82 protein-coding genes, 1 rRNA gene and 1 riboswitch are annotated in these 84,379 nt (G+C 70.3%); of the genes, 48 read left to right on the forward strand and 35 right to left on the reverse strand.

Going from position 1 to position 84,379, the window contains the following annotated elements:
• The 11 genes from rrf to ACFU8W_RS37965 all read left to right on the forward strand — a co-directional run.
• Window positions 1-81 (forward strand): 5S ribosomal RNA (gene rrf / locus ACFU8W_RS37915); the annotation flags it as partial.
• A 142-nt stretch (window positions 82-223) separates the two neighbouring features.
• Window positions 224-832, forward strand: coding sequence for a CDP-alcohol phosphatidyltransferase family protein (locus ACFU8W_RS37920; protein WP_266988138.1), 609 nt, complete (start codon window positions 224-226; stop codon window positions 830-832).
• Window positions 833-946: 114 nt separating this feature from the next.
• Window positions 947-3,442, forward strand: coding sequence for a mannose-1-phosphate guanyltransferase (locus tag ACFU8W_RS37925; protein WP_345511871.1), 2,496 nt, complete (start codon window positions 947-949; stop codon window positions 3,440-3,442).
• Window positions 3,443-3,540: 98 nt separating this feature from the next.
• Window positions 3,541-4,461 (forward strand): DUF881 domain-containing protein, encoded by a 921-nt coding sequence (locus ACFU8W_RS37930; RefSeq protein WP_384047591.1) that lies wholly within the window; start codon window positions 3,541-3,543, stop codon window positions 4,459-4,461.
• Window positions 4,458-4,790, forward strand: a complete 333-nt coding sequence (locus ACFU8W_RS37935; protein ID WP_023543062.1) for a small basic family protein — start codon at window positions 4,458-4,460, stop codon at window positions 4,788-4,790. Before ACFU8W_RS37930 ends, ACFU8W_RS37935 begins: the two co-directional genes overlap by 4 nt.
• Before the next feature lie 5 nt (window positions 4,791-4,795).
• Window positions 4,796-5,584, forward strand: coding sequence for a DUF881 domain-containing protein (locus ACFU8W_RS37940; protein ID WP_384047594.1), 789 nt, complete (start codon window positions 4,796-4,798; stop codon window positions 5,582-5,584).
• 190 nt (window positions 5,585-5,774) lie between these two features.
• Window positions 5,775-6,548 (forward strand): FHA domain-containing protein, encoded by a 774-nt coding sequence (locus tag ACFU8W_RS37945; protein ID WP_384047597.1) that lies wholly within the window; start codon window positions 5,775-5,777, stop codon window positions 6,546-6,548.
• Window positions 6,549-6,565: 17 nt separating this feature from the next.
• Window positions 6,566-7,309, forward strand: coding sequence for a MerR family transcriptional regulator (locus tag ACFU8W_RS37950; RefSeq protein ID WP_384047600.1), 744 nt, complete (start codon window positions 6,566-6,568; stop codon window positions 7,307-7,309).
• 54 nt (window positions 7,310-7,363) lie between these two features.
• Window positions 7,364-7,837, forward strand: a complete 474-nt coding sequence (locus ACFU8W_RS37955; protein WP_037690563.1) for a bifunctional nuclease family protein — start codon at window positions 7,364-7,366, stop codon at window positions 7,835-7,837.
• A gap of 168 nt (window positions 7,838-8,005) precedes the next feature.
• Window positions 8,006-8,623: a MerR family transcriptional regulator gene (locus ACFU8W_RS37960; RefSeq protein WP_384047603.1), complete on the forward strand. Its 618-nt coding sequence runs from the start codon at window positions 8,006-8,008 to the stop codon at window positions 8,621-8,623.
• A gap of 45 nt (window positions 8,624-8,668) precedes the next feature.
• Complete coding sequence (locus ACFU8W_RS37965) at window positions 8,669-10,123, forward strand: DNA polymerase IV (protein ID WP_384047606.1); 1,455 nt, start codon at window positions 8,669-8,671, stop codon at window positions 10,121-10,123.
• Here the strand turns inward: ACFU8W_RS37965 and ACFU8W_RS37970 are convergent.
• Complete coding sequence (locus tag ACFU8W_RS37970) at window positions 10,048-10,428, reverse strand: PRC-barrel domain-containing protein (RefSeq protein WP_266988158.1); 381 nt, start codon at window positions 10,426-10,428, stop codon at window positions 10,048-10,050. The two genes, ACFU8W_RS37965 and ACFU8W_RS37970, sit on opposite strands and share 76 nt — an antisense overlap.
• A gap of 101 nt (window positions 10,429-10,529) precedes the next feature.
• Window positions 10,530-10,627, forward strand: a riboswitch (glycine riboswitch).
• 194 nt (window positions 10,628-10,821) lie between these two features.
• On the opposite strand from ACFU8W_RS37970, the gene gcvP reads away from it, so the two are divergent.
• On the forward strand, window positions 10,822-13,707 hold the full coding sequence (gene gcvP / locus ACFU8W_RS37975) for an aminomethyl-transferring glycine dehydrogenase (RefSeq protein ID WP_384047610.1): 2,886 nt from the start codon (window positions 10,822-10,824) through the stop codon (window positions 13,705-13,707).
• A gap of 87 nt (window positions 13,708-13,794) precedes the next feature.
• On the opposite strand, the gene ACFU8W_RS37980 is transcribed toward gcvP, so the two are convergent.
• Both ACFU8W_RS37980 and ACFU8W_RS37985 read right to left on the reverse strand, forming a co-directional pair.
• Window positions 13,795-14,001 (reverse strand): DUF5999 family protein, encoded by a 207-nt coding sequence (locus ACFU8W_RS37980; RefSeq protein WP_323135913.1) that lies wholly within the window; start codon window positions 13,999-14,001, stop codon window positions 13,795-13,797.
• 340 nt (window positions 14,002-14,341) lie between these two features.
• Entirely contained in the window at window positions 14,342-14,935 is a 594-nt protein-coding gene (locus ACFU8W_RS37985) for a hypothetical protein (RefSeq protein WP_384047613.1), read from the reverse strand.
• Window positions 14,936-15,418: 483 nt separating this feature from the next.
• Here ACFU8W_RS37985 and ACFU8W_RS37990 point away from each other — a divergent pair, with 483 nt between their 5' ends.
• Window positions 15,419-16,924 carry a glutamate-cysteine ligase family protein gene (locus ACFU8W_RS37990; RefSeq protein WP_384047616.1) on the forward strand — a complete coding sequence of 502 codons (1,506 nt, stop codon included), beginning with the start codon at window positions 15,419-15,421 and terminating at the stop codon, window positions 16,922-16,924.
• 65 nt (window positions 16,925-16,989) lie between these two features.
• Here ACFU8W_RS37990 and ACFU8W_RS37995 read toward each other — a convergent pair whose 3' ends face one another.
• Window positions 16,990-18,777: a substrate-binding and VWA domain-containing protein gene (locus ACFU8W_RS37995; protein ID WP_384047619.1), complete on the reverse strand. Its 1,788-nt coding sequence runs from the start codon at window positions 18,775-18,777 to the stop codon at window positions 16,990-16,992.
• A gap of 184 nt (window positions 18,778-18,961) precedes the next feature.
• On the opposite strand from ACFU8W_RS37995, the gene ACFU8W_RS38000 reads away from it, so the two are divergent.
• A complete protein-coding gene (locus ACFU8W_RS38000; RefSeq protein ID WP_384047780.1) occupies window positions 18,962-19,741 on the forward strand; it encodes a CPBP family intramembrane glutamic endopeptidase in 780 nt (259 codons plus the stop codon).
• A 62-nt stretch (window positions 19,742-19,803) separates the two neighbouring features.
• On the opposite strand, the gene ACFU8W_RS38005 is transcribed toward ACFU8W_RS38000, so the two are convergent.
• Both ACFU8W_RS38005 and ACFU8W_RS38010 read right to left on the reverse strand, forming a co-directional pair.
• Window positions 19,804-20,625 carry a PhzF family phenazine biosynthesis protein gene (locus ACFU8W_RS38005; RefSeq protein ID WP_384047622.1) on the reverse strand — a complete coding sequence of 274 codons (822 nt, stop codon included), beginning with the start codon at window positions 20,623-20,625 and terminating at the stop codon, window positions 19,804-19,806.
• An 86-nt stretch (window positions 20,626-20,711) separates the two neighbouring features.
• A complete protein-coding gene (locus tag ACFU8W_RS38010; RefSeq protein WP_384047625.1) occupies window positions 20,712-21,515 on the reverse strand; it encodes a class I SAM-dependent methyltransferase in 804 nt (267 codons plus the stop codon).
• Between the two features lie 464 nt (window positions 21,516-21,979).
• Here ACFU8W_RS38010 and ACFU8W_RS38015 point away from each other — a divergent pair, with 464 nt between their 5' ends.
• Complete coding sequence (locus tag ACFU8W_RS38015; protein WP_345511858.1) at window positions 21,980-22,600, forward strand: PadR family transcriptional regulator; 621 nt, start codon at window positions 21,980-21,982, stop codon at window positions 22,598-22,600.
• A 79-nt stretch (window positions 22,601-22,679) separates the two neighbouring features.
• Here ACFU8W_RS38015 and ACFU8W_RS38020 read toward each other — a convergent pair whose 3' ends face one another.
• Window positions 22,680-23,111, reverse strand: coding sequence for an SRPBCC family protein (locus ACFU8W_RS38020; protein ID WP_345511857.1), 432 nt, complete (start codon window positions 23,109-23,111; stop codon window positions 22,680-22,682).
• A 379-nt stretch (window positions 23,112-23,490) separates the two neighbouring features.
• Here ACFU8W_RS38020 and ACFU8W_RS38025 point away from each other — a divergent pair, with 379 nt between their 5' ends.
• The 3 genes from ACFU8W_RS38025 (at window position 23,491) to ACFU8W_RS38035 (ending at window position 26,440) form a co-directional block, all read left to right on the forward strand.
• Window positions 23,491-24,042, forward strand: a complete 552-nt coding sequence (locus ACFU8W_RS38025) for a Clp protease N-terminal domain-containing protein (RefSeq protein ID WP_384047630.1) — start codon at window positions 23,491-23,493, stop codon at window positions 24,040-24,042.
• Between the two features lie 275 nt (window positions 24,043-24,317).
• Window positions 24,318-25,325 (forward strand): EamA family transporter, encoded by a 1,008-nt coding sequence (locus ACFU8W_RS38030; protein WP_345511855.1) that lies wholly within the window; start codon window positions 24,318-24,320, stop codon window positions 25,323-25,325.
• A 158-nt stretch (window positions 25,326-25,483) separates the two neighbouring features.
• On the forward strand, window positions 25,484-26,440 hold the full coding sequence (locus ACFU8W_RS38035) for a DMT family transporter (RefSeq protein WP_384047634.1): 957 nt from the start codon (window positions 25,484-25,486) through the stop codon (window positions 26,438-26,440).
• Between the two features lie 43 nt (window positions 26,441-26,483).
• Here ACFU8W_RS38035 and ACFU8W_RS38040 read toward each other — a convergent pair whose 3' ends face one another.
• A complete protein-coding gene (locus ACFU8W_RS38040; protein ID WP_384047637.1) occupies window positions 26,484-27,179 on the reverse strand; it encodes a pyridoxamine 5'-phosphate oxidase family protein in 696 nt (231 codons plus the stop codon).
• Between the two features lie 35 nt (window positions 27,180-27,214).
• Between ACFU8W_RS38040 and ACFU8W_RS38045 the strand changes: the two genes are divergently transcribed.
• Window positions 27,215-28,546, forward strand: a complete 1,332-nt coding sequence (locus tag ACFU8W_RS38045) for an aminotransferase class I/II-fold pyridoxal phosphate-dependent enzyme (RefSeq protein WP_384047640.1) — start codon at window positions 27,215-27,217, stop codon at window positions 28,544-28,546.
• Here ACFU8W_RS38045 and ACFU8W_RS38050 read toward each other — a convergent pair.
• Window positions 28,537-29,580 carry a DMT family transporter gene (locus ACFU8W_RS38050; RefSeq protein ID WP_384047643.1) on the reverse strand — a complete coding sequence of 348 codons (1,044 nt, stop codon included), beginning with the start codon at window positions 29,578-29,580 and terminating at the stop codon, window positions 28,537-28,539. The genes ACFU8W_RS38045 and ACFU8W_RS38050 overlap by 10 nt on opposite strands.
• A gap of 38 nt (window positions 29,581-29,618) precedes the next feature.
• On the opposite strand from ACFU8W_RS38050, the gene ACFU8W_RS38055 reads away from it, so the two are divergent.
• Complete coding sequence (locus tag ACFU8W_RS38055) at window positions 29,619-30,548, forward strand: LysR family transcriptional regulator (protein ID WP_345511848.1); 930 nt, start codon at window positions 29,619-29,621, stop codon at window positions 30,546-30,548.
• A gap of 24 nt (window positions 30,549-30,572) precedes the next feature.
• Here ACFU8W_RS38055 and ACFU8W_RS38060 read toward each other — a convergent pair whose 3' ends face one another.
• Complete coding sequence (locus ACFU8W_RS38060) at window positions 30,573-31,043, reverse strand: pyridoxamine 5'-phosphate oxidase family protein (protein WP_384047648.1); 471 nt, start codon at window positions 31,041-31,043, stop codon at window positions 30,573-30,575.
• 142 nt (window positions 31,044-31,185) lie between these two features.
• Here ACFU8W_RS38060 and ACFU8W_RS38065 point away from each other — a divergent pair, with 142 nt between their 5' ends.
• Window positions 31,186-31,851, forward strand: coding sequence for a cysteine hydrolase (locus ACFU8W_RS38065; RefSeq protein WP_384047651.1), 666 nt, complete (start codon window positions 31,186-31,188; stop codon window positions 31,849-31,851).
• Here ACFU8W_RS38065 and ACFU8W_RS38070 read toward each other — a convergent pair.
• Window positions 31,835-32,281: a Rieske (2Fe-2S) protein gene (locus ACFU8W_RS38070; RefSeq protein WP_384047654.1), complete on the reverse strand. Its 447-nt coding sequence runs from the start codon at window positions 32,279-32,281 to the stop codon at window positions 31,835-31,837. The two genes, ACFU8W_RS38065 and ACFU8W_RS38070, sit on opposite strands and share 17 nt — an antisense overlap.
• A gap of 65 nt (window positions 32,282-32,346) precedes the next feature.
• Window positions 32,347-32,499 carry a hypothetical protein gene (locus ACFU8W_RS38075; protein WP_384047656.1) on the reverse strand — a complete coding sequence of 51 codons (153 nt, stop codon included), beginning with the start codon at window positions 32,497-32,499 and terminating at the stop codon, window positions 32,347-32,349.
• A 376-nt stretch (window positions 32,500-32,875) separates the two neighbouring features.
• On the opposite strand from ACFU8W_RS38075, the gene ACFU8W_RS38080 reads away from it, so the two are divergent.
• From ACFU8W_RS38080 to ACFU8W_RS38110, 7 genes are all read left to right on the forward strand, one after another.
• Window positions 32,876-33,775, forward strand: coding sequence for a HipA family kinase (locus ACFU8W_RS38080; RefSeq protein WP_384047659.1), 900 nt, complete (start codon window positions 32,876-32,878; stop codon window positions 33,773-33,775).
• The gene (locus ACFU8W_RS38085; protein ID WP_327247546.1) at window positions 33,772-34,155 is read left to right on the forward strand and encodes a DUF3037 domain-containing protein; all 384 of its coding nucleotides are present in this window, start codon (window positions 33,772-33,774) and stop codon (window positions 34,153-34,155) included. The genes ACFU8W_RS38080 and ACFU8W_RS38085 overlap by 4 nt, the downstream gene beginning before the upstream one ends.
• A gap of 202 nt (window positions 34,156-34,357) precedes the next feature.
• Entirely contained in the window at window positions 34,358-35,119 is a 762-nt protein-coding gene (gene fabG / locus ACFU8W_RS38090) for a 3-oxoacyl-ACP reductase FabG (RefSeq protein ID WP_345511842.1), read from the forward strand.
• A 20-nt stretch (window positions 35,120-35,139) separates the two neighbouring features.
• Window positions 35,140-35,895 carry an SDR family oxidoreductase gene (locus ACFU8W_RS38095; RefSeq protein ID WP_384047663.1) on the forward strand — a complete coding sequence of 252 codons (756 nt, stop codon included), beginning with the start codon at window positions 35,140-35,142 and terminating at the stop codon, window positions 35,893-35,895.
• A gap of 118 nt (window positions 35,896-36,013) precedes the next feature.
• The gene (locus ACFU8W_RS38100; RefSeq protein ID WP_384047666.1) at window positions 36,014-37,594 is read left to right on the forward strand and encodes an ABC transporter substrate-binding protein; all 1,581 of its coding nucleotides are present in this window, start codon (window positions 36,014-36,016) and stop codon (window positions 37,592-37,594) included.
• Window positions 37,595-37,671: 77 nt separating this feature from the next.
• The gene (locus ACFU8W_RS38105) at window positions 37,672-38,355 is read left to right on the forward strand and encodes a uracil-DNA glycosylase (RefSeq protein ID WP_345511839.1); all 684 of its coding nucleotides are present in this window, start codon (window positions 37,672-37,674) and stop codon (window positions 38,353-38,355) included.
• Between the two features lie 153 nt (window positions 38,356-38,508).
• A complete protein-coding gene (locus ACFU8W_RS38110) occupies window positions 38,509-38,982 on the forward strand; it encodes a hypothetical protein (RefSeq protein ID WP_345511838.1) in 474 nt (157 codons plus the stop codon).
• A 100-nt stretch (window positions 38,983-39,082) separates the two neighbouring features.
• Here ACFU8W_RS38110 and ACFU8W_RS38115 read toward each other — a convergent pair whose 3' ends face one another.
• The 3 genes from ACFU8W_RS38115 to ACFU8W_RS38125 all read right to left on the reverse strand — a co-directional run bounded on the left by ACFU8W_RS38115 (window position 39,083) and on the right by ACFU8W_RS38125 (window position 40,873).
• Window positions 39,083-39,529, reverse strand: a complete 447-nt coding sequence (locus ACFU8W_RS38115; RefSeq protein WP_384047670.1) for a hypothetical protein — start codon at window positions 39,527-39,529, stop codon at window positions 39,083-39,085.
• Between the two features lie 119 nt (window positions 39,530-39,648).
• Window positions 39,649-40,161, reverse strand: a complete 513-nt coding sequence (locus tag ACFU8W_RS38120) for a DinB family protein (protein ID WP_384047673.1) — start codon at window positions 40,159-40,161, stop codon at window positions 39,649-39,651.
• Window positions 40,162-40,201: 40 nt separating this feature from the next.
• The gene (locus ACFU8W_RS38125; RefSeq protein WP_384047676.1) at window positions 40,202-40,873 is read right to left on the reverse strand and encodes a TetR/AcrR family transcriptional regulator; all 672 of its coding nucleotides are present in this window, start codon (window positions 40,871-40,873) and stop codon (window positions 40,202-40,204) included.
• 76 nt (window positions 40,874-40,949) lie between these two features.
• Here ACFU8W_RS38125 and ACFU8W_RS38130 point away from each other — a divergent pair, with 76 nt between their 5' ends.
• The 3 genes from ACFU8W_RS38130 to ACFU8W_RS38140 all read left to right on the forward strand — a co-directional run bounded on the left by ACFU8W_RS38130 (window position 40,950) and on the right by ACFU8W_RS38140 (window position 43,545).
• Window positions 40,950-42,161: an FAD-dependent monooxygenase gene (locus ACFU8W_RS38130; RefSeq protein ID WP_384047679.1), complete on the forward strand. Its 1,212-nt coding sequence runs from the start codon at window positions 40,950-40,952 to the stop codon at window positions 42,159-42,161.
• A gap of 45 nt (window positions 42,162-42,206) precedes the next feature.
• On the forward strand, window positions 42,207-43,106 hold the full coding sequence (locus tag ACFU8W_RS38135) for a Gfo/Idh/MocA family protein (RefSeq protein ID WP_384047682.1): 900 nt from the start codon (window positions 42,207-42,209) through the stop codon (window positions 43,104-43,106).
• A 91-nt stretch (window positions 43,107-43,197) separates the two neighbouring features.
• Window positions 43,198-43,545, forward strand: coding sequence for a hypothetical protein (locus ACFU8W_RS38140; protein ID WP_327247557.1), 348 nt, complete (start codon window positions 43,198-43,200; stop codon window positions 43,543-43,545).
• Here the strand turns inward: ACFU8W_RS38140 and lnt are convergent.
• From lnt to ACFU8W_RS38155, 3 genes are all read right to left on the reverse strand, one after another.
• On the reverse strand, window positions 43,540-45,165 hold the full coding sequence (gene lnt / locus ACFU8W_RS38145; RefSeq protein WP_384047686.1) for an apolipoprotein N-acyltransferase: 1,626 nt from the start codon (window positions 45,163-45,165) through the stop codon (window positions 43,540-43,542). The genes ACFU8W_RS38140 and lnt overlap by 6 nt on opposite strands.
• Before the next feature lie 107 nt (window positions 45,166-45,272).
• On the reverse strand, window positions 45,273-45,773 hold the full coding sequence (locus tag ACFU8W_RS38150; RefSeq protein WP_384047689.1) for a nuclear transport factor 2 family protein: 501 nt from the start codon (window positions 45,771-45,773) through the stop codon (window positions 45,273-45,275).
• A gap of 102 nt (window positions 45,774-45,875) precedes the next feature.
• Window positions 45,876-46,739 carry a universal stress protein gene (locus tag ACFU8W_RS38155; RefSeq protein WP_345511826.1) on the reverse strand — a complete coding sequence of 288 codons (864 nt, stop codon included), beginning with the start codon at window positions 46,737-46,739 and terminating at the stop codon, window positions 45,876-45,878.
• Between the two features lie 414 nt (window positions 46,740-47,153).
• Here ACFU8W_RS38155 and ACFU8W_RS38160 point away from each other — a divergent pair, with 414 nt between their 5' ends.
• Window positions 47,154-47,978 (forward strand): hypothetical protein, encoded by an 825-nt coding sequence (locus ACFU8W_RS38160; RefSeq protein ID WP_384047693.1) that lies wholly within the window; start codon window positions 47,154-47,156, stop codon window positions 47,976-47,978.
• A 103-nt stretch (window positions 47,979-48,081) separates the two neighbouring features.
• A complete protein-coding gene (locus tag ACFU8W_RS38165) occupies window positions 48,082-48,918 on the forward strand; it encodes an SDR family oxidoreductase (RefSeq protein ID WP_384047696.1) in 837 nt (278 codons plus the stop codon).
• Window positions 48,919-49,279: 361 nt separating this feature from the next.
• Here ACFU8W_RS38165 and ACFU8W_RS38170 read toward each other — a convergent pair whose 3' ends face one another.
• Both ACFU8W_RS38170 and ACFU8W_RS38175 read right to left on the reverse strand, forming a co-directional pair.
• On the reverse strand, window positions 49,280-50,152 hold the full coding sequence (locus tag ACFU8W_RS38170; protein ID WP_384047699.1) for an undecaprenyl-diphosphate phosphatase: 873 nt from the start codon (window positions 50,150-50,152) through the stop codon (window positions 49,280-49,282).
• A 229-nt stretch (window positions 50,153-50,381) separates the two neighbouring features.
• Window positions 50,382-51,095, reverse strand: coding sequence for a TVP38/TMEM64 family protein (locus ACFU8W_RS38175; protein WP_384047702.1), 714 nt, complete (start codon window positions 51,093-51,095; stop codon window positions 50,382-50,384).
• A 49-nt stretch (window positions 51,096-51,144) separates the two neighbouring features.
• Between ACFU8W_RS38175 and ACFU8W_RS38180 the strand changes: the two genes are divergently transcribed.
• From ACFU8W_RS38180 to ACFU8W_RS38200, 5 genes are all read left to right on the forward strand, one after another.
• Window positions 51,145-51,861, forward strand: a complete 717-nt coding sequence (locus ACFU8W_RS38180; RefSeq protein ID WP_384047705.1) for a DNA alkylation repair protein — start codon at window positions 51,145-51,147, stop codon at window positions 51,859-51,861.
• 83 nt (window positions 51,862-51,944) lie between these two features.
• Window positions 51,945-52,112, forward strand: a complete 168-nt coding sequence (locus ACFU8W_RS38185; protein ID WP_345511820.1) for a hypothetical protein — start codon at window positions 51,945-51,947, stop codon at window positions 52,110-52,112.
• A gap of 93 nt (window positions 52,113-52,205) precedes the next feature.
• Window positions 52,206-53,375, forward strand: coding sequence for an elongation factor Tu (tuf, locus tag ACFU8W_RS38190; protein WP_037690479.1), 1,170 nt, complete (start codon window positions 52,206-52,208; stop codon window positions 53,373-53,375).
• Between the two features lie 68 nt (window positions 53,376-53,443).
• Complete coding sequence (locus ACFU8W_RS38195) at window positions 53,444-54,289, forward strand: patatin-like phospholipase family protein (RefSeq protein ID WP_384047709.1); 846 nt, start codon at window positions 53,444-53,446, stop codon at window positions 54,287-54,289.
• A 22-nt stretch (window positions 54,290-54,311) separates the two neighbouring features.
• Complete coding sequence (locus ACFU8W_RS38200) at window positions 54,312-55,157, forward strand: spermidine synthase (protein ID WP_384047712.1); 846 nt, start codon at window positions 54,312-54,314, stop codon at window positions 55,155-55,157.
• On the opposite strand, the gene ACFU8W_RS38205 is transcribed toward ACFU8W_RS38200, so the two are convergent.
• Window positions 55,119-56,423, reverse strand: coding sequence for an MFS transporter (locus tag ACFU8W_RS38205; protein WP_384047715.1), 1,305 nt, complete (start codon window positions 56,421-56,423; stop codon window positions 55,119-55,121). The two genes, ACFU8W_RS38200 and ACFU8W_RS38205, sit on opposite strands and share 39 nt — an antisense overlap.
• Before the next feature lie 63 nt (window positions 56,424-56,486).
• The gene (locus ACFU8W_RS38210; protein ID WP_384047718.1) at window positions 56,487-57,527 is read right to left on the reverse strand and encodes a hypothetical protein; all 1,041 of its coding nucleotides are present in this window, start codon (window positions 57,525-57,527) and stop codon (window positions 56,487-56,489) included.
• Window positions 57,528-57,695: 168 nt separating this feature from the next.
• Here ACFU8W_RS38210 and ACFU8W_RS38215 point away from each other — a divergent pair, with 168 nt between their 5' ends.
• Window positions 57,696-58,133 (forward strand): DUF4442 domain-containing protein, encoded by a 438-nt coding sequence (locus ACFU8W_RS38215; RefSeq protein WP_384047783.1) that lies wholly within the window; start codon window positions 57,696-57,698, stop codon window positions 58,131-58,133.
• 155 nt (window positions 58,134-58,288) lie between these two features.
• Window positions 58,289-58,945: a DedA family protein gene (locus ACFU8W_RS38220; RefSeq protein ID WP_384047721.1), complete on the forward strand. Its 657-nt coding sequence runs from the start codon at window positions 58,289-58,291 to the stop codon at window positions 58,943-58,945.
• Between the two features lie 43 nt (window positions 58,946-58,988).
• Here ACFU8W_RS38220 and ACFU8W_RS38225 read toward each other — a convergent pair whose 3' ends face one another.
• A complete protein-coding gene (locus tag ACFU8W_RS38225; RefSeq protein ID WP_345511813.1) occupies window positions 58,989-59,519 on the reverse strand; it encodes a gamma carbonic anhydrase family protein in 531 nt (176 codons plus the stop codon).
• A 144-nt stretch (window positions 59,520-59,663) separates the two neighbouring features.
• On the opposite strand from ACFU8W_RS38225, the gene ACFU8W_RS38230 reads away from it, so the two are divergent.
• Window positions 59,664-60,401: an acyltransferase gene (locus ACFU8W_RS38230; protein ID WP_345511812.1), complete on the forward strand. Its 738-nt coding sequence runs from the start codon at window positions 59,664-59,666 to the stop codon at window positions 60,399-60,401.
• Window positions 60,402-60,637: 236 nt separating this feature from the next.
• Here ACFU8W_RS38230 and ACFU8W_RS38235 read toward each other — a convergent pair whose 3' ends face one another.
• Window positions 60,638-61,504 (reverse strand): EamA family transporter, encoded by an 867-nt coding sequence (locus ACFU8W_RS38235; RefSeq protein ID WP_384047725.1) that lies wholly within the window; start codon window positions 61,502-61,504, stop codon window positions 60,638-60,640.
• Window positions 61,505-61,596: 92 nt separating this feature from the next.
• Here ACFU8W_RS38235 and ACFU8W_RS38240 point away from each other — a divergent pair, with 92 nt between their 5' ends.
• Both ACFU8W_RS38240 and ACFU8W_RS38245 read left to right on the forward strand, forming a co-directional pair.
• Window positions 61,597-62,169 (forward strand): helix-turn-helix domain-containing protein, encoded by a 573-nt coding sequence (locus tag ACFU8W_RS38240; protein ID WP_384047728.1) that lies wholly within the window; start codon window positions 61,597-61,599, stop codon window positions 62,167-62,169.
• 56 nt (window positions 62,170-62,225) lie between these two features.
• A complete protein-coding gene (locus ACFU8W_RS38245; RefSeq protein ID WP_384047731.1) occupies window positions 62,226-62,786 on the forward strand; it encodes a YbaK/EbsC family protein in 561 nt (186 codons plus the stop codon).
• Between the two features lie 255 nt (window positions 62,787-63,041).
• Here ACFU8W_RS38245 and ACFU8W_RS38250 read toward each other — a convergent pair whose 3' ends face one another.
• Entirely contained in the window at window positions 63,042-63,875 is an 834-nt protein-coding gene (locus ACFU8W_RS38250; protein ID WP_384047734.1) for an aminoglycoside N(3)-acetyltransferase, read from the reverse strand.
• 70 nt (window positions 63,876-63,945) lie between these two features.
• On the reverse strand, window positions 63,946-64,371 hold the full coding sequence (locus ACFU8W_RS38255) for a CoA-binding protein (RefSeq protein ID WP_384047737.1): 426 nt from the start codon (window positions 64,369-64,371) through the stop codon (window positions 63,946-63,948).
• A gap of 59 nt (window positions 64,372-64,430) precedes the next feature.
• On the opposite strand from ACFU8W_RS38255, the gene ACFU8W_RS38260 reads away from it, so the two are divergent.
• The 3 genes from ACFU8W_RS38260 to ACFU8W_RS38270 all read left to right on the forward strand — a co-directional run bounded on the left by ACFU8W_RS38260 (window position 64,431) and on the right by ACFU8W_RS38270 (window position 69,559).
• Window positions 64,431-65,057 (forward strand): YigZ family protein, encoded by a 627-nt coding sequence (locus ACFU8W_RS38260; protein WP_384047740.1) that lies wholly within the window; start codon window positions 64,431-64,433, stop codon window positions 65,055-65,057.
• 249 nt (window positions 65,058-65,306) lie between these two features.
• On the forward strand, window positions 65,307-66,473 hold the full coding sequence (locus ACFU8W_RS38265; RefSeq protein ID WP_384047743.1) for an exonuclease SbcCD subunit D: 1,167 nt from the start codon (window positions 65,307-65,309) through the stop codon (window positions 66,471-66,473).
• The gene (locus ACFU8W_RS38270; protein ID WP_384047746.1) at window positions 66,470-69,559 is read left to right on the forward strand and encodes an AAA family ATPase; all 3,090 of its coding nucleotides are present in this window, start codon (window positions 66,470-66,472) and stop codon (window positions 69,557-69,559) included. Before ACFU8W_RS38265 ends, ACFU8W_RS38270 begins: the two co-directional genes overlap by 4 nt.
• Here the strand turns inward: ACFU8W_RS38270 and ACFU8W_RS38275 are convergent.
• Window positions 69,549-69,995: an Lrp/AsnC family transcriptional regulator gene (locus ACFU8W_RS38275; RefSeq protein ID WP_384047749.1), complete on the reverse strand. Its 447-nt coding sequence runs from the start codon at window positions 69,993-69,995 to the stop codon at window positions 69,549-69,551. The genes ACFU8W_RS38270 and ACFU8W_RS38275 overlap by 11 nt on opposite strands.
• A 94-nt stretch (window positions 69,996-70,089) precedes the next feature.
• Between ACFU8W_RS38275 and ACFU8W_RS38280 the strand changes: the two genes are divergently transcribed.
• Window positions 70,090-70,578 (forward strand): rhodanese-like domain-containing protein, encoded by a 489-nt coding sequence (locus ACFU8W_RS38280; protein WP_384047752.1) that lies wholly within the window; start codon window positions 70,090-70,092, stop codon window positions 70,576-70,578.
• A 118-nt stretch (window positions 70,579-70,696) separates the two neighbouring features.
• Here ACFU8W_RS38280 and ACFU8W_RS38285 read toward each other — a convergent pair whose 3' ends face one another.
• The 3 genes from ACFU8W_RS38285 to ACFU8W_RS38295 all read right to left on the reverse strand — a co-directional run bounded on the left by ACFU8W_RS38285 (window position 70,697) and on the right by ACFU8W_RS38295 (window position 74,013).
• Complete coding sequence (locus ACFU8W_RS38285) at window positions 70,697-71,605, reverse strand: ATP-grasp domain-containing protein (RefSeq protein ID WP_384047755.1); 909 nt, start codon at window positions 71,603-71,605, stop codon at window positions 70,697-70,699.
• Between the two features lie 94 nt (window positions 71,606-71,699).
• Entirely contained in the window at window positions 71,700-73,385 is a 1,686-nt protein-coding gene (locus ACFU8W_RS38290) for a DUF885 domain-containing protein (RefSeq protein WP_384047758.1), read from the reverse strand.
• Between the two features lie 121 nt (window positions 73,386-73,506).
• On the reverse strand, window positions 73,507-74,013 hold the full coding sequence (locus tag ACFU8W_RS38295; protein ID WP_384047761.1) for an Lrp/AsnC family transcriptional regulator: 507 nt from the start codon (window positions 74,011-74,013) through the stop codon (window positions 73,507-73,509).
• Between the two features lie 59 nt (window positions 74,014-74,072).
• Here ACFU8W_RS38295 and ACFU8W_RS38300 point away from each other — a divergent pair, with 59 nt between their 5' ends.
• Complete coding sequence (locus ACFU8W_RS38300) at window positions 74,073-75,284, forward strand: trans-sulfuration enzyme family protein (protein WP_384047764.1); 1,212 nt, start codon at window positions 74,073-74,075, stop codon at window positions 75,282-75,284.
• Here the strand turns inward: ACFU8W_RS38300 and ACFU8W_RS38305 are convergent.
• From ACFU8W_RS38305 to ACFU8W_RS38325, 5 genes are all read right to left on the reverse strand, one after another.
• A complete protein-coding gene (locus ACFU8W_RS38305) occupies window positions 75,220-76,650 on the reverse strand; it encodes a GNAT family N-acetyltransferase (RefSeq protein WP_384047786.1) in 1,431 nt (476 codons plus the stop codon). The genes ACFU8W_RS38300 and ACFU8W_RS38305 overlap by 65 nt on opposite strands.
• Before the next feature lie 254 nt (window positions 76,651-76,904).
• The gene (locus ACFU8W_RS38310) at window positions 76,905-79,595 is read right to left on the reverse strand and encodes a DUF6493 family protein (protein WP_384047767.1); all 2,691 of its coding nucleotides are present in this window, start codon (window positions 79,593-79,595) and stop codon (window positions 76,905-76,907) included.
• Complete coding sequence (locus ACFU8W_RS38315; RefSeq protein ID WP_384047770.1) at window positions 79,592-80,965, reverse strand: SWIM zinc finger family protein; 1,374 nt, start codon at window positions 80,963-80,965, stop codon at window positions 79,592-79,594. Before ACFU8W_RS38315 ends, ACFU8W_RS38310 begins: the two co-directional genes overlap by 4 nt.
• An 83-nt stretch (window positions 80,966-81,048) precedes the next feature.
• The gene (locus ACFU8W_RS38320; RefSeq protein WP_384047774.1) at window positions 81,049-82,629 is read right to left on the reverse strand and encodes an alkaline phosphatase D family protein; all 1,581 of its coding nucleotides are present in this window, start codon (window positions 82,627-82,629) and stop codon (window positions 81,049-81,051) included.
• 90 nt (window positions 82,630-82,719) lie between these two features.
• Complete coding sequence (locus tag ACFU8W_RS38325) at window positions 82,720-84,213, reverse strand: PLP-dependent aminotransferase family protein (RefSeq protein ID WP_384047777.1); 1,494 nt, start codon at window positions 84,211-84,213, stop codon at window positions 82,720-82,722.
• Between the last annotated feature and the right edge of the window lie 166 nt (window positions 84,214-84,379).

The following is an 84,379-nucleotide window of genomic DNA, read 5'->3' on the forward strand; positions in this document are numbered from 1 at the left end:
ATTCCGAACCCGGAAGCTAAGCCTTTCAGCGCCGATGGTACTGCAGGGGGGACCCTGTGGGAGAGTAGGACGCCGCCGAACAATTATTCCGGGAAGGCCCCGCACCTCTGGTGCGGGGCTTTTCTGCGTTCACGATGCCCCTTTGTCACCCCCGTGCATGTGCCGGCGAAGGCTGAGGGTAGGGTCGGGGGGCATCATTGGCACGTTCACAGGAGGCCCCCGGGTGGAGGTCCAGGAGACTCGGGTTCAGACGGACCGGGTCCTCACCATCCCCAACATCCTCAGCATGGCGCGCCTTGTCGGCGTACCGCTCTTCCTGTGGCTGATTCTTCGCCCGGAGTTCGGCGGACCCAAGAGCGATGGCTGGGCGCTGCTCGTGCTCATGCTCAGCGGTATCAGCGACTACCTCGACGGTAAACTCGCCCGCCGATGGAACCAGATCAGCAGCCTCGGGCGGCTCCTGGACCCGGCCGCTGATCGCCTCTACATCCTTTCGACCCTTGTCGGACTGACCTGGCGGGAGATCCTTCCACTCTGGCTCACGGCGGCGCTCCTGGCCCGTGAACTGATGCTTCTCGTGATGGTCGGAATCCTGCGACGCCACGGCTATCCACCACCCCAGGTGAACTTCCTGGGGAAGGCGGCTACGTTCAACCTGATGTACGCCTTCCCCTTGTTGCTGCTCAGTGACGCAAGTGGTTGGCTTGGATCGCTTGCCGCTGTTTTCGGATGGGCGTTCGCAGGATGGGGTACAACGCTCTATTGGTGGGCAGGGATCCTCTACGTGGTTCAGGTCCGCCGACTCGTCAAGGCGGATGCAGTAGCCGATTGAGCTCGTTTGATGCGGTGCCGCGCAGTGTGGCCGGTCCGCGGCTGAACTCTGAGATGTTGCCCTGACGGGCGAAGTCGGCTAAACCGTCGTCTCTTCAAGGAGGACGTTTCCGACATGAAGGCCGTCGTGATGGCTGGCGGTGAAGGCACACGCCTTCGCCCCATGACTTCCAGCATGCCCAAGCCGCTCCTGCCCGTCGCCAATCGGCCGATCATGGAGCATGTGCTGAGGCTGCTGAAACGGCATGGGCTCAATGAGACCGTCGTGACCGTCCAGTTTCTCGCCTCCCTCGTCAAGAACTACTTCGGCGACGGCGAAGAGCTCGGGATGGAGCTCACTTATGCCAACGAGGAGAAACCTCTCGGGACAGCCGGCAGCGTAAAGAACGCCGAGGAAGCGCTCAAGGACGACACCTTCCTCGTCATTTCCGGTGACGCGCTCACGGACTTCGACCTCACCGACCTCATCGCCTTCCACAAGGAAAAGGGCGGACTGGTCACCGTGTGCCTGACCCGAGTTCCGAATCCCCTGGAATTCGGAATCACGATTGTCGACGAGGCGGGCCAGGTCGAGCGATTCCTGGAGAAGCCCACCTGGGGCCAGGTCTTCTCGGACACCGTCAACACGGGCATCTATGTCATGGAGCCCGAGGTCTTCGACTATGTCCAAGCCGACGTCTCGGTGGACTGGTCCGGTGATGTCTTCCCGCAGCTCATGAAGGAAGGCAAGCCCATCTACGGCTATATCGCCGAGGGCTACTGGGAGGACGTGGGCACGCATGAGAGCTATGTGAAGGCTCAGGCCGACGTCCTGGAGCGCAAGGTCGACGTCGAGATCGACGGCTTCGAGATCTCGCCCGGTGTGTGGGTTGCGGAAGGCGCCGACGTCCATCCTGACGCGGTGCTCCGTGGCCCCGTCTACATCGGGGACTACGCGAAGATCGAGGCCGGTGTCGAGATCCGCGAGCACACGGTCGTCGGTTCGAACGTCGTCGTCAAGACCGGGGCGTTCCTGCACAAGGCCGTGATCCACGACAACGTCTACATCGGCCAGCACTGCAATCTGCGCGGCTGTGTGATCGGTAAGAACACCGACATCATGCGCGCTGCCCGCATCGAGGACGGTGCGGTCATCGGGGACGAGTGCCTGGTCGGTGAAGAATCGATCATTCAGGGCAATGTCCGGGTCTACCCGTTCAAGACCATCGAGGCCGGCGCCTTCGTCAACACCTCGGTGATCTGGGAGTCGCGGGGCCAGGCACATCTCTTCGGCGCCCGAGGGGTCTCAGGAATCCTGAATGTGGAGATCACGCCGGAGCTCGCCGTCCGGCTCGCCGGTGCGTACGCCACCACCCTCAAGAAGGGTTCGACCGTCACCACCGCCCGTGACCACTCCCGTGGCGCCCGTGCGCTGAAGAGGGCCGTGATCTCGGCGTTGCAGGCCAGCGCCATCGACGTACGGGACCTGGAGAACGTGCCGCTTCCGGTCGCGCGTCAGCAGACCGCTCGGGGCAGCGCGGGCGGGATCATGATCCGTACGTCGCCCGGGGTGCCTGATTCGGTCGACATCATGTTCATCGACGAGCGGGGGGCAGACCTCTCCCAGGCGGGGCAGCGGAAGCTGGACCGGGTCTACGCCCGCCAGGAGTACCGCCGGGCCTTCCCGGGAGAGATCGGGGATCTGCACTTTCCGTCCAGCGTCTTCGACTCCTACACCGGGGCACTGCTGCGCAATGTGGACACCACAGGGATCTCCGCCGCCGGTCTCAAGGTTGTCGTCGATGCGTCCAACGGCAGTGCCGGGCTTGTTCTGCCCAGTCTGCTCGGGCGGCTCGGCGTGGACGCGCTGACCATCAACCCCGGGCTCGACGAATCACGGCCCACGGAGTCCGCCGACACCCGGCGCTCCGGGCTCGTGCGGCTCGGGGAGATCGTGTCCTCGGCACGGGCCGCGTTCGGAGTGCGCTTCGACCCGGTCGGGGAGCGGCTCTCCCTGGTCGACGAGCGGGGCCGGATCGTTGAGGACGATCGGGCCCTTCTGGTCCTGCTCGATCTGGTGGCCGCCGAGCGGCGGAGCGGCCGGGTGGCGTTGCCGGTGACCACGACGCGGGTCGCCGAGCAGGTCGCCGCTTACCACGGCACACAGGTGGAATGGACGACGACGTCGCCGGACGACCTCACGCGCGTGGGACGCGAGGAAGGCACCATCTTCGGAGGCGACGGGCGGGGCGGTTTCATCGTTCCCGAATTCAGCAGCGTCTTCGACGGTTCGGCAGCCTTCGTGAGGCTTCTCGGGCTCGTTGCGCGGACGCAGCTCACGCTCAGCCAGATCGATGCCCGGATTCCCCTGGCGCACGTGTTGCGCCGCGACCTGGCCACGCCCTGGGCCGTCAAGGGACTGGTCATGCGTCGCGTGGTGGAAGCCGCCGGGGACCGTGACGTCGACACCACCGATGGTGTGCGGGTCGTCGAGGCGGACGGACGCTGGGTGATGGTGCTTCCCGACCCGGCCGAGGCCGTCACCCATCTGTGGGCGGAGGGCCCCGACGACGCCTCGGCGCAGGAGCTGCTCGACGAATGGTCGGCGATCGTGGACAGCGCAGGTCAGTGACCTGCCGCGGGTGCGCCGGGAGGTGTCGTGCAGACGCCTCCCGGTGCACGGGTGGGGCCATTCGGCGGTAGCAGTCGCGGCGTGCGACGATGTGCGGCATGTCGCAGCAGCCCCCCGATCGGAGTACCGCCTCGCCGCCTGCGCGCCCTGACGCGTCCATGTCGCTGCTGACCAATGTGATGGACCACAGCCTGGACGACGGCTACGCCGAGGCCACGGCCAAGCGCAAGGCCGACGGGAGTGCGGCCATGCCCCGCACACTCAAGGCGAAACTGGGCCTCGCGGCGTGCCTCGTGCTGGCTGCTCTCGTCGTCACCCTGGGCGCCGCGGAGGCGCGTGTATCGGCGCCGGTCCTCGCCAAGGAGCGCGAGGAGCTCATCGAACGTATCGACACGGAGGCGTCGGCGGCCGACAAGCTCGAGTCCCAGGTCGACAAGGCCCGTGACGACGTGGGCGAGCGGCAACGTAAAGCGTTGGAAAAGCATGGCGGGGACCAGGGACAGCTCGTGGCGCTGCTCTCCGGGGCGACCGCCGTCAGGGGACCCGGGGTGAAACTCGTCGTCGACGATGCCAAGGGCACCGACCAGGGCGGCGGCGGACCGCGTGAGACCACTGGCTTCACCGACACGGGGCGGGTGCGCGACCGGGACATGCAACGGGTTGTCAACGGCCTCTGGCAGTCCGGCGCGGAGGCCATCTCCATCAACGGGCAGCGGCTGACGGCCCTGTCGGCGATCCGCGCCGCGGGCGACGCCATACTGGTCGACAACAAGCCGCTCGTGCCGCCGTACACGGTGCTTGCGGTGGGGGACGGGAAGCGGCTCAGCACCGCTTTCGAGGACAGTGCCGACGGCCAGTACCTGAGGGCGCTGAAGGACACCTTCGACATCCGGACCGGCATGTCCGTCCAGGACGAGGTGCGCCTCCCGGCTGCGCCCAGCCTCATCGTACGAACAGCAGAGCCGAAGGCCGCAGACACCGGCAGTGGTGCGGCAGACACAGGGAAGGGCACATCGTGATCGCCGTACTGGGCCTCGTCGTGGGAGTCGTGGTCGGACTGTTGGTCCGGCCCGAGGTGCCGGCGGTGGTCGAGCCCTATCTCCCGATTGCCGTCGTGGCTGCTCTCGATGCAGTCTTCGGTGGTCTGCGGGCCATGCTCGACGGCATCTTCGTCGACAAGGTCTTCGTGGTGTCGTTCCTCTCGAACGTTGTCGTCGCCGCACTGATCGTGTTCCTGGGCGACAAGCTGGGTGTCGGAGCGCAGCTCTCCACCGGTGTGGTCGTCGTCTTCGGTATCCGCATCTTCTCCAACGCCGCGGCTATCCGCCGGCACGTCTTCCGGGCCTGAGGCCGATGAGCAACGAAGAGCTTCCCCGTGACCAGGAGCGCACCGGTGAGCAGCAGGCCGACGTGCCTGAGCGGCTCACGGGGCGCCAGCGGCTGATCGCCGGGCTGTGGCCGCCCCGGGTCACCCGCGCGCAACTCATCGTGGCGCTGCTGCTGTTCGTCCTGGGGCTGGGTCTGGCGATCCAGGTGCGGTCGAACAGTGACAACAGCGCACTGCGCGGTGCCCGGCAGGAGGATCTGGTCCGCATTCTCGATGAACTCGATGACCGTACACAGCGTCTTGAGGATGAGAAACAGCGTCTGGACGATCAGCGTACGGAGCTGGAGAACAGTTCGGACCAGGCAGAGGAGGCCCGTAAGCAGACCGTGGAGAAGGAACGGCAACTCGGTATTCTCGCGGGCACCGTGGCAGCACACGGGCCCGGGATCACGCTCACGATCAACGATCCGGGGGACGCGGTGCAGGCGGACATGCTGCTCGACGCCCTCCAGGAGTTGCGTGCGGCCGGGGCGGAGGCGATCGAGGTCAACGGGGTGAGGGTGGTGGCCAATACGTACTTCTCCGGCGACGGCGGCGCCATCAAGGTCGACGACCGGTCCATCTCCGCGCCGTACGTCTTCAAGGTGATCGGCAAACCGCAGGATCTGGAGCCGGCGCTGAACATTCCCGGTGGTGTCGTGCAGACGCTGGAGAAGGAGCAGGCGACCGTGCGTGTGGCGCAGGCCGACGACATCGTCGTGGACGCCTTGCGACCTGCGGAGCAGCCTGACTACGCTCGGTCGTCATCCCAGTGAGGGCGCCGGACACGGGGCTCGAAGGACACGGGCAAGAGGTTGCGGGGGGTCGCCGCATCGTAATGGTGGCGTGTGGTGGAAACTGTCGAGTGGATACGGACGTTGTGAAGATGTCCGGGTCGGCAGGTGTGTTCAGTCAGGGTTCGTCCTGCCCCACGGGCGGGTCTGTTTCGGTCAAGGGGAATCGCCCGTGAAGTTGTTTGCGAAGTTGTTCGGCAAGAGCGCCCGCGATGACGCGGCCCGTCATCGCGCACCGCGCCATGGCCAGGCCGAGGAGCAGGGCACTGATCGCCCGCTCTTCCGTGACGAGGTGTCGGGCCCGGGCGGTGACATTTCGGGTGGAACCGGCGCGTCGTCTGTTGACCCTGCCGGTCCGGGCCGCATAGGTTTCGGAGATCCATCGACCTCAAGTGCGGGTGGAGGGTTTGGGTCCATGCCGGTCTGTGCGAGGTGCGGCCATCGCAACGCCGAGGCCAGTCGTTTCTGTTCCAACTGTGGTGCGCCGCTGCGTGGAGGCGCCTCTGCGGAGCGTCCGTCGGAGACGACGTCGACCATCTCCATCTCCGGCCTCGAGGCGTACGAGGCGGAGGCGACGGGCCAGACGCCCGTGCCCTCCCTCTCAGCGGAGGCCCAGGCCGCCGTCGACGCCCTGCCGCTCGGCTCGGCGCTCCTGGTGGTGCGTCGCGGTCCGAACTCCGGCAGCCGCTTCCTGCTGGACGGCGAGCTGACCACGGCCGGCCGCCACCCGCAGAGCGACATCTTCCTCGATGACGTGACGGTCTCCCGCCGTCACGTGGAGTTCCGCCGGAGCCCCGACGGCAGCTTCACGGTCGGGGATGTCGGCAGCCTCAACGGCACATACGTCAATCGTGAGCGCATCGACTCCGTCGCGCTGTCCAACGGCGACGAAGTGCAGATCGGGAAGTACCGGCTGGTCTTCTACGCAAGCCAGCGGGGCATCTGACCCGTCAGGGAAGGTCCATGCTGAGAACACCGACGGGCGGTGCCGGTCACGGCACCGCCACGGCCGACGACCGGGCCATGAGCATCGGCACGGTGCTCCTGCAGCTGCGGGACGAATTTCCCGAAGTCACCATCTCCAAGATTCGCTTCCTGGAGGCTGAGGGGCTCGTCGAGCCGCAGCGGACCCCCTCCGGCTACCGCAAATTCCGCCCCGAAGACGTCGAGCGGCTGGCGCAGGTGCTGCGGATGCAGCGGGACCATTATCTTCCGCTCAAGGTCATCCGCGAGCACCTGGACGCCCTGGCCCGCGGCGATCAGGTGTCCCTGCCGGCCCCGGGCGGTCCGCGGGACCTGACCGACGGTTCCTGGGACGGCGAGTCCGGGCGGGCCACCGCGGCCCGGATCGGGCGTGCGGAGCTCCTGGCCGCCGCCGAGGTCACCGAGAGCGAGCTCGCGGAGTGGGAGTCGTACGGGCTCATCGCTCCGACGGCGGAGGGTGGCTACGACGCCGAGACGGTGACCGTTGCCAAACTTGTGGCGGATCTGGGTCGATTCGGTCTGGAACCGCGTCATCTGCGGGCGATGCGCGGAGCTGCGGAACGCGAGGCCGGTCTCATCGAGCAGGTGGTCGCGCCCTTGCGCCGACACCGGAATCCGCAGACCAGAGCCCATGCGGAGGCCAAGGCGAAGGAGCTCGCTGAGCTCTCCGTACGGCTTCATTCGGCCTTTGTGCAGACCGCTCTGCGGATCCGCCTCCACTGAGTCACGGGGGAGCCCGACTACCCAAACCTGCCGAGCACGTCCTAGGGTTGCTGTGTGAACGAGCTCGACGTTGTGGGTGTCCGGGTGGAAATGCCCTCCAACCAACCGATCGTTCTCCTGCGTGAAGTGGGAGGCGACCGGTACCTCCCCATTTGGATCGGTCCTGGTGAGGCGACCGCGATCGCCTTTGCCCAGCAGGGCATGGCTCCGGCCAGGCCGCTGACCCATGATCTCTTCAAGGATGTGCTCGAGGCCCTGGGCCAGGAGCTCACCGAGGTCCGCATCACGGACCTCAGGGAAGGGGTCTTCTACGCGGAGCTGGTCTTCGCCGGCGGGGTCGAGGTGAGCGCGCGGCCGTCCGACGCCATAGCGCTCGCGCTCCGCACCGGCACGCCGATCTACGGCAGTGACGGGGTGCTCGACGACGCGGGGATCTCCATCCCCGACGAGCAGGAGGACGAGGTCGAGAAGTTCCGGGAGTTCCTCGACCAGATCTCGCCGGAGGACTTCGGTACCAACAGCCAGTGACCGTCCAGCAGGGTCGCCGTCAGCGCATTCGGCAAGACGTTCCCGGGAACGGCGCACGTCAAACCACCCTCAGGGTGATTATCACCCGGCGTGCCGAGTGTGGCGATCGTTGACGCACCCCGAGCGACTGCCTACCTTCGAGATGGCAGGTCAAGGACGGAGGTCGGCGTGAGAAGCAGCGGCGACGGTACGGCAGCGGGTGGGCCCTATCGGCAGCACGGAAGTACAGCCGACCACACCCTCAGGCAACCGGTTCAACCGGCGGCGATGGCGGGGGACGGGGCGGCAGCGGCCGGCGACATCGGCTATCGCGGCCCGACGGCGTGCGCGGCGGCGGGTATCACCTACCGGCAGCTCGACTACTGGGCGCGCACCGGGCTCGTCGAGCCGAGCGTGCGGCCGGCCTACGGATCGGGCACGCAGCGCCTCTACAGCTTCAGGGACGTCGTCCTGCTGAAGATCGTGAAGCGCTTCCTCGACACGGGCGTCGCCCTGCAGAACATCCGCACCACGGTCCAGCATCTCCGGGCCCGGGGGTTCCAGGATCTCGAGCGGATGACGCTCATGAGCGACGGCGCGACCGTCTACGAGTGCTCGTCGCCCGACGAGGTCGTGGATCTGCTCCAGGGGGGCCAGGGGGTCTTCGGCATCGCCGTCGGCGTGGTCTGGAGGGATGTCGACGCCGCCCTGTCGCAGTTGCACGGCGAGCGGGTGGACACGGGCGAGACGCTGATCGGCCACAACCCCACCGACGAGCTCGCACGGCGGCGCAACCGCGCCGTCTGAACGGGCCGCGGCGATTGTCAGTGCCGTAGGGCAGCATCGGTTGATGTGAGATCCGCGCCCACCATCCTGCATCTGGACATGGATGCCTTCTACGCCTCGGCCGAGCAGGCGGCGAAACCGAGCCTGCGCGGCAAACCGGTCGTGGTCGGCGGGCTGGGACCCCGCGGGGTCGTCGCCACCGCGTCCTACGAGGCGCGGCGCTTCGGAGTGCACTCGGCGATGCCGACTGCGCAGGCCCGGCGGCTGGCGCCCAATGCCGCCTACCTGGTGCCCCGCTTCACCCTGTACCGGACGGTGAGCGACCAGGTGATGGGGTTGCTGGGGCAGCTGTCACCACTGGTGGAGCCGCTCAGCCTGGACGAGGCGTTCGTCGATCTGGAGGCCGGTGGGACCGCCGACGACACCGTCTCGGCGCGGGCCATCGGCGAGCAGCTGCGCGACGCCATCAGAGCCGTCACCGGACTCACCGGCTCGGTGGGCCTCGCGGGTTCCAAGATGCTGGCCAAGATCGCTTCGGAGGAGGCGAAACCGAACGGGCTGCTGGTCATCGAGCCGGGCACCGAGCGGGATCTGCTCGCCCCGATGTCCGTACGGATCCTCCCCGGCGTGGGCCCCGCCACCGGGGACCATCTGCGGCGGGCCGGGATGACCACGGTCGACGACCTGGCCACGGCCGGCGAGGCGGAGCTCGTACGACTGCTGGGGAAGGCGCACGGCGTCGCGCTCCATCGCATGGCTCTTGGGTACGACGACCGCCCCGTCGTGGCCGAGCGCGACGCCAAGTCGGTGTCGGTCGAGGACACCTTCGACATGGATCTGCACGACCGGGTCCGGGTCAGGACGGAGGTCGAGCGCCTGGCGGACCGTTGTGTCCAGCGGCTGCGGGCCGCGGAGCGCTCGGGACGCACCGTGGTGCTGAAGGTGCGCAGATACGACTTCTCGACGCTCACGCGGTCCGAGACGCTCCGGGGGCCGACGGATGACCCCACCGTGGTCAGAGAGGCCGCTGCGCGGCTCCTGGAGGCTGTGGACACCACCGGAGGGGTGCGGCTGCTCGGGGTGGGCGTCACGGGGCTCGCCGACTACACGCAGGAGGATCTCTTCGCCCAGGCAGCCGGTGAGCGGGCCGCGCCCGAGGTCCCGGCCCAAGAGGAGCAGGACGCGGGCGGCCACGGGGACGAGCCGGCGGACGGGGCACAGGAGCAGGAGACCGCCGAACAGCTCGCGGCCCGGCGCTGGCCCGCCGGGCACGACGTATGCCATGACACCTACGGCCACGGCTGGGTGCAGGGCAGTGGGGTGGGCCGGGTGACCGTGCGGTTCGAGGAACCCGAGTCACCGCCCGGCCGGGTGCGGACGTTCCGTGTCGACGATCCGGACCTGCAGCCGGCCGATCCGCTCCCGCTGGTGCGTGATCCGGTGGATTACTCGTCCTGGCCGGCCAGGCTGCCGAAGTCCCGGTCCGGGCCCGGCTCGTCGGGCGGTGAGTCCAGGCCGTAGTGCCGGTAGAGCTGAAGCTCCTGTTCCGGCGAGAGATGGCGGCCCACCCCGAAGTCGGGTGCGTCCTTGATCAGCGCACGGTCGAAGGGGATCCGAAGCACGTCGTCGACGAACTCGCTGGGCTCAAGCGGCACGAAGGCGTCCCTGCTGAACAGTCCGGTACGCACGGCTGCCCACTCGGGTATGCCGGTCGCGTCGTCGAGATACACCTCGTCCACAGTTCCGATCTTGGTGCCCTTGCGGTCGAATGCCTTGCGCCCGATCAGGTTGCGCGGATCGATGTCGGTCTGCACGGTCCCTCCCATTGGTCGCGGCTACTCCACAGGCTCTACGAAAGTGCAGATTCGGGCTGTCGGCCACTTGAGAATTTCGTCGCGAGCCCCGCTGGTAGGCTGGTGATGGCTGCTGACCCCGTGCGGGAGAGTCTTCCGGAGCACATCCGGCAGGCGCCGAAGGAGCAAATCCTCCCCGGAATCTCTCAGGCCCCCGTACCGCACGGACGAGGTCACTCTGGAAAGCAGGGCGGGTTTCGTGGCGGCAGCAGCCGGGACGGATCCCTCCCTCACCGACGGTGAAAGCCGGTATGCCTCAGGGCGCACCGGTGAAGCTCTCAGGTTGAGATGACAGAGGGGGAGGCCGTCCGGGCACCCGCGCCGTGGTGCCCCTCGCAGGTCGTGACAGACCAGGAGGCCTCCACCATGACCCCCCGTCGCACCCCGCTCTCCCAGCTGGAGCAGGGCATCCCCTTCGAGCAGCGCCACATCGGTCCCGATGATGAAGCGCAGGCGAAGATGCTCGCCCAGGTCGGTTACGGCTCGCTCGACGACCTCACCGCGGCCGCAGTGCCCGATGTGATCAAGAGTGCGGAGGCGCTGCAGCTGCCGTCGGCCCGTACCGAGGCCGAGGTCCTTGCCGAGCTGCGCACCCTTGCCGACCGCAACCAGGTGCTCGCCCCGATGATCGGGCTCGGCTACTACGGCACGTTCACCCCGCCGGTGATCCTCCGCAACGTCATGGAGAATCCCGCCTGGTACACGGCCTACACGCCGTACCAGCCGGAGATCTCGCAGGGCCGCCTGGAGGCGCTCCTCAACTTCCAGACGATGGTCGCCGAGCTGACCGGGCTGCCCACCTCCGGCGCCTCGCTGCTCGACGAGGGCACCGCCGCCGCCGAGGCCATGGCGCTCGCCCGACGTGTCGGCAAGGTCAAGGACGGCGTCTTCCTGGTCGACTCCGAAACCCTGCCCCAGACCATCGCCGTGATCGAGACCCGCGCCGAGCCGACCGGTGTTGAGGTCGTCGTCGCCGATCTCGCCGCGGGCATCCCCGCCGAGATCGCCGAGCGCGGTGTCTTCGGTGTGCTGCTCCAGTACCCGGGTGCCTCCGGCGCCGTCCGCGACATCAAGCCCGTCATCGAGCAGGCCCACGAGCTCGGCGCGATCGTCACCGTCGCCGCCGACCTGCTCGCCCTGACCCTGCTGACCTCGCCCGGCGACCTCGGCGCGGACATCGCCGTCGGCACCACGCAGCGCTTCGGTGTGCCGATGGGCTTCGGCGGACCGCACGCCGGCTTCATGGCCGTGCGCGAGAAGTTCGCCCGCAGCCTGCCCGGCCGCCTCGTCGGTGTCTCCGTCGACGCGGACGGCAACAAGGCGTACCGCCTCGCCCTGCAGACCCGCGAGCAGCACATCCGTCGCGAGAAGGCCACCAGCAACATCTGTACCGCGCAGGTGCTGCTCGCCGTGATGGCCGGGATGTACGCGGTCTACCACGGCCCCGACGGCTTGCGGACGATCGCGCAGCGCACCCACCGCTACGCCACGATCCTGGCCGAGGGACTGCGTGCGGCCGGGGTCGACGTCGAGACCGCCGCCTACTTCGACACGCTCACCGTGCGTGTCCCCGGCAAGGCGGCGGATGTCGTGGCCGACGCCCGCGACCGCGGGGTCAACCTGCGTCTTGTCGACGCCGACCGGGTCTCCCTCGCCTGCGACGAGACCACCACGCGTGCGCAGCTCGCCGCCGTCTGGGCCGCCTTCGGCGCCGACGGTGACATCGAGGCGCTGGACGCCGCTGCCGCCGACGCACTGCCCGAGTCCCTGCTGCGTACCGACGAGATCCTCACCCATCCGGTCTTCCACCAGCACCGCTCCGAGACCGCGATGCTGCGCTACCTGCGCAAGCTCGCCGACCGTGACTACGCGCTGGACCGCGGCATGATCCCGCTCGGCTCCTGCACCATGAAGCTGAACGCGACCACCGAGATGGAGTCGATCACCTGGCCCGAGTTCGGCGCGCTGCACCCGTTCGCGCCGGCCGAGCAGGCGGAGGGCTACCTCACGCTGATCCGCGAGCTGGAGGAGCGCCTCGCCGAGGTCACCGGCTACGACGCGGTCTCCATCCAGCCGAACGCGGGCTCGCAGGGCGAGTTCGCGGGCCTGCTGGCCGTGCGTGCGTACCACCGGGCCAACGGCGACGAGCAGCGGACCATCTGCCTCATTCCGTCCTCCGCGCACGGCACCAACGCGGCGAGCGCCGTGATGGCGGGCATGAAGGTCGTCGTGGTGAAGACTGCCGACGACGGTGAGGTCGACGTCGAGGACCTCCGCGCCAAGATCGAGAAGCACCGCGACGAACTCGCCGTGCTCATGATCACGTACCCGTCGACGCACGGTGTGTTCGAGGAGCACGTCGCCGACATCTGTGCCGAGGTGCACGACGCGGGCGGTCAGGTGTACGTCGACGGCGCCAACCTCAACGCACTGGTCGGTCTCGCCAAGCCGGGTCGGTTCGGCGGCGACGTCTCGCACCTGAACCTGCACAAGACCTTCTGCATCCCGCACGGCGGCGGTGGCCCCGGTGTCGGCCCGGTCGGCGTGCGCGCCCACCTGGCGCCGTATCTGCCGAACCACCCGCTGCAGCCCGCCGCGGGCCCCGAGACCGGTGTCGGCCCGATCTCGGCCGCGCCGTGGGGCTCGGCCGGTATTCTCCCGATCTCCTGGGCGTACGTACGCCTGATGGGCGGGGAGGGCCTCAAGCACGCGACGCAGGTCGCCGTACTCGCGGCCAACTACATCGCCAAGCGTCTGGAAGCGCACTACCCGATCCTGTACACCGGCCCGGCCGGACTGGTCGCGCACGAGTGCATCGTCGATCTGCGGCCGATCTCCAAGGCGACCGGGGTCAGCGTCGACGACATCGCCAAGCGTCTGATCGACTACGGCTTCCACTCGCCGACCATGTCGTTCCCGGTGGCGGGCACGCTGATGATCGAGCCGACCGAGAGCGAGAACCTCGCCGAGCTCGACCGGTTCTGCGACACGATGATCGCCATCCGCGGCGAGGTCGAGAAGGTGGCCTCCGGCGAGTGGAGCGCGGACGACAACCCGCTGACCAACGCCCCGCACACCGCCGCCATGCTCGGCGGGGAGTGGACGCACGCGTACAGCCGCGAGACGGCCGTCTTCCCGGCCGGAGTCTCGGCCGCCGACAAGTACTGGCCGCCGGTGCGCCGGATCGACGGTGCGTTCGGTGACCGCAACCTCGTCTGCTCCTGCCCGCCGCTGGACGAGTACGACAACTGACTCACCTGTTCGGGTGTGACGCGGACATGCGTCGGGGCCGGTTCGGAGATCTTCTCCGGGCCGGCCCCCGTTTCTTACGGGCCGCTGTCAGGCGGCCTTCATCACACGGCCGGCGTCCAGCGGCCGATGCGGAGCGATGATCTGCCCGTCCGGGAGCAGCTCACCGGTGTCCTCGAAGAGCAGGACGCCGTTGCACAGCAGGCTCCAGCCCTGTTCCGGGTGGTGCGCCATCAGGCGTGCGGCTTCCCGGTCGGCTGAGTCGGCGGTCGGGCAGGGTGGCTTGTGCTGGCACATGGCTGGGTTCTTTCGCTGCGTCGTAGTGAGTGTCCTGCGGCTGGATGAGGTGTTCATGGCCGCCCCCCGTATCAATCGGTCTGCTTCCAGTGTTGCCCTACGGGCGCCAATCCGCAGGGATTTCGCGGCAGCGCTGCTCCTACTCTCATGACGCATCACCCGGCCGGACGGTTCAACACAACTGCACTGTCCCTTCGGGTGGTTCGGGGTGGCCGGACCGGACTAGTCCGGATGGGACCGGGGCGCCCCCGACGTCCCGCGCCGCGTGTCCCGCAGCATTGTGCCCCGCCACCGGAAACGGCGACGGGGCACAGTACGGCGTGCCGGAGGCGGGACGGGGTCAGGCCGGTGAACCGAGCAGGGGGCCGGGGCCGGGCGTGATGCGCAGGGTCATCACGGGAAGCAGATCGGCGACCCGGTGCGGGTGGTGTGCCGCGATACCCGGTGGGGCGGGAGCCAGCGGTACCAGAAGATCGGTGGGGGCGAGGGTGCCCCCGGACGGGTCGGCTTCGACGTCCTCGTGCAGCCACAGCGTCAGCATGTAGAGCTCCGGGATCGACAGCAGGCGGGGCTGGTAGTGGGGTGTGACCGTCTCTGTCTGGCGCAGGGCGAGTTCGGTCGAGGCGATGTAGGGGCCCTCGAAGAAGTGCGAGAAGGCCCAGCCGTCCGGGGTGAGCATGGTGTCGGCCGCGGCGACGGCCCGCTCCGAGCTGCGGATCAGGAAGCGCCACGCGGTCAGCCGGGTGCGTGGCGCGAGCCCGCTCGGGCCGATCCCGTCCAGTACATGGACGGGGAGCGGGAGTTCGGGGCTCAGAGGTCCCTGGACGGACCGGAGAGCCGGGGTGCGGGCCTCGAGGACTGCGGTGGGTGAACCGAGTGCCGTGAGGACGCTGCGCAGGGCAGGCGCGGGAGCCGGGGGAACATGCAGCGGCATAGTGGGTTGCCTCTCACTTCGGAGACACGGTGATGCGTGGGCGGGTGCAGACGGCGCTGTCGGCGTGCGGGGCCAGAGGAGGCCGGTGACTGGGCCGGTGCGTCAACTCTCTGCCTCGTCCGCGGAGTTTATACGACACGTGTTCACGCGGTGTTTCCGCTAGCCGTCGCAGGTATTGCCGACAAGGCGGTATCGAGACTTTATTATGCGGAGATTCTACTGATTCGGGGTGAGCCGCGCAGCTGCTGCCTGGTGTTTTTCCGCAGCCGCGGTAGGCCGAATCACGTCGGCGTTTTCACCACCCGCCGGCCGACGGAAACCGCACAGTGCTACATGCCGTCGGAATGTGCCCGGGACGATCGCCATCAGATTACTGGTTCCGCGCTGTCCACGGGGGCGTTATGGATCACCTCCCCTGGGCATTATCGATCGTGACGCGAGCGGCCTGGGCCGCGGGCTGCCCACTTGCGGAGGGACTCTTCGATGGGGGAGAAGGTCGTGGCGGGCGCCTTTGACCTGTCCGATCGGCAGAGGTACCGGAGGAAGCTCCACCTGTGTCTGGAGGGGCTGGAGAGGCTCCTGGCGGAGCAGAGGTTCGACCGCCCCCGCAACCTCATGGGCATGGAGATCGAACTCAATCTGGCGGGTTCGGACGGCCTGCCCCGGATGATGAATGCGGAGGTGCTCGAGCGGATCGCGAGCCGTGATTTCCAGACCGAACTCGGGATGTTCAATCTGGAAGTGAACATAGTTCCGCATCACCTGGACGGTCGTGTTTTCGATCAGCTGGCCGAGGAGCTCAGGACCGGTCTCGGATATGCGCATCGGAAGGCGGGCGAGGTCGCTGCCGGGATCATGATGATCGGAATGCTGCCGACCCTCGGCCACGCGGACCTGGTCGCGGCGAACCTCTCGGACGTGGAGCGCTACACACTGCTCAACGATCAGATAGTGGCGGCGCGCGGCGAGGATTTCGCCCTCGATATCGAAGGCGTGGAGCGATTGGTCTGCACCGCCACCTCGATCACACCGGAAGCGGCCTGCACATCGGTCCAGCTGCATCTGCAGGTCACTCCGGCGCGTTTCGCGGACGTGTGGAACGCCGCCCAGGCCGTCGCCGCCGTTCAGATCGCCCTCGGCGCCAACTCGCCCTTTCTGTTCGGCAGGGAGCTGTGGCGGGAGTCGCGGCCCCCGCTCTTCCAGCAGGCCACCGACACCAGGCCGCCGGAACTGCAGAACCAGGGGGTGCGCCCGAGGACCTGGTTCGGCGAGCGATGGATCAGCTCGGCGTACGAGCTCTTCGAGGAGAATCTGCGCTACTTCCCGCCGCTGCTCCCGATCTGCGACGAGGAGGACCCGCTGCGGGTGCTCGACGAGGGCGGGGTGCCGGGGCTCCAGGAGCTCGTGCTGCACAACGGTACGGTCTACCGCTGGAACCGGCCGGTGTACGGCCTGGCCGACGGCGTACCCCATCTCCGTGTCGAGAACCGTGTCCTGCCCGCCGGGCCGACCGTCACCGACGTGATCGCCAACGCCGCGCTCTACTACGGCCTGGTGCGGGCGCTCGCCGAGGAGTCCCGTCCGGTGTGGACCAGGCTGCCGTTCGCCGCGGCGGCCGAGAACTTCGACACCGCCTGCCGCCGAGGCATCGACGCCGAGCTGGTCTGGCCCCGGCCGGGGCGGTCGGGCGGGCTGACGCGGGTGGCGGCCGTCAATCTCGTACGGGACGAACTGCTGCCGCTCGCCGCGGCGGGACTCGACGCCTGGAACATCGAGCCCGCGGATCGCGACCACTACCTGGGGGTCATCGAGGAGCGCTGCAAGCGGCGGGTGAACGGGGCGTCCTGGCAGGCGGACACGTACCACCGGGGGTTGGACGCCGGGCTCGGCCGGGACGCGGCGCTCGCGGCCACCACCCGCCGGTACGCCGAGTTGATGCACGTCGGCGAGCCGGTGCACAGCTGGCCCGTGGGTCTCCCTGTGTCGTAGCCCGGTGGGTGTGCCTCAGCGCGCCCGGTGTCTGCCGTCCCCGGCCGGAGCCCGCCCGGGCACAGCTATTCCTGGGGCGCGCGGCCGCCCTGCCCGGCCGTCATCACCGCCTGCAGAATCACCGCCTGGATCTCGGCGGGGTCGTTGACCTGGTACCCGCCGCCACCGGTCACCTTGGCTATCTCCTCCACCTCCTCGCGGTCGGCATCGGGGCCGACCGCGATGGCGAGGAGCGGTACCGGGCGCTCGGGGTCGGCGATCCGCTTGAGCTCCGCGATCAGCCCGCTGCGGGAAATGGAGTCGTCGTCCTGGTTCGAACCGTCGGTGAGGATCACGACGGCGTTGAACTTGCCCTTCACATACGTCGACTGCGCTTCCTTGTAGGCGGCCAGGGTGGTGTCGTACAGACCCGTCGCACCGTCCGGTACCGGTTGCAGTGCGGCGAACGCCGCGGCGAGCTTCTCGCGGTGGGTGCCGCCCTTCGCCGGGTCGCCGAGGCGGGCGGTCGGCACCAGCCGGCGGTAGTCCTTGGTGCCGTCGAGTGTGGTGGCGAACTCCCAGAGACCGATCTCGTCGTTCGGGGTGAACTGCCCGAGGGCCTGGATCAGCGAAGCCTTGGTGACATCCATCCGCGACTGGTTTCGCCCGGGGACGACGGTGGCCATGGAACCGGAGGCATCGACGACCGTCGTCAGCCGTGCGCTCTGCACCGTGATCGTCCACATGCCGAGCGTCTCCTGCAGCTCGGCGGCCGACGGTGCGGTGGCAGGTGACGCCGCGTACGGCTGCGGCTTTCTGCCGCCCGCCGATGAGACCAGCGATTCACCGGCCGTTCCGTCGGTGGTCCTGAAGCCATGCTTTTCCAGGGTGCGCTGCGCGCTCTCCTCGCCCAGCAGCGTCATGAACCGCAGGGCGGCCCGGCTCTCGCTTGTGCTCAGCTCCTTCCCGTTGACCAGTGTGTACGGGTAGTTGAGCAGCGGGGTGCCGTCTTTAGGGTAGAAAAGTGCCAGCTTTCCGCCGCCGGTCGAGCCCGCGTTGTGGGCGAAAGCGGCCTGCTCGGAGAGCAGCACTGCCTGGTTGCGCTGCGGATTGCCCTCTTCGGCGCCCGAGCTGTCCTGCGCCAGGGTTTCGAGTACCTGGGTGTCGCCGTCGGACATGCGCTGAGCAAGCAGTTTGGCGGTGGCCGCGACCCTGGTGTCGCTGTCGCCACCCTGCTTGTCGGACGACGCGGCGATGCTGGTGAGGGCCAGCAGGCCGGTGGCGCTGCGGCCGGGGTCGGCAGCGCCGAGGCGCACCTTGTCCGACTCCATGGATGAGGCCATCAACTCCGCCCAGGAGTACTTCTTCTTCGGCCAGCCGAGGGCCTTCGCCGCCGACGGGACCAGGGCGAGGGTCACCGGGGACGAGGCGATGGAGTCACCCGGCGCGACCGGGATGCCGTCGCCGGAGCCCGTGGCGCGGTCCAGCCAGAGGTCCGAGTCGGGCAGCCAGATCTGATAGTCCGGGGTGCGGGTGCCGGCGGAGAGTGCGTCGGCGACCTTGTAGGAATCACGGGCGACGACCTGGACGTGGAGGCAATGCCCGTCGGACCGTGTTTCGTCCGTGCGTGCCTTGTCGGCGACGGCACGCACGGCGGGGGCGATATCGGGCGAGGCCATCACCGTGAGTCGTACCGCAGAGTCCTCGCACGACTTCGAGAACGACAGCACGCCACCCTGCACCGCGACTGCCGTACCTGCCGCCACGGCGAGGACGAGCATGGTGGCGATGACCACGGTGCGGCGGCGGCGCGGCGGAGAACCGTCCCCGCTGCCATCCGTCGCGTAGCCGTCGGGCAAGCTGTGACGTCCCATGTCGGTGGTGCCCCTCCTTGAGGATGAACAAGGAAAAGGGGGACCACACCATCACCAATGGTGGTCGTCCCCCGGCCGGTCGCGCATGATCTTCGTACCTGCATTCGAGACCCTAGCGGGACGGGGAGCGGGATGAGATGCGAATGCACAACTGAAGGCAGGTGTACAGGTGACGGAGGGGCGCGTGGCTGATTCTTGTCCCCAAGAGGCCGTGTCACGGCGGATTCTGCGGTCCGAAACGGTGCTGGTGCTGGCTCTCTCGCTGGGCGCAAGCGGAGTGTCTGCCCTGATCAGTTTTGTCGGATCACTGACGAAACCAGGGGGTTTGAAGGATCAGGCCGCGACGCTCAACAGTTCATACGCCCCGGGGCGGCCATGGCTGGATCTCGCCTGGCAGCTCTTCGGCATCGCCACGGCCCTGGTGCCCGTGGCGCTGGTGGCGCATTTGCTGATGAGGGAGGGCGTGGGCCTCCGGGCCATCGGCTTCGATCGGACCCGACCCGGGTCGGACCTGGGGCGCGGCACGGTGATCGCGGCAGGTATCGGCAGCGCCGGGCTGGCCTTCTATCTGGTGGCGCGGGCCGCCGGTTTCAATCTCACGGTGGTTCCGGAGTCGCTGCCGGACGTGTGGTGGAAGTTTCCGGTGCTGATCCTCTCCGCACTTCAGAACGCCGTGCTGGAGGAAGTGATCGTCGTCGGGTATCTGCTGCGCAGACTCGGACAGTTGGGGTGGACGCCCATGGCCGCCCTGGTGGCGAGTTCGGTGCTGCGCGGCTCGTACCACCTGTATCAGGGGATCGGCGGGTTCATCGGCAACATGGTGATGGGCGTCGTCTTCGTGCTGCTGTACCGGCGTTGGGGGCGCGTCGGGCCCCTGGTCGCGGCGCATACGCTGCTCGACATCGGAGCCTTCGTCGGATACGCGCTGCTGGCCGGAAAGGTGGGGTGGCTGCCCACTTTGTGAGGGGCGGGAGGGGGCGTATGGATCCCTCGCGTGCGCGACAGCCCGTACGCCCTTCCCGTCTGTCAGAACCTGGTCAGCAGTTCCCCGTCGAGGACCGTCACCGCGTTGCCCGTCAGCAGGGTGCGGTCGCCGCGCAGCGAGGTGTGGACCAGGCCGGTCCGCGCGGAGACCTGCAGCCCGGTCAGTTCGTCACGGCCGAGCCGGGCGGACCAGAAGGGGGCCAGTGCCGTGTGGGCGCTGCCGGTGACCGGGTCCTCGTCGATGCCGACCCGGGGGAAGAAGCCGCGGGAGACGAAGTCGTAGCCGCGGGCCGGGTCCTCGGCGGGGGCCGTGGCGATGATGCCGCGCCGTGAGCATGAGGCCAGTGCGGCGAAATCCGGCGTCAGTGTGCGTACGGAGGTCTCGTCGGCCAGTTCCACGAGGAGGTCGCCGATGTGTTCGCCGGTGTCCAGCACGGACAGGGGCTCGGCGCCCAGGGCGGCGGCCAGCCCGGACGGGGCGGTGGCGGGGGTCAGCGGGGCCGTGGGGAAGTCGAGCGTGAGCGAGCCGTCCGGGTGGGCGGTGGCCGAGAGGATCCCGCAGCGCGCCGCGAAGCGCACCGTGCCGCTCGCCGTGCCGGTGGTGTGCAGGACGTGGGCGGTGGCGAGCGTGGCGTGCCCGCACATGTCGACCTCGGTGGCAGGGGTGAACCAGCGCAGCGCCCAGTCGGCCGGACCGCCCGGCGGCAGGGGATGGGCGAAGGCGGTCTCGGAAAGGTTCATCTCCAGGGCGATCTCCTGGAGGCGGTCGGCTTCGGGGAATGCTTCGGAGTCCAGGAGCAGGACGGCTGCGGGGTTGCCGGTGAAGGCGCGGTCGGTGAACGCGTCGACGATACGAATCCTCATGGGACGACCGTAGAGGTTCTGCAGATCGGCGGACCAAGGCCAATTCCAGGTCGCCGGCCCGGGATTCCGAGAGCTTCCCCGGCGCGTTACGGCCGACGTCCCCACGCGGAGACGAGCGGAGCGGTGGCCAGATCGAGGCGTCCGGTGGCGACGTTCTCCAGGTGCTGGTCGATCTCCTCGTCGGTGGCGAGCCCCGAGGTCACGAGCCGGTCGCGGATCTGGCGCACGGTGGCGGCCTCGAGGACGGTGCACGCCGGTGAGGTGATCGGGAAGTACGCATCGGCCTGCACATCGTCCAGACCCGCCTCGCGCAGCAGCCGGGGCAAGGTCCGGCCGTAGGCGAGGTCTGCACCGCGGGCCGCCATGAGTTCGCGGAAGCCTGACCGGAGGCGATTGGCGAGGCGCTGTTCGGGACCCGACTCGTCCGGGCACAGCAGCGGCTGCAACCGGGGGTCGGCGTCCTCCAGGAGGAGTGCACCGCCCGGCCGCAGCGCCTGAATCATGCGGCGCAGTGCTTCGGCACGGTCGGTGACGTGCACCAGGACCAGCCGGGCATGGACCAGGTCGAAGCCACCGGGAGGCGGGGGATCGGCGGCGACATCGTGGCGCAGTACCTCGACGACGTCGTCCGCGGCGCCCTGCGCCCACGACACATCGATGTCCGTCGCGACCACCGCGCCGGTCGGACCGACTCGCGCGGCCAGGCCGGCGGGAACGGAGGGGCCGCCGGCTCCGACCTCCCAGCAGCGCATGCCCGTGGTGATGCCGAGCCGGTCGACATGCCGGAAGGTCACCGGGTCGAAGAGTTCGGCGAGGGCGCCGAAGCGGATGCCCGCCTCGGACTGCCGGTTGTCGAGCAGATAGCCGCGGTCCGGGCTGGTTGCAGTCATGTCGCATCGCCTTCGTCCTGTGCGTCTCGGGCAAGTATGCAAGTGACCCGGTTACGGTCCGGGCACGTCGTAACCTCACGCCAGGCGGCCAAGGCGGCCAAGGCGGCCAAGGCGGCCGAGCTCACGGCCCTCGGTCGCGAGGTCAAGTCCGGCACGGTGGGTTTTCGGCGGCGCCGCTACCAGGCTGACGCCCTGCCCGGGCCGGCCGATCACCGGCCGGTCCGCAAGCGCAACGAGTTCGGCTCCGTGCCCGATGCCGCCCTCCGGCGGCGGTACGACTGGCACGAACTGGTGAGTGGCTCTCATTCGCCGGCGCAGAGCACCGGGCGTCAATCTTCGGTGGCGACAGATCGAGGTTCGCTGTCACAGCTCACAAGCAAGGCCCTCCGAAGCGATTGCCGTAAGACCGGTTCCGATATATCGTTGACGCATCGCGACAGATCAACGATGGAAGGAGCGTAGCGATGCGTTCACATGGACACGAGCATGAGCACGGACATGGGCACTGCGGGCCCGGTCATCACGGTCGGGGCGACTTCGAGGGCCGCCGTGCCGCATTCGGGCCGTTCGGTCCGCCGTTCGGCGGTGGCCCGTTCGGTGGTGGCCCCTTCGGCGGGGGGCGCGGTCGCGGCGGCGGCCGGGGGAGGGCGCGGCGCGGTGACGTGCGCGCTTCGATCCTGGCGCTGCTGAAGGACCGGCCGATGCACGGGTACGAGATGATCCAGGAGATCGGCGAGCGCAGCGGCGGGGCCTGGCGGCCCAGCCCCGGCTCTGTCTACCCGACCCTCCAGCTGCTGGAGGACGAGGGGCTGATCGTCAGCGCGAGCGAGGGCGGCAAGAAGCTGTTCACGCTCACCGACGCCGGCCGCACCGAGGCGGAATCCGGGCCCGACGCGCCCTGGGAAGAGGCCGGCCGCGGGGTCGACTGGGAGAGCGTCAACGAGATCCGGCAGGCCGGCTTCGGTCTGATGGAGGCGTTCGGCCAGGTCTGGAAGACCGGCTCGGCCGATCAGCGCCAGAAGGCGCTGTCGGTGATCAATGACGCGCGGAAGAAGCTCTATCTGATCCTTGCCGACGAGCACTGACCCGAGGGGTGGTCCCGACGGGCGTGGTGCGAAGGGCCCTGTGGCTGAGCCGCGGGGCCCTTCGTGCGTCCGGTGGCGGTCAGGCGGCGACCAGGCCGCCCAGTTTGCGCAGCGACTCGACGAGTGCCGCGGTCGCCGAGTCCTTGAGTTTGCCCGCCATCAGGGAGACCGCGGCTCCGGTGAACTCTCCGTCGATCCGCACTGTGGTGGCATTGCCGTCGGGTGTCAGTGAGTAGCGCATCGCCAGATTGACGCCCATCGGCCCCTTGCCCCTGGTGGTCAGCAGCCGGGCGGTCTCCAGCTCCGCCACGGTCCAGGTCACCTCGGCGGGAAAGCCCATGAGCTTCATGTTCTCCTCGTAGGTGGCCGCGAGTTCGAGTGTGGCCGGGCCGCCCTTGGGGAAGCTGGTGTGGGTGGCGTTCCACTGGCCGTACGCGGTGAAGTCCGTCAGCTGGGCCCAGACCTTCTCGGCCGGCGCTTCGATACGCGCTTCGGCGCTGACTTCGGCCATGCGACCACCCCTTCTCGTCGGGTTTACGGTGTCGCGGAACGTAGCCGCAGTGGCGAAAACATTCAATACTGATGAACCGTCAGATTTGATCGGTCCGTCCGTCGATCGCCGGCAGGGCGGCCAACCAGCTCATGTCCGTTGCTTCCTTCCGGCCGTCCAGCACGTGGTGCGGCGTGGGGAACGTGTGCGGGACGGCTCGCGGTTGTTCGGACAGCGCAGGGCAAGGCGGCGCGCGCCGTTTCCGGTAGTCGGATCCGCGAATGGCGAGATCTCATCCGTAAGGAGGAGGAACCGCTCTGGTGTCCCCAACTTCGGTGGGATGCGTAAATGGGCCCCTCCGGGGATGCTCGGCCGCCCCGGGACTGATGGGGTGAGAGGTGTGCAAAACCGGACGCCGCGGATTCCTCAGCAGCCCGCACCGAACCGTGCTGAACTCGGAGCCACACTCACCGATGAGCTGGCCACGGTGGTGACGGGTGCCCGCAGGCGCGCCCTGCGCGACGGCGACCGGCAGATCGACACGGCTCATCTGCTGCATTCCCTCATCGAGTCGGATCCCGAGGTCCGCACTGCCTTCGAGGGTGGACCGCAGCTCGCGAAGGTGCTCGGCTACCTCGTGCAGCGCTCCATCGGTTACGGGCTTCGCTGGCAGGGCACCGTGGAGGACTCCGGCGCGGTTCCGGTGGTCACCGGGGTGGTTGCCGAGGCAGGGGACGCGGGGGCGGAGGGCTGGTCGCCCTCGGCTCTGTCGGCGATGGCCGGTGCCAGGGAGCGCGCGGAGCTGCGCGGGGACGTGCGGGCCGGCGGACTCGATCTGCTCGCGGCGCTGGCCGCCGACCCGGAGTGCAGGGCTGTCGAGGTGCTGGAGCGGGCGGGTGTCGATGCGGTGCAGCTCGCCGGTCGGATCGTGAATGTGCCGGGTGGGGACTGACGGTTTCTCGTCGCGCGGGCGCCTCGGCGCGGCGGATGCATGACCGGAGCCGGGTCGACGCCCGCCGCAGCCGCCACGGCCCGGATGGTCGTGCGCTCGAAGCCTCTCTCTGCAACAGCTCCCGGGCGCCGGTGAGGACGCGCGTCTCGGTGGCGGTCGGCGCGCGAGGTGTGAGGGGTGGTCACGACGGTCAGGGGCCAAGGTGGTATCGGAGTGTTACGCGCGACAGTGGTCACCGGGGTGACGCTCATGACGGCAGCTGTCATGATGTGCCGATGCACGCGTCTCAGGGGAGAAGCGCCGGCCTGGGACTAGCCCTGGCCTCGGCGTTCGCATTCGGTGGTTCCGGGGTGGCGGCCAAGCCGCTGATCGAGGCAGGGCTCGACCCGCTCCATGTGGTGTGGCTACGGGTGGCCGGCGCCGCCCTCGTCATGCTTCCCGTGGCGTGGCGCCACCGGGGTCTCGTACGCAGTCGTCCCGTGCTGCTCCTGGGCTTCGGGCTGCTCGCCGTCGCGGGCGTCCAGGCCTGCTATTTCGCTGCGATCTCCCGCATCCCTGTCGGTGTCGCGCTGCTCGTCGAATATCTGGCGCCCGCGCTCGTCCTCGGTTGGGTCCGGTTCGTGCAACGCCGTCCCGTCACCCGGGCCGCCGCGGTCGGCGTCGTTCTCGCGGTCGGCGGTCTCGCCTGCGTGGTCGAGGTGTGGTCCGGGCTGAGCTTCGATGCCGTCGGACTGGTGCTTGCCCTCGGTGCCGCCTGCTGCCAGGTCGGCTACTTCGTCCTCTCCGACCCGGGGAGCGGGGACACGGCGGGCGTCGAGCCTCCGCATCCGGTCGGCGTCATCGCGTACGGACTGCTGATCGGTGCGGCCGTCCTCACGGTGGTGGCGCGGCCCTGGGGGATGGACTGGTCGGTCCTCGGCGGCAGCACCGGCATGAACGGCACGGAGGTTCCCGCCTGGTTGCTGCTCGGCTGGATCGTGCTGCTCGCCACCGTGATCGCCTATGTCACCGGCGTGATCTCAGTGCGGCTGCTGTCTCCCGCGGTGGCGGGTGTCGTCGCCTGTCTGGAGGCGGTCATCGCCACCGTGCTCGCCTGGGTGCTGCTCGGGGAACATCTCGCAGCGCCGCAGCTCATCGGCGGCGCCATGGTGCTGATCGGTGCGTTCATCGCCCAGTCCTCGACGCCCAAGGCCCCCTCCGGGCCCGTCGCGTCGGGGCTGGGCGGGGGTGGCGGCCGGGATGCCGTCGAGGGTGAGTTGTCCGCCCGCGGCGCCGCCACGTAATGTGCCGATCATGCATCTCACCGTGCTTCTGCCGCCTGCCGCCTAGCGCGGGCAGCCACTCCTGACGAAGGCCGGGCTCGGGAAGTCCTCGAGCGGATCGTCGCTGCCCGCGCGCCGAGCCGAGCGACCATCATCTGTCTTCCTCAGGAGAAGTACACGTGTCGAATCCTGCTTCCCGCCTGCCCGTCGGGCGGAGCCTGTTCTATCTGATCGTCGCCGGGGTGGCCTGGGGGACCGCAGGGGCTGCCGCCTCGCTGATCTTCCGGGTCAGCGATCTCGGTCCTCTCGCCCTCTCCTTCTGGCGCTGCGTCGGCGGTCTCGTGCTGCTGCTCGCCGCGCTCGTGCTGCGGCCGCGACGCGCAGCCGTCGCCGCGGAGTCGCGTCGGCGCCGCCTGCTGCGCATCCTCGGAACCGGCGTCGGCCTCACCGTGTTCCAGAGCGCGTACTTCGCGGCCGTCGAGACGACCGGTCTTGCGGTCGGTACCGTCGTGACGCTCGGGGCCGGGCCCGTGCTCATCGCCGTCGGCGCGCGGCTGACCATGGGGGAGCGGCTCGGCGGCGGAGGGCTCGCCGCGGTGCTGGGTGCGCTCGCCGGGCTCGTCGTGCTGGTGCTCGGTGGCGAGGGCGCCGCGGTGCGTCCTGCCGGGGTCGCGCTGGCGCTGCTCTCCGCCTCCGGATACGCCGCCATCACCCTGCTGACCCGGTGGCTCGGCCGCGACGGCGGCGGCTCGGACCCGCTCGCCACCAGCGCGTGGGCCTTCGGGATCGGGGCGCTCGGGCTGCTGCCGATGGCGGCTGCGGAAGGACTTGTGCCGCACACCGCGGACGCCGCCCAGGTGGTGTGGCTGCTGGTGTACGTGGCGGCCGTCCCCACCGCGCTCGCCTACGCGCTCTACTTCGCGGGCGCCGCGGTGGTGCGGGCCGCTACGGTGTCCGTGATCATGCTGCTGGAACCGGTGAGCGCCGCGGTCATTGCCGTCGTCGTGCTCGGGGAGCAGCTCACCGTGGCCACGGTGGTCGGCACGCTGCTGCTTCTCGCGGCGGTGGCGGGGCTCGCCGTCGCCGAGACGCGCAGTGCGGCGAGCACTCGCCGCCGGGCGGCCGTTCCCGCCTGACTGTGCCGGGGGCGGCCACCGGTGGTGGTCGCCCCCAGGGGCATCAGAGAACGGTCAGATAGTCGGGCACGGCGATGGCCGGATCGAGGTCGCCCGACGGCTGCGGCGCACGGTAGCCGCGGGCCAGCGGAACCACGCCCGCCCAGTGCGGCAGCGCGAGATCGTCCGGATCGTCGTTCGGGCCACCGGTGCGCACCTTCGCGGAGACCTCGTCGAGGTCCAGCCGGATCACGGCCGTCGCGGCGAGCTCCTTGGCGTTCGCCGGGCGGGAGTCCGCGGTCCGGCCCGGGACGACGTGGTCGACGATCGCGTCGAGCGCGGTACGCCGCTCCTCCGGATCGCTCACCGTGCGGGCGATGCCGTGCACCACCACGGAGCGGTAGTTGATCGAGTGGTGGAAGGCGGAGCGGGCCAGCACCAGCCCGTCGACATGCGTCACCGTGAGGCAGACGGGCAGGCCGGGATCCGTCTCGCCGGCCTGCCGAAGCGGCCGCGAGCCGGTGGAGCCGTGTACGTACAGCCGCTCGCCGATCCGGCCGAAGAGTGTGGGCAGGACGACCGGTGCGCCGTCGCGGACGAAGCCGAGATGGCAGAGGTAGGCCTCGTCGAGTATCGAGTGGACCAGCTCCCTGTCGTACGAGGCCCGCTCCCGGGAGCGGGTCGGGACGGTCCGCTCGGTCGGTTCGTACGGGGCTGCCGCCTCCGGGCCCGTGGTCTGCGGCGGTGCGGTGTCCGGCATGGCCAACTCCATTGCACTAGTGCATAATAATGTTTGTGCTAGAAGAATATCGGATCGTCGGGCGGCGTGCATCGGAGATTGCCGCGAGTGTCGAGCGAGCGGTCGGGTCGGGCGAGCTCGCGCCCGGGCAAGTGCTGCCACCCATGCGGGAGTTGGCGGCCCGGCTGGAGGTCAACCCGAATACGGTCGCGGCCGCCTACCGCACCCTTCGCGAGCGCGGGGTGATCGAGACGGCCGGTCGCCGGGGAAGTCGGGTGCGTCCGCGCCCCGCCAGTACGGCGCGTGGCTCGCTCCGGGTCGAGGCGCCGCCCGGGGTGCGCGATCTGGGAGAGGGGAACCCTGATCCGGCGTTGCTGCCACCACTGGACGAGGCGTTCGCGGCGGCCACACGGGCGTATGCGGAGCGGCCGGGGATGTACGGAGAAGTGCCGGTGGACCCGGAGTTCGCTGCTCTGGCGCGCGCCGCCCTCGACGCAGACGGGGTGCCGGCCGGGCCCGTGGCCGTCACCTCCGGATCCCTGGACGCGATCGAGCGGGTGCTGGTCGCCCATCTCAAGCCCGGTGACGCGGTCGCCGTCGAGGACCCCGGCTGGGGCTCCCTGCTCGATCTCGTACCGGCGCTGGGTCTGCGTCCCGTGCCGATCCCCGTGGACGACGAGGGGCCACTGCCCGACGCCGTCGACGAGGCGCTGAACGCCGGTGCCCGTGCGCTCGTGGTGACCGACCGTGCGCAGAACCCGACAGGTGCCGCTGTCGGGGCGGCGCGCGCCGCGGACTTGCGCCGCGTTCTCGCCGGTCACCGCGGAGTGCTGCTGATCGAGGACGATCACGGGCACGCCATCGTCGATCTGCCGCTGCACCCGCTGGCGGGTGTCACGGACCGGTGGGCGTTCGTGCGGTCGGTCGCCAAGGCGTACGGGCCCGACCTGCGGGTTGCCGTGCTGACCGGGGACCCGGTCACGGTCGACCGGGTCCTGGGGCGGCAGGGGCTGGGGCCCGGCTGGGTCAGCAGACTGCTGCAGCGGGCGGTGGCGCACCTGCTGACCTCGGGCGCCGTCGACACCGGCGCGGTCGCCCGGTCGTACGGGGAGCGGCGGGACGCGCTCGTCCGGGCGTTGAAGGAGCGCGGTGTCGAGGCGCACGGCCGCAGCGGTATGAATGTGTGGGTGCCGGTGAGCGACGAGACCGGGACCGTCGCCAGGCTGCTGGGCGCGGGCTGGGCGGTGGCGCCCGGGGCGCGGTTCCGGGTCGCCGCACCCCAGGGGGTCCGGCTCACCGTGTCACCGCTCAGCGCGGCCGACATCGAGCCGCTGGCGGATGCGGTGGCGGCAGCGGCCGGACCGCTCCGCCCGTTGAATTACGGCTGAGCCGGGTGGCGCTCGGTGGTCGGGCGGGACGGGGCGAGCGGTCCGGGCTTGGGCTTACGGGCTCTGCTCTGGGTCAGGGCGGCGCCCGCCAGGACGATCAGGGCGCCGACCGGGGTGTTCCAGGTCAGCTGTTCGCCGAGCAGGGCGACCCCGGCCGCGGTGGCGATGACCGGAATGAAGTACGTGACCATCTGTGCGGTCGTCGGTCCGACCTCCTGGACCAGGCCGTACTGCATCAGCACCGCAAGGCCCGTACCGAGCGCCCCCAGTGCGACGACGGCGAGCGTCGGCAGCAGGGGGAAGCCGTCCGGGGCCGACGTGAACAGGGGGGTGACCAGGGCGATCTGCGCGGTGCCGAGGAAGAGCTGGCTGCCGGTCAGGGCGAGGGTGGACGACCCGCTGCCCGCCAGGGTCCTGCGGACGTAGATCCAGCCGACCGGGTAGCTGAGGGAGGCGAGGAGCGCCATCGCCGTCCCGCTGAAGTCCAGCCCGGAGAAGCCCTGCCAGGCGCCCAGCACCGTCAGCACACCGAGGAAGCCGAGGCCGAGTCCCGCCACGCGGCGACGGGTCGGCCGGTCCTCGGACAGCGCGACGAGGGACAGTGCCATGCCCCACAGCGGTGAGGTGGCGTTGCAGATGCCGGCCAGCGTCGACGGGATGGTCAGTTCGGAGTAGGCGAAGAGCGAGAACGGCAGCGCGTTGAGGAAGAACGCGGCGACGGCGAGATGGCCCCAGGTGCGGGCGGTGCGCGGCAGCCGCTCACGGCGCACCATCATGGCGACGGCCAGCACCGCCGTCCCCGACAGCAGTCGGCCGAGCGTCACCTGGAACGGGGCGTACCCCTCGGTGCCGACCTTGATCAGGAGAAAGCTGAAGCCCCAGATGAGCGAGAGCGCCGCGAAGCGGATCCGCCAGTCCAGTGCGGGGCGGCGTGCGGAGGAGGGGGCGGGGACACCGGTCGCCCGGGTGGGGGCGGCGGTCGCGGTGCGGGCGGTCATGAGGGCAACGATGACAACTTCGACCGCGTAGGACAAGTGAGACTTTGTGGGGACCTTCGCGTAGCATTGCTTACATGTTGAACCTGGAGCGTCTGCGCACCCTGGACGCCCTCGCCCGCTTCGGTTCGGTGAGCGGTGCGGCCGAGGGACTGCATGTCACCACATCGGCGGTCTCCCAGCAGCTCGCCAAACTGGAGCGCGAAGTGGGGCAGCAGCTGCTCGCCAGGAACGGCCGCGGGGTCCGGCTCACCGACGCGGGCCAGTTGCTCGCCGATCATGCCGCGAGGATCCTGTCCCAGGTCGAGCTGGCCCAGTCCGACATCGAGGCCCAGCGCGGAGAGGTGGTGGGCGAGATCCGGCTCGGCGCGTTTCCGACCGCCGCGCGCGGACTGTTCCCGGCGACGCTTGCCGCGCTGCGCGCGGACCACCCCGAACTGAAGGTGCGTACCACCGAGTTGGAGCCGGAAGCCGGCATCCGTGCCGTGATGCGGGGCGATATCGATCTGGCGGTGGTGCTCGACTGGAGCAACAAGAGGCTGCCGGTCCCCGGCGGTCTGGCCATGGCCGAACTGCTCGACGACGCACCGGACATCGCGATGCCGGCCGGTCACCCGCTCGCGGACCGGACGGAAGTGGATCTGGAGGACTTCGCCGAAGACGACTGGATCTCCTGGCCGGAGGGCGAGTTCTGCCACGACTGGCTGATGTTCACGCTGCGCTCCAAGGGCATCGAGCCGCGCATCGCTCATCTCGCGGGCGAACACCACACCCAGCTCGCGCTGATCGCCGTCGGCGTGGGCGTCTGCGTGGCGCCCCGGCTGGGGCGGGGGGCGGTGCCGGACGGGGTGCGGCTCGTGCCCGTGCGGCAGAAGATGAGGCGGCACGTCCACGCCGTGTGGCGGGTGGACGCGGACCGCCGCCCGTCGATCAGGGCGGCGGTTGCGGCTCTGCGTGCGGCGGGCCGGGAGTTCGACGCTCCGTTGAACGGGGACGGCGTGGCCTGACTTCGTGACGGTGGGGTGGTGGAATCAGGCCGGGTTTACCAGTTTCCGGAAGTCCCAGGAGGTGATCGCCTCCGGGGTGAGCCGCAGCCACGCGTGCCGCCCGTCGTGCGGCATCACGTCCATCCCGAAGTACTTCGTCGCGAACAGCCGCTCAGGAAAGTCCAGTTCGGGGCATTCGTCGCCGGTACGAGGGGCCTCGCCGACGAAGACTGCCTCGCCCGAGAGCTCGACGCCACGCAGTTCTCCGTACTCCACCCCGTCGTCGACGACCACCGCGATCCTCGGGTCCTGGCGCAGCTGTGACCAGCGCAGAGACCGGGTGATCGAGTACAGCCAGAGCGAGGTGCCGTCCCAGGCGAACCAGAGTGCGCCGATGTGCGGGCGGCCGTCGGCGGAGACGGTGGCGACCCGGCAGGTGCGCTGCTCCGTGAGATACGTGTCGCGTTCCGCGTCCGTCATCATGATCCGACGGCCCCGTCGCTGAATGACGGCCATGGGCGCCCCTTCCGAGTAGCTGACCAAGTGTCAGAAATCATGAATCCTCTTCCCTCCTTGCGCAATGGCCGTTAGCCTCGCGCGCCCGGCTGTCGGCAGAAAGGCCGCCGGCAGACACCAGGGGCCACAGAGAGGGGCCGCCGTGCCGTCCAGGGAACAGCTCGCCGAGCATCTCGACCCGGCCATCACCGCTCTCCTGACGGTCGAGTGCCAGCAGGGGGTCGTGGGCCCCGACAGCGCACTGCCCGAACTCGCCGACGAGGCGCGCGGATCCGGCGCCCTCCGGCATGTCGCCCGGCTGGTCGCAGCCGCCCACGAGGCCGGTGTCCAGGTGCTGCACGCGGTCGCCGAACGGCGCCCGGACGGGCGCGGTGCCAACCGCAACGCCCGCCTCTTCCGGGTCGCCGGGCGCCTGCCCGTGCAGCAGCACTCCGGTACCACGGCGGTCCGGATTGCCGCGCCCATCGAGGTGGCCGACGAGGACATCGTCGTACGCAGGCTGCACGGCCTGTCGCCCATCGCCGGCACCGATGTGGACGCGCTGCTCCGCAATCTCGGCTGCCGAACCCTCGTCGTCGCCGGTGTCTCGGCCAATGTCGCCATTCCCAACGCCGTCTTCGACGCGGTGAATCTCGGGTACACGGCGGTCGTGCCGTCCGACGCCATCGCGGGGGTGCCCGCCGACTACACCCCCGCGATGATCCGTAACACGCTCGCCCTCGTCGCCACCGTCACCACCACGCAGGACGTGCTGGGCTGCTGGCAGAGCCCCCGGAGGGCCGGGTCCCGACCTACGAGGCGAGCGTGATCGAGTCGCCCTCGACCTTGATCGACGCGGCGGGCAGCGGCTCGGTGGCCGGGCCCGCCGACACACTGCCCGTCGCGGCGTCGAACTTGCTGCCGTGACACGGGCAGTTGATCGTGCCGTCCGAGACGCTCGACACCGCGCACCCCTGATGCGTGCACTTCGACGAGAAGGCCTTGAACTCCCCGGCCTTCGGCTGCGTGACGACGACACCCTTGTCGGCGAAGACCTTCCCGCCGCCCTCGGGGATGTCGGCGGTCTTCGCCAGGACGCCCGCAGCACCGCCGGCACCGGCCTGTTCGACGGCATCCGAGCCGTCCGAGTCCTTCGAGCCGCCGCACGCGGTGAGTACGGCGGCCACTCCGACGGCACCGGCGGCTGCGACGACGGTGCGACGCCCGGGACGGACCTCGTGCTCCTGCGATGCGCTCATGCTGGCATTCCCTTCCGCAGTGTTCATGGCTTCGACCAGGGATACGTGTGGTCGATGTCCCATGTTCAACGACCGAGGGATTTCCTCAGGAAGTCCCGCTCCGGGACCAACGGATGGGCCGCAGTCTCCTCCTGGGTGACCAGGCGGGTCGCCCCGGAGAGCGGCAGCACCGTGTGCGGTCGTCCTGCCGCCGGCAGTGCGGCGGAGAGCCGTAGCATGCGGGCGGTCATATGTCTTGCGGGTCAGGACGTGCAGCTTGACGCCGATGAGGGGGCCGGCCGAGGGGTCGAGCGGGCATGTCCCTTATGTTCAGGAGCAGTTCCCGGTCGCCCCATCCGGCCTCTTCGGGTGGGGCTTGCGCCCACCGGCCGACGATGCTCCTCTCCTTCGGGCTGCCGCGGTTCCTGGGCGGATGAGGCGATCGCGGCCCTCTACGCTGGTGGTGGGAGCCCGCCGATGGTTGTGGGGGGCGGGGGCGCCTCTCGGGTGAAACTCCCCAGATTCTCCCCAGGCCTCAGGCTGCTGAGTCAGGGGACGGAGGCGAGGGTCATGTCCCTTTGATGGCAAGGCTGAATGAACGGATAGCCTGGTAAAATGCTCATGGAAGTCACAGCGACCCGCTATGTCACGCCCCTGCGTGAGGGCGGCTCACTCCCCGGGATCGTCGAGGCCGACGATCTCGGTACCTACGTCATGAAGTTCACCGGCGCCGGACAGGGCCGCAAGACCCTCGTCGCGGAGGTCATCTGCGGGGAACTCGGCCGGCGGCTGGGACTGCGGGTCCCGGAGCTCGTCACCATCCAGCTCGACCCGGTCATCGGGCTCGCGGAGCCGGACCAAGAGGTGCAGGAACTGCTCAAGGCGAGCGGCGGGCTGAATCTCGGAATGGACTATCTGCCCGGCTCGATCGGGTTCGATCCGCTCGCCTATCAGGTGGACCCGGCAGAGGCCGGGAAGATCGTGTGGTTCGATGCGTTGATCAACAATGTCGACCGGTCGTGGCGGAACCCCAATATGCTGGTCTGGCACGGGGACGCCTGGCTCATCGATCACGGCGCCACGATGATCTGGCACCACAACTGGCCGGGCGCGCAGGCCTCCGCGGCCAAGCCGTACAACGCCTCCGACCATGTGCTCGCGCCCTTCGGCCCGGACATCGCCGCCGCAGCCGCCGAGCTCGCCCCACTCGTCACCGAGCAGCTGCTGACCGAGGTGACTGCCGAGGTGCCCGACGAATGGCTGGTCGACGAGCCCGGTTTCGACACGACGGATGCGCTGCGCCGCGCCTATGTGGAGCCGCTGCTGGCGCGCGCCGCCACCATCCACGAGCGGATCTCGATGGACGTGCCCATGAGGACGACGCCGTCCCGCGCGCCGGGGTGGCTGACCGATCACCTCACTCCGTGGCCGCATCCCACGAAGAAGGACCGTGCCGAGAAGGCGGCGGCCGGGCGGGCCGACGAGGCGCAGAGCAGCAAGGACGACAGTCAGTGAGCAAGCGTGATGTCTTCGAGTACGCGCTGCTGCGCGTCGTGCCCCGCGTCGAGCGCGGTGAGTGCTTCAACGCGGGCGTGCTGGTGTACTGCCGAGCCAAGTCCTTCGTGGCGGCCCGCACCCATCTCGACGAGAGCAAGCTGAGGGCGCTCGACCCGAACGCCGACGTGGTCGGGGTCCGGGCGGCGCTGCGGGCCGTCGAGGGTGTCTGTGGTGGTGGCGACGCAGCCGGCCAGGCCGCCGGTGACGACGCCGGGCGGCGCTTTCGCTGGCTGATCGCCCCGCGCTCCACGGTGGTCCAGCCGAGCGCCGTGCACAGCGGCCTCACCGCCGATCCGGAGGCCGAGGTCGAGCGGCTGCTCGACCTGCTGGTGCGCTGATCCGGCCACCGTCGGCGCCGCGCGCGGACCCTGCTGTCGCGGCGCCGTCCGGTGTGACATGCACTGCTGCGCCCGTGGGCCGTTGACACCGAGTGCCAGGGCTTCTAGCGTCTCGTCTGCTGAAGGTACTAAGCGGTTGCTCAGCTATCGGGAACTTCCTGACGTCCGCTGAGCCGCGATCCAAGGGCGAGGAGAACCAAGCATGTCCACCACCGAGCAGCGTGTCGCCATCGTGACGGGAGCGGCGCGGGGCATTGGCGCCGCCACCGCGGTACGCCTGGCGGCCGAGGGCCGCGCCGTCGCCGTACTCGACCTCGACGAGGCGGCCTGCAAGGACACCGTCGAGAAGATCACCGCCGCCGGGGGCACCGCCCTCGCCGTCGGCTGCGACGTGTCGGACAGCGCCCAGGTGGAGGCCGCCGTGGCGCGGGTCGTCGCCGAGCTCGGTGCGCCGACGATCCTCGTCAACAACGCGGGCGTGCTCCGCGACAACCTGCTCTTCAAGATGAGCGAGTCCGACTGGGACACCGTGATGAACGTGCACCTGAAGGGCGCGTTCCTGATGGCCAAGGCCGTCCAGAAGCACATGGTGGACGCCAAGTTCGGTCGTATCGTCTCGCTGTCCTCGTCCTCGGCGCTCGGCAACCGCGGTCAGGCGAACTACTCCGCCGTCAAGGCCGGTCTGCAGGGCTTCACCAAGACCCTCGCCAAGGAGCTCGGCAAGTTCGGCATCACCGCCAACGCCGTCGCCCCCGGCTTCATCGTCACCGAGATGACCGCGCAGACCGCGGCCCGGGTCGGCATGGGCTTCGAGGAGTTCCAGGCTGCCGCCGCCACCCAGATCCCCGTGCAGCGCGTCGGCCGCCCGGAGGACATCGCCAACGCCATCGCCTTCTTCACCGGCGACGACGCGGGCTTCGTCTCCGGCCAGGTCATGTACGTCGCCGGCGGACCGCTCAACTGACCCGAAGGGCAGCAGACATCATGACTGTGCAGGACAGCGGAAAGGTCGCGCTCATCACGGGCGCGAGCCGGGGGATCGGTTACGGAATCGCGGAGGCGCTCGTCGCCCGCGGCGACCGGGTGTGCATCACCGGGCGCGGCGAGGACGCCCTCAAGGAGGCCGTCGAGAAGCTGGGCTCCGACCGGGTCATCGCCATCGCGGGCAAGGCGCACGACGAGGCGCACCAGGCGGCGGCGGTCGAGCGCACCATGGAGGCGTTCGGCCGCGTGGACTTCCTGGTCAACAACGCGGGTACGAACCCGGTGTTCGGCCCGATCGCCGAGCTCGACCTCAATGTCGCGCGCAAGGTCTACGAGACCAATGTGATCTCGGCGCTCGGCTTCGCCCAGCAGACGTGGAAGGCCTGGCAGAAGGACAACGGCGGGGCGATCGTCAATATCGCCTCGGTCGCCGGTGTCTCCGCCTCGCCCTTCGTCGGCGCGTACGGCATGAGCAAGGCGGCCATGGTCAATCTGACCCTGCAGCTGGCGCACGAGTTCGCCCCGGTCGTCCGGGTCAACTCGATCGCTCCGGCCGTGGTCAGGACCAAGTTCGCCGCGGCGCTGTACGAGGGGCGCGAGGCGGAGGTGGCAGCCGCCTATCCGCTCGGCCGGCTCGGTGTCCCCGCGGACATCGGCGGAGCCGCCGCGTTCCTCACGTCGAGCCAGTCCGACTGGATCACCGGGCAGACGCTGGTGGTCGACGGAGGCATCTTCCTGAATGCGGGCGTGGGCTGAGCACAGCCTGCTCCGGTTTGGCCCTGATTGACTCAAGTGCCCCGTCGGACCTGCGGATTGACCCGACGGGGCGCTGCGGTATGGTCTGCCGATCCATGGCTGATCGAGGAGCGTGCACGTGTTCTACCGGGCCAGGCTGCAGGCTGCTGCAGCCCTTGCTTCCCTTTCTCTGCTGGCCGGCTGCGGTCTGCTTTCCGATGATGACTCGGAGGCGAAGCAGAAGATAGTCGTCGGTACCACGAGCGAGCCCTCCACCCTTGATCCGGCGGCGGCCTGGGACAACTCGTGGGAGCTGATGCGCAACGTCTTCCAGACCCTGGTGAGCTTCCCCACCGGCAGTACTCGTCCGGAGCCCGACGCCGCGGACTCCTGTGTGTTCACGGACCGGACCAGCACGGCCTACCGCTGCACGCTCAAGGAGGGCCTGAAGTTCTCCAACGGGGACAAGCTCGACGCCGAGGCTGTGAAGTACTCCATCGACCGGATCACGACCATCAAGGTCAAGGGCGGCCCCCTTGGCATGCTCGGCTCGCTCGACCGGGTCGAGACCAAGGGCGACGACACCGTCGTCTTCCACCTGAACAGGCCGGACGCCACGTTCCCGTTCATTCTGGCCACCCCCGCGATGTCCCTCGTGGCGCCCAGCGACTACCCGAAGGACAAGCTCCGCGAGGACGGCAAGGTCACCGGATCGGGCCCGTACCTCCTGGACAGCTACGTGCCGGGGGACCGGGCCGAGCTGGTGAAGAACCAGGGCTACAAGGGCTTCGCCAACCGCAAGAACAACGCCGTGACCATCCGGTACTTCAAGGGGTCCGCCCCCCTGGTCGACGCGCTGAAGAAGAACGAGGTCGACGCCACCTACCGCGGTCTCACCGCGGAGGAGGTGGTGAGCCTCGAGGACAACAAGGACGAGAACAGCAAGCTGCAGCTGATCGAGACCGTCGGCGCCGACATCCGCTTCCTGGTCTTCAACCCGGAGGACCCGGCTGCCGGGAACCCCGCCGTCCGCCGGGCCGTCGCACAGCTCGTCGACCGGGACGCGCTCGTCGCCAAGATCTACCAGGGCACCGCCGAGCCACTGTATTCCATGATCCCCAAGGGTATCGCCGGCCACACCACCAGTTTCTTCGACACCTTCGGCAATCCGAGCCAGCAGAAGGCCAAGCAGATCCTGGCCAAGGCGGGCATCACCGAGCCCGTCGCGATGACGTTCTGGTACACCACCGACCGGTACGGCTCGTCGACGGAACCCGAGTTCGGTGAGCTGAAGCGTCAGCTGGAGGCGTCGGGTCTGTTCAAGATCACGCTGAAGGGCCTGCCGTGGAAGAAGTTCCAGGAGGGCTTCACCAAGGGCCAGTACCCGGTCTTCGGCCGCGGCTGGTTCCCGGACTTCCCGGACCCGGACAACTTCATCGCTCCCTTCGTGGGCAAGGAGAGTGTCACCGGGACGCCGTACAACAAGACCGAGATCACCCAGCACCTGCTGCCGCAGACCCGCCAGGAGAGCGACCGGGGCGCGGTCAGCAAGCAGTTCGAGCAGGCTCAGAACATCCTGGTCGACGACGTCCGGCTGCTGCCTCTGTGGCAGGGCAAGCTCTATGTCGCGGCGGGCGAGGACATCGGTGGCGGCGAGCGCGCCCTGGACCCGCAGACGGTCATGCAGATGTGGGAGCTGTACCGCAAGGCCAGCTGGTAGGACTCGCCCGGCCGGTTGTCAGTGGCCCCCGGTAGGTTCTGTGGTCAAGAACTGATTGCGTACCGGAGGTTGTTGAAGTGACTGACACCGACCTGCTGCCCGAGTCCTGGCGCGGCGTCCTCGGCGAAGAGCTGCAGAAGCCGTACTTCAAGGAGCTCACCGAGTTCGTCGAGGAGGAGCGGGCCAAGGGGCCGGTCTACCCGCCCCGCGAGCAGGTCTTTGCGGCCCTGGAAGCCACTCCGTACGACAAGGTGAAGGTCCTGGTCCTCGGCCAGGACCCGTACCACGGCGAGGGGCAGGGGCACGGGCTGTGCTTCTCCGTGCGGCCCGGCGTCAGGACACCGCCGTCCTTGCGGAACATCTACAAGGAGATGAAGGAGGAGCTCGGCCTGCCGGTTCCGGACAACGGGTATCTGATGCCGTGGGCCGAGCAGGGCGTCCTGCTGCTCAACGCCGTGCTGACGGTCCGCGCCGGCGAGGCCAACTCGCACAAGGGCAAGGGCTGGGAGAAGTTCACGGACGCGGTGATCCACGCGGTGTCCACGAGGCCCGATCCGGCGGTCTTCGTGCTCTGGGGCAACTACGCCCAGAAGAAGCTCCCTCTGATCGACGAGGAGCGCCATGTGGTGGTGAAGGGCGCACATCCGTCTCCGCTGTCCGCGAAGAAGTTCTTCGGCTCCCGTCCGTTCACGCAGATCAACGAGGCGATCGCGGCGCAGGGACACCAGGCCATCGACTGGCGCATCCCCGATCTGGGCTGACCCGCCCGGAGCCGCCTTAGCCCGAGCCTGAGCGGGATTGCCGGTGCCAGCCGCTAGCGTCGCCGTGACCGGAATCGAACGGGCTCCACCGGGCCCGATCGACGTCGACCGGGGTGAACCGGGGACGGCTGGACACATGCGAGGGAGACCGCGGTGACAGAGCAGCAGGAGGCGTCGGCGGATGCCGTCATGACCAGGATCGGCCAGGCGATCATGCTGCTCCATGGCGGCGACCGGGAAGAGGCCCGTAACCGCTTCGGGGCGATCTGGGCGGAGATCGGTGAGGAGGGCGACGCCCTGCACCGCTGCACCCTCGCGCACTACATGGCCGACACCCAGGACGATCCCGGTGACGAACTGGCATGGGATCTGAGGGCGTTGACCGCAGCCGACGGGCTCTCCGACGGGCGCGTCGCGGAACACGGGGACTCGCTCGCGGTGCGGGTCTTCTATCCCTCGCTCCACCTCAACCTTGCGGCGGACTATGTGAAGCTCCAACGCCCCGACGCGGCCCGGGTCCATCTGGACCGGGCCCGGAAGGCGTCGGAGGTTCTCGCGGACGACGGGTACGGCGGAGGGGTGCGCGCGGCGATCGGCCGGCTGGAGCGGCGGCTTCGGGAGCTGTGAGCCGAGGTCTGTCGCGGATCGTTGCGGCCCGTCCGTTGTCGGCGGACCGCAACGATCCGAGTCGGCCGGATCCCGGCGGGATCCGCGACCGACGGTGCATTCAGCGGCCGTAGGTGTCCTCGCAGATCCGGGCCGCGGGGCTGCCCGCGGACCAGCCCCCGTAGCCCCGGCCGAGCGCGCAGACATTCGTCCCGGTGACGGGGACGGTCGGCGGATTCAGCACCCGCGCGGCTGCGGGCGGGGCATGACGAGGCCGGGGGACTCCGACGTGCTCCCGCTGCTGCGGGGCGCGTGGCGAGGTGCGTCGGGTGTCCGACGGCGCCTTCGCCGGCCGGCCGGAGGCCCTCGGTGACGGCTTCGGGTCGGGGACCGCCTCCAGGCTGTCCCGGACCGGCGGCCCCACGATCTGGGGCGCCAGGTCCTGGACGGGCCTGCTGGTCTCGGGCCGGGGCGCAATGCCCGACCGGGGCTCCACGGACACACAGCCGGTGACGGCAGTGACTGCCACGCCGACCAGGAGCTTCACGGTGATACTGGTTCGCTGCACCTGGGCAACTCTGCTGTGCGGGCAGGGCGCCGCGCGAGTCGGCCGGTGATGATTGGCCCTCACGAGTGACCCCGGTCAGCGCAGCGCCCCGGCTGTCGACCGGGTGCGTGGGATTCGGGTCAGTCGCCGGTCGCGCCGTCGATCCGCTCCCGGACCAGGTCGGCGTGGCCGTTGTGCCGCGCGTACTCCTCGATCATGTGGGTGTAGATCCAGCGCAGGTTGAAGTGCTCGCCCTTGCGGCTGCGGCCGATCGACAGGTCGTCGAGCCCGTGCTTCGCGGCGATCTCCCGGGCCGCTTCGATCTCCGCCCGCCACGTGGTCCCGGCCTCCTCCCAGGTGTCCGCCTCGGTGGGGTGGAAGTCGCCGTCCTCGTCCTCCGCGGTGCAGTACAGCGACTTCGCTTCCTCGCCGGCCATGACGTTGCGGAACCAGTGGCGCTCCACTTCCGACATGTGCCGTACGAGCCCGAGCAGGCTGAGCTGCGACGGCGGTACGGACGTCTCCCGCAGCTGGGCGTCGGTGAGCCCCGCACATTTCAGCGCGAGCGTGTCGCGGTGATAGGCGAGCCAGCCCTCGAGCATCGGGCGTTCGGCGGCTGTGATGGCGGGTTCGGAGCGTTCGTCTGCGGTCATGCGGGGCATTCTTTCCCAGTGATCACGACCTGGCCAGATGTTATTCGCAGGGGGGTGTGAGCAACCCACGCAGCAGTTCGGCGAAGCCGGTGCGCAGCTCTTCCTCGGTCGGTACGGACCGGTGGTACGACCCCGCGGCGCACGAGAACATCAGACCTTCGCACCAGGCCACCAGGGAGAGGGCGTGTCGCTCGGGCGCGGCAGAACCGGCTGCCGTCATCAGCGCCACCAGGGGTTCGCGGAACTGTCCGCCCGTCGCGTCGAAGAACTCCCGAAGCTCCGGGCGCCGGGTGGCCTCAAGGGCCAGTTCGTAGCGGCAGATGAGCAGGTGGGGGTGGAGGGTCAGGTATCGGTGCAGGGCTGAGGCGAGGCTGCCGACGAGCGCGGCGACGCCGTGGGGCGGCCCACCCGCGGGTCCGGCGTCCGGTTCGCCGTCCGGCCTGCCCTCGGTGCTGGCCCCGGGCATCGGGAGTTGACCCGGGGCCAGGACCTGCGCCTCGCGCTCCGCCAGGCGCCGCACCGTCGCCTCCAGGAGCGCCTGCCGGGTGCGCGCGTAGTTGGATGTCGAGCCCTGGGGGATGCCGGCGCGTTCGTCGACTGCCCGGTGGGTGAGCCCTCGCATCCCGCGCTCGGCGAGAAGTGCCAGGGCGGCATCGGTGATCAGGTCCGCCCGGGAGGAGGCGCCGCCGGTGCGTGTGGTGCTGGGGGTCATGGGATCAACCTACCGCTGCGACTACACCTGTAGTACGTTGCTCTCGTTACTACAGGTGTAGTTCCGAGGAGGAGTCATGGACAAGCCCCATGCGGTCGTCATCGGCAGCGGAATCGGCGGCCTCACCGCCGCCGTGGCCCTCCACCGGCGCGGCTGGCAGGTCACCGTCCTGGAGCGGGCGGCCTCGCTGGAGCCCGTCGGTGCAGGCATCAGCCTGGCCCCCAACGCGCAGCGCGCCCTGGACGTCATCGGCCTCGGTGACCGGGTCCGGTCCCTGGCCGCCTGGCAGGGCGATGGCGGTATGCGCCGTCCGAGCGGCCGCTGGATCTCCCGGACGAACAGCGCTGCGGCGACCGAGCGGTTCGGCGGAGCGGTCGTCCTGCTGCACCGTGCGACCCTGATCGATGCTCTCGTGGCCGAACTCCCCGCATCCGTGATCCGAACCGGAACGACGGCGGAACTCGTGAACCCGGGCACCGCGGGCGGCGCCCGCGCCGTGGTCAGGACGCCCACCGCGGACATCGAGGCCGACCTCGTCATCGCAGCCGACGGCATCAACTCGGCCGTACGCACACACCTCTTCCCCGATCACCCCGGGCCGTCGTACGCCGGCTTCACCACCTGGCGCGTCGTCGTCCCCGCGCCCGAGCAGCCCTTCGCCCCGCACGAGACCTGGGGCCGCGGCGCCCTCTGGGGCACCCAGCCGCTCAAGGACGGCCGGATCTACGCGTACGCAGCCGCGGTCGCCCCCGCCGGAACCCGGGCCGCAGACGACGAGAAGGCAGAGCTGCTGCGCCGCTTCGGCGCGTGGCACGATCCGATTCCCGGGATCATCGCCGCCGTCGAACCCGACCAGGTCCTCCGCAACGATGTGCACCATCTGATCGACCCGCTGCCCGCATTCCACCGGGGCCGGACCGTCCTGGTCGGCGACGGCGCCCACGCCATGACGCCCAGCCTCGGACAGGGCGGCAATCAGGCCATCGAGGACGCAATCGTGCTCGCCCACCACGCGGCGCCCGACGCCGACCTCGGGACGGCGCTCGCCGCATACAGCGCGGACCGGCTCCCCCGGACGGGCGCCATCGTCCGCAAGGCTGCCCAGGTGGCCCGTCTGATGAGCCTGACCAGCGCCACCTCCGTCGGGGTGCGCGACACGCTGATGTCCGCCGTGTCCCGGCTCGGGCCGGCTCTGGTGCTGCGTACCTTCGACGGCATCGCGGACTGGCAGCCGCCGCAGCACACGTATGCTGCCCGGGCGAAGGGCATGCATATGACACAGCGTTAGACCGACCCCCAATTGCCGGTCGGTCCCAGTCAGAGGGAGACCCCAGTGAAGGTCGGCTGCATCGGGCTCGGCGACATCGCGCAGAAGGCATATCTGCCGGTCCTCACCACCTTGCCCGGGGTCGAACTGCATCTGCAGACCCGCACTCCCGCCACCCTCGCCGCCGTTGCCGCGTCCCACCGGATCCCGTCGGAGCAGTGCCACTCCGAGCTCGACTCGCTGATCGCCCAGGACCTGGACGCCGCCTTCGTCCACGCCCCGACCTCCGTACACCCGGAGATCACCGACCGCCTGCTCCGGGCCGGTGTCCCCACGTACGTGGACAAGCCGCTCGCCTACGAACTCGCCGATTCCGAGCGGCTGGTCAACCTCTCCGAGGAGCGCGGTGTCAGCCTGGCCGTCGGCTTCAACCGGCGGTTCGCCCCCGGCTACGCACAGTGCATCGAGCACCCGCGCGAGCTGATCCTCATGCAGAAGAACCGGGTGGGCCTGCCCGAGGAACCGCGCAGCATGGTGCTCGACGACTTCATCCATGTCGTCGACACCCTGCGCTTCCTGGTGCCGGGGCCGGTCGAGCACACCGTCGTACGGGCGCGGATCCGCGAAGGTCTGATGCACCATGTCGTGCTGCAGCTGTCCGGAGACGGATTCACCGCCATCGGCGCGATGAACCGGCTCAGCGGCTCGACGGAGGAGCGGCTCGAGGTCTCCGGGCAGGACTCCAAGCGTGAGGTCGTCAACCTTGCCGAGGTGATCGACCACAAGGGACAGCCGAGCCTGCGGCGGCGTGGTGACTGGGTGCCGGTGGCCCGTCAGCGCGGCATCGAGCAGTGCGTGCTGTCCTTCCTGGACGCCGTGCGCGCCGGGAAGCTGCTGAGCGCACGGGACGCGCTCGAGACGCACGAACTGTGCGAGCGCATTCTGCGGGACCTGGACTGGGCGTAGCGAAACCGCTGGTCAGGGCCGGTCCGGATGCGTCCCGTACGGGCCGGATGCAGGCTGGGGGGATGGACCGCCAGCCCGTGGAGGTGACCTGGTGAAGCCCCACGACGAGCCGCAGGGGTGGGGTGCTCTCCAGCCGCCGCCCGGCTACTACTCGGCGGACGGGCGACCACCCGACGCGATGCAGCGGGCCCTGATCCTGGACTGGGCGGTCAACCAGCGGATCGCGAGCGGCTGGCGGGTGGAGTCGCGCGCCGAGACGCAGGTCGTCATGGTCCGCGGGCAGCCGCTCAACCACGTGCTGCACGCCCTGCTCATGGTGTTCAGCTGCTTCCTGTGGGGCGCCGTGTGGGTGGCGCTGGCCGTGACGAACAAGGTCGAGCGGGTTGCCCTCACCGTCGATGCACAGGGGCACATCGTCTCCGTCAACGCCCCGTCATAACCGGCCCGCCGGAGCGGTCGCACCGACCGATTCCGCCCGGGTCCGCCGCCGGAGCGACCGCACACCCTCATAGGCGCAGAACGCCGCCAGCACCCCGAGCGCACCCTGCGCCGGCCAGTCGCCCAGCCGGACATAGAGCGTGGTGCCGGTGGCCAGCGGTACGTCGAACACGGCGGCCGCGCTGGTGTCCGTACCGAGCGGGGTTCCGATGCGACGCCCCTGTGCGTCGTACACCGTACTGATCCCGGTGAGTGTGGCGTGCACCATCGGGCGGCCGCTCTCCGCCGCCCGGAGGGCGCCCAGCGAGGCGTGCTGGGCGGGCGCCCAGCTGTGCTGGAACGTGGACGTCGACGACTGGGCGATCAGCAGCTGTGCCCCGTCCCCGGCAAGCCGCCTGCTCATGTCGGGGAACGCCGACTCGAAGCAGATCAGCGGACCTATGCGGAGCCTCTCCGCTCCGGCCCGGGACCGGGAGGAATACACCGGGGACGGCGGCTCGGGAACGGACATCACCACCTGCCGGTTCCCGCGCAGCCGGTCCTCGCCCGCCGCCTTGCCCACCGACGTCACCCAGCCGAGCACCGAACGAGCCGGAATGTACTCGCCGAACGGCACCAGGCGCATCTTGTCGTAGCGTTCCCCGGTCGGGCCGTTCGGCCCCACCAGCACCGCACTCTTGAAGATCCCCGTCCGGCCCGAGGTGTGGGTCTGCCGGGCATCCATATTGACCAGCACATCCGCGCCGACCTCGCGTGACAGCTTCGCGATCCTGGCTGCGAGATCCGGGCGTTGTGACAGGTCCTCGCCGACGCTGCTCTCGCCCCAGACGACCAGGTCGAGGTGTCGGCCCACCAGCGTGCGGGTCAGCTGCTCGCTGCGGGCGAAACGCAGCTCCACGCTGTTCGACCCTTCGACGACACCGGGTTGTACGACAGCGATCCGGGCCGCTCCCGCGGGCTCCGGCTGCGGCGCCCACCTCCATATCGCGCCCACTGCCAGCGCGCCCACCACGATGCCGACCGCCGCAGCCGTCCGGGCGGCGGACGTCACGAGCAGCAGGGTGACCGCGGTGTTCACCCCCACCACCAGGAGGCTCACCAGCCACACCCCTCCCACCGATGCCACCCGGAGCGCCACGGGCACCTGCCACTGGCTTGCGCCGAGCAGCCCCCAGGGGCCGCCGAGCGCATCCCAGGAGCGGGCCAGTTCGATCATCAGCCAGCCGGACGGGACCACGATCAGGGCCGCCCCGACCCTCGCGACGGACGGTGATCCGCCCAGCAGCCGGGAGACCAGCAGCCCCCACGGCGCCCAGAGCAGACCGAGGAACGCCGCCAGTATCACGAGGAACACGTGCAGGCTCGGCAGCAGCCAGTTGTGCACCGCGAGCAGGTAGCCCGTACCGCCGAGCCAGCCGTCGAGCGCGGCCCGCCGGCCCGTACCGGCCGACCGGATCAGCAGCAGCCACGGCACCAGCGCGACATACGCGAACCACCACAGAGCCGGGGCGGGAAAGGCGAGTGCGGGCAGTGCACCTGCGAGCAGCACAGCACCACCGCGCCACCAGGGCGACCGGAGCAGGCGCTCCCCCTGCTCACGCCGAACGGCCGGAATTCGCATGCCGCGCCTCCTCGTCCTGCCCGGTGAGCACAGTCCCCCTCTCCCTTCCCCAGTGTGGGGGGAGGGGAACAGCCGCGGCCAGAGGGAGGTGGGGCCGTTGGCGGGGATCAGCCGGGGGCGAGCTCCCCCGTGAGGCTGCGCCATTTCTCATGGACGGCCACGGTGCGGATCCGCCAGCCGATCTCCGTGCGCAACAGCCCGAACGCGTACCGGCCGCCGGAGACGAAGTTCGGTGCCGTGTTGCTGTCCGCGGCCCCGGTGGCGCCGTCGTCAGGCGTGCCCCGCAGCCGCATCGGGTTGAGGTAGTCGGCCTGCACGTCGGCCCGGTCGCCGGGATAACCCCCCAGGTCCTGGAGGTCCAGCCGACGGTTGACGATCAGATGCTGTCGTACGGGGAAGAGGCGCATGGTTTCCGCGAGCCACTGCGCGACCTCGGCTGCGGGTCCCTCGATGCCGCCCGCGCCGCGGTAGTCGGCGCGACCGTCCGGGGTGAACAGCTCCCGGTAGTCCTGCCAGGCGCTGTCGTCCACCGCCACCGCATAGCCGGTGATCACTGCATCGATGGACAGCTGGTCCATCACGGTTGCGAGAGCCACGCGCTGCGTCATCCGGTCAGTGTGTGCCCGCCGACCGCCGAGGCCAAGGGCCGTGCACGCGCGGCAGCGGTCCGGTCCTGATCCGGACGCCCGGGGTCCGGCACGGTGCGTGCCTCAGCAGGGGACCACGGCCACCGGCCCGAGCGCGTGCGTGAGCGTCGTCTGCGCGACCGGGGACAGCCCGAACCCGAGCTCCTCGCCGCCCTTTCGCCGCCCGATCACCGTGAGCGCGGCGGTTGCCGACGCCGTGACCAGGGTGCGCGACGCGGAGCCATGGGTCGGCTCCAGCACGAGCTCGACCTGCGGGTACTTCTCGCGTCGGCCTGCGGTGAGCTCCGCCAGGGTGCGCTCGGCGGCGCCCGCCGCCGCGTCCCGGTCGAAGGCGGGACCGCCGGAGAGCATCGACGAGAACATCGTCCAGCCGTGCACGATCCGCAGCCGCGCTCCGGGCCGGGCCGCTGCCGCCTCGAACGCGAACTCCAGTACTGCCTCGCTGCTTTCGTCGGCAGCCACTCCCGCGACAATGTCCGGGAATGTCTCGGCCGCGTCCACCGCGTCGTCGTCCCCCCGACCGCTGTGGATGACGACGACAGGGCACGTGGCCATCGAAGCCGTCGCAAGGCTGTTCGAGCCGATCAGCAGGGACCGGAATCCGCCCAGACCGCGGGAGCCCAGCACCAGCAGCGACGCGTTCCCGCCGAGCGAGGTCAGCGCGGCCACGGGGAAGTCGAGCGGGCTGAGCGTCGACGGGTGCAGGTCCGGAGCGACCAGCGACACCCGCCGTACGGACTCCGCGAGCAGTTCGTCGGCCTGTCGCTGCTGCGCCTCCTGGACGGTACGCCGACCGGGGACCCGGGCATGCACGATCGTCAGCGGAAGTCCTCGCCGGACGGCTTCACGCGCGGCCCAGTCGAGGGCCTCGTAGCTGTGCGAGGAACCGTCGACGGCGGCGATCACGGGAAGCTCGGTGGTGGTCATGGAGTCCTCCAGAGTCCGGCGGTGCATGTCCCGGTCCGGTAGGCGAACGCAGCATCCGGCAGGGACTTTCGGTCCTTTTCTACCCTGTGCGTCCGAGGCCCGGCCCTGCGGGTGCAGGTCCGGCCGCCTTCCGGCACCGGTCGGCGGCAGGACCCGGACCACCGCCAGGACCTGTTCGTACGCTACGGCCGGTCGCCCTCCGGCGCTCCGGCACGGGCCTGCGCGGCGGTTCCGGTCCCCGGCCGGGGCGGGCGCGGGCACGACACGCGGCGCCCCCATGGCTCCGGGCCGGGCCGAGAAGGTGGCGCGGCGCGCCACCGACGCATGGGGTGACGACCGGTACTTCGGGGGGCGTACGTCGGCTGCCTTCGGACGTACGACGACGCCGGGCGCCTCCCGCGGCATGCTCCGGGCATGGAGAACCAGCCCGCAGGGGCCACCACGACAGTGCCGGTGCGCAGCAGCGCAGTCGGCTCATCGCCGACCGCGCCCGTGTGGCGGAATGCGCGCCCGGTGGAGCGCCTCTGCTACGTGACCGGTGCACTCCTCGTCGTCTCCGGGCTGCTGCATCTGATCGTCTTCGCCGTCGACGGCGGCTCCTGGGACGGCCCGGTGTCCTGGCGCAAGCCCGTCACCTTCGGGGTCTCGTTCGGACTGACGCTCATCGCGCTCTGCTGGGTGGCTTCCTACCTGCGCATACGCCCCCGTACGCGTACCGTGCTGCTCGCGCTGTTCGCCGCCGACTGCGTGCTGGAGGTCGGCGGCATCACGCTCCAGGCGTGGCGCGGCGTACCGTCCCACTTCAACATGGAGACCCCCTTCGACACGGCGGTCTCCATGGCGCTGGCCGTCGGCGGGGGAGTGCTGGTCGTCATCCTCACCACCCTCGCGGTCGCCTCGTTCGTCAGTCGCCCGGACGGACCGACGGGCATGGCGCTCGCCCTGCGGGCCGGTTTCGCGATCCTGGTCGTCGGGCTGCTGTCCGGAGCGGGGATGATCGCCCGTGGTGTCTATCTGACACGCACCGGCCATCAGTCGGCCGGCTACGACTCCACGGCATCGGTGAAGCCACTGCACGCGGTGAGCCTGCACGCGATCCTGGTGCTGCCCCTGCTGGCCGAGGTGCTGGCCAGAACCTCGTGGAGCGCCCGCGCCCGTCGTACCGTCGTCCGCGCCGCCGTGGGGTGCTGTGCGGCCGCCGTGGGCGGGGCACTGGTGTGGGCGGTCGTCGCGTACTGACGAAGGCGGTGCAGGCGGCCGGGCGGTGAGGAGGCGGACTCGGGGCACATGATGCAAGCTGCGGAAAAGGCAACGGGCCGGGGGTGAACCGCGAAAGGCGATCATGAGCGCGAGGGATGCGAATGTCGGGAATGCCGGGGCCGCGGCCCGGGCCGACGCAGCGGCGGCCATCCGCGCGGCCGAACCGGCCGACGCAGCGCTGTCCGGTTGCGCGGCGCTGGTGACCGGCGCCTCCAGCGGCATCGGGGCGGCCACCGCCCTGGCACTGGCCCGGCAGGGTGCGGCTCTCGCGCTGGTCGCCCGTCGAGCCGACCGGCTGGAGGAACTGACCACCGCGATCCGGGAGCGGGGCGGCTCGTGCGTCGCCCTCACCGCCGACCTCCGCGACGCGACACAGGCCCGTCGTGCCGTGGAGGACGCCGTGGACCGGTTCGCACGGCTGGACGTATTGGTGAACAACGCCGGATACGTGGCGATCGGAGCCGTGGAGGAAGGCGACCCCGAGGAATGGGACCGGATGGTCGACCTCAACCTCAAGGCCGTTCTGCACATGTCGCAGGCAGCGCTGCCGCACCTGCTGCGCGCGGCTGCTGACGCCCCGCGCCGGGTCGCCGACCTGGTGAACGTCAGCTCGCTCGCGGGCCGGGTGGCCCGTAAGAACAACAGCGTCTATTCGGCGACGAAACACGCGGTCGGAGCATTCAGCGAGGCCCTGCGCCAGGAGGTCACGGGGCGCGGTGTCCGGGTGGGCCTCGTCGAGCCGGGGATGACCACGACGGAGATGTCGACCGGCGCCGGGTTCGCAGCCGCGCGTGGTCTGCCGCAGAGCACGTGGCTCGATGCCGAGGACATTGCCCGGGCCATCGCCTTCATGGTCACTCAGCCGCGGCACGCGGCGGTCAACGAGATCATGGTGCGCCCGACGGCCCAGGAACACTGAACCAATGTGCTGACCGCCTGCTCAACGGTCCCCGCATCGTCACCGCCCTCCAGGGGCAGGGCATCAGGAGTCTGCGAAGAAGGCCGACAAGCAGCCGACTTCCACGGGGCAGTACTGAGCGCCACCCGAGCACAGGGCTGACCAAACGTCTTGGGTCACGCCTCTATCCCTGTGGCTGGTTCCGGGTGCATCGTTGATCACGCGGGACCCCCGAAGCTTTTGGGCCCAGGTATCCCGTTCGGGCCCCGTCCTGTGCTGCGCGGCAGGCAGGGCCCGCCGCCCCTCCCGAACCTCCCCACGGGAGGGTCTGCGGCTGCGACGAGGTGAGTCCGGCCGGCCGCTGCCCACATCGGTCGCAGCACTAGCCCGCCGACTCACCCGCGTGCGGGCTCAGCACACCGGTTGCCACCAGGGCGAAAAGCACCAGGCCCAGCAGTACGCGGTAGATGACGAACGGCATGAAGCTCTTGGTCGTGATGAACTTCATGAACCAGGCGATGACCGCGTATCCGACCCCGAAGGCGATGAACGTCGCGAAGATCGTCGGCCCCCACGACACGTGCCCCTCGCCCGCGTCCTTCAGCTCGAAGACACCCGAGGCGAGCACCGCCGGGATCGCGAGCAGGAACGAGTAGCGGGCCGCTGCCTCGCGGGTGTAGCCCATCAGCAGACCGCCGCTGATCGTGGCGCCCGAGCGGGAGACGCCGGGGACCAGGGCCAGCGCCTGGCAGAAGCCGAAGATCAGGCCGTCCCTGACGCCGAGTTCCTTGAGGGACTTGCGCTCCCTGATCGCCCGGTGCTTGCCGCCCATCTCGTCGCGGGCGGCGAGACGGTCGGCGATGCCGAGGACGATGCCCATCACGATCAGGGTGGTGGCGATGAGGCGCAGGTCGCGGAACGGGCCCTCGATCTGGTCCTTGAAGGTCACGCCGAGGACGCCGATCGGGATGGAGCCCACGATGACGAGCCAGCCCATCTGCGCGTCGTGGTCGCTGCGCATCGACCGGTTGGTCAGCGAGCGGAACCAGGCCGAGACGATCCGGACGATGTCCTTCCGGAAGTAGATGAGGACTGCGGCCTCCGTGCCGATCTGGGTGATGGCGGTGAACGCCGCACCCGGGTCGGTCCAGCCGGCGAACGCTGCGGTGAGCCGCAGATGCGCGCTGGAGGAGATCGGCAGGAACTCGGTCAGTCCCTGAACAAGGCCCAGGACGAACGATTCGAACCAGCTCATGGGGCTTTGGCCATCCCGAAAGTGATCGTGCATCGGACGACGGCCTGCAGGGCCGTCGACAGCGTGCGGATTGCGGTCATATGGGGGACGGGCCACGGCGGGCCCGGTGATCGTCTGCGGTGCGCGGGCAGCGTATCGCCCTTGGATGAACGGGGTGACTACTGCCCCCGCACCCACAGCCGACCCCCGGTGGCGTCAGGGTGGCACCTGACCGCAGTCGGGCTCGGGTTCAGTCCGCGGCGAGGCGGTGCCGCTTGCGCCAGGCGACGACGGCCGCACCGACGCCCGTCAGCACGATGAAGCCCATGGCCGCCAGGAACGCGGGCGATGTCGGGGACGAGGCCTCGCTGCCCGCGACGACGTAGGCGGCGGTGTTCGGGATCGAGCCGAGCCCGGTGGCCACCAGGAACGGCGGATATCCCATCCGTGAGACCGCGGCGCAGTAGTTGGCGGCGGCGAACGGGACCCCTGGGAACAGCCGCAGCGCCAGCATCGAACGGAAGCCGTGCCGGCTCAGCTGCCCGTCCGCAGCCTTCAGCCAGCGCCCGCGCAGCAGCGTACGGAGCGCGTCCTGCCCCAGCACCCTGCCCAGCCCGAACGAGATGCCCGCGCCCAGCACCGTGCCCGCCAGGGCGGCGGCCAGACCGGCCTGCGACCCGAACAGCGCACCCGCGGCGAGGTTGAGGAGCGGCCGCGGCACGAACGCCACGGTGGACACGCCGTACGCGAGGCCGAACAGCAGGACCGCCGTGGCGCCACCGCTCAGCTGCGCCGGCCAGCCACGGGCCAGGAGGCGCTGCGGATCGAGGAGCAGCGTGGTCGCCGCGGCGGCCAGCAGCACGGCCACGAGCAGCGAGAACCGGGACCAGGGCGAGAGCAGCGCCCTCGTACAGCGCACGGCGAGGCCGGTGGCGGGCCGGGCGGCGGGGACGGGGTCGAGCATTCGGGGAGAGTAACCGACACCTGTGCGTGATCGCCGTAATGTGCACCGTATGAGCCCCGCAGCCGAAGCCGCTCCCGGCGTGCCGCCGAGCGAGCTCGCCGACACTGTGCTTGCGCGTCTGACGGTCGTCTACCCCACGGCCGCCGATCGCGCGCGGGCGGCCTCCGCTGCCGCATACATGAAGCACGTCGCCCTGTTTCTCGGCATCCCCACCCCGCAGCGCCGGGCCCTGTCACGTACGGTCCTGGACGGCACCGGGCGTCCCGACGAGGCGGACTGCGCGGCCGTCGCCCTGCGCTGCTGGAAGCTGCCCGAGCGGGAGTACCAGTACTTCGCGGCCGACTATCTGCGCCGCCACGCTCCCCGCTGCTCCTCCGGGTTCCTGCCCGTCGTACGACACCTCGTCTCCACCGTCCCCTGGTGGGACACCGTCGATGTGCTCGCCGCCCATGTCGCAGGACCGCTCGTCGCCGCCGCCCCGGAGCTGAAGGCGGTGATGGACGAGTGGATCGAGGACGACAACCTGTGGATCGCCCGCACCGCCCTGCTGCACCAGCTGCGCTACCGGGACGCCACCGACGCAGAACGGCTCTTCGGCTACTGCCTGCGCCGGGCGGATCACCCCGACTTCTTCATCCGCAAGGCGATCGGCTGGTGTCTGCGCGAGTACGCCAAGACCGATCCGTGTGCTGTACGGGACTTCGTCGACGGCGCCCGGGACCGGCTCTCGCCGCTGTCCGTACGCGAGGCCATGAAGCACCTCTGAGGCGCGGTCGGCGCCGAACTCCCTTTCCGGGCCCGGCGGAAAACCATTCGACGGGCCCACGGCCGTGGGCCATGATCGGACCCATGTTCCGGTACGCCTTCCTCGCAGCGCAGTCCGCAGTCGCGGACGCGCCGAAGGCTGCCGTCGTCCCTTCCTTCCTCGCTGCCACCGCAATCACCGCGGCAGCAGCCGCAGTCGACGCAGCAGCGTTCAGCGCTGCCGCAGCGCCCATCGGCGGCGCCCGAAGCTGACCCTCCCCCGACAGTCCGGCGGACCCCGTAAGGGGAGGGTCGGCGGGGCCCTGGGGTCTTCTCTCTCAGCTTCGAGTTTCCAAGGAATGAGCCATGCCCAAGACGGCATACGTGCGCACCAAGCCGCACCTCAACATCGGCACCATGGGCCACGTCGACCACGGCAAGACCACCCTGACAGCCGCCATCACCAAGGTCCTCAGTGACCGCGGCACCGGCACGTTCGTCCCGTTCGACCGCATCGACCGGGCGCCGGAGGAGGCACAGCGCGGCATCACCATCAACATCGCGCACGTCGAGTACGAGACCGACACCCGGCACTACGCGCACGTCGACATGCCCGGTCACGCCGACTACGTCAAGAACATGGTGACCGGCGCCGCACAGCTCGACGGGGCGATTCTCGTCGTGTCCGCGCTCGACGGGATCATGCCGCAGACCGCCGAGCACGTCCTGCTCGCCCGCCAGGTCGGCGTCGACCACATCGTCGTCGCCCTCAACAAGGCCGACGCGGGCGACCCGGAGCTGACCGACCTGGTCGAGCTGGAGGTCCGCGAGCTGCTCTCCGCGCACGGCTACGGCGGCGACACCGTCCCCGTCGTCCGCGTGTCGGGACTGAAGGCGCTGGCAGGCGACCCGCGTTGGACCGCCTCCGTCGAGGCGTTGCTGGACGCCGTCGACACATACGTACCGATGCCGGTGCGCTACACCGACGCGCCGTTCCTGCTGCCGGTGGAGAACGTCCTGACCATCACCGGCCGGGGCACGGTCGTCACCGGAGCCGTCGAGCGCGGCACCGTACGCGTCGGCGACCGGGTCTCCGTGCTCGGCGCGGACATCGAGACGGTCGTCACCGGCCTGGAGACCTTCGGCAAGCCGATGGAGTCCGCGCAGGCCGGTGACAACGTGGCGCTGCTCGTGCGCGGGGTGGAGCGCGACCGGGTCCGCCGCGGCCACGTGGTGGCGGCGCCCGGCAGCGTGACGCCGAGCCGCCGTTTCACCGCGCAGGTGTACGTCCTGTCGGCGCGGGAGGGCGGCCGGACCACGCCGGTCACCACCGGCTACCGGCCGCAGTTCTACATCCGTACCGCGGACGTCGTCGGGGACATCGACCTCGGCGAAGCGGCGGTGGCGCGCCCCGGCGACACGGTCACCATGACCGTCGAACTGGGCCGTGACACCCCGCTGGAGTCCGGGCTCGGCTTCGCGATCCGCGAGGGCGGCCGCACGGTCGGCGCGGGCACCGTCACCGGCCTGCTCTGATCCGGGCGCCGGGTCCGCCTCCCGACCCCACGGGAGGCGGACCCGGCGCCATGCGCGAGACTGACGGCATGGCAGACATTGCACTGGTACTCGGCGCAGGCGGCGGCACCGGCGGCGCCTGGGAGACCGGAATCCTGCACGGGCTCGCCGAGGCGGGCGTGGACCTGTCCACCGCGGATCTCGTCGTCGGAAGCTCCGCCGGGGCCCTCGTCGGCGCCCAGCTCGCGTCCGGACTGATCGGCCTCCCGGAACTGTACGCACGTCAGCTGGCCGATCCGCAGGGCGAAGTCGGCGGGAAACTCGGCACCGCCACCCTCATGCGCTACGCCCGCGCGGTGCTGACCTCCCGTACCCCGGAGGCGTACGGGCAGAAGCTGGCCCGGATGGCGCGGGAGACCCGGACCGCACTCACCGCGGCCGAACGGCAGGAGCTGATCGCGGGCCGACTCCCGTCGCCCGACTGGCCCGAGCGGCAGCTGCGGATCACCGCCGTCCACGCGGACACGGGTGAACTCCACATCTTCGACAAGGACAGCGGTATCCCGCTCGCCGACGCCGTCACCGCCAGCTGCGCCGTCCCCGCGGTCTGGCCGGTCGCCACCATCGACGGGCAGGGCTGGATCGACGGCGGGGTGCACTCCCCGGCCAACGCCCATCTGGCCGCAGGGTACGAGCGCGTCGTCGTCATCGCACCGACGGCCAGTGGCAACAAGGTGATCATCTCCCCCCGGTCCCAGGCCACCGACCTCGAAGCGAAGGGCGCCAGGGTCGCGGTCATCACCCCGGACGCGGCCGCCAAGAAGGCATTCGGCCGCAACTCCCTCGACCCGAGCCGCCGGGCCGCCGCCGCCCGCGCCGGACTCGCGCAGTCCGCCGCGCACACCGAAGCGGTCGCCGCGGTCGTCGGCAGCTGAACCGACACCCCACAATGGGGGAGTGAACGAGCCGATACCCGTGATCCGAGAAGTGGACCAGGGCACCGCCAGACTCCTTCCCGACGTGGACCGGGACCGGGCCTGGCTGCTCACGGTCGACGGCGCACCCCAGTCGTACGTCGACCTCGACGATCCGGTCCACCTGGAGTTCGAGTACGCCCGACGGCTCGCCCATGTCCTGGACTGTGCCACGGAACCGGACGCCCCCCTCGACGTACTCCACCTCGGCGGCGGCGCCCTCACCCTGCCCCGCTATGTCACCGCGACCCGGCCGGGGTCCCGGCAGGTCGTCGCCGAGGCCGACCTGGGCCTGCTCGCCCTGGTCGCCGAGCAGCTGCCACTCCCCGACGACAGCGGCATCACCGTGCACGGCACCGACGCCCGCGGGCTGCTGGAACAGACACCGCCCGGCACCGTCGACGTCCTGATCGCGGACGTGTTCGGCGGATCGCGCGTGCCCGCGCACCTCACCTCCGTCGAGTACGCGCAGGCGGCCGGGCGGGCTCTGCGGGACGACGGCGTCTATGCCGCCAACCTCGCCGACGGCGCACCCTTCGCATTCCTCCGCTCGCAACTGGCCAACTTCGCCACCGTCTTCGAAGAGCTCGCGCTGATCGCCGAACCGGCGGTACTGCGCGGCCGGCGCTTCGGGAACCACGTCCTCGTCGCCTCCCACAGACCCCTCGACACCGCGGCCCTGGCCCGCCGCTGCGCCGCGGACGTCTTCCCCGCCCGGGTCGAGCACGGCGCCGGTCTGGTCCGGCTCATCGGCGCGGCACGGCCGGTCGGGGACGCCGACGCGGTCGCCTCACCCGAGCCGCCCGACGGTTCCTTCGGTATCGGCTGACCGCGTCTTCCCTGACGCAACCTCGACGGTTGCGGGCCGGCGGGTGAGGTTGCGTACGTCGGGTACGAACAGCACGGCCACCGTGCAGAGCACGACCAGCGCCGCGCAGCCCCACAACGCCTGACCGCGCCCGACCAGGTCCTCCACCGGGCCGGCGACCGCGGTGGCCAGCGGCAGCATCGCCACCGATCCGAACCAGTCGTACGCCGATACGCGCGACAACTTCTCCTCCGGGATCTCCTGGTGCAGGGCCGTCATCCAGGAGACGCCGAACACTTCGATGGTCACGCCGCTGACGAACATCACCGCACTCAGCCCGGCCACCGGCAGCGGCACCGCCAGCGCCGCCGACGGCAGGGCCAGCGGGAAGACGCAGAGCGTCCCGGCGAGCAGGAGCCGCCGGGGTTTCCAGCGCATCATCAGCAGCGCCCCGCACAGCGTGCCGACCCCGAAGGCGGCGAGCGCGAATCCCCAGGGGCGGGCGCCGCCGAGCTCGTCCCTGGCGACCAGTGGCCCGTACACCGACTCGGCGGCACCGACCACGGCGACCACCACCGAGAATTGCGCCACGATCGACCACAGCCAGGGGCGGCCGATGAACTCCTGCCAGCCCTCTCGCAGATCGGACAGGAGTCCGCCGCCCGGCTCCCGCGGCGGGATGTGCGCGACATCCAGGAAGGCGCGCAGCGCACCGGCCACCGCGAAGGCCGCCGCGTCGACGGCCAGCACCCAGCCCGGATTCATCGCCGCGATCATGGCACCGCCGAGCGCGGCACCACCGATGGCGGCCCCGTGCATCGACATCCGGAAGAGCGCGAAGGCGCGGCCGGCCTGTTCGCCACTGACACTGGACATCAGCATGCCCTCGGCCGCCGGGTTGAAGAACGCCTGCCCGGTACCGCACAACGCCGTGAGCAGCATCATCTGCCACAGCTTCGGGTCGCCGGCCAGGACCAGCCAGGCGAACGCGGCCTGCGAGACACAGTTGAGCGCGTTCGCCGCCACCATCACCCGGTGGCGCGGCACCCGGTCCGCGATGGCGCCGCCGATGAGCAGGAACAGCACCAGCGGCGCGGTACGGGCGGCTGCCACCAGGCCGACGTCGCCGCCGTCGCCACCGGACTGCAGAACGGCGAACGCCGCCGCGATCAACGCACCGTGGGTACCCAGGCCGGTGATGATCGCGGCGGCGGTCAGCAGACTGTAGTTGCGGCCGGCCCAGGCGGGGCGGCGGATGCGGGGACGGGGGATGCCGGCAGGAGTCACCGAGGAACTATCGCTGCCGGGCCCCCGCCCTGCCAAATGCTTTGCCGGAGCAGGTGGAACAGGTCAGGAGGCGGTGACCTCGGTCAGCCGCACCGTGCTGAGGATCTTCATGATCGTGGCGTCCGGGAGCTCGTCCTTGACGGAGTCGGCACCGTAGAGGACCCAGGAGGAGAAGTCACCGTTCTTGTTCTTGAAGGTGAAGGCGAAGGTCTTGCCGTCGGAGTCGCACTTCTTCTTCTTGGTGACGTTGGGGGCGGTGGCCGTCACGAGGCTGCCGGTCAGACCCGACTGCGTGGTGTACTTCTTCGCCTTGCTGAACTTGATGGTCTTCTGCGGCATATGCTGCGCGTAGGCGGCCCATGCCCAGGTCCCGGCCTCGCTGTGGGCGTTGGCGTCGGCGTCCGTGGCACCCTCGGCGCCGCGGGTGCCCGCACTGGCCAGGCTGTACTCCTCCTTGGTGCCGTCCTTGTCGTCGTCGTCGACGCACCACTTCTTCTGGAAGTACGCCGGAGCGGAGAAGCCGATGAGGGGCGAGCCGTCGCCCTTCTTGTCGTCCTCGAAGTACGAGAACGTCCCGGGCGAACCGACCTCCCAGTCACCGGGTACGTCGAACTGGGTGCCCCACTTGGGGTTGGTGACGACCTTCCAGCCGGCGACGAGAGGCTTTGCGTCCCCGTCGGTGCCCCGCGGATTGGGCACCGCGGAGGACGTGTCCGCGGACGGCTTCGCGGGGGACGACGACGTTCCGTCGTCGGCGACGTCGGAGCCGCCCTTGTCGTCCTTGTTCATCACCACGACGCCGGTGACCACGGCGGCCACGACCACAGCGGTGGCTGCGACGATCGCGACGACGGTCGTCTTCTTCTTGTTGTCGCCCCCGGGCCGCGGTGCACCGGGCGGGCCCGGGACCGCGTACTGCGGCACGGTGGGCTGCTGGTACGGATTCGGCTGCGGATATCCCGGCTGCTGCCCCGGCTGGCCATGCTGCTGATATCCCGGCTGCTGATAGGGATTCGGCTGTTGGTACCCCGGCTGCTGATACGGGTTCTGATTCTGGTTCTGCGGGTTTTGCTCGCCCCCGGGCGGCTGCTGTCCTGGCCACATGGCGAGTAACCATAGAGGGACGGCGGCCGGTCGACCACGCCCGCCCCCGTGAAGGAACGGTCAAGGCGGTGGCCACGCGGATGCCGAAAGGGGAACGTGCGGGCGTGATCCAGGGATGGCCAAACACTCCTACCCGTGAGTAACCTTCGAATCATGAGCACTGAACAGATGACAGTCGGAGACATGCTCCTCGCGACGGTTCCGATGGCCAGGACCCTCAACCTCGAGTTCCTCGAGACGACCCCGGAACGCGCGGTCGTCCGGATGCCGGACCGGGCCGACTACCACAACCACGTCGGCGGACCGCACGCCGGAGCGATGTTCACGCTCGCGGAGTCGGCCAGCGGCGCGATCGTCATCGCCGCCTTCGGAGACCAGTTGTCCCGCGCCGTACCACTCGCCGTGAAGGCGGAGATCGGCTACAAGAAACTCGCGATGGGCGTCGTCACCGCGACCGCGACCCTCGGCCGGCCGGTCGCGGAGGTCGTCGCCGAACTCGACGAGGGCCGGCGGCCCGAATTCCCCGTCGTCATCGAGATCCAGCGTGCGGACGGCGCGGTCACCGGTGAGATGACCGTCGTGTGGACGCTCCGCCCGAACGCCTGAGGGACCTGCCTCCCCAGCCGGGCCGTCCCACCCCGTCGAGGGTGCGGGGCGGCCCGTCGCGCTGTCCGGGCAGATGGCACGACAGGTAGGCTGCCCGCCGTGCGCCGAGGAGTTGCCCGGCGGGCGACGGCACATCAGCACGGGAGGAACCGGCGTTGCACATCCAGGAGTGGCTGGAGACAGTCCCCGCGGTCAGCGTGTACGTCCTGGTGGGCGTCGTCATCGGTCTGGAGAGCCTGGGCATTCCGCTGCCGGGCGAGATCGTCCTCGTCAGCGCGTCGCTGCTGGCCGCCGGACACAGCGGCATCAACCCGGTGATCCTCGGTGCCTGCGCCTCCGCCGGGGCGATCATCGGGGACTCGATCGGATACGCCATCGGCCGCAGGGGCGGCCGGCCGCTCCTCGCCTGGCTCGGAGGGAAGTTCCCCAAGCACTGCGGCGAGGACCAGATCGCCATGGCGGAGCGGTCGTTCCAGAAGTGGGGCATGTGGGCGGTGTTCTTCGGCCGCTTCGTCGCACTGCTGCGTATCTTCGCCGGACCGCTGGCCGGCGTCCTGCGCATGCCGTACTGGAAGTTCCTGATCGCCAATGTGCTCGGCGGCATCGTCTGGGCGGGCGGCACCACGGCCGTCATCTACTCGGTCGGAGTCGTCGCCGAGGCCTGGCTCAAGCGCTTCTCCTGGCTCGGCCTGGTGGTCGCCGTGCTGATCGGGCTGACCTCGATGCTGGTCCTCAAGAACCGCGCCAAGAAGGCGGCCCGGTCCGTGGAACGTACCGTGGCCGAGCCGGGGACCGTACCGGCAGCGGACTGAGCCCGGGCAGCCCGGCTCACCGGGCCGCTCGCTCGTCCGTCATTCAGCCCTCGTGCGCCTGACGGTGCGCCTTGGCCAGCTCCACGTACCCGGCGGCATTGAACGTGATGCCTTCGAGCTCCTCCTCGGTCAGCTCCCGCTTGACCTTGGCGGGCACGCCCGCGACGAGCGAGCCCGGCGGAACCTGCATCCCCTGCGGGACCAGCGCCTGGGCCGCGATCAGTGAACCGGCGCCGATGTGCGCACCGTTGAGGACCGTGGCCCCCATGCCCACGAGAACGTCGTCCTCGACGGTGCAGCCGTGCAGCACGGCGTTGTGCCCGACCGAGACGCGCTCACCGACCGTGACGGGGAACCCGGGGTCGGCATGGACGCTGCAGTTGTCCTGGATGTTGCTGCCGGCGCCGATGGCGATGGGAGCGCAGTCGGCCCGCAGCACCGCCTGGTACCAGACGCTGGAGCCCGCGGCCAGGGTCACCTCGCCGATCACGACCGATGTCGGCGCGGTGAACGCGTCCGCGTCGATGTCCGGCTCGTGGCCGCCCATGCCCGTGATCAACGCCTGCTCTGCCATCGCCCGTTCCTCCGTGTCTCCGACCGTGGTTGTCCGTTCGCGCCAGGGGAACCGTATGCGACAGCCGCGCGGCCGCCGGTGAGTGGGGTGAACATCACAAGGGGTCGCGGTGACCGGTCAGGGCGCGCCGACTACGGTGAGCGAGTGCCCAAGAACAGCAACACGTTCTCCTCCCTCACCGCCTGGCGACGGCGCCTGCTGTCCCGGGCCGTCCACCGCGGCTGGCGTGCCGTACAGGAGGCGGGCGCGATCACCGCGGAACACCCGGGCGGGTTGCGGTTCGGCCGTATCGGCGAGGGGACCCGGCTGGCGTTCCCCCAGGGCACGGTCTTTGGGGAGCCGTGGATCGAGCTCGGCGACCACTGCATCATCGGCGAACAGGTCACCCTGACCGCCGGACTCATGCCGGACCTGGACCTCGGCTCGGAACCCATCCTGACTCTGGGGGACGGAGTGGTGCTCGGCCGAGGCAGCCACGTCGTCGCCGACACCACGGTGACCATCGGGTCGAACACGTACTGCGGACCGTACGTCTACATCACGTCGACGAACCACAGCTACGACGATCCGCACGAGCCGGTCGGCAGGCAGTGGCCGCGCATGGAGCCGGTCGCCATCGGACCCGGCTGCTGGATAGGCACGGGTGCGGTGGTCCTGCCGGGAGCCAGGCTCGGGCGCAACGTCGTGGTCGCGGCGGGCGCGGTGGTACGTGGCGAGGTGCCGGACCACGCGGTCGTGGCCGGTGCGCCCGCACGCGTCGTACGCAGTTGGGACCCCGAGAAGGGCTGGCAGCCGCCCCTGCGCACGCCCGCCCCGGTGCCGATCCCGGCGGGCGTGACGCCCGAGCAACTGCTGGCCGTCGCGGAACTGGAAGACAGCTAGTGCCCCTCCCGGCAAGCTTTGCCCCGTCGCGCCGCCCGGCACGCACGCTCGCCGCGTTGGCCAAAAGCCCTGGTAGCTCCGCTACCACGACTTCCGGCCGCCTTGCGATCGCACGCACCGGACGACGCTCCTCATGGGGCAAACATTGCCCGTCGCGGCACTAGGGCCTCTCCTCGGGGTATGCCCGGGCGTTGTCCGGCCTGATCCGCCGGACACCCCTGGCGCGAGCCCGCCGACTAACCGGTGGCGAGCAGCACCGTTCCCACCAGAGCCAGTCCGGCCCCCGCCGCCTGCACTCCGCGCAGCCGCTCGCCCAGCACCCCGCGCGCGGCCAGGGCCGTGATCACGGGATAGAGCGAGGCGAGTACGGCGGCCACGGTGACAGGGCCGTGCTGCGCGGCGATCGAGTAGGTGCCGTTGGCCGCGACATCGGCGAGGCCGACGAACGCCAGGGCGGGCAGCGAGGCCCGGATCACGGCCGCCCCGCCGACCTCGGGCAGCGCACGTCCTCCGCGGCGCACCGACACGTACAGGGCTGTACCGCCGACCGCGATATTGGTGAGGCGCTGCACGAAGAGCGCCAGGAACAGCCCGGAGACCGTCGTGGAAGCCTCCGCGATCAGCGACATCACCGTCCCGAAGCCGAACGCCGCCACCAGGGTCAGTACCACCGCCCGACGCTGGACCGGCGCCCCGCGCAGCTCCGGCCCGCCCGCCAGCACGATGCCCGCGACTGCCACGGCCACGCCCGCGAACTGCAGCAGACCGGGACGCTCACCGACGATCAGCCCGACACTCACCGGCACGGCGACGCCCAGCGATCCGAGCGGGGAGACGACCCCCATCGGACCGAGCGCCAGCGCCTTGTAGAAGCTCAGCATCGCGACCGGCCCGACCGCGCCCGCCGCGACGGCGAACCAGAGCTGCGGTCCCGCCTCGCTCCAGCCCCCGGTCGCGACCACGACGACGCCCAGCACGAGGGCTGCCACCGTCTGCGAGACGACGACCACGGTGAGCGCGGGCACTCGTCGCGTGAGCAGTCCGCCGCCGAAGTCGGCCAGCCCCCACAGCAGGCTGGTGGCCAGGGCGAACAGTGCTGTCATGACATGCCTCGCAGTACAGTGCGATGAACGGTGGGTGCACCACACCGTAGTGCAGTATTTTCGACTCTGTCATCCAGAATATTGGACGGAATGTGTCTGACCTCGACCAGCTCACGCAGTCGCTCGCGCGTAACCTCAAGCGCTGGCGCGGCGAACGCGGCTTCACCCTGGATGCCCTCGCCGCCCGCGCGGGCGTCAGCCGAGGCATGATCATCCAGATCGAACAGGCGCGCACCAACCCGAGCGTCGGCACCACCGTCAAGCTGGCCGACGCGTTGGGCGTCAGCATCACCACCCTGCTCGACTACGAGCAGGGCTCCCATGTGCGGTTGGTGCCCGAGAGCCAGGCGGTGCGCATGTGGTCCACCGAGGCGGGCAGCTCCACGACTCTCCTCGTCGGCACGGAGGCCAGGGGTCCCCTCGAACTCTGGTCCTGGCGCCTGATGCCCGGCGAGGCCAGCGCCTCCGACCCGCATCCCGAAGGCACCGTGGAACTCCTGCACGTCACCGCGGGTGTGCTCACCCTGGTCGTCGACGGCGAGGAGCACTCCGTACCCGCAGGGACCTCCGCCACCTTCGAGGCGCATCACCCGCATGTCTACCGCAATGACGGCGCCGAGCCCACCGAGCTCACCATGGCGGTCTCCATCCCTCCGGTGCGCTGAGTTCACCGGCTGAGACGGCCAACCGGATCCCGCGCAGGCCTTGTTACGTTGCCTCCATGCGCGCACCCATCGGCTCCTTCGAGAACGCAGGCCCGGCCGTCGACCGACTCGGCCTCCTCACCCCGCCGGTCGCCAAGGCGGTGAGCGAGGGGTGGGGCGACGTCCCCGCCGACCGGATCCTTCACGTCGACACGGACCCGGCGATCGCGGACACGGCCGCCTTCGTCGAACACCACGGCGTCGAGCTGCTCGACAGCTCGGCCAACTGCGTCGTGGTGGCGGGCAAGCGCGGCGGCGATGTCACCCTGGCTGCCTGCGTCGTCCTCTCGCGCACCCGCGTCGACGTGAACGGGGCGGTCCGCAAGCACCTCGGCGCCCGCAAGGCCTCGTTCGCCTCCATGGACACGGCAGTCGGCGAGACCGGCATGGAGTACGGGGGGATCACCCCGATCGGGCTCCCGGGCGAATGGCCCCTGCTGCTCGATCCCGCGGTGGTCGATCAGGAATGGGTCCTGATCGGCAGCGGCAGCCGCCGCGGCAAGCTGATCGTCCCGGGCAAGGCTCTGGCGTCGCTGCCGAACGCGGTGCTTGTCGAGGGGCTCGGCGTGGAGGTGTGAGGCGTGGGTCGTCAGGACGGTGGAGCATCGGGGTGGCGGGGTGGGCGAGTTGCCCTCTTCAGTAGGTTGATGCACCGTTCGTGCGTGTCGCCGACGCGGTCGATGACGCGCACCTTGACGAAAACCGACGCGAAGTCCTCGTGATGTCGAAGCCCGCGTAACTCGATGCCGACGGTGGCTTCCCGGCGGCTTCCCCATTTCGGGGGCTTCGTCATGCGGGAGACAGGGGGCGCCAGTCGGGGAGATGCCGCCGAGTTACGCCCGCGACCCCCGCAGCGACGGCAGCCGGCGGGCCGCGAAGTCGACCGCGTCGGTGAAGTCGAAGAGGCGGCCGGTCGCCGAGCCCACCGGGCCGCTGCGTACCGCCGCACCGTTGTCCGTGCGGGCGAACTCCGCCCCGAGCGCGGCGAAGTCGCTGTCGTCCAGCGCCACGTCCTCGTACTCCCACCAGTGGCGTCTGCCCCGGTTGGTCACCACGCAGCGGTAGGTGCGGCGCGGCGGGGTGGGGACGCGGTACTCGCCGAGGTGGAACGCGGTGCAGGAGTCGAAGCCGGTGCCCAGCAGCAGGACGTGAGCCCTCACGTCGTAGAGGCGGGCCAGCGGCGAGTCCTCGCCGAGGTGGCAGTCGGGCCGGTGGTGTGCGAGCAGCTTGCCGGCAAGGGTGCCGAGGGCGGCGAACGAGGTCTGGGGATGACTGCTGCGTGCCGCCCCCGGGGTCAGCCGTACGGCCTCCGCGAGCCGGCCCATCGACGGTGCGGCCGTGGTGGCGGGGTCGAACGGTGGCATGCTCGCGCGGACCGCCTCCCGGGCGTGGTCGGTGAGGCCGCGGACCCGGTTGCGGTACTGGGGGGAGGTGTCGGAGTTCTCCGGCGTGAACGACGGGACGATCAAGGTGCCGTCCTCGCCGAGCGCATCCCGCAGCGCACCGATCACCGCAACGGCCCCGCCGCTGACCGCTCCCACCGCCCGCATCGACGCATGCACCAGGAGGACACCGCTCCGCTCCACGCCGAGCCGGGACAGCTGACCGGCCAGCCGGCTTCGGCGGTGGGCGACGTTCACGGCACTCGGCGCACTGGTGACACTCACGAGTAGGGATTCTCCCAGCGGAGCGCCATGTGTGATACCCCGCACATTCGGCCGAGGAGTGGCATGTCGCTTATCGGTCCAGAAGGGGTATTTCGATTGCCGGGCAGTGGTCCATCACCATGTCGAGTCCGGCTGCCCGTGTGCGTTCGTACGCTGCGTCGTCGATCACGCCGAGCTGGAACCAGACCGCCTTCGCGCCGATCGCGACGGCCTCGTCCGCGACGGCTCCCGCCAGTCCGCTGTTGACGAAGACGTCCACGATGTCGACCGGGAACGGGATGTCGGCCAGCGACGCGTAACCCTTCTCGCCGTGCACCCGTTCCGCCTTCGGGTGCACCGGGACCACGCGCTTGCCGAAGCGCTGGAGGACCGCGGCGACGCGATAGGCCGCGCGCGACTCGTTGTCGGACAGTCCCACCACGGCCCAGGTGTCGCCCGAGTCCCGGAGAATCCTGCGGATCGTCTCGGTCTCGGTCTCTGCTGCGTCTGCGTACATGATGCGGACAACGGACTGCGGCCGCGAGCCATTCCCGCTGCTGCGCATAGGGTGGACGGATGCAGGAGCAGTACCGGACAGTCGCCCGAGCGGGCGTGCACGAGACCGAGATCAACCGATCGCGCTTCATCTGTGCGCTCGCCCCCGCCGCCACCGAGCAGGAGGCGCAGGACTTCGTCGCACGCGTCCGCAGGGAACACCCGACCGCCACCCACAACTGCTTCGCGTACGTGATCGGCGCCGACGCCTCCGTACAGAAGGCCAGTGACGACGGGGAGCCCGGTGGCACCGCGGGCGTCCCCATGCTGCAGATGCTGATGCGCCGGGAGATGCGTTACGTCGCCGCCGTCGTCACCCGCTACTACGGCGGGGTGAAGCTCGGCGCCGGCGGCCTGATCCGGGCCTACGGAGGAGTGGTCGGCGAGGCGCTCGACGAGCTGGGCACGATCACCCGGCAGCGGTTCCGGCTCGCCACGGTCACCGTCGACCACCAGCGGGCGGGCAGGCTCGAGAACGACCTGCGTGCCACCGGACGGGCCGTCAGGGAGGTCCGGTACCAGGAAGCGGTGATCATCGAGATCGGGCTGCCGGATGCGGATGTCGAGGACTTCCGGCGCTGGCTGGCCGATACGACGGCGGGTGAGGCGCTGCTGGAGCTGGGCGGCGAGGCGTACGGGGACACCTGAACGCGCTGGGCGGGGTGGCACGGCTCGGCATCGGAACACTGATCGATCTTCTTCGCCGAACACGTCGGAGCCGATGCGTGGCGATGGGAGACTGTGAGGAAGCAGGTTCGTGAGGGATCAGGGGCGCAGCGGCGTTAGCGTGGCCGGTGCCGACCGTGTGCTCCCGCGCCGGTCCGGTGCGGCTCCCGGGCACGACAGGCGCGGACGCTGGGTGCGAAGGAAGAGAAACATGCAGGTCGGAGCCAGGTCTTGAGGATTCTGCACACATCGGACTGGCACCTGGGGCGGTCGTTCCACCGGGTCTCGCTGCTGGAGGCACAGGCCGCCTACCTCGATCATCTGGTGGCGACCGTCCGTGAGCACGAGGTCGACGCCGTCGTCGTCGCGGGTGATGTCTACGACAGAGCCGTGCCCCCGCTCTCCGCCGTCGAGCTCTTCGACCGGGCCCTGCACCGGCTCGCCGCCGCGGGCGTACCCACAGTGATGATCTCCGGGAACCACGACTCGGCCCGCAGGCTCGGCGTCGGCGCAGGACTGATCGGACGGGCCGGTATTCATCTGCGTACCGACCCGGCGGAGTGCGCCACCCCCGTCGTCCTGCACGACGAGCACGGCGATGTGGCGTTCTACGGGCTGCCCTACCTGGAACCGGCCCTCGTCAAGGATGTGTTGAAGGCTGAGCGGGCCGGACACGAAGCGGTGCTGACCGCCGCCATGGACCGGGTCCGCGCCGACCTCGCCACCCGGCCGGAATCCACCCGCTCCGTGGTCCTCGCCCACGCCTTCGTCGCGGGCGGCGAACCCAGCGACAGCGAGCGCGACATCACCATCGGCGGTGTGGCCGCCGTACCCGCCGGCGTCTTCGACGGCGTCGACTACACGGCGCTCGGCCATCTGCACGGTTCCCAGGCCGTCACCGACCGGGTGCGCTACTCCGGCTCACCCCTCGCGTACTCCTTCTCCGAGGTCGCCCACCGCAAGACCATGTGGCTGATCGACCTCGGGGCCACCGGAACGATCAACGCCGAGCGGATCGACTGCCCGGTGCCCCGTCCGCTCGCCCGCCTCCGCGGCCGCCTGGACACCCTGCTCGAAGATCCCGCGCTGGCCCGGCACGAGGAGGCATGGGTGGAGGCGACCCTCACCGACCCGGTCCGTCCGGACGAGCCGATGGCCCGCCTCCTGGACAGGTTTCCGCACACCCTGAGCCTCGTCTTCGAACCCGAGCGGGCCCCCGAGGACCCGCTCGCCTCATACGCACAGCGCCTCAGGGGGCGCGACGACCAGCAGATCGCGGAGGACTTCGTGGCGCATGTCCGGGGCGGGAACGGGGCGGACGAGCAGGAGCGCACGGTGCTGCGCGGCGCCTTCGACCACGTACGGGTGGACGACGGCGTGCGCGAGGTGAACCGTTGAGACTCCACCGGCTCACCCTCACCGCCTTCGGCCCGTTCGGCGCCACCCAGGAAGTCGACTTCGACGCGCTCTCCGCCGCCGGACTTTTTCTGCTGCACGGACCCACCGGAGCGGGGAAGACCTCCGTCCTCGACGCCGTCTGCTACGGGCTGTACGGCGCGGTGCCCGGAGCCCGCCAGAGCCCCGGCACCTCACTGCGCAGCGATCACGCCCCGGCCGCCCTCCCCACCGAGGTCCGGCTGGAACTGACCGTCGGTGGACGGCACCTGGAGATCACCCGGCGCCCGGCCCAGCTCCGCCCCAAGAAGAAGGGCGAGGGCTTCACCACCGAGAAGGCGCAGAGCTGGCTGCGCGAGTACGACCCCGAGCACGGCTGGCGGGCGCTCAGCCGCTCGCACCAGGAGATCGGCGAGGAGATCACCCAGCTCGTCGGGATGAGCCGGGACCAGTTCTGCCAGGTGGTGTTGCTGCCGCAGGGCGACTTCGCACGCTTCCTGCGCGCCGATGCCGAAGCCCGCGGCAAACTGCTCGGCAGACTCTTCGACACCCGCCGCTTCGCGGCCGTCGAGGAACGGCTCACCGAACTGCGCCGTACCACCGAGACGCAGGTCAAGGCCGGGGACGAGCAGATCCTCGGGATCGCCCAGCGGATCGCCCAGGCCGCCGGACCTGCCGCCGGTGAACTGCCCCTGCCGGACGCCCGGCCCGGTGATCCGGGACTCGCGGACGGCGTACTGGAGTGGGCTGCAGTGGCCCGCAGCAACGCCCGGGAACGGCTCGACATCGCCGAGTCCGTACTCTCCGCCGCCGAGAGTGGGCAGGTCTTCGCCCGCCGCGAACTCGACACCGCACGCGAACTCGCCAGACTCCAGCAGCGGTACGAGGAGACGCGGCGCCGCGCCTGTGAGCTCGAAGCCCGCCGCCCCGAGCGGGACCGACAGCGCGAGCGGCTCGAACGAGCGCGCAAGGCTGAACTCGTCGCCCCTGCACTGGAGTTGCGCGACGACGCCGAGCGCGCCTACCGGACTGCCCGAGTGGCCCATGAGGGCGCCCGCGCCCAGCTGCCCGACACCCTTGTCGACGCGGGTGCCGAGCAGTTGGCAACCCTGGAACGCAGGCTCCGGCAGGAGCTCGGCGGTCTCGATGCCGCGCGTCGTGCCGAGCGGCGCAGCGCGGAGATCGACACCGAGCGAGCCGAACTGGAACGCCAGGCCCGCGCCGACGACGAACTGATCCAGGAAACGGAAGGCTGGCTGGCGGGCTGGGAGTCCACCCGCCACGAGCTCCAGGAACGCATCGAGACGGCACAGGAGTCCGCGACCCGGGCCGAACACCTTGCGGGGCGGCTGGAGCCGGCCCGGCGCCGCCTGGACGCGGCCCGTCGCCGCGACGTGCTCGCGGCCGAGGCGACGGATGCGGCCGACCGGCTGGCCGCGGCCCGCGAACGCGCCCTGGGTGCACACGAAAGGTGGCTTGAGCTGCGCGAGCAGCGGCTGCGCGACATCGCCGCCGAGCTCGCGGCGGAACTCGTCGACGGCGAGGCCTGCAAGGTCTGCGGGTCGGGCGACCACCCGGAGCCCGCGCGGGCAGCGGACGGGCATGTCGACCGGGCGGCCGAGGAGACGGCTCTCGCCGTGTACCGGCGGGCAGAGCAGGCGCGTACGGAGGCGGATCGGGAGCTCGGAGTCGTACGGGAGAAGCACGCGACGGCGCGTGCCGCGGCGCTGCCCGTGGTGGGGACGGCTGCCGATGATGCCTCTGACCGCGGAGCCGCCGGGACTGCCGATGACGGGCGGCCCCTTGCTGCTGAACCCGCCGTTGTCGAACTTGAGGCGCTGGTAGCCGAGTTGGCTGCCGAGCACGCCCATGCGCACCGTACCGCCGCCGGAATGCATGCCGCGCGCGAGGCCCTCGCGGTCGCCGAACGGGAGCAGGCCGAGAGGCTCGAAGCGCGGCAGCAGGCCGAGCGCCGCTCCGCCGCCCGGATCTCGCGGCGGGAAGGGATCGATCGGGAACAGGCTGGACTGGAAGCCGAGTTGACGGCGGCTCGCGGCGAATCCAGCAGTGTCGCCGAGCACGCTGCCCTGTTGGAGCGCCGGGTGGTTCTGCTCGCCGACGCCGCCGAGGCGGTGCGCGCCGAGGAGCTCGCGGCGCGGCGCAGCAAGGAGGCCGACGGACGGCTCGCGGACGTCGCCTTCCGGGCCGGGTTCGACACGCCTGAGGCTGCCGCTGCGACCCTGCTCACGGACGCCGAGCACCGCGACATCCAGCACCGCATCGATGGCTGGCAGGCCGAGGCGGCAGCCGTCGCCGAACGGTTTGCCGAGCCCGAGACCCGCGCCGCCGCCGAGCACCCGGAGGCCGACCCCGACGCCGCACAGGCCGCGTACGACGCGGCCGAGGGGCGGCTGCGGAACGCCGCCGCCACGCTCGCCGCCGCCCGGGAGCGCTGCGCCGAACTCGGCCGGCTGTCCCGCCGCGCGGCGCAGGACGTGCGCGCACTGGGACCGGTGCGCGACGAGTACGACCGGGTGGCCCGACTGGCCGGGCTCACCGCAGGCACCTCCGCGGACAACGAACGCAAGATGCGGCTGGAGTCGTACGTTCTTGCCGCCCGGCTCGAACAGGTCGCCGCCGCCGCCACCGCACGACTGCAGCGGATGTCATCGGGCCGCTACACGCTCGTCCACTCCGACGCCCGCACCGGAGGCCGCCGGTCCGGCCTCGGGCTGCATGTCGTCGACTCCTGGACCGGCCGTGAGCGCGACACGGCGACGCTTTCGGGCGGCGAGACGTTCTTCGCCTCCCTGGCTCTGGCGCTCGGTCTCGCCGACGTCGTCACCGACGAGGCGGGAGGGGTCCGGCTGGACACACTCTTCATCGACGAGGGGTTCGGCAGCCTCGACGACCAGACCCTGGACGAGGTGCTCGACGTACTGGACTCGCTGCGCGAGCGGGACCGCAGCGTCGGCATCGTCAGCCACGTCGGCGATCTGCGCCGCCGGATCCCGGCCCAGCTCGAAGTGGTCAAGGAGCGGCACGGATCGGCGGTGTTCCACCGCGCGGTCGGCGGGGTCAGCGGCTGATCGGCCGTCGGGGGAGGGGCGAGGAGTAGACGACGCTGGTGGTGACGGAACCGAGCGTGCCGATCTTCCTCGCGACCTCCTCCAGGTGGCTCATCGAGCGAGCGGTCACCTTGAGGACGAAGCAGTCGTCGCCGGTGACATGGTGGGCTTCCACGATCTCGGGCGTCGCGTCGAGAAGATCGTGGAACGGCTTGTAGTTGCCGTTCGGATAGCGCAGCCGTACGAGGGCGAGAATCGGCAGTCCGAGCGCCTCCGGGTCCACGACGGCGGCGTACCCACTGATGATTCCCGCCTCCTCGAGGCGGCGCACCCGCTCCGTCACCGCGCTCGGGGACATCGCGACGGCGCGGGCCAGCTCGGCGAAGGTCGCCCGTCCCTCGCGCTGCAGGACATCGAGGAGGCGCCAGTCGGTGGCGTCCGGGGAATAGTCGGTCATATCTGAGAGACAACAGGGAAATCCCCGGCGGATCAAGAGTTGTGCCGGGGATCTCGTCTTCCGGCAAAGCATCACTGGTCGTAGATTTTTGGTCATGACTTCACAGCTCACCGCCTCCGCCGCCAACGCCGTCCTCCGTGTTCCGCCGGCCGCACCGGCCGCGGCCGCCGCGTACTTCGGCGCCTCGCTCGCCTTCCACGCCGACGTCTCCGATGTTGCTGCCGCTCTCGCGGCCGATGGTGACCCCGGCTTCGTCGTCCTCGACTCCCGGTCCACCGCCTCCTGGGACCAGGGGCACGTCCCCGGTGCGATTCACCTGCCCACCGCGCTCATCGCCGAGCAGGCCCGGGATCTCCTGGACCCGGCCGTCCCCGTGGTCACGTACTGCTGGGGCCCCGGCTGCAACGGCGCCACCCGCGCCGCGCTGGCACTCGCCGAACTCGGCTACCGGGTCAAGGAGATGCTCGGCGGTTTCGAGTACTGGGTGCGTGAGGGCTTCGAGTTCGAGACCTGGGAGGGACGCGAGCGGCGCACCGCGGACGCGCTCACCGCACCGGTCGAATCCGACGACTGCGGCTGCTGAACGGCGAACGAGGCGGGACCGTCATGCCCGCGTGGCGCGTCGGAAACCCGTCGGACAAGCCGGGCGGACACCGCAGGAGGGCCGACCACCGGGCAGGACATCGGCGTCGAGCGCGGCTTCAGGCGCTGCGACCGGGACCCTCCCCGATCAGGGCGGTGAACAGAGGCGCGGCGTCGGCCCCCGTGGGCAGGCCGCTGACCTGGCCGTCAGCGACCTCCACCACCCGCCACACCCCGTCGTCGCGCAGCGCGAGATCGGTCGTGACCCAGTGGCAGCCGAGCTGTTTCACCGCGACGCGTACGGGGTCGAGCGCGGGCGACGGCAACCGGTCCGGGGTGTCCGGGTGGGCGGTGACCAGCACCGGCTCGCCGTCCACCCACCACACCCGAGCCTCACCGCCCGGTACGAACCGCTCGTACGCGCGCAGCACCAGACCCCCGGCGAGCGAGTCCCCCTGCAGCTCGCAGAACCGTCCGGCGACCGAGGCGAGGTGTGCCCGGTCCGTCAACTCCGGTACATAGCAGGCCTCGTGCCACTCGTGCTTGCGGGACTTCACGAAGTCCTTCACGATCCCGGGCCCCGCGCCGAGTGGTTCCGCCAACGCCGCCAAGCCCGCCGACGCCGTGAGCGCCTCCGGCGCCTCGTCGCCGGAGGCGCTGCCGTCCACCGCCACGGGACGCCACACGCTGCGCGGTGTCAGCCCTGCGAACACCTCGTACCAGCCCGGCAGTTCATGGGCGCGGCGGTACGCGGAAGCATCCGTCACCAGCGAGCAACCACGGGCGGTGAGCGCCCGCTCCAGCTCCCCGTACCGGCTGGCCGGAATCATCCAGCCCCGGTACCAGTACGGTCCGGAGCCGCGCTCCACCCGGGCGAGCGCAGCCCCGACGTCCCCGGCGAGCAGCGCATCATGGTCCAGCAGGGTGACCCGGCCGCCGCACTCCCGTACCGCTTCGGCTTCCCCGGCGAACTGTGCGTCGGGGCGCGTGGAACGCAGCGGGTCGGAGCAGAACAGGAACCTTGTCATGATCGTTGCGCCGCTCTCTTCCGGTGGAGGGGAAGCGGCCGGGCCCACCGTACCGAACCGGGCCCGACCGCCTTCGTGTCGCAAACCGTCCGGATCAGAGCTTCGACAGCTCGTCGACCAGATCGTCCAGACCCAGCGGCCCCTGCGACAGCGCGGCCATGTGCCAGGCCTTCGCGTCGAACGCGTCGCCGTGTGCCTTGCGGGCGTTCTCCCGGCCCAGCAGCCAGGCACGCTCGCCCAGCTTGTAACCGATGGCCTGCCCCGGCATGGACAGGTAGCGGGTCAGCTCGCTCTCCACGAAGTCCGCCGGCCGGCCGCTGTGGTTGCCGAAGAACTCCTGCGCCAGCTCGGGTGTCCACCGCTCACCGGGGTGGAAGGGGGAGTCCGCCGGGATCTCCATCTCCGCGTGCATGCCGATGTCCACGATCACCCGGCAGGCACGCATCATCTGCGCGTCCAGGTAGCCGAGACGGCGCTCCGCGTCGGGCAGGAAGCCCAGCTCGTCCATGAGGCGCTCCGCGTACAGCGCCCAGCCCTCGGCATTGGCGCTGACGATGCCGATCGATGCCTGGTAGCGGGAGAGACTGTCGGCTACATGGGCCCACTGGGCGATCTGCAGGTGGTGGCCCGGGACACCCTCGTGGTACCAGGTGGAGACCAGGTCGTACACCGGGAAGCGGGTCTCGCCCATGGTGGGCAGCCAGGTGCGGCCGGGGCGCGAGAAGTCCTCGGACGGACCCGTGTAGTACGGGGCCGCGGCGCCGCCGGGCGGTGCGATCCGGGACTCCACCTTCCGTACCCGCTCGGCGAGTTCGAAGTGCGTGCCGTCGAGGGCTTCGATCGCCTCGTCCATCAGGCCCTGCAGCCAGGCCTGGACCTCGTCGACACCCTCGATGTGCTTGCCGTGCACATCGAGATGGGCCAGCGCCTCCCAGGGACCGGCCCCGGGCAGCACCTTCTCGGCCTCGGCCTTCATCTCGCCGAGCAGCCGGTGATACTCGGACCAGCCGTACGCGTATGCCTCGTCGAGATCCAGATCGGTACCGTTGAAGTAACGCGACCAGCGGGCGTACCGCTCGCGGCCGACCGTGTCGGGCGCACCCTCGACCGCGGGGGCGTACACATCGCGCATCCAGTCGCGCAGCGCCTGCGTGGCCTCCGTGGCCTGCCGCGCGGCGTCGTCCAGATCCGCACGCAGCGCGTCCGGGCCCGCGGCGACGAAGCCCTGGTAGAACCCGGTTCCGTCCTGCCCGACCCACTCGGTCAGCTGGCCGATGAAGGTGGCGGTGGCGCGCGGACCGCCGTACAGCTTCCGCTCAAGGCCGAGCGCGAGCGAGGCGCGGTACCCCTCCAGGGCTCCGGGAACCGCGAGCAGTCGCTCCACGATCGCCGCCCAGTCCTCATCGGTCTCGGTCGGCGTCACCGTCAGCACCTCACGGACGCTGTGCGCCGGCGAGTGCAGGTTGGAGACGGCTCGCAGGCCCTCCTCGGCCTCATGGACAGCGATCTCCGCGGTCAGCCGCTCCCGCAGCAGGCGGCCACAGCGGCGCTCTGCGTCGCTGTCCGCCCCCGGGAGCTGCTCGGCGGCGTCGAGCTTCACCAGGGTGGCGCGGGCGAGCTCTGCAAGGGCTTCCTGCCCGGCGGGGGAAAAGTCGGGAAGACGGCGGTAGCTTTCCGCTACACCGAGATAGGTGCCTGAGATCGGGTCGAGTTCGATGAATGCGTCGACGTAGGCGTCGGCGACCTGGCGGGGCAGCGCGCTGTTCGAAGTGTCTGACATGCGGACATCTTCGTATGGCCAGGGGGCCCGCGTCACTATCAATAGACCTCAGGGACCTGACACAGTTCATTCCGGTTCTAGGCGGTGGACGCGGATCACCGACCGCGGCGGCCGGAATCGGTCATTCGGATTCTTCGGTCCTTCCGGGCGCCGTGGCGGCCGGCGGCAACAGCGGCCCGCACTCCCATTGCTGGAATATCAGCCGCGTCTCCACCCGGGCCACTTCGCGCCGCGAGGTGAACTCGTCGAGTACCAGCCGCTGCAGATCCGCAGTGTCGGCAACGGCCACGTGGACCAGGTAGTCGTCGGGGCCGGTCAGATGGAAGAGTGCGCGGGACTCCGGCAAGGCCCTGATCCGCTCGACGAATGGGCCGATGAGCTCCCTGCGGTGCGGGCGGACCTGCACCGAGAGCAGCGCCTCCAGACCACGGCCGATCCTGGCCGGGTCGAGACGCAGCCGGTGGCCGAGAATCACGCCTGAGCGGCGCAGCCGGGCCACCCGGTCCAGACAGGTCGACGGTGCGACCCCGACTTCGGCGGCGAGCTCGCGGTACGTGGTTCGGGCATCGTTCTGCAGCAGCCGAAGAATGTGCAGGTCTACCGGGTCAAGAACGACGGAATCAGCCATTAGCCGAACGTAGCACGGTCTTTCGACGGTACGGCCCGGCACCTGTTCAGAGTGGCGTCATGGACACCGAAGCCTCGATGCGGCCCTCGACGACACCCCGGTCCAGGGCGCTGGCCACCGAAGCCGTGCACGCCGGACGCGACGACCTCGCTGTACTCGGCCTGCACGCCCCGCCGATCGATCTGTCCACCACCTACCCCTCGTACGACTCCAGGGGAGAGGCGGAACGGATCGACACCTTCGCCACCACCGGCGCCAGGCTCGACGGGCCGCCCGTCTACGCCCGGCTCGACAACCCGACCACGGCCCGGTTCGAAACGGCTCTGGCCCGGCTCGAAGGGACCGAGAGCGCTGTGTCGTTCGCCAGCGGCATGGCGGCGCTCACCGCGGTTCTGCTGGCCCGCGCGAGCATGGGACTGCGCCATGTGATCGCTGTCCGCCCGTTGTACGGCTGCAGCGACCATCTTCTCGGTGCCGGCCTGCTGGGCACCGAAGTCACCTGGACCGATCCGGCGGGCATCGCGGAGGCGATCCGTCCGGACACCGGTCTGGTCGTGGTCGAGACACCGGCCAACCCGACGCTCGCCGAGGTCGACATCCGGGCGCTCGCGCACTCCTGCGGGTCGGTTCCGCTGCTCGTCGACAACACCTTTGCCACCCCGGTCCTCCAGCGGCCCGTCGAGCACGGCGCGCGGATCGTTCTGCACAGCGCCACCAAGTACCTGGGCGGGCACGGCGATGTGATGGGCGGTGTCGTCGCCTGCGACGAGGAGTTCGCGGCCCGGCTGCGACAGGTGCGCTTCGCCACCGGCGGGGTACTGCACCCGATGGCCGGATATCTGCTGCTGCGGGGTCTGTCCACCCTGCCGGTACGGGTACGTGCCGCTTCCGCGAGCGCCGCCGAACTGTCCCGTCGGCTGGCCGCCGACCCGCGCATCGCCAGGGTCCACTACCCGGCGGTGGGCGGGGCGATGGTCTCCTTCGAGGTGTACGGGGATCCGCATCGGGTGATCTCCGCCGTACGGCTCATCACTCCTGCGGTGAGTCTCGGCAGTGTGGACACCCTGATCCAGCATCCGGCCTCCATCAGCCACCGCATTGTGGATGAGGGAGACCGGCAGGCTGCCGGTGTCGGGGACCGGCTGCTGCGTATGTCGGTCGGCCTGGAGGACGTCGAGGACCTGTGGGCCGATCTCTGTCAGGCGCTCAGCGACCCGCCTGCTCGTACGGCGGCAGGGAGCGTACCGGAGTCGCGTCCAGCCGGGCGGTGATGACGAGCGTGCCCTCCTCGATCTGGTAGTCGAGGGGAAGTTCGAGGGACCGCATGGCGGCGACCATGCCGGTGTTGGACGCCTGGGTGACGGCGTAGACGCTCTCGCAGCCGGCCTCGACGGCGAGCGTCACCAGGCGACCGAGGAGCTCCGAGCCGATGCCCCGGCGCTGCCAGTCGTCCTCGACGAGGAGGGCCACCTCGGTCTCGTCACCGTCCCAGAGGAGGTGTCCCAGGGCGACCAGGCGGCCGGAGGCCGTCTGGACGGCCAGGGTGCGGCCGAACCTGGGGCTCAGCAGGTGGTCCAGGTAGCGGTCGGCGTCGCGGACCGGACCGTGGTAGCGCAGCCGCAGTGTCTGCTCGGAGCAGCGGTCGTGCATGGCGCGGGCGGCGGCCAGGTCGCTCCGGTCCGCGCGGCGGACGGTGATCTCGTTGCCCTCGGGGAGCGTGAGCACGTGCTCGCTGCGCGGGACGCGGGGACCGAGCCGGGCGTCGAGCTCCACCAGCGCGCGGGCCCGGGCGAACTCGGTCGGGGTGAACGGCAGATAGGGCCGCTCGATGGTGATCGCACCGCCGGACGGGTCGCGCAGTCGCATCACCGTCTCCTCGAGCATCCCTTCGACCGGTGCGCTCTCACCGGCCGCACGACCGGTGATCGAGACGGCAGGCAGCGAGTGGATGGTGCAGCGCCCGAGCAACTGGCGAAGAGCGAGCGGGAGTTCAGCGGCGTCCAGGGCGGTGCGAGTGGCGAGTCCCAGGATCCGCGTCGGGGCGTCCACCAGGTCGTGCGCGTCGGCCCGCTCGATCCAGGTGGAGCTGCCGCCCGCCGCGGAGATCGCCCGGCTCAGCTCCCGGACCTGGAGCGAGACGGGGGCGCGCAGCAGGAACTCGTCGACCGTGCCCTGCGCCAGTGGATGCGTCTGCAGAGTGAGGATGTCGATCCGGTGCCGGGCGAGCGCGATGCAGAGCGCGGCGAGACTGCCGGGGGCGTCGCGGACCGTGGTGCGCATCCGCCACAGCACCGTGTCCTCGTCGGACGGGGCCGGACCGGCGGCGGGCGTGGTCACGAGTGCGGCGGCAGCGGTGGCCGCCGCGTTGTCGGTGACCGTGTGGTGGGACAGGCCGACGCTGTGGCCGCCGGCGGTCGGCGGCGGGGCGTGGCTGTGCCGCCGTGCCCACCAGGTGTGGAACGCGGCCGTCGCCACGAGGGCCAGGGCCGAGGCGATCAGCAGATACGGTCCGTCGGGCTGGTGCCCGATCATGTTGGCGATCGCGTCGGCCACCGCGACGGCGGTGAACAGGGCGGCCAGCTCGATCAGGTCCCGCCGCCAGTGGTGCGGGCGGCGGGCGCTTTTCGCGGATGTCACATCAGTCATGAGCTCACTGTGACGGAGCGGTGTTGCCTGATCGCGAACGCCTTGTGACTGATGGGTTAAGTGTGGATCTAGTCCCCTATCGCCCGTTTTCGCTGATCGCTGTCGTGGGTGATTGCGGCCGCTGCGGTTTTGCGGCGGGCCTGGGCGCTCCGAAGGCGGGACGAGTCACGGTGGGGCGTGACCCGTCGCCGCGGGTTACGGCCTGGTGCACGCCGGGAGCCCGCTCGCTGTCGTGCACCAGGTCGTTACGGCTCGATGTCGTCGGCCGTCGTCTCGGACGCCTTTTCCCAGGCCGCCCGCAGCCGCGCTGCATGACGTACCAACTGCGACGTCCCGCCGCGCGCGGCCAGAGCCGTCAGCCCGGGTATCGGCTCGGCCGTCACTGCACCGCAGCGTTCCGCACATTCGGCGGCCACGGACAGCAGATCGCTCAGCCCGCGCGGGGCCTGGTCGTACGCCAGCAACGGGGGCAGCGCGGCGGTCAGCACGGTGAGCACCGTCCGGTATGCGCCGGTGGCGGCAGCCGTACGGGCGGACTCCGCCACGCGGTTGGGTTTCACCAGCTCGCGGTCGACGAGAATCGCCAACTCCCGGCCGAGCAGCGCCGCGTCCAGCCTGTCCTCGGCCGCGAGCACCAGCAGGGCGTCGACCGCCGACAACCTGTCCTCCGGATGGCGGGCGCCCAGCCCGTACGCCGTGGCCAGATGGATGGCCGCGGCGGCCGGGCCGCCGAGCCCGGCGAGCCGGGGCAGCGGCCAGGCCGCACCCCGTAGCTCCTCGGTCGCGCAGGTGGCGACGGCGGGCAGCATCCAGGCGGCCATCGTCTCGCCGTCCTCGGGCAGGGTGGCGAGCCAGGAGCCGGGCTCCTCGCCCCAGTGGTAGCACCGGTGCCCGTCCGGGAAGTGCGGGCGGCCCAGCCAGTGGAAGGAACGCGGGAATTCCTGCTGGATGACCCGACTTTCCTCGGTGGCCGACAGGACGCGTCGCGTCCTGTCGGCCGATCGCTGCAACCAGCTGCGCGACGGCGGCTGTTCGTTCTCCAGGTGGTGCTGCTGCACAGGTGCGACCGGTCCGTCCGCGTGGAGCCAGGCAGCCAGCTGGTCACCCTGCGCGGTGCCGAGCAGGGTGGCCGCCTCCGCTGCCTCGGGCCGACCGCTGCGCCGCACGCGCAGCAGCGCCTGGGCGAAATCGGCTTCCCCGGGTTCGACCCCGAGCTGCTGATACGTGCGCAGCCGCTCGACCAGCACCGCCGGGTCCAGCGAGCCGGTGTGCCATGTCGGAGTGGCCAGCAGGAACGGCGACCTGCCGATCAGTACCGAGTAGGCGGCCTCCCACAGCCGCGCCCGGAGGATTCCGTCGAGCGCGGCATGGACACAGGTGCCGGTCCCGGTCCAGCCGGCACGCCCGTCGTGAACGGCTCGCACCGAGACCCGTTCGAGCAGTGCGGCCACGACGAGTTCGATGCCCGTGTCCGAGCTGAGCGTCCGCTCGACGTGGGACGATGTGTCGTCGAGCCACCACCGATCCGCCAGCGCGTCGCGCAGCGCATCCGCCAGCGCCGGACGGTCCGTGTGGGCATGGCGGACCAGTCCGTCCAGAGCCCGCTCGAAGGCGACCGTCTCGCGTGACCCGGATCGCACCAGTGCCACCACCTCCTCGACGAGCTCGGCGGTCGTCTCCGGCGCAGGTTCGAGCCGACGCGGAGCAGGAACCGGCGGCAGTATCTCGTCGTACGGCTCGGCCGGTGGCCGGGCATCCAGCAGATCCCCGAACACCTCCGCCGCCGCTGCCCGGTGCACCGGCCCCAACAGCTCCGCGGACATGGCGAGTTCCTCGCGCAAGGGGTCGCCGACAGGGGGTGCGTACCGCGCCACCAGCTTCAGCGCCCGCTCCTGGATACCGATGTCCTCGTGACCGAATGCCTCGGCGACGACCGGCAGCAGTTCTTCGGCCGCCGACGCGTCGCGGCGCAGTGCCTTGCCGAGCAGCACGAGCTGGGCCCGGACCAGCTTCTTCTCCGTCCGGAACAGCACCGAACCCGAGACGTCCGCCAGCTCCCGCACGGACAGGCCACCGCGCTGGTCCAGCCGGGCCAGCACATCCTGCGCATGGCCCGCGACGGTCGAGATGCCGTCCGCAGCCATCCCGATCCAGTCGGCGACCCGCTCGGCCTCCTCCTGCTCCGTCAGCGCGAGCCGACGCAGCACGGTCAGGAAGAACCGCAGATCGCCGGGCTTTCCGCCGCGGAGCAACCGGGTCACGCAGCAGTTGACGAGCACGGACCGCTCCAGCAGGCCCTCGTCCACCGAAGTGGCCAGTACTGAGGGCCAGTTGTCCGCGGATTCGGGTTCCTGATCGCCGTACCAGATGACCTGCGGGGGCAGCTCCGTCGTCTCGAAGAGCCGCGGCACCATCACCGCGAGATGCGGATCCGCACGCAGGATGTCGATCAGTGGCGGCGCGCCCTTCCGCCGCCACTGCAGGGTGGAGACCGTCTCCGCCCAGCCGACGACGAAACCCTCCGTGGTGGGCACGGAGCACTGTGCCCTCTTCACCAGTTCGGAGACGAACTCGTAGTCGATCCGGGTGGCGGTGGGCCGCGCGGCCAGCCGGTGGGCGAGGTCGCCGAGCCAGGCAGGATCACGGTCCGCGAGCACGTCGAGGACCAGTGGGTACGGGGAGCGGGTCCAGTCGCGCAGCTCCCGGCCACCGATCCAGGTGGCGCAGCCGGCGGCTCCGGAGTGACAGCCCGCTCCGGCGATCAGCAGGGCCTTCTGGATCCTGTCCCGTTCGCGCCATTCCCAGCTCCGCGACTCCTTGCGCATCGCCTTCAACTCCGCCAGCGCAGATCGGCGTTCCGTCCGGTCCAGCGACAGGAGAAGTGCCGGGACGTCTTCCTTGCGTCCCTCACGTACCGCGGTGAGCAGCTCCTTCATCGCACACCCCCGGCAACCGGTGCGCCCCGACGGACCATCCGGACCGCGAGAGCGTGCTTGCAGGGGCCCCGCCGCCCCCGGTAGTCCGCCCACCACTGGCACGTACAGCTCAGCACTCCGTCCTTCTCCCTCACCTGGTAGCGGCGGTCCCCCGAGGCGACGGCAGCCAGCTCCCCGTCCAGCGCGACCGCGCCCGAGCCGGCCAGCTGACGGGCGGCGACCAGACGTGGGTTGTGCCGCTCGGCCCGGTCGGCGTCGTACGGCAGCTCGCGGTGGAAGTACGCCGCGTCCGCGAGGTCGTACCCCACCCGGCCCGCTGTGCCCAGCCGGGTGAGGGCGGCCCGTACCCGCTCCACCGTCAGCCCCGACTGCTCGGCGAGGTCCGTCGGTTCGATCCGCGGCTCCCAGGCGAGCAGTACGGACACCAGCTCGGCGTCGGCCGCGGCATCGTCGGTGGCCAGCGCGTCGAGCACGCCGCCCTCACCGGAGAAGCCGCGCGAGGCGTCGGGCGACAGCGTCAGCGTGAGGCGCATTCCCGGCAGTACCACCTCCCAGGCGCTCGAGGCCGCGGCGCCGTCGGCCACCGGTCCGTACACCCGCAACGCCGTCGCGTGACGCAGCACCCGCTGGAGCGCCACCAGCCGCTCGGGCCCGGGCAGGCACACTGCGCCGGCCACCGGCCTCGTGGTCGGCCGCAGGGTCTTCCCGGTGGGGACGACCCACTGAGCGCCGCGCGACGCGTTTGCCGACGAGCGCGGCAGCGCGCGCAGGAACCGGACCGCCTCCGGCGCGGACAGCTCCGCCCGCAGATCGAAACCGGCGGAGACGACCTGCGCCTCGGCGAACCCGCGCAGCCAACGGTCGGGCAGCGGCACCTTCTTCTCGACGACCGGACCGTCCAGCGTGGTGACCGCCATCTCCTCCGGACCGACCCGGAGATGCAGCGGATCGTCTCCCGCTATCCGCGAAAGAGCCTCCCGCAGGGGGTTGTTGACATCCACATTCGTTGTGCCATGCCCTGTCTGCGCGCCGTCCAGACCGTCCTGCAGCACATCGAGGCGCGCATACACCCCGCAGCAGCCGGAGAACGACTCGAAGCGCAGCCGGTCGCCGTTCCCCGTCACCACCGGGTCGAGGGAGGAGGGCAGGGTCCGCCGGTAGTAGCGCGCGGACGCCACGTCCGCCACGGCCAGCAGCCCGCGGGCGGCGATCCGCGGCGAGGCGAGACAGCCGGCGAAGAACCGGGGATGAGGCTCTGCACCCCGCGGCGTCAGACCGCCCGCGGTCTCCAGGCCGAGCAACTGTCCGGCCTGGGAGGACTCGAGAACGGAAGGGCGGGAGTAGGCCAGGGCCTGTACGGATCGGGTCATGCAAAAACCGTAGAAGCCACCACTGACAATCGGCCCCGGACGGCCGTCCGGGGCCTCGTCCGACGTCGGTTACGGGCGTCCGCTCACTGTCCGACACGCCCCGGCTGCAGCACCGTCGTGAACAGCACCGAACCGCCCTGCGCCCGCAGCCGCACCGTCAACTCGCCGCTGTCCCCGTCGATGTCGACCTCGCCGAAGAACTGCGGCGACTCCATCGGCGACACGTTCGCCCGGTCGGGCGCCCGCAGGAAGACCTGGTCGGGGCCGAAGGTGTTGTCAAGTGCGTTGGCGGGGAATCCTCCGGCGGCCAACGGACCCGACACGAACTCCCAGAACGGCGCGAAGTCCTTGAACGCCGCGCGCTCGGGGGCGTAGTGCTGTGCCGATGTGTAGTGCACGTCGGCGGTCAGCCAGACCGTGCCGGTGATCCGGCGGTGCTTGATGAATCGCAGCAGCTCGGCGATCTGCAGCTCACGACCGAGCGGGGCACCGGGGTCGCCCTGCGCCACCGCCTCGAAGTTCGTCGCACCGTCCGTGACAACCAGTCCCAGGGGCATGTCTGCGGCGATCACCTTCCACACTGCGCGGGACCGCGACAGCTCGTGCTTGAGCCAGCGGAGTTGCTCGGCGCCGAGGATGCCCGTGGTGTCGTCGGGCTGCCGTCCGGGGGAGTTGGCGTTCCGGAACGACCGCATGTCGAGGACGAACACATCGAGCAGCGGCCCGTGGCGCACCACCCGGTGCATCCGGCCGTCGCCGGACGATGCGTGCAGCGTGGACACCGGGAAGTACTCGCGGAATGCCTGCATCGAGCGCGCTGCCAGCACATTCACGTTCTTCTCGGTGTATCGGGCGTCGTCCAGGATCTGCCCGGGATACCAGTTGTTGCGTACCTCGTGGTCGTCCCACTGGATGATCGACGGCACCTGCGCGTTGAACTTCTTCAGGTTGTCGTCAAGGAGGTTGTAGCGGAAGTTCCCGCGGTATTCGGCGAGCGTCTCGGCGACCTTCGCCTTTTCCTCGGTGGTGATGTTCCGCCAGACCCTGCCGTCGGGCAGCGTCACGCTCGGCTCGATCACACCGTCCGCGTAGATGTTGTCACCGCTGCACAGGAAGAAGTCCGGGTCGAGGCGGCGCATCTCGTCATAGACCAGGTACCCGCCGATATCCGGGTTGATGCCCCAGCCCTGTCCCGCGATGTCGCCGGACCACAGGAAGCGCACCCCGTCCCGGCGCCGGGCAGGCGCGGTACGGAACGTTCCGTACACCGGCTCACCGGTCCGGCGCGGATCGTCCGGGTCCGCGAGCGTCACCCGGTAGTGCACCTGCTCGCCCGCCGGAAGCCCGTGCAGCGGCGTCGTCCCGGTGAAGTCCGTACCCGGACCGACGAGCGGCCCGTACCAGGTACGGGCCCGCCGGAACGACTCCGTCGCCGACGTCTCCACGATCATGCGGGCCGGCCGGTCCGCCCGCACCCATACCAGGGCGGACGACGCCGTGACATCACCCACCTGAACGCCCCAGCCCGCGCGCGGACGGCCGGACAGGGCGAAGGCGGGGGCCGCCGCTCCCGCCAGGGGAAGGGTGAGCGCGGCCGAAGCGGCGAGCGAACCGCGCAGCACGGTGCGGCGGTCGGGCGAAGGGATGCGCGGACGGTACGACATCGAGGTGCCTCCGGGGGCAGCGGGACAGTGGTACGGGTGGCCGGTCGACCGGCCCCACCTTTGTGCCCGTCGGCGGCGGGCACACCAACCTCAGATGAACACCGGGCCCCGGCTCCCGTCGGTGTCCCGTCCGGGCGTGCCCCGTTGGGCCTGCGCCAGCAGCCGTACGCCGCGCGCGATGTCCGGGGGCGCCAGATGCGCATAACCGAGAACCAGGCTCACCGTACGGTCCGCACGGCGCGTGGTGGCGCAGTCACTGAGCGGCCGCAGCGCAATGCCGCGACCGGCAGCGCGCTGAAGGAACACCGGCTCGGGACCGTACCGTTCGGGCAGGCGGGCGATGACATGAAGACCGGCGGCGATCCCGCTGACCTCGGTGCCGGGGAAGTTTTTCGCCAGCGCCGCGGTCAGAGCGTCGCGCCGCTCGCGGTAGGCGCGCTGGCAGCGGCGCAGCTGCCGGTCGTACCCGCCCCGGGTGACGAAGTCGGCCAGCACCGCCTGGTCGACGGCCGGATTGCCCAGATCCATCGTGCGTTTACGGGCCACGATGTCGTCCGTCATCGCCGCCGGCGCGAGCAGCCAGCCCAGCCGCAGCCCCGGTGCCAGCGACTTGCTCACCGAGCCGGTGTACGCGACATGCTCAGGGTCCAGCCCCTGCAGCGCACCGACCGGCGCCCGGTCGTAGCGGAAGTCACCGTCGTAGTCGTCCTCGACGATCAGCCCGTCCGTGGTTCGCGCCCAGTCGAGCAGTGCGCGGCGACGCGTGGCGGAGTAGGCGATTCCGGTGGGGAACTGGTGCGCGGGCGTGGTCACCACGGCGCGCACGCCGGAGTGCGTGAGCGACGCGGGCGCCAGACCTTCCTCGTCCAGCGGCAGCGGGACGGTTGTCAGCCCCGTCGAAGCGAACAGAGAGGCATGTTCCGGGCTTCCGGGATCCTCGACGCCGACGGTCCGCAAGCCGCGCCCGTGCAGAACAAACCCGAGCAGCGTTGTCGCCTGGGCCACTCCGGAGCACACCACCAGGCGCTCCGGATCGGCGACCACGCCGCGTCGCCTGGCCAGCAGGGAGGCCAAGGCCTCCCGCAGCTCGGGCAGTCCGCGCGGATCGGGGTAGCCGAGGGAGCTGTGCGGCAGCCGGCCCAGCACCGTGCGATGGGCGGTGGCCCAGGCGCTGCGCGGAAACAGCGAGAGATCCGGCGTACCGGGCCGGAAGTCCACCGAGGAACCAGGGGCGCGCGGAGCGAGATCGTGCGCCTCGCGCACGGCGCCGCGGACGGCACCGCTCACCCAGGTGCCCGCGCCACGACCGCTGCGCACATAACCCTCCGCGGTGAGCTGCTCGTACGCCTCGGTCACCAGACCGCGGGACACCCGCAGATCCGCGGCCAGTTCGCGGCTGGACGGCAGCCGGGTCCCCGGAACCAGGCGCCCGGAGCGGATCGCCTCGCGCAGCGCCTCCTGAAGCGCACGCCCGCGCCCCCGGGCCGGGGCGGCCGCAGCCGGAATCAGTAACTCCCAGGCAGGGGATACGGACGCGCTCCGCTGCGTACCACCCCACGGCGGATTGGTCCCCGAAGACGTCATGAAAGTGGACCTTAAACCGGACCGCCCCGCTGCCTAACTTGATCTTTAACCTGTTCGGCGTGGACGTGGGTTCGTTGACTTCTTCGTCCGCCGCTTCGCGGTGTCTGTTTTGCGGACTGTGTGCACGTCGTGGCGTGGGGTGGGCTCGTTGTTCCTGCGCCCGGGT

It is taken from the genome of Streptomyces sp. NPDC057565, assembly GCF_042801455.1.
Lineage (GTDB): Bacteria > Actinomycetota > Actinomycetes > Streptomycetales > Streptomycetaceae > Streptomyces > Streptomyces yanii.

Bases quoted from the DNA above. Each gene is read 5' to 3' on its own strand.
- ACFU8W_RS38125 (WP_384047676.1), bottom strand. From the start codon at position 40,873: ATGACCCCCAGCACCACACGCACCGGCGGCGCCTCCTCCCGGGCGGAC.
- ACFU8W_RS38310 (WP_384047767.1), bottom strand. From the start codon at position 79,595: ATGAAGGAGCTGCTCACCGCGGTACGTGAGGGACGCAAGGAAGACGTC.
- ACFU8W_RS38075 (WP_384047656.1), bottom strand. From the start codon at position 32,499: ATGCTACGGCTCTCCGCCGCACTGCCGGCGGCAGGACGACCGCACACG.
- ACFU8W_RS38015 (WP_345511858.1), top strand. From the start codon at position 21,980: ATGCGTTCACATGGACACGAGCATGAGCACGGACATGGGCACTGCGGG.
- ACFU8W_RS38225 (WP_345511813.1), bottom strand. From the start codon at position 59,519: ATGGCAGAGCAGGCGTTGATCACGGGCATGGGCGGCCACGAGCCGGAC.
- ACFU8W_RS38080 (WP_384047659.1), top strand. From the start codon at position 32,876: ATGCTCATGGAAGTCACAGCGACCCGCTATGTCACGCCCCTGCGTGAG.
- ACFU8W_RS38295 (WP_384047761.1), bottom strand. From the start codon at position 74,013: ATGGCTGATTCCGTCGTTCTTGACCCGGTAGACCTGCACATTCTTCGG.
- ACFU8W_RS37985 (WP_384047613.1), bottom strand. From the start codon at position 14,935: ATGCCGCTGCATGTTCCCCCGGCTCCCGCGCCTGCCCTGCGCAGCGTC.
- ACFU8W_RS38245 (WP_384047731.1), top strand. From the start codon at position 62,226: ATGCGCGCACCCATCGGCTCCTTCGAGAACGCAGGCCCGGCCGTCGAC.
- ACFU8W_RS37930 (WP_384047591.1), top strand. From the start codon at position 3,541: ATGTCGCAGCAGCCCCCCGATCGGAGTACCGCCTCGCCGCCTGCGCGC.
- ACFU8W_RS38020 (WP_345511857.1), bottom strand. From the start codon at position 23,111: ATGGCCGAAGTCAGCGCCGAAGCGCGTATCGAAGCGCCGGCCGAGAAG.
- ACFU8W_RS38255 (WP_384047737.1), bottom strand. From the start codon at position 64,371: ATGTACGCAGACGCAGCAGAGACCGAGACCGAGACGATCCGCAGGATT.
- ACFU8W_RS37990 (WP_384047616.1), top strand. From the start codon at position 15,419: ATGGGGGAGAAGGTCGTGGCGGGCGCCTTTGACCTGTCCGATCGGCAG.
- ACFU8W_RS38130 (WP_384047679.1), top strand. From the start codon at position 40,950: ATGGACAAGCCCCATGCGGTCGTCATCGGCAGCGGAATCGGCGGCCTC.
- ACFU8W_RS38320 (WP_384047774.1), bottom strand. From the start codon at position 82,629: ATGTCGTACCGTCCGCGCATCCCTTCGCCCGACCGCCGCACCGTGCTG.
- gcvP (WP_384047610.1), top strand. From the start codon at position 10,822: ATGACCCCCCGTCGCACCCCGCTCTCCCAGCTGGAGCAGGGCATCCCC.
- ACFU8W_RS38005 (WP_384047622.1), bottom strand. From the start codon at position 20,625: ATGAGGATTCGTATCGTCGACGCGTTCACCGACCGCGCCTTCACCGGC.
- ACFU8W_RS38170 (WP_384047699.1), bottom strand. From the start codon at position 50,152: ATGAGCTGGTTCGAATCGTTCGTCCTGGGCCTTGTTCAGGGACTGACC.
- tuf (WP_037690479.1), top strand. From the start codon at position 52,206: ATGCCCAAGACGGCATACGTGCGCACCAAGCCGCACCTCAACATCGGC.
- ACFU8W_RS38325 (WP_384047777.1), bottom strand. From the start codon at position 84,213: ATGACGTCTTCGGGGACCAATCCGCCGTGGGGTGGTACGCAGCGGAGC.
- ACFU8W_RS38120 (WP_384047673.1), bottom strand. From the start codon at position 40,161: ATGACCGCAGACGAACGCTCCGAACCCGCCATCACAGCCGCCGAACGC.
- ACFU8W_RS38195 (WP_384047709.1), top strand. From the start codon at position 53,444: ATGGCAGACATTGCACTGGTACTCGGCGCAGGCGGCGGCACCGGCGGC.
- ACFU8W_RS38180 (WP_384047705.1), top strand. From the start codon at position 51,145: ATGAGCCCCGCAGCCGAAGCCGCTCCCGGCGTGCCGCCGAGCGAGCTC.
- ACFU8W_RS38300 (WP_384047764.1), top strand. From the start codon at position 74,073: ATGGACACCGAAGCCTCGATGCGGCCCTCGACGACACCCCGGTCCAGG.
- ACFU8W_RS38285 (WP_384047755.1), bottom strand. From the start codon at position 71,605: ATGACAAGGTTCCTGTTCTGCTCCGACCCGCTGCGTTCCACGCGCCCC.
- ACFU8W_RS38290 (WP_384047758.1), bottom strand. From the start codon at position 73,385: ATGTCAGACACTTCGAACAGCGCGCTGCCCCGCCAGGTCGCCGACGCC.
- ACFU8W_RS38030 (WP_345511855.1), top strand. From the start codon at position 24,318: ATGCACGCGTCTCAGGGGAGAAGCGCCGGCCTGGGACTAGCCCTGGCC.
- ACFU8W_RS38060 (WP_384047648.1), bottom strand. From the start codon at position 31,043: ATGGCCGTCATTCAGCGACGGGGCCGTCGGATCATGATGACGGACGCG.
- ACFU8W_RS38010 (WP_384047625.1), bottom strand. From the start codon at position 21,515: ATGACTGCAACCAGCCCGGACCGCGGCTATCTGCTCGACAACCGGCAG.
- ACFU8W_RS38055 (WP_345511848.1), top strand. From the start codon at position 29,619: ATGTTGAACCTGGAGCGTCTGCGCACCCTGGACGCCCTCGCCCGCTTC.
- ACFU8W_RS38280 (WP_384047752.1), top strand. From the start codon at position 70,090: ATGACTTCACAGCTCACCGCCTCCGCCGCCAACGCCGTCCTCCGTGTT.
- ACFU8W_RS38160 (WP_384047693.1), top strand. From the start codon at position 47,154: ATGGAGAACCAGCCCGCAGGGGCCACCACGACAGTGCCGGTGCGCAGC.
- ACFU8W_RS38175 (WP_384047702.1), bottom strand. From the start codon at position 51,095: ATGCTCGACCCCGTCCCCGCCGCCCGGCCCGCCACCGGCCTCGCCGTG.
- lnt (WP_384047686.1), bottom strand. From the start codon at position 45,165: ATGCGAATTCCGGCCGTTCGGCGTGAGCAGGGGGAGCGCCTGCTCCGG.
- ACFU8W_RS38275 (WP_384047749.1), bottom strand. From the start codon at position 69,995: ATGACCGACTATTCCCCGGACGCCACCGACTGGCGCCTCCTCGATGTC.
- ACFU8W_RS38210 (WP_384047718.1), bottom strand. From the start codon at position 57,527: ATGTGGCCAGGACAGCAGCCGCCCGGGGGCGAGCAAAACCCGCAGAAC.
- ACFU8W_RS38150 (WP_384047689.1), bottom strand. From the start codon at position 45,773: ATGACGCAGCGCGTGGCTCTCGCAACCGTGATGGACCAGCTGTCCATC.
- ACFU8W_RS37970 (WP_266988158.1), bottom strand. From the start codon at position 10,428: ATGGGAGGGACCGTGCAGACCGACATCGATCCGCGCAACCTGATCGGG.
- ACFU8W_RS38185 (WP_345511820.1), top strand. From the start codon at position 51,945: ATGTTCCGGTACGCCTTCCTCGCAGCGCAGTCCGCAGTCGCGGACGCG.
- ACFU8W_RS38215 (WP_384047783.1), top strand. From the start codon at position 57,696: ATGACAGTCGGAGACATGCTCCTCGCGACGGTTCCGATGGCCAGGACC.
- ACFU8W_RS38070 (WP_384047654.1), bottom strand. From the start codon at position 32,281: ATGAGCGCATCGCAGGAGCACGAGGTCCGTCCCGGGCGTCGCACCGTC.
- ACFU8W_RS38155 (WP_345511826.1), bottom strand. From the start codon at position 46,739: ATGACCACCACCGAGCTTCCCGTGATCGCCGCCGTCGACGGTTCCTCG.
- ACFU8W_RS38315 (WP_384047770.1), bottom strand. From the start codon at position 80,965: ATGACCCGATCCGTACAGGCCCTGGCCTACTCCCGCCCTTCCGTTCTC.
- ACFU8W_RS37950 (WP_384047600.1), top strand. From the start codon at position 6,566: ATGCTGAGAACACCGACGGGCGGTGCCGGTCACGGCACCGCCACGGCC.
- ACFU8W_RS38095 (WP_384047663.1), top strand. From the start codon at position 35,140: ATGACTGTGCAGGACAGCGGAAAGGTCGCGCTCATCACGGGCGCGAGC.
- ACFU8W_RS38165 (WP_384047696.1), top strand. From the start codon at position 48,082: ATGAGCGCGAGGGATGCGAATGTCGGGAATGCCGGGGCCGCGGCCCGG.
- ACFU8W_RS37995 (WP_384047619.1), bottom strand. From the start codon at position 18,777: ATGGGACGTCACAGCTTGCCCGACGGCTACGCGACGGATGGCAGCGGG.
- ACFU8W_RS37925 (WP_345511871.1), top strand. From the start codon at position 947: ATGAAGGCCGTCGTGATGGCTGGCGGTGAAGGCACACGCCTTCGCCCC.
- ACFU8W_RS38040 (WP_384047637.1), bottom strand. From the start codon at position 27,179: ATGCCGGACACCGCACCGCCGCAGACCACGGGCCCGGAGGCGGCAGCC.
- ACFU8W_RS37980 (WP_323135913.1), bottom strand. From the start codon at position 14,001: ATGTGCCAGCACAAGCCACCCTGCCCGACCGCCGACTCAGCCGACCGG.
- ACFU8W_RS38235 (WP_384047725.1), bottom strand. From the start codon at position 61,504: ATGACAGCACTGTTCGCCCTGGCCACCAGCCTGCTGTGGGGGCTGGCC.
- ACFU8W_RS37940 (WP_384047594.1), top strand. From the start codon at position 4,796: ATGAGCAACGAAGAGCTTCCCCGTGACCAGGAGCGCACCGGTGAGCAG.
- fabG (WP_345511842.1), top strand. From the start codon at position 34,358: ATGTCCACCACCGAGCAGCGTGTCGCCATCGTGACGGGAGCGGCGCGG.
- ACFU8W_RS38260 (WP_384047740.1), top strand. From the start codon at position 64,431: ATGCAGGAGCAGTACCGGACAGTCGCCCGAGCGGGCGTGCACGAGACC.